Source organism: Streptomyces lacaronensis (genome assembly GCF_047337785.1).
Lineage (GTDB): Bacteria > Actinomycetota > Actinomycetes > Streptomycetales > Streptomycetaceae > Streptomyces > Streptomyces lycopersici.
Map to the genome: position 1 here is coordinate 10,875,213 of NZ_JBLHDK010000003.1, position 112,896 is coordinate 10,988,108.

Annotated in this window: 100 protein-coding genes and 1 pseudogene (2 of these 101 running past the window's edge); 43 read left to right on the forward strand and 58 right to left on the reverse strand. The window is 71.6% G+C overall.

Annotated elements, in window-relative coordinates; all coding sequences use genetic code 11:
* On the forward strand, positions 1-298 hold the 3' end of the coding sequence (locus ACMTAK_RS46970) for an LLM class flavin-dependent oxidoreductase (RefSeq protein ID WP_413811821.1). It extends 929 nt beyond the left edge of the window; only the last 298 of its 1,227 coding nucleotides appear in the window; the start codon falls outside the window, past its left edge; the stop codon is at positions 296-298.
* 76 nt (positions 299-374) lie between these two features.
* On the forward strand, positions 375-1,577 hold the full coding sequence (locus ACMTAK_RS46975; protein WP_413811822.1) for a cytochrome P450: 1,203 nt from the start codon (positions 375-377) through the stop codon (positions 1,575-1,577).
* Here the strand turns inward: ACMTAK_RS46975 and ACMTAK_RS46980 are convergent.
* The 4 genes from ACMTAK_RS46980 to ACMTAK_RS46995 form a co-directional block, all read right to left on the reverse strand.
* Positions 1,553-2,251 carry an alpha-ketoglutarate-dependent dioxygenase AlkB family protein gene (locus tag ACMTAK_RS46980; RefSeq protein ID WP_413811823.1) on the reverse strand — a complete coding sequence of 233 codons (699 nt, stop codon included), beginning with the start codon at positions 2,249-2,251 and terminating at the stop codon, positions 1,553-1,555. The two genes, ACMTAK_RS46975 and ACMTAK_RS46980, sit on opposite strands and share 25 nt — an antisense overlap.
* A gap of 37 nt (positions 2,252-2,288) precedes the next feature.
* The gene (locus tag ACMTAK_RS46985; RefSeq protein WP_413811824.1) at positions 2,289-3,017 is read right to left on the reverse strand and encodes a 2OG-Fe(II) oxygenase; all 729 of its coding nucleotides are present in this window, start codon (positions 3,015-3,017) and stop codon (positions 2,289-2,291) included.
* 71 nt (positions 3,018-3,088) lie between these two features.
* The gene (locus ACMTAK_RS46990) at positions 3,089-3,595 is read right to left on the reverse strand and encodes a methylated-DNA--[protein]-cysteine S-methyltransferase (protein WP_413811825.1); all 507 of its coding nucleotides are present in this window, start codon (positions 3,593-3,595) and stop codon (positions 3,089-3,091) included.
* A 124-nt stretch (positions 3,596-3,719) separates the two neighbouring features.
* Complete coding sequence (locus ACMTAK_RS46995) at positions 3,720-6,395, reverse strand: SpoIIE family protein phosphatase (RefSeq protein WP_413811826.1); 2,676 nt, start codon at positions 6,393-6,395, stop codon at positions 3,720-3,722.
* A gap of 191 nt (positions 6,396-6,586) precedes the next feature.
* On the opposite strand from ACMTAK_RS46995, the gene ACMTAK_RS47000 reads away from it, so the two are divergent.
* Entirely contained in the window at positions 6,587-7,507 is a 921-nt protein-coding gene (locus ACMTAK_RS47000; protein ID WP_413811827.1) for a S1 family peptidase, read from the forward strand.
* 48 nt (positions 7,508-7,555) lie between these two features.
* Here the strand turns inward: ACMTAK_RS47000 and ACMTAK_RS47005 are convergent, their stop codons facing one another.
* The gene (locus tag ACMTAK_RS47005) at positions 7,556-8,554 is read right to left on the reverse strand and encodes an NAD(P)/FAD-dependent oxidoreductase (RefSeq protein ID WP_413813210.1); all 999 of its coding nucleotides are present in this window, start codon (positions 8,552-8,554) and stop codon (positions 7,556-7,558) included.
* A gap of 464 nt (positions 8,555-9,018) precedes the next feature.
* Between ACMTAK_RS47005 and ACMTAK_RS47010 the strand changes: the two genes are divergently transcribed.
* Both ACMTAK_RS47010 and ACMTAK_RS47015 read left to right on the forward strand, forming a co-directional pair.
* Positions 9,019-9,714 carry a hypothetical protein gene (locus ACMTAK_RS47010; RefSeq protein ID WP_413811828.1) on the forward strand — a complete coding sequence of 232 codons (696 nt, stop codon included), beginning with the start codon at positions 9,019-9,021 and terminating at the stop codon, positions 9,712-9,714.
* A gap of 242 nt (positions 9,715-9,956) precedes the next feature.
* Complete coding sequence (locus tag ACMTAK_RS47015; protein WP_413811829.1) at positions 9,957-10,610, forward strand: sigma-70 family RNA polymerase sigma factor; 654 nt, start codon at positions 9,957-9,959, stop codon at positions 10,608-10,610.
* Between the two features lie 513 nt (positions 10,611-11,123).
* Here the strand turns inward: ACMTAK_RS47015 and ACMTAK_RS47020 are convergent.
* The 3 genes from ACMTAK_RS47020 to ACMTAK_RS47030 form a co-directional block, all read right to left on the reverse strand.
* Entirely contained in the window at positions 11,124-11,807 is a 684-nt protein-coding gene (locus tag ACMTAK_RS47020) for an HAD-IA family hydrolase (protein WP_413811830.1), read from the reverse strand.
* A gap of 211 nt (positions 11,808-12,018) precedes the next feature.
* On the reverse strand, positions 12,019-13,155 hold the full coding sequence (locus tag ACMTAK_RS47025) for a Gfo/Idh/MocA family protein (protein ID WP_413811831.1): 1,137 nt from the start codon (positions 13,153-13,155) through the stop codon (positions 12,019-12,021).
* On the reverse strand, positions 13,152-14,318 hold the full coding sequence (locus tag ACMTAK_RS47030) for a DegT/DnrJ/EryC1/StrS family aminotransferase (protein WP_413811832.1): 1,167 nt from the start codon (positions 14,316-14,318) through the stop codon (positions 13,152-13,154). Before ACMTAK_RS47030 ends, ACMTAK_RS47025 begins: the two co-directional genes overlap by 4 nt.
* A 227-nt stretch (positions 14,319-14,545) precedes the next feature.
* On the opposite strand from ACMTAK_RS47030, the gene ACMTAK_RS47035 reads away from it, so the two are divergent.
* From ACMTAK_RS47035 to ACMTAK_RS47045, 3 genes are all read left to right on the forward strand, one after another.
* Entirely contained in the window at positions 14,546-14,980 is a 435-nt protein-coding gene (locus ACMTAK_RS47035; protein ID WP_413811833.1) for a type II 3-dehydroquinate dehydratase, read from the forward strand.
* A 76-nt stretch (positions 14,981-15,056) separates the two neighbouring features.
* Positions 15,057-15,950 (forward strand): ROK family protein, encoded by an 894-nt coding sequence (locus tag ACMTAK_RS47040; RefSeq protein ID WP_413811834.1) that lies wholly within the window; start codon positions 15,057-15,059, stop codon positions 15,948-15,950.
* 53 nt (positions 15,951-16,003) lie between these two features.
* Positions 16,004-16,828, forward strand: a complete 825-nt coding sequence (locus ACMTAK_RS47045; RefSeq protein ID WP_413811835.1) for a MerR family transcriptional regulator — start codon at positions 16,004-16,006, stop codon at positions 16,826-16,828.
* 82 nt (positions 16,829-16,910) lie between these two features.
* On the opposite strand, the gene ACMTAK_RS47050 is transcribed toward ACMTAK_RS47045, so the two are convergent.
* From ACMTAK_RS47050 to ACMTAK_RS47065, 4 genes are read right to left on the reverse strand one after another with little or no spacing between them, the layout of a single operon-like run.
* Positions 16,911-18,317: a hypothetical protein gene (locus ACMTAK_RS47050; RefSeq protein WP_413811836.1), complete on the reverse strand. Its 1,407-nt coding sequence runs from the start codon at positions 18,315-18,317 to the stop codon at positions 16,911-16,913.
* Between the two features lie 49 nt (positions 18,318-18,366).
* Positions 18,367-19,893, reverse strand: coding sequence for a hypothetical protein (locus ACMTAK_RS47055; RefSeq protein WP_413811837.1), 1,527 nt, complete (start codon positions 19,891-19,893; stop codon positions 18,367-18,369).
* Positions 19,868-20,659, reverse strand: coding sequence for a hypothetical protein (locus tag ACMTAK_RS47060; protein WP_413811838.1), 792 nt, complete (start codon positions 20,657-20,659; stop codon positions 19,868-19,870). Before ACMTAK_RS47060 ends, ACMTAK_RS47055 begins: the two co-directional genes overlap by 26 nt.
* Entirely contained in the window at positions 20,656-21,342 is a 687-nt protein-coding gene (locus tag ACMTAK_RS47065; RefSeq protein WP_413811839.1) for a hypothetical protein, read from the reverse strand. The genes ACMTAK_RS47060 and ACMTAK_RS47065 overlap by 4 nt, the downstream gene beginning before the upstream one ends.
* Positions 21,343-21,676: 334 nt before the next feature.
* Here ACMTAK_RS47065 and ACMTAK_RS47070 point away from each other — a divergent pair, with 334 nt between their 5' ends.
* Positions 21,677-22,384, forward strand: coding sequence for a 4Fe-4S cluster-binding domain-containing protein (locus tag ACMTAK_RS47070; protein WP_413811840.1), 708 nt, complete (start codon positions 21,677-21,679; stop codon positions 22,382-22,384).
* Between the two features lie 313 nt (positions 22,385-22,697).
* Here the strand turns inward: ACMTAK_RS47070 and ACMTAK_RS47075 are convergent, their stop codons facing one another.
* On the reverse strand, positions 22,698-23,855 hold the full coding sequence (locus tag ACMTAK_RS47075; protein ID WP_413811841.1) for a macro domain-containing protein: 1,158 nt from the start codon (positions 23,853-23,855) through the stop codon (positions 22,698-22,700).
* 229 nt (positions 23,856-24,084) lie between these two features.
* On the opposite strand from ACMTAK_RS47075, the gene ACMTAK_RS47080 reads away from it, so the two are divergent.
* Genes ACMTAK_RS47080 through ACMTAK_RS47095 form a run of 4 tightly spaced genes read left to right on the forward strand, consistent with a single transcriptional unit; the run spans position 24,085 to position 30,921 of the window.
* Positions 24,085-26,571, forward strand: coding sequence for a protein kinase domain-containing protein (locus ACMTAK_RS47080; RefSeq protein ID WP_413811842.1), 2,487 nt, complete (start codon positions 24,085-24,087; stop codon positions 26,569-26,571).
* Positions 26,568-28,214: a hypothetical protein gene (locus ACMTAK_RS47085; protein ID WP_413811843.1), complete on the forward strand. Its 1,647-nt coding sequence runs from the start codon at positions 26,568-26,570 to the stop codon at positions 28,212-28,214. Before ACMTAK_RS47080 ends, ACMTAK_RS47085 begins: the two co-directional genes overlap by 4 nt.
* Complete coding sequence (locus ACMTAK_RS47090) at positions 28,211-30,283, forward strand: AAA family ATPase (protein WP_413811844.1); 2,073 nt, start codon at positions 28,211-28,213, stop codon at positions 30,281-30,283. The genes ACMTAK_RS47085 and ACMTAK_RS47090 overlap by 4 nt, the downstream gene beginning before the upstream one ends.
* Positions 30,280-30,921: an FHA domain-containing protein gene (locus ACMTAK_RS47095; RefSeq protein WP_413811845.1), complete on the forward strand. Its 642-nt coding sequence runs from the start codon at positions 30,280-30,282 to the stop codon at positions 30,919-30,921. The genes ACMTAK_RS47090 and ACMTAK_RS47095 overlap by 4 nt, the downstream gene beginning before the upstream one ends.
* Positions 30,922-30,971: 50 nt before the next feature.
* Here the strand turns inward: ACMTAK_RS47095 and ACMTAK_RS47100 are convergent, their stop codons facing one another.
* Genes ACMTAK_RS47100 through ACMTAK_RS47110 form a run of 3 tightly spaced genes read right to left on the reverse strand, consistent with a single transcriptional unit; the run spans position 30,972 to position 34,047 of the window.
* Positions 30,972-31,598 (reverse strand): RES family NAD+ phosphorylase, encoded by a 627-nt coding sequence (locus tag ACMTAK_RS47100; protein ID WP_413811846.1) that lies wholly within the window; start codon positions 31,596-31,598, stop codon positions 30,972-30,974.
* 26 nt (positions 31,599-31,624) lie between these two features.
* The gene (locus ACMTAK_RS47105) at positions 31,625-32,311 is read right to left on the reverse strand and encodes a hypothetical protein (RefSeq protein WP_413811847.1); all 687 of its coding nucleotides are present in this window, start codon (positions 32,309-32,311) and stop codon (positions 31,625-31,627) included.
* Positions 32,308-34,047, reverse strand: coding sequence for a CHAT domain-containing protein (locus ACMTAK_RS47110; RefSeq protein WP_413811848.1), 1,740 nt, complete (start codon positions 34,045-34,047; stop codon positions 32,308-32,310). Before ACMTAK_RS47110 ends, ACMTAK_RS47105 begins: the two co-directional genes overlap by 4 nt.
* Before the next feature lie 647 nt (positions 34,048-34,694).
* On the opposite strand from ACMTAK_RS47110, the gene ACMTAK_RS47115 reads away from it, so the two are divergent.
* Complete coding sequence (locus tag ACMTAK_RS47115) at positions 34,695-34,937, forward strand: hypothetical protein (protein WP_413811849.1); 243 nt, start codon at positions 34,695-34,697, stop codon at positions 34,935-34,937.
* A gap of 267 nt (positions 34,938-35,204) precedes the next feature.
* A complete protein-coding gene (locus ACMTAK_RS47120) occupies positions 35,205-36,173 on the forward strand; it encodes an MHYT domain-containing protein (protein WP_413811850.1) in 969 nt (322 codons plus the stop codon).
* A 109-nt stretch (positions 36,174-36,282) separates the two neighbouring features.
* Here ACMTAK_RS47120 and ACMTAK_RS47125 read toward each other — a convergent pair whose 3' ends face one another.
* Together ACMTAK_RS47125 and ACMTAK_RS47130 are read right to left on the reverse strand one after the other, a co-directional pair.
* The gene (locus ACMTAK_RS47125; protein ID WP_413811851.1) at positions 36,283-37,428 is read right to left on the reverse strand and encodes a carboxylesterase family protein; all 1,146 of its coding nucleotides are present in this window, start codon (positions 37,426-37,428) and stop codon (positions 36,283-36,285) included.
* Positions 37,419-38,315 (reverse strand): MBL fold metallo-hydrolase, encoded by an 897-nt coding sequence (locus ACMTAK_RS47130; RefSeq protein WP_413811852.1) that lies wholly within the window; start codon positions 38,313-38,315, stop codon positions 37,419-37,421. The genes ACMTAK_RS47125 and ACMTAK_RS47130 overlap by 10 nt, the downstream gene beginning before the upstream one ends.
* A 72-nt stretch (positions 38,316-38,387) precedes the next feature.
* Between ACMTAK_RS47130 and ACMTAK_RS47135 the strand changes: the two genes are divergently transcribed.
* Complete coding sequence (locus ACMTAK_RS47135; protein WP_413811853.1) at positions 38,388-41,117, forward strand: helix-turn-helix transcriptional regulator; 2,730 nt, start codon at positions 38,388-38,390, stop codon at positions 41,115-41,117.
* Between the two features lie 31 nt (positions 41,118-41,148).
* Here the strand turns inward: ACMTAK_RS47135 and ACMTAK_RS47140 are convergent.
* Positions 41,149-41,922: pseudogene (locus ACMTAK_RS47140) on the reverse strand (sensor histidine kinase); the annotation flags it as partial.
* Between the two features lie 214 nt (positions 41,923-42,136).
* Between ACMTAK_RS47140 and ACMTAK_RS47145 the strand changes: the two are divergent.
* Positions 42,137-42,574, forward strand: coding sequence for a TIGR03618 family F420-dependent PPOX class oxidoreductase (locus ACMTAK_RS47145; protein ID WP_413811854.1), 438 nt, complete (start codon positions 42,137-42,139; stop codon positions 42,572-42,574).
* A gap of 322 nt (positions 42,575-42,896) precedes the next feature.
* On the opposite strand, the gene ACMTAK_RS47150 is transcribed toward ACMTAK_RS47145, so the two are convergent.
* The 4 genes from ACMTAK_RS47150 to ACMTAK_RS47165 form a co-directional block, all read right to left on the reverse strand.
* Positions 42,897-43,991, reverse strand: coding sequence for a CapA family protein (locus tag ACMTAK_RS47150; RefSeq protein WP_413811855.1), 1,095 nt, complete (start codon positions 43,989-43,991; stop codon positions 42,897-42,899).
* Between the two features lie 89 nt (positions 43,992-44,080).
* A complete protein-coding gene (locus ACMTAK_RS47155; RefSeq protein WP_413811856.1) occupies positions 44,081-44,536 on the reverse strand; it encodes a PaaI family thioesterase in 456 nt (151 codons plus the stop codon).
* A gap of 97 nt (positions 44,537-44,633) precedes the next feature.
* Entirely contained in the window at positions 44,634-45,305 is a 672-nt protein-coding gene (locus ACMTAK_RS47160; protein ID WP_413811857.1) for an enoyl-CoA hydratase-related protein, read from the reverse strand.
* A gap of 117 nt (positions 45,306-45,422) precedes the next feature.
* Positions 45,423-46,052, reverse strand: a complete 630-nt coding sequence (locus ACMTAK_RS47165) for a TetR/AcrR family transcriptional regulator (RefSeq protein ID WP_413811858.1) — start codon at positions 46,050-46,052, stop codon at positions 45,423-45,425.
* A 149-nt stretch (positions 46,053-46,201) separates the two neighbouring features.
* On the opposite strand from ACMTAK_RS47165, the gene ACMTAK_RS47170 reads away from it, so the two are divergent.
* The 3 genes from ACMTAK_RS47170 to ACMTAK_RS47180 all read left to right on the forward strand — a co-directional run bounded on the left by ACMTAK_RS47170 (position 46,202) and on the right by ACMTAK_RS47180 (position 49,113).
* Positions 46,202-46,792: a hypothetical protein gene (locus tag ACMTAK_RS47170; protein ID WP_413811859.1), complete on the forward strand. Its 591-nt coding sequence runs from the start codon at positions 46,202-46,204 to the stop codon at positions 46,790-46,792.
* 390 nt (positions 46,793-47,182) lie between these two features.
* A complete protein-coding gene (locus ACMTAK_RS47175) occupies positions 47,183-48,151 on the forward strand; it encodes an SMP-30/gluconolactonase/LRE family protein (RefSeq protein ID WP_413811860.1) in 969 nt (322 codons plus the stop codon).
* A gap of 95 nt (positions 48,152-48,246) precedes the next feature.
* Positions 48,247-49,113, forward strand: coding sequence for a helix-turn-helix domain-containing protein (locus tag ACMTAK_RS47180; protein ID WP_413811861.1), 867 nt, complete (start codon positions 48,247-48,249; stop codon positions 49,111-49,113).
* A gap of 61 nt (positions 49,114-49,174) precedes the next feature.
* Here the strand turns inward: ACMTAK_RS47180 and ACMTAK_RS47185 are convergent, their stop codons facing one another.
* The 4 genes from ACMTAK_RS47185 to ACMTAK_RS47200 form a co-directional block, all read right to left on the reverse strand.
* On the reverse strand, positions 49,175-50,230 hold the full coding sequence (locus ACMTAK_RS47185) for a lipoate--protein ligase family protein (RefSeq protein WP_413813211.1): 1,056 nt from the start codon (positions 50,228-50,230) through the stop codon (positions 49,175-49,177).
* Positions 50,231-50,343: 113 nt separating this feature from the next.
* Positions 50,344-50,811, reverse strand: a complete 468-nt coding sequence (locus ACMTAK_RS47190) for a DUF2269 family protein (protein ID WP_413099156.1) — start codon at positions 50,809-50,811, stop codon at positions 50,344-50,346.
* 174 nt (positions 50,812-50,985) lie between these two features.
* On the reverse strand, positions 50,986-51,372 hold the full coding sequence (locus tag ACMTAK_RS47195) for a tautomerase family protein (RefSeq protein WP_413811862.1): 387 nt from the start codon (positions 51,370-51,372) through the stop codon (positions 50,986-50,988).
* A gap of 41 nt (positions 51,373-51,413) precedes the next feature.
* Entirely contained in the window at positions 51,414-51,977 is a 564-nt protein-coding gene (locus ACMTAK_RS47200; RefSeq protein WP_413811863.1) for a TetR/AcrR family transcriptional regulator, read from the reverse strand.
* Between the two features lie 109 nt (positions 51,978-52,086).
* On the opposite strand from ACMTAK_RS47200, the gene ACMTAK_RS47205 reads away from it, so the two are divergent.
* Together ACMTAK_RS47205 and ACMTAK_RS47210 are read left to right on the forward strand one after the other, a co-directional pair.
* Positions 52,087-52,647, forward strand: coding sequence for a GNAT family N-acetyltransferase (locus ACMTAK_RS47205; RefSeq protein ID WP_413811864.1), 561 nt, complete (start codon positions 52,087-52,089; stop codon positions 52,645-52,647).
* A 190-nt stretch (positions 52,648-52,837) separates the two neighbouring features.
* Positions 52,838-52,960, forward strand: coding sequence for a hypothetical protein (locus tag ACMTAK_RS47210; RefSeq protein WP_413811865.1), 123 nt, complete (start codon positions 52,838-52,840; stop codon positions 52,958-52,960).
* Positions 52,961-52,978: 18 nt separating this feature from the next.
* Here the strand turns inward: ACMTAK_RS47210 and ACMTAK_RS47215 are convergent, their stop codons facing one another.
* Positions 52,979-53,722, reverse strand: coding sequence for a class I SAM-dependent methyltransferase (locus ACMTAK_RS47215; protein WP_413811866.1), 744 nt, complete (start codon positions 53,720-53,722; stop codon positions 52,979-52,981).
* Between the two features lie 114 nt (positions 53,723-53,836).
* Between ACMTAK_RS47215 and ACMTAK_RS47220 the strand changes: the two genes are divergently transcribed.
* The 12 genes from ACMTAK_RS47220 (at position 53,837) to ACMTAK_RS47275 (ending at position 65,413) form a co-directional block, all read left to right on the forward strand.
* A complete protein-coding gene (locus tag ACMTAK_RS47220; protein WP_413811867.1) occupies positions 53,837-54,313 on the forward strand; it encodes a DUF4186 domain-containing protein in 477 nt (158 codons plus the stop codon).
* Between the two features lie 209 nt (positions 54,314-54,522).
* Positions 54,523-55,569, forward strand: coding sequence for a tetratricopeptide repeat protein (locus ACMTAK_RS47225; protein WP_413811868.1), 1,047 nt, complete (start codon positions 54,523-54,525; stop codon positions 55,567-55,569).
* The gene (locus ACMTAK_RS47230; RefSeq protein WP_413811869.1) at positions 55,566-56,678 is read left to right on the forward strand and encodes a polyprenyl synthetase family protein; all 1,113 of its coding nucleotides are present in this window, start codon (positions 55,566-55,568) and stop codon (positions 56,676-56,678) included. The genes ACMTAK_RS47225 and ACMTAK_RS47230 overlap by 4 nt, the downstream gene beginning before the upstream one ends.
* A gap of 190 nt (positions 56,679-56,868) precedes the next feature.
* Positions 56,869-57,096, forward strand: a complete 228-nt coding sequence (locus ACMTAK_RS47235) for a hypothetical protein (RefSeq protein WP_413811870.1) — start codon at positions 56,869-56,871, stop codon at positions 57,094-57,096.
* A 14-nt stretch (positions 57,097-57,110) separates the two neighbouring features.
* Complete coding sequence (locus ACMTAK_RS47240; protein ID WP_413811871.1) at positions 57,111-58,046, forward strand: fumarylacetoacetate hydrolase family protein; 936 nt, start codon at positions 57,111-57,113, stop codon at positions 58,044-58,046.
* 147 nt (positions 58,047-58,193) lie between these two features.
* On the forward strand, positions 58,194-58,820 hold the full coding sequence (locus tag ACMTAK_RS47245; protein WP_413811872.1) for an alpha-ketoglutarate-dependent dioxygenase AlkB: 627 nt from the start codon (positions 58,194-58,196) through the stop codon (positions 58,818-58,820).
* A gap of 590 nt (positions 58,821-59,410) precedes the next feature.
* Positions 59,411-60,166: a chitinase gene (locus ACMTAK_RS47250; protein ID WP_413811873.1), complete on the forward strand. Its 756-nt coding sequence runs from the start codon at positions 59,411-59,413 to the stop codon at positions 60,164-60,166.
* Positions 60,167-60,188: 22 nt separating this feature from the next.
* Positions 60,189-61,085 (forward strand): thaumatin family protein, encoded by an 897-nt coding sequence (locus tag ACMTAK_RS47255; RefSeq protein ID WP_413811874.1) that lies wholly within the window; start codon positions 60,189-60,191, stop codon positions 61,083-61,085.
* A gap of 11 nt (positions 61,086-61,096) precedes the next feature.
* Positions 61,097-61,909 carry a glycoside hydrolase family protein gene (locus tag ACMTAK_RS47260; RefSeq protein WP_413811875.1) on the forward strand — a complete coding sequence of 271 codons (813 nt, stop codon included), beginning with the start codon at positions 61,097-61,099 and terminating at the stop codon, positions 61,907-61,909.
* 86 nt (positions 61,910-61,995) lie between these two features.
* On the forward strand, positions 61,996-62,430 hold the full coding sequence (locus ACMTAK_RS47265) for a septal ring lytic transglycosylase RlpA family protein (RefSeq protein ID WP_413811876.1): 435 nt from the start codon (positions 61,996-61,998) through the stop codon (positions 62,428-62,430).
* Positions 62,431-62,645: 215 nt separating this feature from the next.
* Complete coding sequence (locus ACMTAK_RS47270; protein WP_413811877.1) at positions 62,646-64,577, forward strand: serine/threonine-protein kinase; 1,932 nt, start codon at positions 62,646-62,648, stop codon at positions 64,575-64,577.
* Entirely contained in the window at positions 64,574-65,413 is an 840-nt protein-coding gene (locus ACMTAK_RS47275; RefSeq protein ID WP_413811878.1) for an FHA domain-containing protein, read from the forward strand. The genes ACMTAK_RS47270 and ACMTAK_RS47275 overlap by 4 nt, the downstream gene beginning before the upstream one ends.
* Before the next feature lie 51 nt (positions 65,414-65,464).
* Here ACMTAK_RS47275 and ACMTAK_RS47280 read toward each other — a convergent pair whose 3' ends face one another.
* The 3 genes from ACMTAK_RS47280 to ACMTAK_RS47290 form a co-directional block, all read right to left on the reverse strand.
* Positions 65,465-66,487 carry a cytochrome d ubiquinol oxidase subunit II gene (locus tag ACMTAK_RS47280; RefSeq protein WP_413811879.1) on the reverse strand — a complete coding sequence of 341 codons (1,023 nt, stop codon included), beginning with the start codon at positions 66,485-66,487 and terminating at the stop codon, positions 65,465-65,467.
* Positions 66,488-66,503: 16 nt separating this feature from the next.
* On the reverse strand, positions 66,504-67,937 hold the full coding sequence (locus ACMTAK_RS47285; protein WP_413811880.1) for a cytochrome ubiquinol oxidase subunit I: 1,434 nt from the start codon (positions 67,935-67,937) through the stop codon (positions 66,504-66,506).
* A gap of 124 nt (positions 67,938-68,061) precedes the next feature.
* A complete protein-coding gene (locus ACMTAK_RS47290; RefSeq protein WP_413811881.1) occupies positions 68,062-70,572 on the reverse strand; it encodes an ABC transporter permease in 2,511 nt (836 codons plus the stop codon).
* A gap of 212 nt (positions 70,573-70,784) precedes the next feature.
* Here ACMTAK_RS47290 and ACMTAK_RS47295 point away from each other — a divergent pair, with 212 nt between their 5' ends.
* Positions 70,785-72,035: a sensor histidine kinase gene (locus ACMTAK_RS47295; RefSeq protein WP_413811882.1), complete on the forward strand. Its 1,251-nt coding sequence runs from the start codon at positions 70,785-70,787 to the stop codon at positions 72,033-72,035.
* Positions 72,028-72,753, forward strand: coding sequence for a response regulator transcription factor (locus ACMTAK_RS47300; RefSeq protein WP_413811883.1), 726 nt, complete (start codon positions 72,028-72,030; stop codon positions 72,751-72,753). Before ACMTAK_RS47295 ends, ACMTAK_RS47300 begins: the two co-directional genes overlap by 8 nt.
* 19 nt (positions 72,754-72,772) lie before the next feature.
* On the opposite strand, the gene ACMTAK_RS47305 is transcribed toward ACMTAK_RS47300, so the two are convergent.
* On the reverse strand, positions 72,773-73,558 hold the full coding sequence (locus ACMTAK_RS47305) for a LysR substrate-binding domain-containing protein (RefSeq protein ID WP_413811884.1): 786 nt from the start codon (positions 73,556-73,558) through the stop codon (positions 72,773-72,775).
* Positions 73,559-73,680: 122 nt separating this feature from the next.
* On the opposite strand from ACMTAK_RS47305, the gene ACMTAK_RS47310 reads away from it, so the two are divergent.
* Positions 73,681-74,376 (forward strand): type 1 glutamine amidotransferase domain-containing protein, encoded by a 696-nt coding sequence (locus ACMTAK_RS47310; protein WP_413811885.1) that lies wholly within the window; start codon positions 73,681-73,683, stop codon positions 74,374-74,376.
* 24 nt (positions 74,377-74,400) lie between these two features.
* Here ACMTAK_RS47310 and ACMTAK_RS47315 read toward each other — a convergent pair whose 3' ends face one another.
* Complete coding sequence (locus ACMTAK_RS47315; RefSeq protein WP_413811886.1) at positions 74,401-75,426, reverse strand: LacI family DNA-binding transcriptional regulator; 1,026 nt, start codon at positions 75,424-75,426, stop codon at positions 74,401-74,403.
* A 243-nt stretch (positions 75,427-75,669) separates the two neighbouring features.
* On the opposite strand from ACMTAK_RS47315, the gene ACMTAK_RS47320 reads away from it, so the two are divergent.
* Entirely contained in the window at positions 75,670-76,452 is a 783-nt protein-coding gene (locus tag ACMTAK_RS47320; RefSeq protein WP_413811887.1) for a TIM barrel protein, read from the forward strand.
* A 65-nt stretch (positions 76,453-76,517) separates the two neighbouring features.
* Positions 76,518-77,540, forward strand: a complete 1,023-nt coding sequence (locus ACMTAK_RS47325; RefSeq protein ID WP_413811888.1) for a Gfo/Idh/MocA family oxidoreductase — start codon at positions 76,518-76,520, stop codon at positions 77,538-77,540.
* A gap of 4 nt (positions 77,541-77,544) precedes the next feature.
* On the opposite strand, the gene ACMTAK_RS47330 is transcribed toward ACMTAK_RS47325, so the two are convergent.
* Genes ACMTAK_RS47330 through ACMTAK_RS47370 form a run of 9 tightly spaced genes read right to left on the reverse strand, consistent with a single transcriptional unit; the run spans position 77,545 to position 87,515 of the window.
* Positions 77,545-78,288 (reverse strand): class I SAM-dependent methyltransferase, encoded by a 744-nt coding sequence (locus ACMTAK_RS47330; protein WP_413811889.1) that lies wholly within the window; start codon positions 78,286-78,288, stop codon positions 77,545-77,547.
* Positions 78,289-78,304: 16 nt separating this feature from the next.
* The gene (locus ACMTAK_RS47335) at positions 78,305-79,558 is read right to left on the reverse strand and encodes an MFS transporter (protein ID WP_413811890.1); all 1,254 of its coding nucleotides are present in this window, start codon (positions 79,556-79,558) and stop codon (positions 78,305-78,307) included.
* A complete protein-coding gene (locus ACMTAK_RS47340) occupies positions 79,555-80,046 on the reverse strand; it encodes a pyridoxamine 5'-phosphate oxidase family protein (RefSeq protein WP_413811891.1) in 492 nt (163 codons plus the stop codon). Before ACMTAK_RS47340 ends, ACMTAK_RS47335 begins: the two co-directional genes overlap by 4 nt.
* On the reverse strand, positions 80,043-81,263 hold the full coding sequence (locus ACMTAK_RS47345) for an aminotransferase-like domain-containing protein (RefSeq protein ID WP_413811892.1): 1,221 nt from the start codon (positions 81,261-81,263) through the stop codon (positions 80,043-80,045). The genes ACMTAK_RS47340 and ACMTAK_RS47345 overlap by 4 nt, the downstream gene beginning before the upstream one ends.
* Complete coding sequence (locus ACMTAK_RS47350) at positions 81,260-83,017, reverse strand: non-ribosomal peptide synthetase (RefSeq protein WP_413811893.1); 1,758 nt, start codon at positions 83,015-83,017, stop codon at positions 81,260-81,262. Before ACMTAK_RS47350 ends, ACMTAK_RS47345 begins: the two co-directional genes overlap by 4 nt.
* Positions 83,001-84,395, reverse strand: coding sequence for a condensation domain-containing protein (locus ACMTAK_RS47355; protein ID WP_413811894.1), 1,395 nt, complete (start codon positions 84,393-84,395; stop codon positions 83,001-83,003). The genes ACMTAK_RS47350 and ACMTAK_RS47355 overlap by 17 nt, the downstream gene beginning before the upstream one ends.
* Complete coding sequence (locus tag ACMTAK_RS47360) at positions 84,392-85,456, reverse strand: LLM class flavin-dependent oxidoreductase (RefSeq protein WP_413811895.1); 1,065 nt, start codon at positions 85,454-85,456, stop codon at positions 84,392-84,394. Before ACMTAK_RS47360 ends, ACMTAK_RS47355 begins: the two co-directional genes overlap by 4 nt.
* A gap of 4 nt (positions 85,457-85,460) precedes the next feature.
* A complete protein-coding gene (locus tag ACMTAK_RS47365; protein WP_413811896.1) occupies positions 85,461-86,174 on the reverse strand; it encodes a class II aldolase/adducin family protein in 714 nt (237 codons plus the stop codon).
* A gap of 9 nt (positions 86,175-86,183) precedes the next feature.
* Complete coding sequence (locus tag ACMTAK_RS47370) at positions 86,184-87,515, reverse strand: SUMF1/EgtB/PvdO family nonheme iron enzyme (RefSeq protein ID WP_413811897.1); 1,332 nt, start codon at positions 87,513-87,515, stop codon at positions 86,184-86,186.
* Positions 87,516-88,339: 824 nt separating this feature from the next.
* On the opposite strand from ACMTAK_RS47370, the gene ACMTAK_RS47375 reads away from it, so the two are divergent.
* Complete coding sequence (locus ACMTAK_RS47375) at positions 88,340-89,437, forward strand: LacI family DNA-binding transcriptional regulator (RefSeq protein ID WP_413811898.1); 1,098 nt, start codon at positions 88,340-88,342, stop codon at positions 89,435-89,437.
* Here the strand turns inward: ACMTAK_RS47375 and ACMTAK_RS47380 are convergent.
* The 11 genes from ACMTAK_RS47380 to ACMTAK_RS47430 all read right to left on the reverse strand — a co-directional run bounded on the left by ACMTAK_RS47380 (position 89,431) and on the right by ACMTAK_RS47430 (position 102,731).
* Positions 89,431-90,318, reverse strand: coding sequence for a carbohydrate ABC transporter permease (locus ACMTAK_RS47380; RefSeq protein WP_247615769.1), 888 nt, complete (start codon positions 90,316-90,318; stop codon positions 89,431-89,433). The genes ACMTAK_RS47375 and ACMTAK_RS47380 overlap by 7 nt on opposite strands.
* Before the next feature lie 58 nt (positions 90,319-90,376).
* Positions 90,377-91,324 (reverse strand): carbohydrate ABC transporter permease, encoded by a 948-nt coding sequence (locus ACMTAK_RS47385; RefSeq protein ID WP_413811899.1) that lies wholly within the window; start codon positions 91,322-91,324, stop codon positions 90,377-90,379.
* A 34-nt stretch (positions 91,325-91,358) separates the two neighbouring features.
* Positions 91,359-92,666: an extracellular solute-binding protein gene (locus tag ACMTAK_RS47390; protein ID WP_413811900.1), complete on the reverse strand. Its 1,308-nt coding sequence runs from the start codon at positions 92,664-92,666 to the stop codon at positions 91,359-91,361.
* Complete coding sequence (locus tag ACMTAK_RS47395) at positions 92,663-94,576, reverse strand: glycoside hydrolase family 2 protein (protein WP_413811901.1); 1,914 nt, start codon at positions 94,574-94,576, stop codon at positions 92,663-92,665. The genes ACMTAK_RS47390 and ACMTAK_RS47395 overlap by 4 nt, the downstream gene beginning before the upstream one ends.
* A 122-nt stretch (positions 94,577-94,698) precedes the next feature.
* Positions 94,699-94,932, reverse strand: a complete 234-nt coding sequence (locus tag ACMTAK_RS47400; protein WP_413811902.1) for a hypothetical protein — start codon at positions 94,930-94,932, stop codon at positions 94,699-94,701.
* Positions 94,933-95,019: 87 nt separating this feature from the next.
* Positions 95,020-97,404 (reverse strand): family 43 glycosylhydrolase, encoded by a 2,385-nt coding sequence (locus tag ACMTAK_RS47405; RefSeq protein ID WP_413811903.1) that lies wholly within the window; start codon positions 97,402-97,404, stop codon positions 95,020-95,022.
* A complete protein-coding gene (locus ACMTAK_RS47410) occupies positions 97,405-98,871 on the reverse strand; it encodes a sulfatase-like hydrolase/transferase (RefSeq protein ID WP_413811904.1) in 1,467 nt (488 codons plus the stop codon). It abuts the gene before it with no gap.
* The gene (locus ACMTAK_RS47415; protein WP_413811905.1) at positions 98,868-99,845 is read right to left on the reverse strand and encodes an aliphatic sulfonate ABC transporter substrate-binding protein; all 978 of its coding nucleotides are present in this window, start codon (positions 99,843-99,845) and stop codon (positions 98,868-98,870) included. Before ACMTAK_RS47415 ends, ACMTAK_RS47410 begins: the two co-directional genes overlap by 4 nt.
* Positions 99,846-99,889: 44 nt before the next feature.
* Entirely contained in the window at positions 99,890-100,669 is a 780-nt protein-coding gene (locus tag ACMTAK_RS47420; protein ID WP_413811906.1) for an ABC transporter ATP-binding protein, read from the reverse strand.
* Positions 100,666-101,475 (reverse strand): ABC transporter permease, encoded by an 810-nt coding sequence (locus tag ACMTAK_RS47425; RefSeq protein ID WP_413811907.1) that lies wholly within the window; start codon positions 101,473-101,475, stop codon positions 100,666-100,668. Before ACMTAK_RS47425 ends, ACMTAK_RS47420 begins: the two co-directional genes overlap by 4 nt.
* 53 nt (positions 101,476-101,528) lie before the next feature.
* Positions 101,529-102,731, reverse strand: coding sequence for an ROK family transcriptional regulator (locus tag ACMTAK_RS47430; protein WP_413811908.1), 1,203 nt, complete (start codon positions 102,729-102,731; stop codon positions 101,529-101,531).
* A 280-nt stretch (positions 102,732-103,011) separates the two neighbouring features.
* Between ACMTAK_RS47430 and ACMTAK_RS47435 the strand changes: the two genes are divergently transcribed.
* The gene (locus ACMTAK_RS47435) at positions 103,012-103,779 is read left to right on the forward strand and encodes an NPP1 family protein (RefSeq protein ID WP_413811909.1); all 768 of its coding nucleotides are present in this window, start codon (positions 103,012-103,014) and stop codon (positions 103,777-103,779) included.
* Positions 103,780-103,863: 84 nt separating this feature from the next.
* Here ACMTAK_RS47435 and ACMTAK_RS47440 read toward each other — a convergent pair whose 3' ends face one another.
* The 4 genes from ACMTAK_RS47440 to ACMTAK_RS47455 form a co-directional block, all read right to left on the reverse strand.
* Positions 103,864-104,343 carry a hypothetical protein gene (locus tag ACMTAK_RS47440; RefSeq protein WP_413811910.1) on the reverse strand — a complete coding sequence of 160 codons (480 nt, stop codon included), beginning with the start codon at positions 104,341-104,343 and terminating at the stop codon, positions 103,864-103,866.
* A gap of 74 nt (positions 104,344-104,417) precedes the next feature.
* The gene (locus ACMTAK_RS47445; protein WP_413811911.1) at positions 104,418-105,479 is read right to left on the reverse strand and encodes an alpha/beta fold hydrolase; all 1,062 of its coding nucleotides are present in this window, start codon (positions 105,477-105,479) and stop codon (positions 104,418-104,420) included.
* 227 nt (positions 105,480-105,706) lie between these two features.
* Positions 105,707-106,240, reverse strand: a complete 534-nt coding sequence (locus ACMTAK_RS47450; RefSeq protein ID WP_413811912.1) for a DoxX family protein — start codon at positions 106,238-106,240, stop codon at positions 105,707-105,709.
* Positions 106,241-106,314: 74 nt separating this feature from the next.
* The gene (locus tag ACMTAK_RS47455) at positions 106,315-107,178 is read right to left on the reverse strand and encodes a polysaccharide deacetylase family protein (RefSeq protein ID WP_413811913.1); all 864 of its coding nucleotides are present in this window, start codon (positions 107,176-107,178) and stop codon (positions 106,315-106,317) included.
* 182 nt (positions 107,179-107,360) lie between these two features.
* Here ACMTAK_RS47455 and ACMTAK_RS47460 point away from each other — a divergent pair, with 182 nt between their 5' ends.
* Positions 107,361-108,989 carry an APC family permease gene (locus ACMTAK_RS47460; RefSeq protein WP_413811914.1) on the forward strand — a complete coding sequence of 543 codons (1,629 nt, stop codon included), beginning with the start codon at positions 107,361-107,363 and terminating at the stop codon, positions 108,987-108,989.
* Here the strand turns inward: ACMTAK_RS47460 and ACMTAK_RS47465 are convergent.
* Entirely contained in the window at positions 108,970-111,531 is a 2,562-nt protein-coding gene (locus ACMTAK_RS47465; protein WP_413813212.1) for a polysaccharide lyase family 8 super-sandwich domain-containing protein, read from the reverse strand. The two genes, ACMTAK_RS47460 and ACMTAK_RS47465, sit on opposite strands and share 20 nt — an antisense overlap.
* A 754-nt stretch (positions 111,532-112,285) precedes the next feature.
* Here ACMTAK_RS47465 and ACMTAK_RS47470 point away from each other — a divergent pair.
* On the forward strand, positions 112,286-112,896 hold the 5' portion of the coding sequence (locus tag ACMTAK_RS47470) for a triphosphoribosyl-dephospho-CoA synthase (RefSeq protein ID WP_413813213.1). It continues 262 nt past the right edge of the window; 611 of the gene's 873 nt are visible here — the first part of the coding sequence; its start codon is at positions 112,286-112,288; its stop codon lies beyond the right edge, outside the window.

The window sequence follows — 112,896 nt, forward strand, 5'->3', positions numbered from 1 at the left end:
CCGGGGCGCGGTGGGCACTCCGCGCCAGATACGCGACTTCCTGCGGCTGCACGAGGAGGCCGGGCTGGACCAGGCGATCTTCCTCGTCCAGGGCGGCGGTACCCGGCACGAGCACATCTGCGCATCGCTGGAGCTCTTCGCCAACGAGGTGATGCCCGAGTTCAAGGAGCGCGACGAGACCGCCGAACGGCTGAAGGCGGCCCGGCTCCGGCCCGCGATCGACGCCGCCATGGCCCGGCGCGAGCCGCCACGGACGGCCGACCCCGACTACATCATCCCCGCCCGGAGCCAGAGCTGACACCGGAGCCGGAGCTGACACCACAGCTGACACCGGCATCGGCATCACCCAAGCAGAAGGAGAACGTGGTACCGCCATGGCTGACACCCCCGAAGAAGAACTTCGCATCCTCGACCCACAGACCGTCGCCGAGGAGCTGCGCAAACACGGCCCGCCCCGGCAGATCACGATGAACGGCACCACGGCGTGGCTCGTCTCCCGCTACGAAGACGTCCGGGACTGTCTCGGACACCCCGGCATGAGCCCGGCCGCCGCCTACGCCGCCTCCCAGGGCCAGACCACTCCGGTCAGCGGGCTGTTCGAGGACACGCTGCCCGGCACCAATCCGCCCCAGCACACCCGGCTGCGCAGGCTGCTCGCCAAGGCGTTCACGACCCGCAGGGTGGAGAGCCTGCGGCCGCGGGTGCAGGAGATCACCGACACACTGCTGGACCGGATCGCCGTCGACGGCCGGGCCGATCTCGTCACCGCGCTGGCCATCCCGCTGCCCATGCAGGTGATCTGTGAACTCCTCGGCGTGCCCATCGCCGACCGCACCGAATTCCACCAGTGGGCCGATCTGATGCTCATGCCCCCGCTGGACCCGGACACCGCCGCGCGTTCCCAGGACGCCTCCGCCAAGCTGTGGGCGTACATGGAGGATCTCGCCGAGGCCCGGCGAAAGGCCCCCGAGGACGACCTGATCAGCGATCTGATGTCCGCACACGAGGACGACCGGCTCAGCCACCGCGAGGTGGTCGCCACCGCACGGATGATGCTGATCGCCGGGTACGAGCTGACCGGCAGCTTCATCAGCAACGCGGTGTTCTCGCTGCTGTCCCAGCCGGACCAGATGGAGCTGCTGCGCAAGGACCCCGAGCTGGCCGGGCGCGGCCTGGAGGAGCTGCTCCGGCACGCCGGGCCGGGCATCCTCGTCGTGCGTTTCGCCAACGAGGACGTGGAGGTCGGCTCCGTACCCATCCGCGCCGGCGACCAGGTGCTCCTGGACATGGACGCCGCACACTCCGACCCGGCACACTTCACCGGCGGCGAGCGGCTGGACCTGACGAGGGACTCCGCCGTGCATCTCCAGTTCGGCCACGGCATCCACTACTGCATCGGTGCGCCACTGGCCAGGGTGGAGGGGCAGATCGCCCTGGAGAGCCTGGTCCGGCGGTTCCCCGGCCTTCGGCTGGGCGTTCCCGCCTCCGAGATCGGCCACAGCAAGAACCCGTTCATCCGCTCGCTGACCACGCTCCCCGTCGAATTCGAGGCTCAGCGGCCCGCGGGCGCTGGGTGATCGCGGGACGGCGTCGGATCGGCCAGGCCGGTGACCCGCATGGTGATGTTCAGCCGTCCGGACTTCAGTCCGGTGGCCGGGTCGCCGGTTCCCGGAAGGATCTTGGGGACGGCGTGGTACGCGTAGCGGGAGGGGCCGCCGAAGACGAACAGATCGCCGGAGGCGAGTTCGAGGTCGGTGTACGGCTTGGTACGGGTCTCGGTGTTGCCGAAGCGGAAAACGCAGCTGTCGCCGATGGTGAGCGAGACCACCGGGGCGGATGACCGCTCGTCCTTGTCCTGGTGCATGCCGAGTCTGGCCTGGGCGTCGTAGAAGTTGATGAGTGCGGTGTCGGGGGTGTAATCCTCACCGGCCGTCTCGTCGTCGTACGCGTCGGCCAGGGCACGACGGCCCAACTCGACCAGCCAGTCCGGGAATTCGGCGACCCGCGCGCCGTTCACATCGTCCGCGGTGCGGGTGTACGCATAGGGTTGCCAGTGCCAGCCGATGCACACCGTCCGCACCGACATGACGCCCCCGCGCGGCAGCTTGGTGTGCCGGATCGGGACCGGGCCGGTGGCCCAGCCCCGGCAGGCGATGACCAGCTCCCGCTGCTGCTCGAGGCTGAGCCAGCCCGGCACATGGACGGCGCCGGGGGCCACTTCGAGACGTGGGCGGGGGATCAGGGCGTTCATACGGGGATTCTCCGCGGACGAGGACTGGCAGGAGACATCAGGCGGCGTCGTGGAAGACCAGCCCCAGCGCGTGGCGCCGCCCGGACCGCACCGTGCTGACCCCGTGCCGCATGACCCCGGCCGACCAGCCGCGCTTGGTGGCCACAGGACGGTCCCGGGTGGTGAAGATCAGACCGTGGCCCTGTTGGAGGACGGTCGTGGTGCCCCGGGACTGGGCCCGGGGCCGCTGCTCGACCAGCAGGAACTCCCCGCCCGTGTAGTCCGTGCCGTACGCGTCCAGCCCGATCACCACCTGGAGCGGGAAGAGCATGTCGCCGAACACATCCCGGTGCAGGGCGTTCCAGTCGCCGGGTCCGTAGCGCAGCAGGATCTGCGCCGAGCGGCCCTGTCCGGCCTCATGGCACATCGCCAGCCACTTCTCGAGGCTGTCCGGCCAGGGCGCCGGGCGGCCGAGCCGCTCCGCCCAGTCACGGGCGATGGTCAGCAGCCGCGGATAGAGCGCCGCGCGCAGCTCGGCGACCGGTTCGGGCAGGTCATGGGTGAAGTAGCGGTACTGGCCGGAGCCGAAGCGGTGCCGGGCCATGTCGATCGTGCTCCGGAACTGCTCGTCCCGCTCATAGAGCCCGGCGACGCGGGCGCACTGCGCGGGGGTCAGCAGCCGTGGTGTGAGCGCGCACCCGTAGGTGTCCAGCTCCTCTGCCAGCTGTGTCCAGTCGGCCGCGGCCACGCGCTGGTGGAGGCGTGCGGTGTCGGTCGTGGTGCTCATCGGTGTGCTCCGGGTTCTCCGGGATCCGGGAAGCGCGGTACGAGCCCCGGTGGTGGGTGCGAGGCCCGCGCTCAGGTCGTCTGCAGGGCGCCTTCGTGGACGAGGAGCCGCTCCTTGCGCTCCAGCCCGCCCGCATAGCCGGTCAGCGCGCCAGTGGCGCCGATGACGCGGTGGCAGGGCCGGACGACCAGCAGCGGATTGCGGCCGATCGCGGTGCCCACGGAGCGGACCGCGGTGCGCGGGGCGCCGATCTGCCGGGCGATGTCGCCGTAGCTGACCGTGGTGCCGTACGGAATGGACTCCAGCGCCTCCCAGACCCTGCGCTGGAACTCCGTACCGCCCTCGACGCACTCGATGTCGAAACGGGTGAGCTTGCCGTCGAAGTAGGAGCGCAGCTGGGCGGCGATCTCGGTGAACGCGTCGGCGTCCTCGCTCCAGCCGTCCTGGACGACGGCCCCGCCCTTCTGCCCGGGCACGGACAGGGAAACGAGCGCGGTACCCCCCGTCGCGGTGGCGGACCTCTCGCCCACCAGCAGCAGCTCGCCGAGCGGGCTGTCGATCGTCGTGTGGACCGTCATGGCTGTGGTCCCTCTCTTCTTCTCGCCGTTCTGTCTTGCGCTGCTCCCAGCATGGGTCCTTCGGACACGGAAAGCTGGCGGGATTCGGACATGGCGTTTCGGGAGCCTCTTCCCGTCGCCGCGCTCAGTGGCCGTCCAGGGGTGTCTCGGCCCAGATGACCTTGCCGTGTGGGGTGTAGCGGGTGCCCCAGCGCCGGGCGAACTGGACGACGAGGAACAGCCCGCGCCCGCCCTCGTCGGTCGTCGCGGCGCGGCGCATATGGGGCGCGGTGCTGCTGCCGTCGGAGACCTCGCAGATCAGACCGCGGTCGCGCAGCAGTCGTAGGTGTACGGGAGGGGCGCCGTACCGCAGGGCGTTGGTGATCAGTTCGCTGATGATCAGCTCGGCGGTGCACACGGCGTCCTCCAGGCCCCACGCCCGTAGCCGGTGGGCACAGGCGGCGCGCAGCGGGGCGAGCGCCGCCGGGTCGGGCGGCATATCCCACTCGGCCACGTTCTCCGGGTCGAGCAGACGGGTGCGGGCCACCAGGAGGGCGACATCGTCGCTCGGGCGGGGCGGAAGGACGGTCTGGAACAGGCTCCGGCAGGTCTCGTCCGGGTCGAGGTGCGGCTCGGCCGCGAGGGCGCGGCCCAGCAGGTCCAGGCCGGTGCCGGTGGTTCGGTCGTGGCCTTCGAGGAGACCATTGGTGTAGAGCACCAGACGGCTTGCGGCGGGCAGTGAGAGGTCGACCGCCTCGAAGGGCTCCCCGCCCAGGCCCAGGGGCGGGGAGACCGGCACCGCGGGGATGTCCACGGTGCCGTCGGGACGGGCCAGGACGAGGCCCGGATCGCCGGCCCGGGCCACGGTGCAATGGCCCGACACCGAGTCGTGGATCGCGTACAGACAGCCGGCGCCCGCGATGCGGGTGCCGTGCGCGTCGGCGTCATGCTCCAGGTCGAGACGGGTGACCAGCTCGTCCATATGGGAGAGGAGCTCATCCGGGGGCACGTCCCGGGCCGAGAAGTTCTGCACCGCCGTGCGCAACCGGCCCATCGTGGCCGCGGCGTGCAGGCCCTGCCCGGTCACCTTCCCGACGACCAGTGCGACCCGGGCGCCGGGGAGAGGGATCACATCGAACCAGCTTCCGCCCGTCCCGCCCGGCGCGGGCAGATAGCGGGCCGCCACCTGCGCGGCGTCCTGGTCGGGCAGACCGCCGGGGAGGAGGGTGCGCTGGAGTGCGGTGACCATGGCGTGTTCGCGGGCGTAGCGGCGGGCGTTGTCGACACATACGGCGGTGCGCACGGCGAGCTCCCCGGCGATCGCCAGATCCGTTTCGTCGAACGGCGCACGGTGCCGGGCCCGCCAGAAGGTGGCCAGCCCCAGGGTGACACCGCGAAACCGCAGCGGGACGGTGATCAATGAGTGGATCCCGTGGTCGAGGAGGCGCCGGGCCTCCCCGGCCGGCCACTTGCCGGTACTGGTCGGATCGGCCTGGAGGAGGACGGCGGCTCCGGTCCGCACGGCCCGGCTCTGCGGGGTGGAGGGGGCGTGGACGACCCGTTCGCCCACGCGGAAGAGGGGGGCTTCGGCGGGTGCCCCGCCGACGGCGGTCCGGTGTGGTGCCAGGGGCTCGTGCGGCGGCTCGGGCTCCTCGCCGCGCAGTACGGGGTCCAGCAGCTCGACGGCGACGATATCGGCGAACCGGGGGACGGCCACGTCCACCAGCTTCTCGGCGATACCCGTCAGCTCCAGGGTGGAACTGATCCGCACACCGGCGTCGGACAGCAGCTTCAGCCGCTCGCCCGTCTCCACCGCCCGGTCGGAGAGCACCCGCAGCGCGGTGGTGTCCCGCAGTGTCACCACGCTTCCGGCGGGGGCGTCCGCACGGCTCGTGGACCGCAGGCTGACCGAAAGTAGCCGCTCCCCGCAGGGGTGCACCTCGTCCGTGACGCGCCGTCCCGACATCAGTAGCTCTGTCAGATGGGGTTCGAGGCCGAGCGCGCCGACGTGGCACCCCTCAGCGTCCGGAGCCAGCCGGAGCAGCTCCCGGGCCTCGTCGTTGAGGAGCAGCAGCCGCTTGTCCGCCGTCAGGACCAGCACCCCTTCGCGGACCGAGTGCAACACCGCGTCATGGTGTTCGTACATCCGCGTCATCTGCGCGGCGCCCAGGCCGTGGGTCTGCCGCCGCACCCGCCTGTTCAGCAGCGCCGCCCCGCCCGTGGCCAGGGCCAGCGCCCCGGCGCCGCTGCCGAGCAGCATCGGCAGCCGGCGGTCCATCGTGCTGTGCACGTTCTGGATCTTGACCCCGACCGACACTCCGCCGAGGAAGGTGCCATCGGCCCCGGTGACGGGGACCGCCGAGACGACGGACGGGCCCTGGCTGGCCCGGAAGGTCTGCGAGATCGTCTTTCCGCGCAGCTCGTCCCGCACCAGCCCGGCGGGGCCGACGATCCGTTTGCCGATCAAGAGCCTCTCGGGATGGGTGAGGCGGATGCCACGAGGGTCGAACACGACGACGCTGTCGACGCCGGAGCGCTTCCGTGCCGCCTCCGCATGCGACTCCAGCGCCGATGTCGGTTTGTCGCCGCTCATGGCCCGGGCCGTGCCGGGAGCGTGAGCGAAGGTCTCGGCGACCGCGAGCGATCGCCGACGGGCGTCGACCGTGCCGTGAGCCCGGGCGTCCGCGGCGACGGCCACCACCGCGGCGGCCACCAGAACCAGGATCAGCAGAAGCTGCAGGATGAACGCCTGCCCGGCGACGCTGCGCAGATGCGGCAGGGGCCCCAGCCGCCTCCGGGCCGGACGAGCATGTCTGCTCATATCGGCATTTATAACATCCTCGTCGTCGTAGTCGGCGGGGAGTCCGACGGCACGTACGCGGCATCGCTTGATCGATCAATGTGCTGATCAAGGGTGGTCCGTGATGGCGCGGGGAGGTGGGTTACGCGTCCGCCCGGCCACGGGCACAATGAGGCGCTGGACCAACTACCGCCCCTTTCAAGGAGGTTCGGGTGAGAACAGCACGCCGTACCAGAAGACGTGGTCGGTTCCGGCTGATCGCCGCGGTGTCCGGTCTGTTCGTCACGGCCACCCTCGCGACAGTCGGCACGAGTGCGGCCGCTTCCTCCGGGCCCACGGCCGCGTCCACCGCCGCGTCCCCGTCCGCGTCAACGTCCGTGTCCGGTGCCGCCTCGGCCGTGGCGTCCCTGGATGTCCCGGGCACCGCCTGGACCGTGGACGAGCGCACCGGAACGCTGCGTGTCCTCGTCGGCTCCACGGTCCGGGGCGCGGACCTGGCCAGGGTCGACCGCGCCGCTGAGCGCTTCGGCGGTGCCGTCACCGTCGAGCGGGTCGACGGCCCGCTGCGGACCCTCCTCTCCGGTGGCGACGGGATCTACTCCTCCACGGGGGTGCGCTGCTCCGCGGGGGTCAATGTGCAGAGCGGCGCCACGTACTACTTCGTCACCGCCGGCCACTGCGCCGATGGCAACGCCACCTGGTACACCGGCTCCGGTACGACCACGGTCGGCCCGACGACCGGGACCAGCTTCCCGGGCAACGACTACGGCGTCGTCCGGTACACCAACACGGCCGTTCCGCACCCCGGGACCGTGGGGACCGTCGACATCACCGGGACCGCCACCGCCCACGTCGGCCAGCAGGTCTGCCGCCGAGGCGCCACGACCGGTGTCCGGTGCGGTGTGGTCACCGCGCTCAACGCGACCGTCAACTACGGCGGCGGTGACATCGTCTACGGCCTGATCCAGACCAATATCTGCGCCGAGCCGGGCGACAGTGGTGGCCCGCTCTACGCGGGCGACAAGATCATCGGCATTCTCTCGGGCGGCTCCGGGGACTGCACCTCCGGAGGCACCACCTACTACCAGCCGATCCAGGAGGTGCTGAGCGCCTACGGCCTCACCGTCTACTGAGCGTGAGCCGTCGCGGGCCGACGAAGGACTCCACATGTGCACCGCACGTCACAGGCCGTGGCGGTGGTCGCCCAACACCGCTTCGCAGACCCGCGATTCCACCTCCCCGGAGAACGCCACCTCGCCGTGGGCCCGGGCCGCGGCGACCGCCTCTCGGGTCTCCTCGGCGATCAGATCCGCGTTGATATGGGCCGCCGCGGTCGCGCCCGCCGCCGCGGCGGCACCCACCTGGGCGGACAGATCGGTGACATTGCCCGCGACCCATACCCCGGGCACATCGGTACGGCCGGTCGCGTCGGACGGGATGTGCTCACCGGCGCCACTCGGATGTTCCACCGGCCGCAGCCCGAGCGCCGCCAGGAAGCCGGTGTGCGCCACCATCCGGGGCGCGACGGCCAGTGCCTCGCGCTTGACCACGTTGCCATCGCGCAGACGCACGCCGACGAGGCGGTCCTCGACGATCTCCACGGACGCCACCTCGCCGTTCACCACGCGGATGCCACGGGCGGCCAGCTGCTCCGCCTCCTCGCCGGTCGGTATCGGCAAGGTATGGGCGAAGAAGGTGACATCCTCGCTCCACTGCCGGAAGAGCATCGCCTGGTGCACCGACAGCGGCCCGCTCCCCAGTACGCCGATGGCCTGGTCGCGGACCTCCCAGCCGTGGCAGTACGGACAGTGCACCACATCCCGGCCCCACCGGGACCGCAGCCCGGGGACGTCCGGCAACTCGTCGACCAGCCCGGTGGCCAGCAGCAGCCGGAGTGCGCGGACGCTCCGGCCGTCGGCCAGGGTCACCCGGAACCCGGTCTCCTCCCGGGCCACGGCGCTCACCTCGCCGGACACCACCTGACCGCCGTAGCCGCGGACCTCGGCCCGGCCCCGCTCCACCAGCTCGGCCGGGGGGATCCCGTCCCGGGCCAGCAGCCCGTGCACCCCCGAGGCCGGGGCGTTGCGCGGGGAGCCCGCGTCGATCACCACCACCGAGCGCCGCGCCCGAGCCAGCATCAGCGCCCCGCTCAGCCCCGCGGCGCCACCGCCGATCACCATCACCTCGTAGGCGTTCCTCAGCTCATCGGTCACCTTGACCACCTCCACGGCCCACCATGCGAGCCTGCCTGGCGGCTTGGCAAATCACCTTGCCGAGATGGCAAACAGCTCCGTGACTCGGGGCAGTTCGCGGTCGCCGCCGCGGGGCGGCCCAGACGGACCCGCCCGGCCCGGTGCCGCCGGGCCCGGTGCGGGAGTGTTGCTCCTTGCCGGTGGCATCGTCCGGGGAGTCGCCCGTGGCCGGGGCGAGGGGTTCAGCGGTTCGGGGGCAACGGCGGTACGCGGACGCATTGCCGGCCGCGCCGGTTGAGTCGTCGGATGAGTACGTGGATGAGTTCCGGGTTCTTCTGCGAGCTGACTCACGGGTGTCGGGCGCGGGCGATTCACGGGCCACGCTTGTCACCCGCGTGATGAAGATTGAGCCACCGTCACGCTCACCGGCGACGGCTGGCACCATGGCTGCCATGTCCGCCGGGCCACCCTTCCGCCTCGCACGAGCCGCCGTGTTCGCGGCGGTGTGCGTCGTGGTGACGGCGCTCGGACACACGCTGATGTCCGGTGACACCCTGCCGGTGTGGGCCGTGGCCGCCGCGTTCGCCGGGACGGCGGCCGCCGCGTGGTGGGTCACCGGGCGCGAGCGCGGAGCGCTGGTCGTGACCGGTGCGACGGTGGTCGCGCAACTCGGCCTGCACATGGCGTTCCGGTTGGCGGAGGCGACAGCCGCTCCCGTGGCGGGAAGCGCCACGGGCGACGGGGCGCCGGGGATGCGGGACATGGGTGGCACCCCGATGAGCGGCGCCGCCATGGGCCATATGCACCACGGCGCGGACGCGATGTCCACCACCACGCCATCCATGGGCCATCTGCCGTGGCCCTGGGCGGGTCCGGGCGGTCCGGGCATGGCCACGGCCCACCTTCTCGCCGCGCTGATCTGCGGATTGTGGCTGTGGCGCGGTGAGCGGGCCGTCTTCCGGCTCGGCCGCGCGCTCGCGGCCCTGCTGTTCGTCCCGCTCGTTCTCGCCCTGCGCCTCCTGGGCGCGGGCGCCACTCCGCTGCCCACGTGGCCGTCCGCACCGGCCATCGCCCGCCGGTTGCGCGGAGTCCTGCTACGGCACGTCATTTTCCGCAGAGGGCCACCGGCGCGGTTCGCCGTCTGCTGAACCGCCCGTCCTTCCCCTGCTCCGATCGGGGGCCCGCCCCGATGTGGGGCTGGGGCCCTGACCCGATCTGGGGCACCGCCCCCGATCTGGGGTGAGCGCCGGTGACGGGCGGAGTACCGGCGCCTGTCCGGCGTCGGCCCCATCCCTCGGCACCACCGGCTTCTCGCCGCCGCGCCGCGCCCTCGCGTAGCCGGTGGCGCATGCCGGTGTGCCGTTCACCGCCTTCCGAAGGACGTTTGACGATGCCTTCCCCCATGCTGTCCGCCGCACCGAGAAGGGCCGTGCCGCCCGTTGCCGTACACGGGCACGGCTTCGCCACCGCGGCGAACGACCGGCAGGTCACCGAATGGGCCCTGGCTGCCCGCGACGGCGACCGCGACGCGGTCGACCACTTCATCCGCGCCACCTACCGCGATGTGCGCCGCTTCGTACTCCATCTCAGCGCCGACCCCCACGGCTGTGAGGACCTCGCCCAGGAAACGTATCTACGGGCGCTGACCGGACTGTCGCGCTTCGCGGGCCGCTCGTCGGCCCGGACGTGGCTGCTGTCGATCGCCCGCCGCGTGGTCGTCGACCGCTACCGCATGGCCGCCGCCCGACCCCGCACACTGGACGCGGACGACTGGCAGGAGGCGGCCGAACGGGCGCAGCCCATCGGCCTCCCCGGGTTCGACGAGGGGGTGGCGCTGATGGACCTGCTGGCGGCGCTCGCCCCGGCGCGCCGTGAGATGTTCCTCCTCACCAAGGTGCTCGGCCTGCCATACGCGGACGCCGCCACCGCCACCGGCTGCCCCATCGGCACGGTACGTTCCCGTGTGGCCCGCGCCCGCGAGGACATCAGCGCACTGCTGGCCGCGGCGGAAAAGGCAGCGGAACCGGTGCGGTTGGCGCGCTGAGCCGTCCGACCACCGGGGCGTGATGTCGGTCCTCACCGGACGCCACGCCCCGGATGGCCGGTCGGCTGGCGCACGGCGTCCTCGATACCGGCGGACACCCCGGCCCCGGTGAGGATCTTCCGGCTTCGACGAACCGCCCCGGCGTGTAAATGGCACCGACGTCCGCCAGATACGGACGCGAAGCCCAGTAGGTGGTGGCGGGCACACCGCGCAGCAGCCCGGCGGCGCCCAGGACCAGCGATCCCGTGCGCGGGGAGCGCTCGGCCACCATGGTCGCCGTCACGCCCGGCACCCGGCACGGCACCTCGTACGGCCCGATGGCGTCCAGCGCGGTGAACCCGTCGTACAGCAGCACCGCCACCCGCACCGTGCCCTCGGATGCCTCGGCTCCCTCCCTTGCCTGGCTCCCCTCCGGAGGACGGCCGAGTTCCCGGAAGGTACGAGCCGGGGCCCGGGTCCTGTGCGGGGACCCGCACCCCGGGCCGAGGCATCGGTCGGATTGGAGGGACGGACCTACGGAACCGTCAGCGACAGCAGTTCGGACGGCTTGTGCAGGATCACATCGGGCTCCGCCGCGAGCAGGGTCTTCTCATCGGTCTCACCCCACATCGCGGCCACCGCGGTGATTCCGGCCCCCCGCGCGCTGGCCAGGTCGGTCACCGCGTCCCCGACCATCACGGTCCGGTCGGGGTCCGCGCCCATGATGTCCATCGCCTTCAGCACGATGTCCGGCGCGGGCTTGGGCCGGGCCACCTCGTCGGAGCCGAAGATCACATCGAACTGCCCATGGATACCCAGGGTGTCGAGCAGCGAGCGCGCCCGCGGGCCGCTCTTCCCGGTGGCCACGGCGAGCCGCAGGCCGCGGTGGCGCAGCTCCGACAGCAGCTCGGGCACACCGTCGAACATCTCCACCAGGTGGGCGAGTCGGTAGCTCTCGCGGACGAACGGGCCCTCCATCTCCAGTGGGAGACCCATGATCCGCATGATGTCGGGGAAGTAGCGGCCCAGATGGCGGTTGTACTCCTCGAAGGGCGGCTCACCGTCGCCGACGACCTCGGCGTAGGCGAGGGTGAATGCCTCGCGCATCACCGTGAAGCTGTTGACGAGGACACCGTCGAGGTCGAAGACCACCGAGGTGACCGGGGCGATACCCGCGCCGGGGGGCGGGCCGCCGTGACTGATCGGGTGGCTGGTCATTGAGCACTCCCGTAGTGCGGGCACGGCCGGTACGGCGGACCGCCGGTCCGGGTCTCGGAGGCGGTCCGGGGAACGTGGACCGGAATGCGGTCCGGGGAAACGTGGACCGCTCCGCGGTCCGGAGAACGTGGACCGCGGACGCGGTCCGTGGAGCGAAATGACGAGGGCGGAGCCGAGGAGGCGGTGAGGGGACAACCGGTGCCGGCGCGGTTCACACCGGTGCCGACTCCCGGACCTCCCGGGGCATCCGGGCGCAGGTGTAGACCCGTTCGATGGCGCCGATGGTCCGGCGGACCTCCTCGATCACCCGCCCCCGCCCCGCCGGATCGCGCAGCTGCGCGGGCAGCATGTCCAGCTGCCGGTCGTACTCGGTGCCGACCGGTTCGGTGGGTACGGCCACCGGGCGGGTCGTACCGTCGATGGTGCGGGTCAGGGTGGACCTCTCGAGGCGGTTCGGGCTGAACCCGAAGGTGCAGCGCAGGGTCGCGCTGCCGCCGCTGCCGTCGATCGTGACCCGGGTGGTGTCCAGCGCCTCGTGCGAGGCCCAGCTCGCGTGCAGCACGACCGAACGGCCGTCCTCGGTGATGAGGAACCCGCGCGCGGTGTCCTCGACATCGGTGGCGCCATTGGTGGCGCCCGGGAGCGCCGAGTCGCCGGAATCGCCGCGCCACGCGGCCCGGGAGGACCGCTGGGTGATGAAGTCGGAGGACACGGTGCCGATGGCGTGCCGGAACGCGGCGGTGCCCAGCAGCGGAACGGCGATGTCGAACAGATGCCAGCCCAGGTCGACCAGCGCCCCGCCGCCCGCGAGCGACCGCTGGGTGAACCAGCCGCCCCGGTCGGGTACGCCACGCGCCCGCACCCAGGCGAGTTCGACATGGCGGATATGGCCCAGCCGGGCGGCGATCCGGTACAGCCCGCGCACATCGGCGCGGTAGCGCGCCGCGCTTCCGGCCAGCAGCACCGCACCGCCGGAGCGCTCCGCGGCGGCCAGCCGCTCGGCCTCCTCCGAGGTCAGGCACACCGGCTTCTCCAGGAACACCGGAATTCCCTTGGCCAGCAGCTCGCCGGCGACCGCGCAGTGCAGATGGTTGGGCACCGCGACCACCGCCAGATCCACCTCGGCGGGATCGAGGTCATGGACCGCCGCCAGCAGCGGTAACCGGTCCGCGCCCTCCGCCTCGGCCTCCGCCAGGGCCGCGCGACCGCGCTCGTCGGGGTCCACCGCGGCGGTCACGGTGAAGGCGGGGTTCCGGCGCAGCCGGGGCAGCCAGATCGAGCGGGCCGCCCATCCCAGACCCACCACGGCGGTCCGGATCGGCCTCTCGCCGATGTGCGGGCCGCTCATGCGCCCGCGAGCACATCGGCGACGACGGCGGCCACTTCGTGCATCTGTGCCTCGCTGCCCAGCAGCACCCGGTGGTGCAGCCATATGCAGTCGCGGGTGAGCGCCTCGGAGTGCGGGCAGCGCCGGGCGAGTTCGTCCACCGTCAGATCCGGCGCCGCGACCTCCCAGAAGGCGTCCGTACGGTAGACCGCGCGGAAGGCGACGAACGCGGGCACCCCGCGCTCGATGAGCACGTCGACGACCTTGGCGCGGCGCTCCTCGGTGATGCCCGGCACCCGGAACATCGCCATGTAGTGCGGGTTGCGGTCGCCGCGGTCGTCGCGCGACTGCGGTACGACACCGGGGATCTCGGCGAGCAGCCGGCCCAGCACCGGCCAGCGCTGCTCACGCGTGGTGATCTGGTCTTCCAGACGGGCGAGTTGGGCGCGCAGCACCGAGGCGGAGAACTCGTTCAGCCGGAAGTTGGAGCCCGAGGTGCGGTGGAAGTAGCCGCGGTCGGTGCGCGGACGTCCACAGCTGTGCCGGACGAAGCCCTTCTCGTACATCTCGGCGTCGGGGAAGAGCACGGCGCCACCCTCACCGGCGGTCATCAGCTTGCCGTTCTGGAAGCTGAACGCCGCGACCGAGCCCAGCTCGCCGACCCTCTTGCCGCGCCATCGCGCACCGTGGGCGTGGGCCGCGTCCTGGATCAGCGGCACCCCCGAGTCGGCGGACAGCTTGTCCAGCGCGTCCATGTCGCACATCTGACCCGCCATGTGCACCGGCATGATCGCGCGGGTCCTCGGGCCGATGGCCGCCTCGACCGCCGACGGATCGATGCAGTACGTGTCCGGGTCCACGTCCACCGGAACGGCCACCGCGCCGAGCCGCTGCGCCGCCTGCGAGGAGGAGATGAAGGTGAACGCGGGAACGATCACCTCGGAGCCGGCGCCGACGCCGAGCACTTCGAGGGCGAGCTCCAGCGCGTGGGTCCCGTTGGTGACCGCCAGGGCGTGCTCGCTGCCATGGGCCGCGGCGAACTCCGCCTCGAAGGCATCGACCTCACCGCCCCCGATGCGCCACCATTGCCCCTGCTCCAGGGCCCGGATCAGGGCCTCGCGCTCCTCGTCGCCGTAACTCGGCCATGCGGGCAGCTCGGATCCCAGTCGCACATCACTGCTCATGATTTCCCTACTCCCTTAATGCGTTATGGAGGCAGGTCCGCGGCGGACGCATTAGCACGCTAACCGGACGAAGGGCGAAACGTCATTCCCCCTCAGGGCCCCCCTACAGCCCCCTTAAAAACGCGGTTGTTCAAACTCCCACGTCGAGGCCAAGGGGGCCGTGCTATAAATGGCACTTCCGTGATGAGCCGCTGTAATTCAGCCGATCCCACATGGTGAGGTGCGCAGTGAGCAGGCTGTTGTTGGTGAACGGACCGAATCTCGGCATCCTCGGGAAGCGCCAGCCCGAGATCTATGGCACGGATACGTTGCAGGACGTCGAGCGCTGGGTCGAAGAAGAGGTCGCGGAGCGCGGCTGGAAAGTGGATTCCTACCAGTTCGACGGCGAAGCGGAGATCATCCAAACCATTCAGGGGAACTACGACACGGTCGGCGCCATCATCAATCCGGCCGCCCTCATGATGGCCGGATGGGGACTCAGGGACGCGCTGGCCAACTATCCGCGGCCCTGGATAGAAGTGCATCTGTCGAATGTCTGGGCGCGTGAGCAGTTCCGCCATGAGTCGGTGACCGGACCGCTGGCCGCGGGCGTCATCTTCGGGCTCGGCGCCGTGGGCTATCGGCTCGCCGCACGCGCCCTGCTGGAAAAGGTGCCGGACTGAGCGCCCGCCGCGCCGTCACCCCGCACCGCGAAGACTGACGAGCCGGGAGAGGACCATCAGTCATCTGGGAATCGACGTGGGCGGCACCAAAGTGGCGCTGCGTCTCGAACACGACGACCTGAGCATCCGCGAATCCGCCTTCCGGTGGGCGGAGCCGGACGGTACGGACGCCATGACGTCCGGCGGCGCCACCCGCGACCTGGAGCTGCTGGCGCGGCACATCGGGGAGCTGTGCGCGGGCCACCCCGAGCGGCTCACCGGCGTCGGGGTCGCGCTGCCCGCCACCCTCGACGCCACCGGCGCGGTCGCCGCCTGGCCCGGCCGCCCCGGCTGGGCCGGAGTGGATCTGCGGGGCGCGCTGTCCGCGCTCTTCGGCGAGGCCGAGGTGCGCTGCGCCGACGACGGCGATCTGGCCGCCCTCGCCGAAGCACACGAGGCGGGCTGTCCCGATCTGCTCTACCTCGGCGTCGGCACCGGGATCGGCGGTGGCATCGTGCTGAACGGAAAGCCCGTCCCCGGCGTGGGCCGCGGCTCCTGCGAGGTCGGCCACCTGATCGTGGACCGCGACGGCCCGCTGTGCGACTGCGGCCGGCGCGGCTGCGTCCAGGCTGCGGCCTCGGGCCCGGCGACCCTGCGCCGGGCGGCGCGGCGGCGGGGCGAGGAGGTGGCCTTCACCGCGCTGCGCGAGGCCGTGCGGGCCGGCAAGCAGTGGGCCGTGGCGGTGCTGCGGGAGAGTGGCCGGGCCCTGGCCACGGCCGTGACCGGTGTGTGCGAGCTGGTCCATCCCTCGCTCGTGCTGATCGGCGGAGGGTTCGCCGCGGCGATGCCGGAGCTCGTGGCGATGGTGGCCGAGCGGACGACGGCGCTGGAGCGGCCGGGGCATCCGCTGCCACCGGTCCGGCCTGCGACACTGGGTGGGCTGTCGTCACTGCACGGCGCCGTTCTGCTGGCCAGGGGAATGCCGGACTGATCCGGCCGCCCCTTGACCCTCACACCGTGTCAGGCGCTGAACTCGGAGCCATCATGTTCACCATCGGAGACTTCGCCCGGCACGGCCGCGTCTCGGTCCGGATGCTGCGCCACTACGACGCCACCGGACTGCTGCGCCCGGCCCATGTCGACCCCGCCACCGGATACCGCTCCTACTCGGCCGCCCAGCTCAGCCGGCTGAACCGGATCATCGCGCTGAAGGAGCTCGGCTTCACCCTCCAGCAGGTGCGGGACATCGTGGACGACAAGGTCGGCACCGAGGAGCTGCGCGGCATGCTGCGGTTGCGGCGGGCCGAGCTGGAGGCCACGGTGGCCGCCACGGCGGCCCGGCTGACGCAGGTCGAGGCGAGGCTCCGGTCGATCGAGAGCGAGGGGCACATGCCCACGAACGACGTCGTCATCAAGACCCTCCCCGCGGTGCGGGTGGCGGAGCTCACCGCGACCGCTGCCGGTTTCGACCCCCAGGACATCGGCCCGGTCATCACACCCCTCTACAACGAGCTGTTCCGGCGCCTCGACACGGCGGGCATCGCACCGACGGGCCCCGGTGTCGCGTACTACGAGGACGCCCCGGAAGGCGGTGGGGCCGTGACCGTCCACGCCGCCGTCCAGGTCGCCGCCCCGCTCCGGGACGGTGCGGACCTGAGGATCCTCGATCTGCCGCCCGTCGACCGGGCCGCGACCATCGTGCACCGCGGCCCGATGGACGCCGTGGTGCCCACGGCCCAGGCCCTGGCCCATTGGATCGACGGCAACGGCTACCGGTCGGCCGGCTACCCCCGGGAGATCAACCTGGAGTGCCCGGAGAACCGCGACGAGTGGGTCACGGAACTCCAGGCACCGGTGGTCCAGGTCTGACGGCCGGGCCGTAGCGGGACGACGGGCCCGGCCACGCGAAAGGCGGCCACCGGCCAGGTGGCCGCTCAGCCGGACGAGGTGGTCAGGAGGCCTGCGAGCGGCTCCTTCCGCGGGGGCGGCCCGCCCCGGGCGGTTCGGTGCGCGGGTCCACCCCGAGCTGCTTCAACTGTTCGAAATCGGCCGTGTCCATCCTCTCCAGGATCTCCAACTGCCTGGCCAGGGCGTCGGTTTGGCCCTCGGCATCGTCATGGCGTCTGAGCGCGGCCGCCGTGGTGATGTGGAAGCGGGCCAGCGCCACCTTCAGACTGCGGCTCTCCAGGATCATCCGGTAGCGGGTCTCCTCGGCCAGCGCGTCCTGCACCGATCGGACCGGCCGGGCGAAGAACAACGTGACGATCTGCCCCACCCCGAGCACGCCGAGCACGGCGGGGCTCTGCCACCCGATACGGTCCGGGAGGAAGACCCCGACGAGCGACAGCAGAAGCGCGCCGACCAGCAGACAAGTGCCCAGCCCCAGCAGGAACTTGCTGGCGAAGCCCACCGTGTGCTGCGCTCGTCGGAGGCGTTCGGCGGTCTGGATGCGATAGTCCCGCATCCTGGCGTCCTCGTAGGACAGGATGCCCTGCTTGTCCTGGATGTACGAGGAGTAGCCCACGAACTCCGCGTCCCCGCCACGGGACAGCCGCCGGTCGTCGTCCGGCCGCGAGCCCAGGAAACGGGCCAGCTCCGCCAGACCGGTCATCACCTCGGTGTGCAGCACACGCTGGCAGAAGTCCAGGGCCGTCAGATGGCGCTCCAGGGTCCTGCTGGCGGTGAGCGCGTCGGAGACGACGAGCTGCCGCACGTCGTAACGGGAGCGGATACCGGTCAGCAGCAGCTGGACCTTGATGTCGGTGAGGACACCGATCACCACGACATGCGTGGTCTCCTGCCGCCCGTCGCCCAGCAGACCGTCCAGCAGCGCCGTCAGCGGCGCCGGTTCGCCGAGGTCGGGGCGTCCACCGGAGCTGTGCTGGAAGTCGAAGAGGGTGTTGGACCGCACATGGTGGACACGGAGTTGTCCGCCCCAGCCGTCCGCGGGCGCGCGCAGATCCGGGGCCAGCACGTCCGTCAGCCCGTCGACGTACGCCGCTCCCCAGGTGCCGGCCTCGCAATGCGCCCCGTACTGCCTGCGCTCCAGGTCGTACGCCTCTCCCGGGACATGCCAGTCACGGATGTTGATCAGATGCAGGACCCCGTCGCCGTGTCCGCGCATCCGGGAGCCGACGGTGGCGTCGAGGAAGCGGGCCAGTGGCGAACGGCCCAGCTCCGCCTCGGACAGAACCCGGCGGTGGCCCTCCGTGCGGAGGGACGCACCGCTCTCGCTGTCCAGCAGCAGCTTGGAGACCGCGCTGTCCGGCAGGGACAACTGGCAGTCCAGGTTGAGGAAGAAGTCGTTCTGCAGACACTGTGTGATGAGTATGTACTGCGACGGTGCCGTCGGCTCCATCGCCACCCCCCGTGGATCTGAGTGTGTCGTGTCGGTGTGCCACGGGCCCTCAGCGCGGCAGCAGCGGCCACTGGCTGGACAGCCGCATCGCGGCCTCCGTGACCGCCGGATCGCCGGACTCCATGGCCACGCCGTCCAGGTAGGCGTGGGCCGCCGCTTCGTACAGCTCGTCGACCGCGTAGAGCCGCTCCTCATGGGCCGCGCGGCGGGCGCCCGCGCGGGCGCCCACGGTGGCCTCGGCCTCCCTGGCGCGCTCGGAGCCGGCGAGATCCGTCTCGATGTCCTGCTCCAGCTCCCGCAGCCGCTCGGCCGTGTTCCGGTATGCCGCCAGATACGGGTGCTCCTCGCCCAGCCCGATCAGGAAGGCGATGCCACCGGAGAGCAGCAGTAGCGCGACGAACATCCAGGACACGCTGTGCGGGTCCAGGTGCAGGGACTCGATGAGGCTCGGTGGGTTGCTCACGCTGTCCCCGACGTCCGCGGCCACGTCGGGCGGCAGATCCAGCGGAGGCTCCTCCCGGAACGCCACCTTGGCCCGCAGATCCCCCAGCGCCCAGGCGCCGTACGCCCATATGCCCAGCAGGGCGAGGGCGGGTACGGACGACAGCCGGACCCCACCGGTGACCGAGCGGCGCCGCAGGATCCAGCCCGCGATATGCGGGGCGAGGATCATGGCCACCGCCACGGCCACCATGAGGCTGTAGGAGAGCAGATCGGCGAACCGCCCGACACCGTGCAGATTTTCGAACACCGAGTAGTAGACGGGCAGTTCGACCACGATCAGCGCGGCCAGCACCCCGAACTTCATCCAGCGCGGCAGACCGGGCCGCGCCGCCGCGCCCTCCCATGCCGCCCTGGTGGACAGGGCCCGCTGGGCCGCGTCCGCCTCCGCCACCGGATCGACGTCGGACACCGCCTGCCAGCGGGCGTGGCCGCCGGTGGTCTCCGGCTCGTCCTCGAGCCGCGTGGCGCCCGGCCGCTCGGGACCGGTGGCCCCGTTGCCTTCGGCGGGCATACGGGCGCGCAGCCACCGGCGCTCGAAACCGCCCCGTACGGTGTCGCGGAAGGTCTGCCACCGGTCGGCCCGCCGCGCCAGCCGGTCCAGCTGGTCGGTGGTCACCGATTGCTGCTGCTCCAGGGCGGCCCGCCGCCGGCCCGCCCGCTCCAGCCGCACTCCGGCGGCGGTGGCGGCCGCCCGGACCCGGCTCGCCTCCAGCGCGCCGTCCTCCTCCGCGCGGGCCTGCTCCTCGGCGAGCCGGTGTCTGACCTTGTTGCGCAGACTGGCCAGTTCGGCGAAGTAGGGCACCCGGTCGGGGCTGGCCAGCACCCAGGGGTCGAAGACCTTGCGCGTGGCCGCCGAGGCGCCGTGCTTGCGCGCCCGGTCCAGCAGCCAGGCGCTGTCACCGGCCCGGATGACATCCGAGGCGACGGGCTCGGGCTGCGGCAGCGCCCCGTCGGGGAAACGCCGCGCGGCAGCCCGCCCGCCGCGGCGCCCGCGGTCGGCGTCGGCCCTGCGGCGGCGCAGCCTCAGCCGCCGCGGTGTCTCGTCGTCACCGGCGGTAGGTGGTGTGGACATGTGCCTTCACCCTCCCCTCCAGAAGCTCCGTCCAGAAGGAGTTGAACTGCTCGTACCGGGAGGTGTCGGTGCCGTACTTCATTCCGTAGCCCACCGGGTAGATGTCGGCGCCGGACAGCTCCGGCCTGCCGTGCGACTTCAGGAATCCGTCGATGACGGTCCGGCGGCTCGCGGCGGTGGACAGGTCCTGCCGCCCCAGCCGGAAGTCGGTGTCGCCCTGGTCGAAATCGCTCACCACCAGGACGTCGAACGACGCGTCGGCGCCGGACGGCTTGGACAGTGCGATGCGCGACAGGCCCCCGAGCACATCGGAACCGGGCTCCTCCTCCCGGGCGCAGCGCAGCAGCTTCAGGGCGTTGGAGAGGGCCACCGCGCGCATGGTGGTGCGGGTCCGCTCGCGGTCGGCGGTCTTCGAGGTGTCCGGATCCAGGTCCAACGGGCTGACCTGGCACTTGGACGCCTTGGACACCTTGGTGATGGGGGCGAAGGACGTCTTGCGGCACTTCTTGTCCGCCAGGAACGTCTGCAGCGTGGCCTTGAGCTTGGCCTCCGAGTCGAAGCCGGTCCGGGTGGCGGCCGCCGAGCCGGAGCCGTCGACCACGACACCGCACGTCTGGGAGTAGCGTGACGGCCCGTCGGAGCCACAGGCGGTGCCGCCCGCCGCCAGGGCGAGCGCTAGCGCGGCGGTGAGCGCGCGCCGCCGGTTCCGGCGCCGTCGGGCGCCCGGACGCTCCGGAGCTTGGGTGTGGACGGTCTGGACGGTCATCGCGCGGTCCTCCCGTCGACGCGGTCGGTGTTCTGCCGTTCGAGTATGTGCAGCGCCCGTGAGGTGGCCGTCCGGGCGCTGTCGTCGTCGTCCAGCAGCCAGACGTCGGGCTGGTACCAGGACCCGTCCAACTCCACCCGGCCGGGCAGCCAGTCCCCGGGCGGGCGCCGGGGCAGCCGGGAGAGCTGGGGATGGGTCTCGCGCACCGCGTCCCAGTAGCAGGCCAGTCGCTGATTGGCCTGGTCGACGACGGCCTGGGCGTGCGACCGGCACCGGTCCACGCTGGTGCGCCACTGGCCCATCCAGTGGCCGTACCGCGCGAGCGCCGCGGGCCGGGGGTCCTCCCGGACGTCGTACTGGGTGACCACGCGCACCGATTCCGCGCGCAACCTGCTGAGCAGGGCGTGTTCCCGCCCGATGAGGGCGGCGCGCATCTGCTCGGTGGAGCGGCGGACGCCGGTGCGCACCTCCATCACATACGGGGTGATGAGCAGCTCGGGAGCCGGTGGCTCGATGGGCGGCGGTGGCGTCTTGCCCCGCTCCTCCTCGGACGGCGCCGGGAGCGGGACGCGGGGGACGCCGCGGGCGCCGTCGCGCCTGCCCCGCCACCGGGCCGCGAAGCGGGCGGTACGGCCGAGCCTTCCCCGGCGCACCACCCCGTTGACACTGTCGGTTGTGATCATGGAAATGGATCCCCCGATTTCCCCGGTGCGGGAATTCCCGCACCGGTCAGCCGCATTGCGGACAGTGGAATTCCGCTTTCTCCCGCAAAGGGCTCGCAGTCGATGTGGATGACGATGGCGATGTCGTTGTCGATTCGATTCCCTGTCAGACCGTATCGATGAGGTCGTACCCGGGAATGCTCCCCCTAGGACACGATCCTGAAAACGCCCGGAAGTCGACCGGAGAACGCCCTCGTCGATGCCTGACGCCGGGTCATACTGGAACGGTTCCGGGGCCACGCCTCTTTGATCATGAATCTCGGAACACGACCTCGGGGGAATGGGAGATGGGTCGGTGGAGAACGTTCCAGGGTGCGCGGAGCCCACGCTCCGGATCAGTCAGACGCACTTTCCGGTGGAGACCCTGGGCCCGGGGCGGCGCCTGGGCATCTGGTCCCAGGGGTGCGGGCTGGCCTGCGCCGGCTGTATGTCCCGGCACACCTGGGATTCGTCGGACGGCGCCTCCCGTACGGTGTCGTCCCTGCTCGGGCTGTGGCGCGAGGCGTTGGCCCGGGGCGCCGACGGGCTGACGGTCAGCGGCGGCGAGCCGCTCGACCAGCCCACCGCCCTGGAGGCCCTGTTGGCCGGAGTGGTGCGGGCCCGTGCGGAGGCGATGGCACCGGGCGGCCCGGCGGCGGGCCGCGAGATCGACATCCTCCTGTACACGGGATACGAGGAGGAAGAAGTGGAAGCCGACGCGGCGCGCTCCGCCGCCGTCCGCCACGCCGATGTGCTGGTGACCGGACGCTTCCGGGCGGCGGAGCCCACCGCCCTGGTGTGGCGCGGCTCGGCGAACCAGCACATGCGGCCGCGTACGGCGCGGGGGCGGGCGCGTTACCAGGAGCATATGGCCCGGACGGAGAGCGGGCCGCGTCTGCAGATGGTCGAGGGGGACGGCGATGTGCGGCTCTACGGAGTGCCGCGGCGCGGCGAACTGGCGGCGCTGGAGCGTCGGTTGCGGCGGGCGGGGGTCGCCCTCACCGGTGCGAGCTGGCGCCCCTGAGCGGGGGCGCCGGCCCGGCTGGTACGGCGCGTGGTGGGCCGGTCGGTACGGCGTGCGGTCGCCCGGTCGGCGCGGTGGACGGCCGCCCGGTCGGTACGGTGTGCCGTCGCCCGGTCGGCAGAGTGTGCGGCGAGTCCGGCGGCTGTGGTCAGGGACGCGGCGGGCCGGGCGGCTGTGGCCGGGGCGGTTCCGGGCCCCGTGGCTGTGGCACCGGCCGCCGTGGTCCGGGTGGTCGTGGTCCGGGTGGCCGTGGCCGGGGCGGCCGTGCCCTCGGACGCTGTGGCACCGGCCGCCGTGGCACCCGCCGCCGTGCTCACAGCGCGCCCACGGCCTCGGCGATCTCCCGGCTGCGCACCACCAGATGCACCCGCCAGCGGGCGTCCCGGGCGAGTTCATCGCGGATCGCCCAGCGCAGCCAGGTCGCGCTGACCGCCGGGGCCAGTCCGCCCCGGCCCGCGCCGAGCAGCGGAAAGCAGATGGAGGACAGGGCGGGCTCGTACCGGTCGCGCTCGGCACGGGCGAGCGTGAAGCACGCGCTGACCGCGCGGGCGATGCTCTCCGGACGGACCTCGTACGTATCGTCCAGCGGAGTGGCCACCGCGGCGTGGTAGATCCGCCGGACGCCGCGCGCGGCGAGTGCTCCCGGCGGGGTGGGCACCACCGTGCCCGGCCGGATCGGCAGCCCCGGGCGGCCGTGGGCGCGCAGCCACGCGGCCAGTTCGCGGGCGAGCACATCGTCGACTATCTCCCCGGCGGGGTCGCGTACGGCGGCGGCCAGGCGCAGCGCGCCCGAGACGGTGGGGCGGAAGGTCTTGGACATCTCCAGGTACACGTTCTCCGAGGAGACCAGCACCTCGATGTCCCGCAGCAGTTCGATGGGGGAGACATGGAGGGTGAACGTGCTCTGCGCGTCCACCGGCACACTGTCGACCCGCAGTGGAGGCTCCTGGCCGATGCGGCTGGTCCGGCCTGTCCGGCCGCCGTGCGCGAGCGTGCTCTGCCCGGCCGCGCTCGGCTCGGCGGCAGTGCGGGCCCCGGCGCCGGGTCCGGGGTTCCGCCCCGTCGAGCCCTGCCCCCCGGAGAGGGCCGGCGGCTCGCGCAGGATGGTCAGCACGGCCTCGGCGAGCTGCTGGACGACCTGCGGTTCCTGGTGCTTGCGGAATCGCTCGGAGGTGACTCCGTACACGGCGGCGGCCGTCTTACGGCGGTCATGGGCGGGCGCGCCCCGGCGGTCGGGGAGCAGGCCGAAGGTGTGGGCCGCGGCCCGGCCCAGCAGATCCCGCTCGCCGAGGCGCCGTACCGCCTCCTTGAGCAGCGCCTCGATACCGGCCGGGGCGTCGTCGGAGCCATCGCAGAAGCCGCCCGCCACGGCCGCGGCGCGCAGCGCCGGCCGATCGATGCTGCGCAGATCTGGCAGTCCGGGTCTGCGTATACCTTTGAGTTCTTCCAGGAGTTGATCGTATGTGGGCAAATTTGACTCAAATGGCTCCTGACTCATGGTCACCAGGCTAGCGACCGGCCGAGAAAGAGGAAATCGGTCTCCCGGCGGCCGTTCCCTGCCGGGCTTTGTACCGCCGGTAATTCCCTCCGTGCTGGAACAGATTTCCGAATTCCGTGGTTCCGCTTTCTTGATCCACGACCGGGTGGCCCCCGGCCGCCGTCGTCGCCATGAATCCGACAACGCCCGCCACGTTCACGAGGTGACCTTTGTGACCCATCCGCACCAGCAACCGCCCCCCACGGAATACGAGGACGACGAGGAGTACGGGCTCTCCGGGGAGCCCGAGGAGCGGCGGCGCCCCCACGACGCCGGGCCGCCGCCGACCGAACACGAGGAGCCGCCCCCGCCGGCGGCCGCCGCATCGGCCGGACCCACCGAGGACGAGATCCCCTCGGCGGCCTCGGCGCAGGCCGCGGACGGGGGTCGCGACCTGCGCGGGGACACCGGAGCGCTGCCCGTCTCGCTGCGCGGCCGGTTCCGGCTGAGGGCCGTGCTGCGCCGCCCCGACCATCCGCACCAGGCGGCCGTCTACCGTGTCGAGGACGACCGTGGCAGCCACATCCTGAAGTGGTACCACCGCGGCCACGCCCCGGACCGCCGGGTGTGGGAGCTGCTGCGGGACCGACCGCGTCGCCACCTCACCCACTTCACCGAGACCAGCGACACCGGGGCCGACGGTCATCCGTACGACCTGGCGCCCTCCTACGGCGAGACCGACCTGGCCGGACACCTGAGGGACGATCCCGGCCCGGCCGACCCCGCGCTCATCCACAGCGTCGTACGGCAGTTGCACGAGGCCCTCACCACCCTGCACGAACTGAACATCGTGCACCGGGACCTCAGCCCCGCCAACATCGTGCTCGGCAGCCTCGACCCGGCCGCCCCGGACCTCGTCCTCGTGGACTTCGCCGTCTCCGCCCATGAACCCGCCGAGCGCTACACCCGGGACGAGCGCTGGGTCGGCACCGCCCTCTACATGTCCCCGCAGGCGTCGCTGCGCCACCAGCTGATCCATCCCCCCGCCGACTGGTGGTCACTCGGCATGATCGTGGCCGAGATGGCCGGGGGACGCCACCCCATCCGGTTCACCGACAACGACTTCGTCCGGGAGGAGATCAGCTCCCGAGCCCCGGATCTGTCCCTGGTCACCGACCACCGGCTGCGGCTGCTGTGCCGGGGGCTGCTCACCCGCGACCCCGACCACCGCTGGGGCACCGACGAGGTGGCGCAGTGGCTGGTGGGCGGCTCGCCGCCGGTCGCCCCCTGGGAGACGGGCGCGGCCCCCGGCGCCTCGGACCCCGCGGACGACCCGGACATCGAGCCGTTCGCCTTCCTCGACGAGCGCTACACCCGGCCGAAGCAGCTGGCCAGGGCGTTCAGCGAGAACTGGCGGCCCGCCCGGCAGCTGCTGTCCCGGCGGCGCGGCCGCGGTGAATTCACCCGCTGGCTACGGCAGTTCGAGGGCGCTCCGGGCCGCGACGCCGGGGAACTGACCGCGCTGCTCGGCCTCCTGGAGCCGCACCACCCCGCCACGCCGCCGCGTGAGCCCAAGCCGGTCACGATGGTGCGGCTGATCTCCTGGCTCGGCCCCACCCTCGACGCCTCCTACCGCGGGGTGCCGCTGGACCACGCGGGGCTGGGCGATCTGCTGCGGGAGGCCGGGCGCGGCGATGAGTTCGCCCTCTCCGTCGTGGCGGACCTGCGGGACCACACCATCCTGCCGCTGCTGGACTCACGGCCCGGCGGCGAAGGGCTCGCCGAGGTGCAGCAGCGCTGGCTGACGGCCCGCTCCCGCTGGCAGCACACCGTGGACGAGGCGCTGCACGCGTCGCCCTGGCTGCGCGACCGCCGCGCCGAGGTGCGCGCCGCCACCCGCCTCGACCGCTCCCGGCTGGCCGCCCTCCTCTCGCTCGCCGCCGCCCCGACCGCGCACCGGCGCAGGCTCCAGGAGCGGACCGCCCGGATCCAGGCGGCGTTCCCGCAGCCGGTGGCCTGGTACGGCCGGTTGCTGCGCGACCCCGACGACCTGGTGCGGATGCAACTGGCCGAGTGGCTGGCCGGATTCGCCGAGCAGGAGTCCACGGAGGCGCAGGGCCGGGTGAACGACGAGCGCGCCCTTCTCCGCCAGGAGCGCGACATGGACGTGGCCACGCTGTGGGTGCGCAGACAGGACATGCTGCCCACGCTCGGCTGGGCCCTCGGCGGAGCCGTCGGCCTCGTCTTCCCGTGGATCTTCGCGATCGGCCTCGGCGATCTGGTGGGATGGCCCGCCCAGCGCGCGGTGCTGACGGCGTGGATGCTGGCCGTCCCGGCGGCCGCCGCCGTGCTGGCGCTGGAGCTGTGGACGGCGTATCGCATCGGCAGCCCCGGCTACCACCCGGACCGTTCCCTGGCCGGGCTGCTGATCGACCGCGCGCTGCCCGTGGCCCGGTTCATCCGCCGCCCCGGCTCGCGCTTCCCCGTCCAGGGCCTGCTGATCCTCCCGGCCGTCGCCCTGTTGTGGGCCACCGTGGCCTACGCCCCCTGGGTGTGGCCGACCGCCACGGTGGCCGTTCTTCTCTGGTGGACCTGGCACCGGACGCGGTGCTGGCGCCGCTATATGGCGGAGCTGCGCGGCCGGGACGGCCGGGTCCGCCCCGGCCGGCCGAGGGCGGCCGCCCCGCCGACGTCAGGGAGTGTCACATGAGTTCGGGCCAGGCGATCCCCAGCATCGGCGATGTGATGCCGGATGTGTACTTTCCCCAGCCTCCGGCCGCCGAGACCTTCCAGCACACGTTTCAGAACACGGTCCAGGACACCGTCCAGAACACCGGAGTGCCGCACCGGACGGTCCAGGGCACCGGACTGTCGGACCACATCGGCACCGGCGTCGGCCAGCACCTCGGCGACGCCGTGCAGAACGCCGGGGGCCACGCGCTGCACGCGGCCATGGACCAGCTGCACGACCTGATGGTGCCCGCCCTGATCGGCCTCGGCTCGCTCAGCGGGGCGCTGCTCGTCGGCCGCGCCACCATGGCCGGGGCGCAGGTGCTCGCGGCCGCCGCCATCCGCGCCGCCGAGCACCAGGCCGAGCTGCGGCAGCGGCAGTTGGACGCCCGGCAGGCCGCCGAGTGCTGGCGGGACGCCGCCTTCGCCGCCGTCCGGGCCAACGCCCGCCTCGACACGCTCCGCGCGCGCGTCCGGCGGGCCGCCACGGCCGCCGGACCCGACGGGCCGCCGGAGCCGCCCGACCTGCCGCCGCCGCTGGCCCTGACCGGCATGAGCCTGGACGAGGTGTGGCGACGGCTGGCCGACACCGACCGCCGGCTGCGCCACGCGGAGGCCGCGTACGCACGCGCCACCATGGAGGCCGCCGCCCGCCCGGTGGCCGGGGCGCACCCCGTGGACTCCGGCTGGCACGCCACCCTGCGCGCCCGCCGCGTCAAGGCCCTGGAGGCGTACGAGGAGGCCGCCACCGAAACCGGGGCCCGCGATGCGCTGCCGCAGCAGCCGCCCGCCGCCACCGCGGCCCCGAGCGAGGAGGAGGTGCTGCGGCTGGGCGCTGACCTGCTGGCCATGCTGCCCCGGAATGTGGCGGTGGCCGACTACCGGCTGGTGGAGGAGAAGGTCACCGTCGCCGCGGAGGTGGCCGCCCAGCGGCCCGCCGCGGCCAAGCGCCATCTGCGGGAGGCCGCCCGATTCGCCGAGCGGGTCTCGCGTGACGCCGAGCGACGGCAGGAGACCGAGGAGTGGGCCGCCCAGCAGCTCGCCTTCCTCCGCGCCGACCACCCCGGCACCCCCGTTCCACTGCCCGACGCCGGAGCGGAGATCGCCGTCCTGGAGCGCCTTCTGCACCAGGGCGGGACGCTGGGGGAGGCCGAGCGCGCCCGTGTCGCGGCCCGCGTGGGAGAGCGGGTCGACGCGTATCAGCGGATGTACGCCGCGGAGGTGATCCGCGCGGCGGTCCAGCGGTCGGAGCCCGAGACGGCCGGATACGCCACCTCCGGAGCGGTGCAGTACATCGACTGGACCCCGCCGGGCTGGGGGGACGACCACTGGCTGCGCATCAGCGTGGACGCCGAGGGCACCGCCCGGGTCTCCACCATGCACCGCGAGCGCGACCCCGCCGAGGAGACCGACGACGACCTGGACCTCGACTGGCAGCGGTGCGTCGAGGCCCCCGACCATCTGCGCGAGCTGCGGAAGCTGGCCGAACGGGCCGGGCTCAGCGTGCCGTTCGAGTTCGACGAGCCACCGGCGCGGCCGGTCCCGCGCACGGCGGCCCGCCCCGCCCATGACCATCGCACCGGACCCAAGGTCCGCCACCGTGACCAGGAGAAGCAGTCATGACCGAGGCAGCCACCTCCCCGGACCGCGGAGACCGCAGCCTCCCGGCCTTCGCCGAGGAGCTGGTCGGCACGCTCAGCGTCCACTCCCAGTACGTCCTGCACGGCAGCATCCGGGACATCCACCTCGTCCGCCACGAGAAGGACCCCGACGAGGGCGGCCCCGAGCGGACGTACGACGCCCACCACACCCTCACCGAGGTGCTGTGGAACGCCCTGTGGCAGGAGGGGTACGAGGCGCTGATCCGCTTCGACATCGCCGACGGCTTCACCGTCGTCGCGGGCCCCGCCGCCAAGGAGGTCCGCGAGCTGCTGCACGGGCGGGACGCCACCGGACGCGGGCGCGCGCGCCGTGCCGACACCTCCGTCCATCTGGCCGACGCGGAGCGGATCCTGGGTGACATCGTCAACGGCTGGAAGCAGCAGGGGCGGCAGCAGAAGACACCGGACGGACGCCCCCGCCCGGACACCGCACAGCGCCAACGGCCCTACCGGGTGGTGCTGTTGATCGACTATGCCGCCCGGATCCCCACCGATGTCACCCGGCTCAGCGATGCGGAGCGGGACTTCTTCCTCAACTGCCTGAAGCTGGCCGAGGACGCGCGGCCGATCTCTTCCCCGGACAGCGGACGGCGGCTGTTCAACCCCGTGATCTGGCTCGCCGACGGGGAGCGCGACCTGCCCACCTGGCTGGTGGCGGGCAGCGAACGGGTCCGTACCATCGGCATTCCGCTGCCCGACCTGGGCAGCAGACGGCGCATGGCGGAGCTGCTGGCCGAGGAGCACACCGCCGCGTCCGCACCCGGGGACAACGGGGACGACGGGGACAACGGGCCGGTGCGGCTCGACAAGCAACGGCCGCCGGACGAGCACGACCTCGACACCTTCGCCCGCGCCACCGCCGGGCTGACCCTGCGCGCGATGCGGGAGAGCGCCCGGATGGCGCTCGACCGCGGGCTGTCGTTCGCCGAGATGCGGGACGCGGTCCGGGTCTACCAGCTCGGCGTCAAGGACAACCCGTGGCAGGCGGATTACATCCGCGCGCAGATCAAGAAGGGCGAGGCGGATCTGCGGGCGCGCGTGAAGGGTCAGGAGAAGGCGGTCGGCAAGACTCTCGACATCCTCAAGCGCGCCGCGCTCGGCCTCTCCGGCGCCCAGGCGTCCCACCCCGGCAGCCGGCCGCGCGGCGTGCTGTTCTTCGCCGGGCCGACCGGCACCGGCAAGACCGAGCTGGCCAAGTCGGTGGCCAAGCTGCTGTTCGGCACCGAGGACGCCTGTCTGCGCTTCGACATGAGCGAGTTCTCCGCACCGCATTCGGTGGACCGGCTGCTCGGCGCACCGCCGGGATACGTGGGCTACGAGGCGGGCGGCGAGCTGACCACGGCGGTGCGCAACGACCCCTTCCGGGTGGTGCTGTTCGACGAGATCGACAAGGCCGACAAGGGGGTGCTGGACAAGTTCCTCCAGGTGCTCGAGGACGGCCGGCTCACCGATGGGCAGGGGGTCACCACGTACTTCAGCGAATGCGTGCTGATCTTCACCTCCAACCTCGGGGTCAGGAAACGGACCGGAGAGGGCGGCCACGAAGGGCGGGTGGCCGAGCCCGGTATGCCGTACCAGCAGCTGGAGGAGATCATCCTGGCCAATGTGAAGGAACACTTCGTGGAGGGGATCGGCCGCCCGGAGCTGATGAACCGGTTCGGCGGCAATGTGGTGGTCTTCGACTACATCGACACCAAGGTAGCCGCCGAGATCTTCGACTCCCAGGTGGGCAACATCCAACGGGTGCTCCGCGAGGACCAAGGGGTGCATCTGCGCCTCTCCGACGAGGCGCATCAGGCGCTGTCCACCTACTGCACGGCGGATGTCGACAATGGCGGCCGGGGCATCGGCATGCTGCTGGAGACGCATCTGATCAACCCGCTGGCACGGGCGCTGTTCGACCAGGAGCGGCTGGCCGGCACGGCGGTCACCGTCACCGGTGTGCGGCCCGCCGCGGACGGGACGGTGGCGCTGGATCTGCGGGTGGTACGCACCGGGGCCGCGGGTCCCGCCCCCGGCGGCGGCCGATGAGCGGTGGGGCCGCTCCGGCGGGGTGGTGGCGCGAGCCGGACGACGAGGAGGCGGAAGCACCGGCGGGCCCGGCGGAAGCGGCCGAACCGGCGGAACCGGCGGGACCGGACGCGGCAGGGAAGGCGGACGCGGAGGCCCCGGAGGCGCGGCCCCGGCCCGAATCCCTCCCCGAATCCCGGCCCGAACCCCGGCCCGCGCCGTCCCCGGCCGGGGTCGAGGTGTCCGCGCCCTGCTGGAACTGCCGTGCGCCGGTGGCCCCCCGGGACACCCGCTGCGCGTCCTGCGGCCGTGCGCGCACCCATGCGCTGCTGGTCTGCGCCGAGCCCTGTCTGGAGCTCCGCCACGGACCGGGCCCACCGCTGCGCCTCGGCCGCCACCCGGACTGGGCGCCGCGGACCGCCGCCGCGTTCGCGGGCTGGAACAAGGTCTCCCGGCATCACGCCTCGATCACCGTTGAGCCGGATGGCACCGCCTGGGTCGAGGAGCCCGAGGCGGGCAGCCGCAACGGTACGTATCTGAACGGCGCCCGGATCGCGGCGGGTGTGCGCACCCCCGTCCGCGACGGCGACCAGCTGCGGCTCGGACTGCGGGTCAGCTTCGCCGTACGGCTGTACGGGCCGGAGCCCGGCACCGGCTGAGCCGGTGCCGGGCGGGGTCGCGGGGCGGACCCCCGTGCCGCCCCGCGCGCTCATGCCCGCATACCGGGCGGAACGATGACCGCCCGCAGCGGTGCAAGCAGCTGGTTGGCCTCGCCCGCGCCCTCGAACGTGCCCAGGTTGTGGGCCTGGCCGGGCACCGCCTTCAGCGGCTCCTCCCCGCAGCGGTCGCCGAACAGCACCAGGGCGGGGTGCGGGCGGTGCCGCCGCGACTGCCACATCAGCCCCTGCGCGTCCGGCACCTGGCGCCGGATCTCCCGCGCCCAGGCGCGGGTCTGCGCGTACTCGTCGGTCTCCAGCAGCCAGGAGGTCTGGAACACCGCGGCCAGGTCCTCCTCCTCGACCAGCCGTATCAGGAGCAGGTCCTCGGTCACCCGCACCTTGGACAGTGAGCGGGGGGCCGCCAGCGCCCACGGCACCTGACGCCGCCCCTCCGGCCCGGTGAACTCCATGTCCCGCAGCATCACCTCGGCGAGGGGGGTGGTCGGTGCCACGGCCGCGTAGAGATACGGGTACCGGTCCTCGGCGGTGGCGTCGAAGCGGTTGCCGCCGAAGAAGGAGTGCGCGGGCTTCGGGTTGAACTCGGTGCAGGCGTAGGCGGTTTCATGGCACCTCCACAGCTCGGTGCCCGCGCTCAGGACGAACAGGTTCGGGCTCATGCGCGCGCCCTCGGGGGGCGCCTGCCTCACCATCCGCCGTCTCCGATCAGCGCGGCGGCGGCCTCGGTCAGCCGTGCGTCCGGCACCCGCCCCACCAGGGCGGCGGGCGCGTCGCGCAGCCAGGTGTTGCCGCCGAGCCACCAGTCGGCGGCGCCCCATGGATCCTGGTCCGACAGCAGCATTCTGTTGATCCGCTGCACCACCGGCCGTGGCTCACCGGTGTCCGGGTCGAACTGGAACTCCGGGTAGCGGTCGCCGCGTTCGGGATCGGACAGCCGGATCAGCCCGGCCCCGGTGGGATCCTCGGCGGTCGTGCCGGTGAGCTGCTCCGGGCCCCGCGCGGGCGCGGTGAGCAGCCGCCGCCGTACGGCCCGGGCGATCTCGGCGCTCTCGGGGTCCAGCGTCGGCCAGTCCACGGAGTCCAGCAGCCGGATCAGCTCGGCCAGCCGGTCGGTGTCCGGCAGGACCGCGGAGGGAGCCGCGCCCCCGGACCTGAACTGGTCCAGCCTTCTGCGCAGTTCCATCTCGCGGGGGAGGGGCAGCAGCGCCAGCCTCACCTGCCGCACCGCACCGCGCACGGCCCTGGCATCGTCTCCGGCGGCCCGCAGCCGCAGCACACTGTCCTGGAAACCGCTGAACTGCGCGGCGGTGAGCGAGGCGCGGATCTCCGGCAGATGCCGGCGCAGCAGCTCCAGGAGATCGTCGGTGGTCATGGCTGTCGTCCTTCCACGGGTGCGTGGGGAGCGGGGTTGCCCTGGTGGATGAATCCGGCCCAGGAGACGGCCCGGGCCAGGCCGCCCGCGTCGCTCTGCGTCTCGGCCAGCAGGAGCCCGGTCAGCCCGGGGACGGGGTGGCGGTCGTGGTCGAGCATCCACAGCTGGGCGGCGCGCAGGGCGTCCGGCGGGGCCAGCCCGGCGGTGGTCAGATGGTGATGGAAGACCACCATCAGCGCGGCCGAGGCGCTGTCCGAGACCTTCCACCGCGAGCCGACCACATCGGTGGCGCCGCGCGCCAGCAGTGCGGTGGTCGGGGTCAGAGCCTCGTCGTGGTCACGGCTGCTGAGGTCCGTCTCGCAGGCGCTGAGCACGATCAGCGGTCCGGTGGCGGCCCGTTCCCCGGCGGGTACGTCCAGAATGCGCGTCACCGTCAGCCTGCCCGGGGCCGGGGTGTCCGCGGTTTCGGGGGCGTCCGAGGTGTCCGGGCCGGCCAGGTGGAGGGCCGAGTCGGTGGGCCGCACCCCGGCCAGGCCGTGCACCACCAGATGCAGCAGCGAGGCGGCGGGCGCGGCCGGGCCTCCGGGGAGGTGGAAGAGCACGTCATCGGGCGTGCCCAGCGCGTTCCCGGGCGCGTCCTCGTGCCAGCCGTAGAGCAGGGCCTCGGTGTAGTACGCGGTGCGAAGGGCCGTCACCTCGTCCTGCGCCCAGGTCAGATCCCCGCTGGGGTCGGCCACCAGCACCGCGCGCTCGCCCGCGGGCACCCGGCCGCGCCGGGCGGCCCGCAGGAACTCACCGCCGGACGCGGCGTACGAGATGACGGCGTCCTCACAGGCGTACGCGTACGGGCGCCGCGCGTTGGCCCGTGGCCCGGGGAGGCGGGCGGCGTGCCACGGCACGGCACCGAGATTGCCGCACGGCACGAGGACCAGCCGAACCGGCGCGTCACGCTCCCCGCGCCCGCCCTCCGTTTTCCCGCGCGCGTCCCGCGCCCGGGCGTCCAGCGCGTCCAGGACGGGAGCGAGGACGGCCGGGCCCGCCCAGTCGCACAGCCCCTCCAGCGCCGCCTCCCAGCCGCGATGCGCCTCGGCTCGGGCGTCCATGCCCTGCTCGGACACGGCCGACCGCCGGGCACCCGCGTCCAGATAGCGCTCCAGCGGCTCGCGGCCGAGCGTGCCCAGCCCCGGCAGCGGCAGCGCCGTCGGCTCGCCGCTGCTCCGCACCAGGACGGCCACGCCGTCGGCGGTGCCCTGCCCGGGCACCAGATACACCAGGGCATCGGCGCCGGTGGCGCGCAACCCGTCCCGCAGCTCCCCGATGCCGGGCGCGCCGAGCAGTCCGCGCAGCGGCGCCTCGCCGCTGTCCCGCCGCAGCACGTCCAGCGCGCGGCGGCGCAGCGTGCTGGGGATCGCGACGCCGGGGGCGGCCTCGGAGGGCATGACCCGCGCGAGCGCGTTCCGGACCTCCTCCGAGGTGCCGCCGCCGATGCCGGGCGCGAGTCCGCCGCCGGTCGGCGCCGTCTGGGTCGGGAGGTCCCGTACGGCGGTCCGCCACTGCTCGGCCAGCTCCGCCTCGCCCCGGTCGGCCAGCTGCTCCGGGACCCCGGCGGCCGCGGCCGCGGCGCGCAGCACCAGGCCCCGCCCGTTCTCCAGCGATGTCACGGCGTCCTCGATCCGGCCGTCCACGGCGGCCCAGTGGGCGGCGAGCAGCCCACGGCTGGCCCCCGCCCTGGCCACCTCGAGTCCCGTCCCGTGGGCCGAGCGCCTCAGGGGCGCGGGCGGCCCGCAGCACCCGCAGGCCCCTGCTCCGGTCGTCGTCCGTGGGATCGCGCCCATAGCGCTCGGCGTACAGACCGCCGAGCCGGGCGCGTACGGTGCACAGCAGCGCGTCCCCGTCCGGTACGGCCGCCGCCAACTCGGCTTCCAGGCGGTCGAGTTCGGTGATGCGTCGGTCGAGCAGGGCGGGATCGGCGGTGGCGGGCGGCCGAGTGTCGTCGGACGCCCGAGTGTCGTCTTCGTCGGATGCCCGCGTGGCCGCGGGGCCGTCGGACGAGCCCTCCGAACCGGACCCCTTCGAACCGGCGCCGGTCGCCGGGCTCTCGGGTGGGGGCGGGACGATCCACGCCAGCGCGTCGGACGCGGCCCGTTCGGCGCGGTCACGTAATGCCGCGAGATCCCTGCCGTGCATGAAACGTCCCCCTTCGTCATGCCGCTCTCATCATCCGCCCGTCCGCGCGAGCACAGGAGCCCTTTGATCGCTCTTTCCGGAAACCGACCAGAAGACGTCCGCGAATCGCCCGGTCGGATGCGCGGTGCGGAGCCGCGGGAAAACTCCCGCGGCGCCTTCGCGCTCTTCCTCGTACGGCTTCCTTAGAATCGCTCGCATGTCTGATCTGGTGACTGATGAGCTGATTGACCTGCAAAAATCCGCTGATGCAGAGCATCACCGGGTGTCCGGGCTGGACGGCGGGGAGCGCCGGGACCAGTGGGAGCGGTGGCGCGCGGCGGCGGAGCGGGTGCAGGCGGCGATCACGGAGCACGCCACATCGGCCGGGTTGAGCAGATTCGAGGTGGAGCGGGCGGTGAAGAGAGCCGTAAGGCATCCGGAGGACCCGTCCGCGGCGTAGACGCTCCGGGGAGGGCGGCGCGGATGGCTCCCGGGCCGCCCCGGGCGACCCTGGTGCCGGGCACGTGCCCCCGGCACAACCCCGCCCATCTGCGGCAAAGGGGAAAACGGACATGAGGTGAATCGCGTGACATCCCGTCACGCCCGGTGAAACACCTTTATCGATGCGTGACCAAATGTGTGGGTGGAGTGCGCGACCGAGCCCTACTCTCGCCGGTGAACCAACGTTTCTGCACAGGATTCCCGCGGCGAAAAGGGTGGAACGTACATGTACGGCACGATCGACGGGTTCAGCTACGGGGCCGCCACCCCGCTGGTGGCCTATCTCATGGCCTGTCTGGGAGGAGCCCTCGGCTTACGCTGCACCGCCCGGTCGGTTCGCACCCAGCGCTCCTGGAAGGCGGGCTGGCTCGCGCTCGGGTCCGCGTCGATCGGCTCGGGCATCTGGACGATGCACTTCATCGCGATGATGGGGTTCCATGTGAAGGAGACCCCGATCGGCTTCGACATACCGATCACCCTTCTCAGTCTCGTCGTGGCGATCGTCGTCGTGGGCATCGGCGTCTTCATGGTCGGCTACCGGGGCACCTCCCCGGGGGTGTTGCTCTCGGCCGGTGTGTTCACCGGACTCGGCGTCGCGGGCATGCACTACATCGGGATGTCCGCGATGCGCGTGCAGGGGCATCTGGAGTACTCCGTGCCGACCGTCCTGCTCTCCGTCCTGATCGCGGTCGTGGCCGCGACCGCCGCCCTCTGGGCCGCCGTGACCATCCACGGCTTCCGCGCCAGCCTGGCGTCGAGCATGGTGATGGGGGTCGCCGTGACCGGGATGCACTACACGGGCATGGCCGCGGTCAGCGTGCGGCTGGACGATGTGCTCAGCGCCTCCGTGGGCGGTGAGGCGCCCGCTTCGCTCATCCTCCCCATGCTGATCGGCCCGGTGATCTTCCTGGTGATCGCGGGGACCATCATCATGTTCGATCCGCTGCTCGTCCTGGGCGAGGGGGAGTGGAACGCGAAGAAGGCGGACAGTGCGCACAGGACCCCGCCGCCACCACCGCCCCGGCCGGTCTGGCCGGTTTGGCCACCGGAGGAGGAGCCCGCTCGGGCCCGGACCTGGCCACCGGAGGAGGAGCCCGCTCGGGCCCGGACCTGGCCACCGGAGGAGGAGCCCGCTCGGGCCCGGACGAGCCGCCCGGCCCCGCGCCACGGCCGCCGGGAGTACCGCGAGTGGTGAACCCACGACCGTTCCGGGGCACGACGAGGCGGCCGTGATCCGCGCGCGGAGCGGACACCGATCCGCCGCCACGGCCACCCCGCCGCACCCCGTGTGCCCCAGACAGGCCCTAATGAAACCGGTGCGTTCCCGACCAGCCGGGATCCCCGCTCATGGCGAAGCGCACCCACGCGCCGTGCATCTCCGCGGCCAGCGACGGCGGGATGTCCGGTCCGAGCAGTCCGTTCGCCGTACGGAGCGCGGGCAGATCGGTGGTGTCGAAGACGAACGGAAGCTCCACGGCGTGGCAGGCGCCGAATGGCCCGTCCCGCCAGTCGAAGTCGTAGGTGAACGCCTTGTCGGAGCGGGACACCAGCCGCTCACGGGCGTCGCGGAAGATCGCGTCGATGGCCGCGCTCCGTTCCGGCCGCTGGTAGAGCAGCGACTCCTGGGTGTTCGTGCCCACCAGCAGATCCACCGGATGCGGCGGTGGCGTGTCGTCGAGCCCGTCGAGCACCACACCCAGCGGCGACAGCCTCGGCCCCACCCCGGGCACCTCGGCGAGCGCGGACACCAGACGCTCGTCGGGGATGTCGGCGAACGCCTCGGCCGTCGCCGGAACGCCCAGCCGGTCCGCCAGGGCCCGGGTCGTCTCCGCCGCCTCGGCGCCGGTCAGGGCGTGGAGCCCACCGCTCTGGCTGATCGCGCCCCGGAACAGTCCGGCCGCCTCGGGCATCACCAGCAACGCACTGATGATCATCCCTCCGGCCGACTGTCCGAAGGCCGTGACCCGGTCCGGGTCCCCGCCGTAGTCCGCGATGTGCTCACGCACCCATCGCAGCGCGGCGAGCACGTCCAGCAGGCCCCGGTTGCGTGGGGCGTCCGGCAGATCGAGCCAACCCAGCGCGCCGAGGCGGTAGTTGAGGGTGACCAGGACCACGCCGTCGCGGGCGAAGGACGTCCCGTCGTACACCGGTGCCTGGCCGGTGCCGGAGAGGAACGCGCCGCCGTGCACGAAGACCATCACCGGGGCGTTTCCGTCGGTCCCCGGCGTCCAGACGTTGAGCGTCAGATAGTCCTCGCCACGCACCCAGCCCGGGCCCATCAGCGGGCTCAGATCCGCCGGGAACCGCCGCTCGGGTGCCGGAGCCGTCGGCCCGGACCCGTCGGCGCCGGGTGCGGCGGGTACGCCGGGCACGGGGGCCGGTGCGGCGAATCGCGCGGCGCCGGTCGGCCCGGCCGCGTACGGGATGTTCCGGAACACACTCAGCGCCATGCCGCCCACTCCTTCACCGCGAACCGCTCACCGTCACGCCGCACTTCGGCCGCGCTCGCGCCGGGGAAGTGCGCGGGGAACAACAACGCGCCCTCGTCCGCGGCCTCGCCCAGCACCCGGCGCCGGGAGACCCGCGCCCGGGGCTCGTCCTCGTCGAAACAGGGACAGGCGTCCGGCTCCACGATCTGCAGCGGGCTGTGCATCAGATCGCCCACGAAGACCGCCCGATCCGTACCCGACCGCAGCCGCACCACCGAGGAGCCGGGGGTGTGGCCGGCGGCGGGCTCGATGCGCAGCCGGGCGTCGACGTCGTAGTGGTCGCCCTCCCACAGCACGGTCTGCCCGGCCCGGTGGACGGGGGCGACGCTGTCCTCGAACACATTCGCCATCCGGGGGCCGGAGCGGGTCCGGTGCCCGTTCTCCGGGTTCCAGTAGTCGAAGTCGGCGCGGGGGAGCACATACCGCGCGTTGGGGAAGGTCGGCCGCCACTCACCGTCCGCCCACGAGGTGTTCCAGCCGACGTGGTCCCCGTGCAGATGAGTACAGATCACCAGGTCCACGTCCGCCGGGCGGACCCCGGCCGCGGCCAGCTCCCCGAGGTAGTTCGTGTGCAGATGGTGGAAGGGCGGCATGCCCGGCCGCTCCCGGTCGTTGCCGACGCCCGTGTCGATCAGGATCGTCCGGCCCTCGCTGCGGAGCAGCCAGGTCTGGATCATCGTGATGATCTCATCGGCGGCCGGATCCAGGAATTCGGGGGCCAGCCAGCTCTCGTGCGCGCGCCAGTGCTCCGGGGCCACGTCGGGAAAGACGAAGCTGCGTGGCAGACCCCTCGGGGCCACCTCTACCACGCGGGTGATCTCGACGTTTCCAAGCGTGATGGTGTCCATGTCTCCAGCCTGCGCGTCGGCGGGCGCCGGCGGTATCGGTCAGATGACTGCACCACGGGCTAGAGTCAAAGGATGACCATGGTCGGGCGGGAGAGTGAGAGTGCCGCCGTACTCGGTCTGACCAGCGGTGTACTGATCCTTACGGGTGAGCCGGGCGCGGGCAAGAGCACCCTGCTCGGCCTCGCGGCGGATCGTCACCGGGGCCGGGTGCTGCGGATGACGGGCAGCGAGAGCGAGGCGAACCTGACGTTCGCGGGGCTGCATCAGCTGCTGCGTCCGGTGCTGGCGGAGGCCGCGCGGCTGCCGGGGCGGCAGCGGTCGGCGCTGCTGGGGGCCATGGGCCTGGGGGACGACTTCGGGGGTGATGGTTCCGGGCCGGCCGAGCCCGGCGACGCCCACCTCGGGGAGGCCGAACCCGACGGCGTGGACACCGGGCGCGGCGGCCCGCCCGATCGGCTGTTGCTCGGGGTCGCGCTGCTCACGTTGCTGTCGGACCTCGCCCGGCAGTCGCCCGTCCTCGTGGTCGCCGACGACCTCCAGTGGATCGACGCGGGCTCGCTGGAGCTGATCGCCTTCGCCGCCCGGCGCATCGGCGACGAACCCCTTGCCGTGCTGGCCGCGGCCAGGGACCGGGCGGGCGAGGGCACCGGGAGCGGGGCCACGGCGCCGTTCTCCGGCTTCCCCCTGCTCACGCTCGACCCGCTGGACGCGACCGCCGCGGGCCTCCTGCTGGACCGGCAGCCGTATCCGCCGACCGGCAGCCGCCGGTTGCGCATCCTCGACCAGGCCGCCGGGAATCCGCTGGCGCTGATCGAACTGGCCCGGGCGAACGGCGTCTGCGGCGCGGACTCGGCCGAATCCGCCGACGGGGAACTCCTGCCGCCCACCGATCGCCTGATGCGGGTCTTCGCCGCCGACCTCGAGGCCCTGCCCGAGGCCACCCGGCAGGCACTGCTCCTGGTCGCGGCGGACGACCGGGCGGTGCCGGGCCGGGTCGAGGCGCTGGCCCCGGCCGAGGCCGCCGGACTGCTGCGGATCACCGGCGGTGGCCGCGACGGCTGGCGGGCCCGCTTCCGGCATCCGCTGATCAGGTCCGCCATCTACCACTCCGTACCGCTGGCCGCCCGCCGTCAGGCCCACCGCGACCTCGCCACGCTGCTCGGCGCCGAGCCCGATCGCCGGGCCTGGCACCTGGCCGCCGCCGCGGAGGGGCCCGACGAGGAGATCGCCGCCGCGCTGGAGGAGTCGGCGGCCAGGGCCCGGGAGCGTGGCGGATACACCGCCACCACCACCGCGCTGGAGCGGGCCGCCGAACTGAGCCCCGGGCGGCGCGACCGCGCCCGCCGCCTGGTGGCCGCGGCGGGCGCCGCGGTGTCCACCGGACAGCCGCACTGGGTGCGGAGGCTCGCCGCGCAGGCCGCCGCGCTCACCGACGACCCGGAGTTGTCGGCCGAGGCATCCCTGCGCGTGGGCCAGGTGCTCACGCTGAGCACCGAGCACGACACCGCGATGTCCTTGCTGCTGCGGGCGGCGGAGGACCCCAAGCTGCGCCGGGTCGCGCTCTCCTCGGCGTCGGTGGCGGGCTTCTACTCGGGCGACGAGGAATACCGCCGCACCGTACGGGCCCGGGCACACGACGACCCGTGGACGCTCGCGGTGACCGACCCCACCGCGCACCGGTCCGAGCGGGTGGCGGCGATCCCGGCGCTGGTCGAGCGGGCGGACGGCGACCCCGCCCGGCTCATCTCGCTCGGCGCCATGGCCTGGCTGCTCGACGAGACCGCACTCGCGGTACGGATCTTCGACGACGCACTCCACCGCTGGCGGCTGGGCGGCTCCGTGCCCATCGGCCTCGGCTGCTCGGCGGGGTGGTCGTACCTGGACCACGGGCGGTGGGCGCAGGCCCGTACCGCCGCCGTGAACACCAACTCCGCGGGCGCCGGGCTGCCGCATCTCGACGCCGCCGCACGGTCGCTCGAGGCCGCCGCGCTCGCGCTGACCGGACGGACCGATGAGGCCCGTACCGCGGGCTCGGTGGCGCTGTCCCTCGTCGACCCGCACCGCAGCCGCGCCATCGCCGTCCGGGCCCGGTGGGCGCTGGGCATGGCCGCGGTGGCCGACGGCGACCACGTCGGCGCGTACGAGCAGTTCCGCCTGCTGTTCACCGCCGATGGCGACCCCGTCCACTACGCGTGCTCCTACCCGGGGGTCGCCGAACTGGCCGCTGCGGCCGTCCGCACCGGCCACGGCGCCGAGGCCGCCGCCATCGTGGAGCGCACCGCCTACCGGCTCGCCGATGACCCCTCGCCCCGGATGCGCATCCTGATCCACCGCGCCCGCGCACTGCTCGAACCGTCCCGGGCCGAGCCGCACTTCACTGCGGCCCTCGCCGAACCGGCGGGCGGCCAATGGCCGTTCGAACGCGCGCAGATCCTGCTGGACCACGCCGAATGGCTGCGCCGCCGCCACCGCATCACCGAGGCCCGCCACCAGCTGAACACCGCGCTGGAAACCTTCCGCCGCCTCGGCGCCCCCTCCTGGATCGACCGCACCCAGGCCGAACTGCGCGCCGCCGGTGTCGAATCCGCCCCCGCCGGCCCCGACGCCCTCACCTCGCTCTCCCCGCAGCAGCAGCACATCATCCGCCTGGCCGCGCAGGGACTGAGCAACCGCGAGATCGGCGAACGGCTCTTCCTCTCTCCCCGCACCGTCGGCTCGCACCTCTACCGCAGCTTCCCCAAGCTCGGCGTCACCGCCCGCTCCCAGCTGCGCGACCTGATCGAGGCGTCCGGCCAGTCGTAGGGGCGGTGGCCATGTGTGCTCCCGGCGATCGCCACCGGCAGGGCAGCTCCACCGCGATGACCGTCGGCCCGCCGCGCGGGCTGGTGACCGTCACCGTTCCATCGAGGGCGGCGACACGGCGGCGTATCCCGAGCAGCCCGAGGCCATGTTCGGCGCCATGTCCGGGACCATGTCCCGGGCCACCCGCCTCCCCGGCGCCGGACCCGTCCGCGCCGGACCCGTCCGCGCCGGACCCGTCCGCGCCGGACCCGTCCGCGCCGGACCCGCCGTCGGCGGCCTCGGCGCCGCCTCGTCCCTCGTCCCGAACCGAGACACACAACCCGCTCGGGGTACGGGCCAGCCGGACCTCGGCCCGGTCGGAGCCGCTGTGCTCGGCCACGTTCGCCAGCGCCTCCGCCACCACGAAGTACGCGGCCGCCTCGACCGCGGCCGGTGCCCGCGCCCCGTCCTCCAGACCGTCCACCCGCACGGTGACATCGAGCCCGCTGCTCGCCGCGAGCGCCCGTACCGCCCCGGCCGGCCCACGGTCGGTGAGCACCGGCGGATGCATGCCACGCACCACATGGCGCAGCGCCGCCAGCGCCTCGTCGGCCAGGTCCTGCGCGTCGTCCAGCATCCTGCGCGCCGCCGTCGGATCCCGGTCGTACGCCCGCTTGGCCAGCCCGATCCGCAGGGAGAGGGAGACCAGCCGCGCCTGCGCGCCGTCGTGCAACTCCCATTCGATGCGCCGTAGTTCGGCGCCGTGTGCGGCGATGACACCCGCCCGGGTCTCCACCAGCTCCTCCACCCGCCGGGCCAGCCGGGCGGTGGCCCGCGCCGCGTGCCGCATTCGCCTACCCATACCGACGAGGCTAGAAGACCGGGCGGACTCACGCGGGAGAGCGAGCCGCCCCTTCGACGGTGGAGCCCGCTACACCCCCGTGCCCCCGCCCGGGACTCACCGGCATGGACGCATCAGAGTGCGGGTACGGGCCGGGGGAGTCATGGTGGAGGAACCCGTCCGCCCAGAAAGGCACCCGATGACGGATCTTCAGGAAGTGGACCGTATCGCCGCGGCCGATCACCACTTGGCGGTCGTGTCGACGACGCGCGCCGACGGCTCGGTCCAGGCATCCGTGGTCAACGCCGGGATCTTCGGCCATCCGGCGTCCGGTGACCAGGTGGTCGCCTTCGTCACCTACGGCCCCGCCAAACTCGCCCATCTGCGGGCGCGTCCGCGGGCCACCGTGGTCTTCCGCGCCGGATGGAACTGGGCCGCGGTCGAGGGCCGCACCGAGATCGCGGGGCCCGACGACCCGTTCCCCGGGATCGACCCGGAGCGTCTGCGACTGCTGTTGCGCGAGATCTTCACCGCCGCGGGCGGCAGCCACGACGACTGGGCGGCCTACGACCGTGTGATGGCCGAGCAGCGCCGTGCCGCGGTCTTCGTCCACCCCGAGCGCGTCTACAGCAACTGACCCCGTGGCGGCGCCGGGGCCACGGGATGGCCCCGGCGCCGCCACGCGGTGGCTGGTCAGATCGGGTCGAGGAACGAGCCCCACGTGAAGATGGCGGACTGCGACAGTCGTTCGCTGTCCTCGAGCCTGATCGTCTCCCAGTCGGAGTTGTCGGGGTTCAGCGATGTCTCCTGACGATAGAAGCCATCATCCGGAATGAGGCAGTCCTCCCACGGGTACCAGCCCGCGCGTCGGCATCCAGGCTCAGTCACCCCGGTGGGGACCCGTCCCGTGGCCACCGTCGCCCGGTGTGACACCGTCGCCGGGTGTGACACCGGCGTTGTCAGAAACGGACGCGGCCGTCCCCGTCCACCCTGGTCGCGGGGGCCAGCTCCTGGGATTCCTCTTCGACCTGCCGCAGGATCCGCCGCGCCGTCGAGGCCGAGGGAATCACCGGCTCGCCGTCCGCGGTGAGCTCGACCGGATGGAGACGCAGCCGGGGCGGGCCGTCCCCCAGGGCCACCTCGAACACCGCGCTCTCGAACCACGGCCGGTCGGACATCCGCTCCTTGTAGCGGGTAGGCGGGCGCCGGTCGGCGGGAGCCACCTCCTCGCAGGGATGGAACAGGAAGTTTCCGGTCGAGTAGAGGATGAGCCCGTCCCCGTACCGCTCGACCGGGTGGAGGCAGTGCGGATGGTGTCCGATCACCAGATCCGCCCCGGCGTCGACAAGCCGCCGCCCCAGCGGCTGCTGGTACTCCGCCAACGGCCCCTGGTTGCTGGGCAGATAGCACCAGGGAACGCCCCAGTGCACCGCCACCACCACCGTGGCGGCCAGCTCCTTGGCCCGCCGGACCGCCTCCTCGGCACGCGCCACATCGGCCTCGCGCGCCCTGGTGCGGACATACGGCACGGTCCCGGGCTGCTCCTCGATCAGTACGCCGTCGAATTCATAGGCCTGCTCGACCCGCACCGGCGCGATCCCGGGCCGGTGCGAGGTGGCGTTGAAGCCCGGCGGCAGGGCACAGCACAGGCTCAGAAAGGCCACCTCGCCGCGGCCCCGGCCGGAGAGCCGGACGGCGCGCAACGCCTCGTCGAGGTTCTCCCCGGCCCCGGCGTGGGCGACACCGACCTCGTCCAGAGCCGCCCTGGTGCTGCGCAGACCGTCGATGCCGTAGTCGAGCGCGTGGTTGGTGGCCAGCGAACAGGCGTCGAAGCCGAGCCGGGCCAGCTCGGGTGCCATGTCGCTGCCCACCCGGAAGGCGACCGGCTTCTCGGCCGGGTACCCGGTGTCGGTCAGCGGGACCTCGAGGTTGCCGATCGTCAGATCGGCGTCCCGCAGCAGCGGCAGCGCCGAGGTGCCGGCGGAGAGGTCGCCGTCGAGAGCCACGGCCGGTCTCCGGGCGACCACCACGTCGCCCACGGCGATCAGCTTCATGTGCCACTCCTCCCACTCGGGCCGGTCCGCGACGGGATCAGGCTACGCGGGAGGCCGGGAGCCGTCGGCCGCGGTGTCGGCCGGGCCGGTCAGCCGTCCGCGCGGAGGATCATGCAGGTGGTGGTCGCGTGGGCGATCAACTTTCCTTGTTCGTCGAGCACCTTGCCCTCGGCGGTGGCGGTGCGGCGACCGGCGTGGAGGACGGTGCCTTCGGCGCTGAGGGTCTGCCCGTCGGTGCGGGCGGCGCGGATGTAGTTCACCTTGAGCTCCAGGGTGGTGTAGCCCACCCCGGCCGGGAGAGTGGTGTGGACGGCGCAGCCCATGGCCGAGTCGAGCAGGGTGGCGGCGATGCCGCCGTGGACGGTGCCGAGGGGGTTGGCGAAGTCGGGGCGGGTGTCGAGGGAGACGACGACGCGTCCGGGGTCGACCTCGTCGAAGCGCATACCGAGGAGCCGACCGATGGTGGGAACGTCGGTGGGACGCTCGGACTGCACCCATCGGATGAGGTCGAGGCCGGAGAGGGCGGTGAGGTCGGTGGTGGTCACAGGCGTTCCTTGCGGTCGTGGTGACCCGTGCCGTTCGGGATGGGTACGGCGCGGGAGCCGGTTGGGGCTGTCGGCCAGGGGACGGCCAAGGGGTTGGTCAGCCGAGGGGGTTGTCCTGCGCACGCAGGGCGGCCAGTACGGGGGCGTACATCCGGGCCTTGATGGTGCCGAGGGTGTCACCCGCCTTGCCCGCCTGCGCCGCCGCGAGCTCGACGGCGGTCGACCGGACGGAGTCCTCCGCCGCCGCGTGGTCGACGATCCCGGCGGCGAGCGCGTCATGGCCGCCGTAACGACGAGCGGTGACCATGGCCTCGTGGGCGGTGCGCGGGTTCAGCCGGCCCTGGATGAGCGCGGACATGCCCGGGGTGAAGGGGATGTTGATGTCCGCCTCGGGCAGACACCAGAAGCCACGGTCGGCGCGCATCACCCGGACGTCATGGGCCAGGGAGAGCATCGCGCCCGCCGCGAAGGTGTGCCCCTGCAACGCGGCCACGGTCACGAGCGGCAGCGACAGCATCCGGGCCAGGAGTCCGTGGACGGAGGTGACATAGTCCTGGTGCTGGTCGGCGTGTGCCAACAGCCAGTCCAGGTCCAGGCCGTTGGAGTAGAACTTGCCGGTGGCGGCCGTCACCAGGGCGCGCGCTCCCTCGGCCTTCTCCACCTCGTCCAGGGCGCCGTCGACTGCCGCGAGCCAGTCGGGGTGGAAACGGTTCTCGCCGTCCCCGAGATCGAGCACGAAGACGTTGTCCTGGCGGTCCAGCGTGGGCATGGCTGCTCCTTCACACAGGGCTGAGTCGGCCGACGGGTCCGCGCGCCGCTCATCCGGTGGCCCGCGGAACACGGCGGTGGTGCACCGTGGCTTCACGGCGGTGGGTTCACCGCGGCTTCACGGTGGTGGCGCGTCGCGGTCGCGGGCGGGATCCGCCAACGAACCGGGGGTACGCAGAGCGTGGGCCAGTAGGTCGTGGATCTCGGCGGCGGCCGCCTCCAGCGGGGCGGTGCTCCGCTCGGCCCGGCACATGATGACGGCGCCCTCCACCGCGGCGATGATGAACGCGGCCAGCCGCCTTCCCCGCTCCTCCGACAGACCGTGCCGGACGAGCAGGGCGGCCAGCGCCTCCTGCCAGCGGGTGAACGCGGCGGCCGCCGAGCGGGCGAGTTGCGGGGCGTCGTCGTTGGTCTCGACGGCCACCGCCACGACGGGGCAGCCGGTCCGGAAGTCGCTTTCGACGAGCCGTGCGCGCCACAGTGTGAAGAACGCGTCGACCGCCTCCACCGGGTCATCGGCCCGTACACCGGTCTCGATCAGCCCGGCGATGAAGTCACCGGCGAGCGCCACCGCCTCATCGATCAACTGCGCCCGCCCGCCCGGGAAGTGGTGGTAGACCGAGCCACGCGGGGCCCCGCTGTGCGCGAGCACCCGGTCGATGCTCGTGGCGCTCGCGCCGTACTCACGCAGCAGTGCCGCCGCGCTCAGCACCATCCGCTCACGGCTGTCGCTCTTGCGCCGGACCATGCCACCCACCTCCCTTACGTGTGGGTAACTTATGCTCTATGACATAGAACATGCAAGAGCCATCGGCGAATACGCCCGGCCACCGGCCGTTGTCGGAGGGCGTGGCTAGGGTCGCCCCCACACCCTGCGCCGATCACTGGAGAAGGATCATGTTCGAAGAGCGGCTCGCGCAGTTCTCCCGGGACCGTCTGGATGGCCGGCCCGTTCCCGATGACGTGCGCATCATGCTGGTCGCACAGTGGGAGGCCCGCACCGACTTCAGTGCCCTTCTCGGCATGACGTTCCTGGAACCCGGGCAGCCCGGCCCACTGCTGGACGTCAGCTATCTCAGCGAAGCCGAACTCGCCGACCCCGAGATGCAGGCCATCAACGCCGGAGCCGCCGAGATGGCCACGTACGTCAAGATCGTGGCGGAGGCCGGTAAGGGCTGGATCGGCTACTGGGTGCACCCCGACGAGCCCGCGGACCGCCCCTGGCCCCTCGTCGAGCTGGACACCGAGTTCTCGTACTGGAGCATGATGGGCAGCACCCTGGCCGAGGCGTGCGCCGCCGACCAGGTCCGCCATGACCCCGACCGGCGGATCGCGTTCTCGCGTCTCGCCGACCGGCTCGCCGAGCTGGGCCTGCCGCTCGGCGTACGGGACTACGACGCTCTCCGGGATGCCGAGTTCACGGTGGATCCGGACGTACTCACCGAGGAACTCATCGACGCCGAGCGTGTGAAACGGGGTCTCGCCTGAGTCCCGGGTCCCCGGAGCGGATCGCCCAGGGCGCGTCCTCACACCGCGTCGACCAGATCCTGGGTGAGCTGGTGCAGGCGCAGTGCCGTTTCTCGGTCGAATGTACGGCCGCTGAGCGGCACTCGGCGTGTGGTGCGGTGAGCGCTGACGGGAGCCTCCGGTGGTTCACACCGCTGCCCGCCCCTGGCGACGCCGTCTGACCTCATCCTGGTCCTGCGGTTCCAGAGATAAGCCGGGTACTGGTTGGGCTGCGCGGATGCGCTGATGCTTCTTCCCACAGGCCAGTCTGTGGTTGGCCGGGAGATCTGGGGGAGCATTCGTTGTTCCCTCTTCATCCCGCTTGTCGCGGCGGCCTGGTTGTCATGAAACGCATCACTCTCGGAGACGATCATGCCGAAACACCTTGTCCTCCGCCTGGCGGCGACCACTGCCGGCGCGGTGATCGGACTTACCGCGGTCTCGTCAACAGCCGGAGCGGCCGCACCGCCCCTCTCGCACCCGCGGATCGTTGCCCACTTCGACCGTCCGGCCGGGCAGGTGGCGGAGAGCGTCATCGTGCAGCCGGACGGGTCAGCGGATGTCGGCCTCATCCTGTCGAGGCAGGTGGCTCACGTCACGCTTGGCGGACGTGTTGAGGTATTGGCAACCATGCCACTCCCCGCGGACGGGGGCGTGAACACCCCCGCCACCGGGTTCGCTGCGGTGACGGGGGTCGAACGAACTGGAGATGGAACGGTCTACTTCCTCTACTCGGCGGGAGACGAACACCTCACCGGTCTATGGAAACTGCGCCCGGGAAGCAGGCCGGAACGCGTCGCCGCTCTTCCGGCCGCGAGCTTCCTCAACGGACTCGCCAGGGACGGCCGTACGGGGAACTTCTACATCACCGACTCCACACAGGGCAGAATATGGCAGGTCGGATCGCACGGCGGAACCGCCAAGCTCTGGGCCGCGGGAGAGGACCTTGCCCCGGTTCACTTCTTCGGCGCCAACGGTGTGAAGGTGCACAACGGAGCCGTATGGGTCTCCAATATCGATCGGGGAACGATCCTTCGTATACCGCTGACTGGCAAGGGAACGGCTGGTCCACATCAGGTCAGGGCATCCGGACTCGACAGCGTCGACGATTTCGCCTTTACCGGTCGCGGCGATCAACTGCTGGCCGCGCTCAATGTCCCGAGTAAGGTGGTCCTCATTACTCCGGGCAAGGCTGACCGTATCGTCCTCGATGAGAGTGATGGGCTGCAGAACACCACATCAGTGGCGGTCGACGGCGATACGGTCTACGTCGCCAGCGGTGCCCTCACCACGGGTGGGGACGCGAATCTCCTGACGGCCCGTCTCGATCACCTCGGCTGAGGCGGCAGCAGGTTCGCCCAGCAGGTCAGTCGTCCGATTTATCCCAGGAATGGCAGTCCCATGCTATCGCCCGCCGAGTCGGCGACAATGGGCACATGAGTCGTCCAGAGAACTCGCTGGGCAACACGCTGCGTGCATGGCGTGCCCGGATCACGACTGAAGACGTTGGACTGCCGGCCACCCGACGGCGGCGCACCGCCGGATTGCGCCGCGAAGAACTCGCTCTTCTGGCCGGCATATCCACGGACTACCTGCTGCGTCTTGAACAGGGCCGGGCCCTGCGCCCATCTCGGGACGTCGTGGCCTCACTCGCCCGCGCGCTGCGACTGAGTACGAATGAGACCTGCCACTTGCACCTGGTGGCCGGGCTTCTTCCGCCGACGCCCCAAAACGTCCCGCATCAGATGCCGCCCGGTGTTCAGCGGCTCGTCAGCCGCTGGGGGAACATTCCGGTGGGAGTGTTCTCCGCCTCATGGACCTTGCTGACCTGGACATCCATGTGGGCGGCCTTGCTGGGTGACCCGTCCCTTCGACCACCGGAAGAACGAAACCTGGTACGCACGGTATTCAAGGAGCCGCCGGGCACGGGCCATCCGCTCTTTCCCATGGAGCAGAACGTCATCGAATTCAAAGCCGCTCTCGTCGCGGACCTTCGGATCACGCACGGAGCGTATCCTCATGATGAGGAATTGAGAGTTCTGATCGGTGAGGTCATGAGCAACAGCGAGGAGTTCCGGGGCATGTGGACCACTCCGGCGCTCGGCTCACGCCTGGGTGGCCACAAACGCCTGCGGCATCCTCTGGTAGGGGAGATCGGCCTCGACAACGATGTACTGAAGGTGCCTGACCACGATGTGAGGATTGTGACCTACACGGCAGAGCCGGGCACTTCGGATGAGGAAAAACTGGAGTACTTGCGCGTCGCCGCCACCCAGACCGCGCTGCCGCTGTCATCCGGCTGAGCCGGGCGGGTCATCAACGGGGGATGGGCGGAGGCGTCGCGCACCGCGCCGGGCGTGGTCGTTATGGCACCCGCGCCGTCCACTCTTCGTTGCTGTATTTCACGAGAGCGAGTTCTTCTGCGCGTGCCATCTCCTCGTCGGTGACATGCCCCTGAGTGAGGCCGTAGCGGGCGCGGAAGGAGCCGAGCATGCGGTCGATGATGTCGGCTCTGGGCAGACCGGTCTGGCGGCGTAGCGGGTCGACGCGTTTCTTGGCGCTCGCGGTGCCCTTGTCGGACAGCTTCTCCTTGCCGATGCGCAGCACATCGAGCATCTTGTCGGCGTCGATGTCGTACGCCATCGTCACGTGGTGCAGTACCGCGCCGTGACCACTGGCAAGACGCTTCTGCGCGGCACCGGCGATCTTGCCCTCAGCGGAGGCGATGTCATTGAGGGGCTGGTACCAGGCCTTGATGCCCATGTCGCCGAGCGCGGTCAGAACCCAGTCGTCGAGGTAGGCGTAGGAATCGGCGAACGACAGGCCGGAGACGAGGGATGCCGGTACCGAAAGGGAGTAGGTGATGGTGTTCTCGGCCTCCACGAACATGGCCCCGCCACCGGAGACGCGCCGCACCACCGTGACTCCGTGGCGAGCCGCGCCTTCGGGGTCCACTTCGTTGCGGAGGGACTGGAAGCTGCCGATGATGACGGCCGGGCGGCCCCACTCCCACACCCGAAGCGTGGGCGGCCGCCGTCCGGCGGCGACCTCGTCGGTCAGCACCTCGTCCAGGGCCATGTGCAGCGCCGGGTCCTGCGGCCCCTCGTGGATCAGCTGCCAGTCGTAGTCCGTCCAGTCGGTGGCACGGGCCAGCGCCCGCCGCACCGCGATGCCCACGGCCTCGGGGGAGAAGCCGAACATCATGGTGTCGGCCGGCAGCCCCGCCCTGACCCGGGCGGCGAGCGCCTGTGCGTCCGCGTCTGCGGGCGCTCCCTCCAGGGCCCGGTCGATGGCGTGCAGCGCCTCGTCCGGTTCCAGGAAGAAGTCGCCCGCCACTCGCACTCCGCGCAGTGCGCCGTCGTGGACCTCCAGATCCACGACGACCAGCTTGCCGCCCGGCACCTTGTACTCACCGTGCATATCCCGCACCGCCTCCTGTTTCCGCCCTGGCGCTCCCGATCATTATCCCGCGCCAGTGGCCGGATCCCGCGCGGTGACCGGCTCAAGGCCACGGCGCGGGATATGGGGAGGGGTCAGGCTCCGGTGGTCGAACCCGGGCGGACGATCATGAGGATGGTCACCGTCGCCCACAGCAGGTTGAACACGCCCGTGAACATGGCCAGTTGGGCGGTGTCGGACCGTTCCAGGGCCTTGCTCGCCCCGAGGCCGTCGATGAGTTCGCCCTGGCGGGGCAGGACGAAGGCGACCAGGACTCCGGCGGCGGCGGCCGTCAGGGCGATGGAGGCGGTGAGCCAGCCGCTGTCGAGGACGCCCATCACGGCGGCCGTGGCGAAGCCGAAGACGGGCACGGCCAGGCCCATCGTGGCGTAGACACGGCAGATGCGGTGCAGCAGCCGGACCGTGCCCAGGTCCGCCTCGCCCTCGGCGGCGGCCGCGTGGGCGTTGCGGGCCGCGGGTGGGAACATGCTGGCGGCGACGGTGACGGGGCCGATCGCGACAATGGCGGCGAGGACGTGCAGGGAGAGCAGGATCTTGGTCATCGGGTGGCGTCCGGCTCCCTTTCGAACGTGGCAGGCACCAGCGTCTCCTTCCGAGTGTGGGGCGGGTGGTGCCCGCCCCACGCTAGGGAGCCGGGAGAAGATCACCCAGGGGCTTGAATGACAGAAGCCAACGGATTCTCGCCATGCCGGGCCCGACGGCGACGTCTCGACGTCTCATCCCTCGACGTACTGCGCCGCCCCGTGTCCGAACGACCAGTCGGCCGACTCGTTCTCGGTCAGGGTGATGAACACGTTCCGCGGCTCGGTCCCCGCGTACTCCTCGGCGAGTTCGGCGATCCGCCGGTACAGCGCCTGCTTCTGTGCCGGTGTGCGCCCCGAGCGCATCGTGAGGGCGACGTAGACGATGCCGTCGTCGCGCGGCACACCGAGGTAGTCGTCGTAGCGCAGCATGCCGCTGGTGCCATCATGGCTGGTCAGGACCTGGAACCGGTCGTTGGGCGGAAATCCGATGGCTTCCACCAGCGCGTCGTGCACGGCGCGGCCGAGCGCGTCGAGCCGGTCGGCGTCGGCCCGCAGCGCGTCAATGCGAACGAAGGGCATGTCGGGGGCTCTCTTTCGGGCAAGGGGGGAAGATCACGGGCTCAGCGGACCTGGGCGGTGAGCAGGCCGAGCGCCCCGTCCATCGCCCGGGCGTACACCTCGGCCGAGTCGGCGGCGCGGGCCAGCACATAGCCGCCCTGCAACACCGCGACCAGCGCGGTGGCCGTGGCCACCGGGTCGAGCCCGGTGTCGAGCTCGCCGTTCGTCCGGCCCTCCACCAGCAGCCCGGCCAGCCGGTCGGTGAGCCAGCCGAAGGTCTCCTCGACCGGTCGGCGCAGCTCCGGATCCGCCATCACGTCGGGGTCCTGGGTGAGACGGCCGATCGGACACCCCTTCAGCGCGTCCCGCTCCCGCCGCAGATAGGCGGTGATCCGCTCGACCACGGTGCCGGGCCCGCCGAATTCGGCCTCCGCCCTGCCCCTCAGCTCCTCGGCGCTGCGGTTGATCGCGGCGAGCGCCAGGTCGGGCTTGCCGCTGAAGTGGTGGTACATGCTGCCCTGGCCCGCTCCGGAGCGCTCCTGGATCGCCTTCGGGCTCGTGCCCACGTAGCCGCGCTCCCACAGCAGTTCACGGGTGCTTGCGATGAGTCGTTCCCGGGTGTCCATGGACACGACCATACATACTAGTAGGTACAAAAGGAAACGCGCGGACGGCCCCTCGGTGAGAGGATCCCCCCCGTACTGCGCGCGCTGGTTCGGACGGTGGAAGGTGACGATGTACGCGATACCCCTGGGCGAGGACGGCGCGGAGCTGCGCCCGCTGGAGCCGTGGCAGGCCGAGGAGTTCCTCGCCCATATGGACCGGGGACGGGAGTTTATCGGGCGGCACATCGCGCTGGCGGACGCCGTGGCCGACCTGGAGTCGGCCCGGGCGTTCCTCCAGGGGTACGCGGACAAGGCGGCGGCCGACACCGGGAGGATCCACGGCATCTGGACGGACGGCAAGCTGGTCGGCGGGGTCCTCTTCCGCACGATGGACGTCGAACAGCGCACCGCGGAGGCCGGTTGCTGGCTGGAGCCGTCGGCGGTGGGCAAAGGGCTGGTGACCCGCGCCACGCGCGTGATCATCGACTGGGCCGTCGAGGAGCGGGGCATCCACCGAGTGGAGTGGTGGGCGGCGGCCGCGAACGAGGCCAGCATCGCCGTGGCCCGGCGGCTGGGGATGACCAGGGACGGTGTGCTGCGGGAGGGCCGTCTGCACCGGGGCAAGCGGCATGACATGGAGATCTGGTCGGTGCTCGCACCGGAGTGGCGGGCGGTCCGGCGGCCCGCCTGATGGCAGCCTGGGCCGACGCCTTCGTCGCGTCCGCCGGGCCGGGCCTGCTTCCGCCGGAGTCCTTCGGCCGCCTCGTGGTGGACCTGGTCCGGGAGCGCGTGGTCCGTACGCCGTGCTTCGCCCTCGCCTGTCCGCAGATCCGCCCGCTCGCCACGGATGACACGGCGGAGGTCGGCGGGGAGTGCACCCGGTGCGGACCTGTGTGCTCCACACCTACCAACTCGCCCGCCGGATCGGCCCGGACTCGGCCATCGCCGCCGTCGCCGCCCGCCACTTCGGCCCCGGCCCGGTCACTGGCAGAACCTGGGGCTGACGGCCGTGCACGGCATGGTCAGTGGCGGCGGGCCACGGTGATGATCTCCGGGCTGGTGTCCGTCAGCGGCCCGCGGTCCCAGTCCCCGTACTGCTCCGCCACGGCCAGCCCCGCCCCGTCCAGGAACCCCGCCAGCGCGTCCTGGCCGAGGAACCGCAGGGTGCTGCGGCTCAGCAGGGGCCGTTCCCAGCTCGGTCCGCTGTAGGTGTGCGTGGCCGCCACGAGATCGCCCCGCACCGGCGTCTCCACCTTGCACACACAGCGCACCACGGCCCCGGTGGCGTCCACCACCTCGCCCGAGTACCGCACGTCCCAGTCCTCCCACTCCCGCACCAGCGGATTGCGGGTCTCGAACACGAAGCGGCCATCGTCGGTCAGCGCCGTGGCGATCGCGGCCAGCGCACCGCGCAACTCCTCGTCTCCGAGCAGCGTCTGGAAGGCGTGGCCGGTCATCACGACCAGCTCGAACTCACGGTGCCACCCCGGCGCGGAGGCCAGGTCCCCGAGCACCCACTCCACATCCGGGCACTCCCGCGCCACCTCCAGCATCCCCACGGCGGGATCCAGCCCGCACAGCCGCCCCTCGTGCCCGTCCTCCCGCGCCCCGCGCAACAGCGCGCCCGTGCCGCACCCCACGTCCAGGACGGAGCGGGCGGACATCACCAGGGGCAGATAGAACCTGAAGTCCCCGCGCTCGTCCCAGGGGCAGAACAGGTCGTACAGCGCGGCCAGTCGGCGATCGGAGAACTGCGTGTCCACCATGGCCGTCACAGTGCCCCCGGACCGGCGGGTGCACAAGACATGGCCCGGCCGATGGCGCCGTGGACCAGCCGTCATAGGATCGAAAGGGGCCATTGTCGTCTCCGGGAGCCTTCGATGTCCGCCCCGACGCCTGACGCGTCCGACCCGACGCCTGGCGCGTCCGGCCCGATGCCTGACGCGTCCGATCCGGCGCCCAACCCGTCCGGTCCGAGCCCCGAATCGCTCGACCAGCGGCTGGTCGCCATCGCGCGCCATCCGTTCCGCGCGAAGTTCCATCTGCGCGGTCGCGATCGGGCCACGGCCGAGCTGAGCGGACCGTCGACGTTGCGCTGGCACGCCTACGACTTGATCGCCAAGCGGCTGGCCCCCGCCGAGCCGTACAAGGACGGCAAGCAGACGCCGTATCGCGGCCACCCCGTGTTCGTCGCCCAGCACGCGACCGCCACTTGCTGCCGTACCTGTCTCGAGCGCTGGCACGAGATCCCCAAGGGGCGGGAGCTGAGTCGGGCGGAGCGGGCCTTTGTGGTCGATGTGATCTGCCGTTGGATCGAGCGCGAGGTGGCGGGGGCGCAGACCAGGCCAGGTCCATAAGGTTTTTTGCCATGGACCGAGCCGGACGGTAAACCTCTCCGGGTCCGATCGCGTCTAGATCGGCAACGGACCCACAACACCGGTGACCCTGACGGGGCCGGTTTCCCGGCTCCTATACACGCCGTGTATACATACGGTGCATACGCCCCATGTATGCACTTGGTGTATAGGGACGTGCGCTCCTGGGAACAACAGACGGAAAGGCATCCATGTACGGCAAGGCATTCGCCCCTGAGTACCAGGGCTCCCTCACCACCCTGTCCGTGAACTCGTCCCTGGTCGAGGTGCTGGCGGCGGGCACCGAGCAGTTGCGGGCGGCCGAGCGGGGCGGCTCCCCGGGCGAGGCGGCCCGCGCGGGCCTCGCGGTCGCCGAGGCGCACCGGAGGCTGGGGCAGGTGGGCGAGGCCGGCCGCGAGTGGAAGGCCAGCTACCGCGCGGCCCGTGCGGCGGGGGACCTCGGCGCGATGGCATGGGCGCTGTGGAGCGGAGGCACTCTCGCCCGGCAGCGGGGCGCGCTGGCGCTGGCGTGGCGGCTGCTCGGCCTCGCGGCCGACCTCGGCGAGCGCGGCGGGGACATCGTCGTCCGTGGCTACTCACTGGCCGGGATGGCGGAGACGGGCCGCATCCAGGGCGACTACGACGCCGTGGGCGTGCTGCACGAGCGGCTCCTCGCCGAGGCACGGAAACGCGGCGAGGCACGCCACACCGTCTGGGCGCTCGAGGGCATCGCCCAGATGCACCGCAACACCGGGTCGTACGACTCGGCCTACGCGATGTTCGAGGAGGCCGCGGAGATAGCCGCGAAGGCCGAGGACCGGCGCGGACACGCATGGGCGCTGCGGGGCATGGCCGACATCGTCTCCGTACGCGACGGGGACGTGGAACGCGCGCTGGAACTGCTCTCCGAGGCCGAGCTGACCTGCCGCGAGATGAACCTGGTGAGCGCGCTGGCGTACAACCACAAGATGCGCGGCAATGTGCTTTACCGCGCGGGCCGTTACGAGGCGGCCCGCGCGATGTACCAGCGGGCCCTGGACGAGTTCCGCGACATGAGCGAGCCGCGCGGCGAGGGTCTCGCCCGGCTCGGCCTCATCAAGTCCCTGGCCCGGCTGGGCCGCGACCGTGCCGAAACCGCCGATGACCTGTCCGAACTGGCCGGTGTGCTGGAGCGGATCGGGCTGCGGCACGCCCGCCGGATGGTGGACCGGGCCCGCGAGGAGTTCGGCCTCACGGAGGCCCTGGAGGTGGCGCTGTGACGACGACGTTCCCCGAGCTCCTCGCAACGGACGGGACCACCGCCACCGCGGGCGAGATCCTCGGCCGTTGCCGGGAGTTGGTGCGCCCCGCGCTGGCCGACACGGTCGGGCGGCTGCACCCATGGGTGGCCGAGATGGCCGCGTACTCCTTCGGCTGGTGCGATGTCGGTGGTACGCCCGCCGAGGGATCGGGCGGCAAGGGGGTGCGGCAGGCCCTGGCCGTGCTGTGCGCGGAGGCGGCCGGGGCATCCGGTGAGGCGGCGGTCGCCGGGGCGGTGGCGGTGGAGCTGGTACACACCTTCTCGCTGCTGCACGACGACATCATGGACGGCGACCAGACCCGCCGCACCCGCCCCACCGTGTGGAAGGCGTACGGGACCGGCCCGGCCGTGCTCGCCGGTGACGCCCTGTTCGCGCTGGCCGTGGAGGCGCTGGCGGGCGTGGACGGCGCCGGAGCCGCGGCCGCGGTGCGGCAGCTGAGCGCGGCGCTGGGCGACCTCGTCCGTGGCCAGGCGGACGACCTGCTCTTCGAGTCGCGCCCCTGGACGGGACCCGAGGCGGTGGGGCCCGAGGAGTACCGCACGATGGCCGAGCACAAGACGGGTGCGCTGCTCGGCTGCGCCGCCGCCCTGGGCGCCGCGCTCGCCGGGGCGCCGGAGCCCACCGTGGCCGCCCTGGACCGGGCCGGACGGCACATGGGCGTGGCGTTCCAGGTGGTGGACGACCTGCTGGGCATCTGGGGCGACCCCGCGGTCACCGGAAAACCCGTCCACCGCGATCTGCGGCAGCGCAAGAAGACCTTCCCCGTGCTCGCCGCGCTGAGCGCCCGCGGCCCCGGCGCCCCGGCCGCCGAGCGGCTGGCCACGCTGCTGGAGGAATCCCTGGAGCCGGAGTCCCCGGAGCCGGAGTCCCCGGAGACCCTGGACGACGCCACCACGCGCCGGGCGGCCGCCCTGATCGAGCAGGCCGGTGGCCGCTCCGCGGCCCTGGCTGAGGCCGATCGCCACATCGCGGCCGTGGAGACATGCCTGGAGAGCCTGCCGCTCGCACCCCGCGCGAGCGCGGAACTGCGCACCCTGCTGGGCTTCCTCGTACGGCGTGACATCTGATCCAGGTGTGCGCGCTGTTGGGTGCCGTGGATGTCGGACCGCAGCGGCGATCGGCCCGGGCGGCTGCTGCTCGCCCTGGTGCTGACCGTCGTCGGTCTGCCCGGTGGGGTGCTGTTGCCCCGGTCCCCGCCATCGCCGCCCTGTGCGTGGCCGCCTTCGGTTTCCTGGGCGCGCAGCCGGCGTTCTGGACGTGCCGCCGACCATCCTGTCCGGCGTCCATATGGCCGGGACCATCGCGCTGATCTCCGGTTTCGGCAACCTGGGCGGCTTCCTGGGCCCGTATCCGATGGGCGTCGCGGAGGCGGCGACCGGCCCGGGCCGCCACGGGCCTCTACGCCATCGCCGCCGTCGTGGCGGCCGGTGTGTGCACGGCCACCACCCTCCGCTGGGTAGGAACACCGACCACACCGTCAGATGAGGAGAGGACGAAAAATGACACGCATCGTACGCTTCGCCGATGAGGCCGGGACGGTCCGGACCGGAGTGGCCGACGACGCCGGCGGGATCCGGGCCTTCCCTGGTGCGCCGCTCATCGGCGAGCTGCTGCGGCTGCCCACGGTGGAGCTGCGGGCCCTGGTGGAGAACACCTCCTCCGGCCCGGCGGCCGCCCATGAGCGGGACGTCCTGCCGCTGCCGCCGCTGGACGGGCTGATGGAGCTGTGGGCGGCGGGGGTGACGTATGAACGTTCGCGCGAGGCCCGGGTGGAGGAGAGCACCGAGCAGTCGGTGTACGAGCGGATCTACGACGCCGAGCGCCCGGAGCTGTTCTTCAAATCCCCGCCGTGGCGAGTGGTGACCGACGGCGAGCCGATCGCCGTACGGGACGACTCCGAGCTGAACGTCCCCGAGCCCGAACTGGCGCTGGTACTCAACCGGCACGCCGAGACCGTCGGCTATCTGGTCGCCGACGACGTGAGTTCACGGTCCATCGAGGGCGAGAACCCGCTCTACCTTCCGCAGGCCAAGATCTACGCCGGAAGCGCAGCCGTGTCCTCGGCCATCGTGCCCGCCTGGGAGATCGACGCGCCCGACGCGCTGGACATCACCATGGCGGTGTGGCGCGACGGCGAGGCGGCGTACCAGGCGACCACCTCCACCGCGGCGTTCCACCGCACCCCGCAGGGGCTGGTGGACCATCTGTGGCGCTCCCAGCCGTTCCCCGACGGCGCCGTGCTGTCCACCGGCACCGGCATCGTGCCCGCGCTCGATTTCACCCTGCGAGCCGGGGACGTGGTGGAGATCTCCATCGAGGGGGTCGGCGTCCTGCGCAACCCGGTACGGGCCCACCAGTCCGAACTGGACTGGCTGGTGGAGGCCATCGCCGAGCCGCTGGCCCGCCGTGCCCACCGCAGCCGCTTCCCGGAGTGACCCGGGAAGCGGCCCCGGTGGCCGGGAGGGCGCCGGACACGGTGTCGTGCCCGCTGACCTGCGGTGTTGTCGCCGAAGCGGACCTGGGTGCATCCGCGCAGGTCCGCCAGTAGAACGCTTGCTCGATTACGCGGGTACGCTGCACACATGGGTGCGTATCTCCAGGGCTCGCTCTTCGATCAGACCGGTGACATCGGTCTCGGATCGCTGCGCGGGACGCACCGGACCGAGCTCGGGTCCGGGGCCTGGATCGATCTGCTGCCCGGGTGGCTGCGGGGAGCGGACGACCTGTTCGCCCAGCTCGTCGCCGAGGTTCCCTGGAAGGCCGAGCGGCGGCACATGTACGAGCAGGTGGTGGACGTGCCCCGGCTGCTCGCCTACTACGGCGCCGAGGATCCGCTGCCGCACCCCGTCCTGGCCGAGGCCCGGGAGGCGCTCTCCGCGTACTACGCCACCGAGCTGGGGGAGCCCTTCACCACGGCCGGGCTGTGCTACTACCGCGACGGCCGGGACAGCGTGGCCTGGCACGGCGACCGCATTGGACGCGGCGGGACCGAGGACACCATGGTGGCCATCCTGTCCGTGGGCACGCCCCGGGACCTGCTGCTGCGCCCGCGTGGCGGCGGCAAGGCCATGCGGCGGCCACTCGGCCACGGCGATCTGCTGGTGATGGGCGGCTCCTGCCAGCGGACGTGGGAACACGCCATCCCCAAATCCTCCCGCGCCACCGGCGCACGCGTCAGCGTCCAGTTCCGCCCCAGCGGCGTGGGGTGACACCCGCCGATCACCCGGTGCGATCTGGGGGTCTCACGGCACTCTGTTGATGCGGCTGGATTTTGGTACAGACCATTGACATATATGTTCGGGGGCGGTGTTATGGGGCCCGTCAGCTCTTGAGAGCGCTTCGGGTGGATGTCGTCATCCGGGGCCGGACCTCGGAGAGTTCCCCGTGAATGGACGTCCCGCCTCAGGGGTGTCGGCCGCTGCCGTGGCCACGCCGTCGTTGGGTCGATTATGGACGGACCGGGCCGCGGAGCCCGTGTCCGGTGTGCGAGGTTGTCATGATCGTGACAAACTCTGCTCCCGTGTACCCCTTCAGACCTCGGCAGCGAAGGGCCTGAGCGGACCGAGCCCCGGTCCGCCGTGGCAGGGCCACGGCACATGACCTCTAGTGGATTCACCAGTTTTCCGTAGCACCTTTCCCGCCGCGCCATCACGCGGCACCTTCCCACGGGCCTCCCGCCCCAAGGGCGGCGATGCGTCGCCCGTGTGTCGCCACGCCCGATGACTGCCCGAAGCGTGCGTCCCCGTGCGTCCTCGGCGCGGTGGCATCCGAATGTTCCGCCACGAAAGAGAGATGAGACATGCCCATAAGACGTGCCCTCGTGGCCACGGCCGCGACGGCGGCAGCCGGTATATCGGCGCTCGCGCTTCCCCCTTCGGCCGCCGACGCGGCCTCCGGCACGGCACAGGACTCGTCGTCGGTCCAGGCGCAGGCCGCCGGTTTCGTGGTGAGCCGGGCCCAGTACCAGCGGATGTTCCCGAACAAGAACGCATTTTACACGTATGACGCGCTGGTCGGCGCGATGAACCGATTCCCCGGCTTCGCCAGGACCGGTACCGAGACGGTCAAGAAGCAGGAGGCGGCGGCCTTTCTGGCCAACGTCGGCCATGAGACCGGTGGCCTCCGCCACATCGTGGAGCAGGACACCTCCAACTACCCGAAGTACTGCGACACGACGCGCCCCTACGGATGTCCGGCGGGGAAGGCCGCGTACTTCGGACGTGGGCCGATCCAGCTCAGCTGGAACTTCAACTACAAGGCGGCGGGTGACGCGCTGGGCGTCAATCTGCTGAACAAGCCGGGCCTGGTGCGGACGGACGCCGCCATCTCCTGGAAGACCGCGCTCTGGTACTGGAGCACCCAGTCCGGGCCCGGCTCCATGCCCGCACACAAGGCCATGACCACCGGCGCCGGATTCGGCCAGACCATACGCGCCATCAACGGCGCGCGGGAGTGCAACGGCGCCAACCCCGCGCAGATGCAGGACCGGGTCAACCTCTACAAGAAGTTCACCGGCCTCCTCGGCGTCGCCCCGGGCGCCAATCTGACCTGCTGAGCGCCCTTCCCACGGAGGAGTCATGCGCAGAATTCTGATCGGCCTGGCCACCGCGGCACTGGTGGTGCTGGCGGCCCTGCTGCCGACCGCGGGGACGAGCGCGGCCACGAGCGTGGCGATGCCGACCCGCAACGCACCCGTCGCGGCCATGAAGGCCGATACGGCCACCCCCGCCAAGGCGGACAAGGCGGACAAGGCGGACAAGGCGAACAAGGCGAGCGAGACGAACGAGACGGCGAGCGCGACCAAGGCGGCCCGCGCGGCCAACCACACGGTCACCTTCGTCAATCACACCGGACGGAAGGTGTGGATCGGCAGCGCCGTCAACGCCGATGGCTCGAAGCAATTCGCCAAACTGCCCATCCTGGACCCCGGACAGTCGGCGTCGGTGACGATCCCAGAGAACGCCGACCCCGGCCACTGGCGTGGAAAGTTCTTCGCCCGTCTGGGATGCACCGGCACCTCGGGCAGCACCTTCCACTGCAAGGTGGGGGACTGCGGCAAGTTCGCCGACCACTGTGAGCTGGGCGAGCAGCCCGTCAGCCTCGCCGAGTTCAATTTCGACACCAAGGACACGCTCGCTCCCTGGTACAACGTGAGCTACGTCAACGCGTTCTCCAACCCCATCACGATCGCCCCCAACGACCCCGCAGGCGGCGGAGGTTGCGGCGCCCAGGGCTGCACACAGAACCTGCTGCCGTTCTGTCCGGCCGCCAACCTCACCCGCTGGCCGGACGGCACACCGATGCTGTGCACCAACCCCAACCGGGACGTCAGGACGCCGTACAGCAACGCGATCGCCTCCCGGTGCCCCAAGGCGTACGCCTACTCCAAGCAGGACCAGGAGCCCGGCAACCAGGTGATGCAGAACTGCGGCAAGTGCAGTGGTTTCACCGTGACCTTCAACGCGGGGTCGTGACCATGCGGAGGATGCGACGTCTCGCCGTACTGCTGGCGGTGGTGACCCTGCTGACCGCGGGAAGCCAGACGGGCGCCGGCGCGTCCACCGCCGCGGTGAAGAAGAAGGGCGTCAGCGCCTGGAAGTTCAACGGGGTCACGGCGGCCATGTCCGATGCCGAGGTCGGCTGGTTCTACACCTGGGCCTCGGGCAAGCAGCAGATCCAGCCTCCGGCCGGGGTCGAATTCGTGCCCATGATCTGGGGCCCCGGCTCGGTGACCGACGCCGAACTCAACCAGGCCAAGAGCCAGGGCACGACCCTGCTCGGCTTCAATGAGCCGGACATGGCGGGCCAGGCCAATATGACCGTCGCCAAGGCGCTCGAGCTGTGGCCCCGGCTCCAGTCGACCGGAATGCGGCTCGGCGCGCCCGCGGTGGCCTACGGCGGCGATGTCGCCGGTGGCTGGCTCGACCGCTTCATGAAGGGCGCCGCCGACCGTGACTACAAGGTCGACTTCATCCCCCTGCACTGGTACGGCGCCGACTTCGACGCCACCCGCGCGACCGAACAGTTGCGCGGCTATCTCCAGGCCACCCACAACCGCTACAACAAGCCGATCTGGCTCACCGAATACGCGCTGATCGACTTCTCGACCGGTACCCCGAGGTATCCGACCCCGGCCCAGCAGGCCGCGTTCGTGAAGAAGTCCACCGCCATGCTGCAGGGCCTGTCCTTCGTCCAGCGGTACGCGTGGTTCACGCTCTCCGCGGACCGCGGCGGCACCGGTCTCTACAACGGCGCGACGCCCAACCAGATCGGCACCGCCTATCGCGCGGCCGGCTGAGACAGGGCCACTCACGCTCACACCACACCACTCACACCACACACCACTCACACCACGCCACGACAATCGAAACGAGGTCCTCCGCCATGCGCAAGGCAACGCTGATCGGCCGACTGGCGGTCGGAGCCGCCGCACTGACCGCCGTAGTGACCGTCGCCCCGACGAGCACCGCGGCCACCAGCGACACCCCGCCGCCCGGGCAGAACTGCTGGGCCACGCACTACGGCTACATACCGCCCGGTGCCTACACCGCCAGCGGCGAGCTCTTCGACAACAACGCGGACACCGCCGCCACCTCCCTCAGCCGTAGCCCGCAGCTGCCGTTCGGCACCAAGGTGAAGGTCACCAACGTGGCCAACGGCAAGTCACTGGTCGTGCGCGTCAACGACCGCGGCACCTTCGGCTGGACGCCGTCCGTGCCCAAGTGTCTGGACCTGACCGACGGCGCGTACTCCCGGCTCGGCGGAGTCCTCAATCCCGACTCGGGCCACATCGTCGTCAAAGAAGAAATCGTGAGGTGAAAGAGCATTTGGTGAAGGATGTGGAGCGCCGGAACCGGCGTTCCACATCCGCCCCCTGATGTCCCGCTCGCAAAGCGACCGTCGTGCGCCGGAGGCTTCCCTCTTTCCGGGGGCTATCCGCCGGAAGCGCTACCCACTGACCTCGCGGGCAAGTACTCTCCGTGGCGACACTGGAACGTGACGTGTGATGAAGCGGGGTAGCGGGGGTGCGGGTGATGGCGGAGGCCGGTGACAAGGTCGCCGACCGATATCTCCTCCAGGAGCCCATCGGGAGAGGTGGGATGGGCGTCGTCTGGCTGGCCCACGATGAACTGCTGGACCGCCAGGTCGCGGTGAAGTGTGCCCGTCCGGACGACGACCGCGCGGTGGCGCGCCTGACCAATGAGGCGCGCAACGCCGCACGGCTGCATCATCCGCACATCGTCTCGGTGTTCGACTTCGTGGACGAGGGCGAGATCTGCTGGATCGTCATGGAGTATGTGTCCGGGGGCAGCCTCGCGGACCTGGTGCGCGGCCGTGTCGTGCTCCCTCCGGAGGAGGCCGCCTCCATCGGCTGCCAGATCGCCGCCGCGCTGGCGAAGTCGCACGCCGAGGGCGTGGTGCACGGCGATGTCACCCCGGAGAACGTCCTGATCACCGAGGACGGGGTCGCCAAGCTGACCGACTTCGGCATCTCCCGGGCGCTGTGGAGCGAGGCCACCATGACCCAGACCGGCGGGGTGCGCGGCAAACCGCCGTATCTGCCGCCCGAGGTGGCCAGGGGAGAGGCGGCCGACCGGAAGTCCGATGTCTTCTCACTGGGCGCGACCCTCTACGCGGCGATCGAGGGGCGGTCCCCGTACGGCGAGGCAGCGCATCCCATGGCCTATGTGGCGCGGGCCATCGAGGGCTATATCGAGACCCCGCACCGGGCCGGTCCGCTGGTGGACGCGCTCACCAAGCTGCTGGATCTGGAGCCGAGGCGGCGCCCCGCCGCCGACCAGGCCGTACGGCTGCTGCGGCGGGTCGCGCCGTCGTCCCCGCGGATCGAGGACCTCGAGGACCCGCACGACGGCGACACACTGGACCGCACGCCCTTCACGATGCGCCTGGTGCCGCCGTCCGTCCGGGGGACGTGGCGCCGCCCGAGCCGCCGGGTGGTCATCACCGCGGTCGCCCTGGCCACCGCCGCGGTCATGGTGGCCTGGGCCACCCTCTTCGGCCCCTGGGGCGGCGGGCGCTCCGACGAGAGCGGCGGGTCCGGGAAGGACGGCGGGCGTGGCGCGTCCGGTACGGCCGACTCGCCGGCCAGGACGGGCCCGGCCGGCACCATAGGCGACGCGCGGACCGCCGATCCCTGCAAGTTGCTCAACCCCGCCTCGCTCAGCCGCTTCGGCGAGACCGTGCTCGACCCGGACTACGGTGAGATCGATCGATGCGATGTCCTGTTGCAGGGCAAAAGCGGCGATGACATCGCCGACGTCCAGCTCAACTTCAGCGCCGATCCGCCGGAGCCGGGTGGCGATGTGCCCACCAGAAGGGTCGGCAATGTCACCGTCGGTGCCTATCAGCGCGACGGCGACGAGTGTCTGCGGAACATCGCGTCCGCCGACCGCAAGCAGATCTGGATCATCACCGAGCGGCTCGACACCCCGGCGCCCGACCCCTGCCAACTGGGCGACGCCGCCACCGACTACGTGGTCAGTGTGCTGGACCGCGGCCAGGTCCCCCGGCGCTCCGGGCAGCCGGTGGCGAGCTCCCTGCTCCGGGGGCACGCATGCCGGGTGCTGAACAGCGATGAGCTCGAGCGGGTCGCCGGCGTCCGGGTGGCGGACCGCGACCCGGGCTTCGGGGACTGGCAGTGCGAGTGGACGGACGGCTCGGGCGACGCGGGGGTGAAGGTGGTGTTCAACCGGGACAACCAGTTCGCCACGGACGACGGACAGCGGGCGGTCATCGCCGGCAAGCGGAGCTCGGTGTCGCCGAATGAGTGGGACGACGACTCATGCCTGGTCCGGGTGTTGCACCGGTCGTACCGCAACTCCCTCGGCGACGACACCGTCGAGCTCATGTCGTTGAACGTCTACGGACCGGAGTCCACCGAAAGGCTCTGCGAGACCGCCAAGACGCTTGCCGCCACGGCCGCGAAGAAACTCCCGGCAGCATGACCACAACACCTCCCGGCAGCGGCCGCCCTGCCACCGGGCGGCCACCCGCTGCCCGTCGCCCCGCCGCAGGCGGCCTCCCGCTGCCCGCCGCGCACGGCAGTCTGGCCCGCGGGGTGACCGCTCCGGTGCCGGGCACCGCCTTCGCCCTCGCGCTGACCGGCGGCATGACCCTCGGCCCCGGCGACGGCCGTGAGCTGCTCTTCGGGCGGAACCGCCCCGAGGTGCACATCTGTGTGGGTGAGGACGACCCCCAGGTCAGCCGCTGTCAGGGCAGACTGATCCACCGCCACGGCCGGTGGTGGGTCGCCAACAACGGCCGGTTGCCGCTCCGATTCCCGTCCCGGCTGCTCTTCACGGGCGAGGAGCCACTGCCCCTCGAGACCGGCTACACCCCGCTGTTCGTCCGGGGTTCGCGCGACCGTGAGCATCTGCTGGAGGTGTTCGTCAGTGGCCCCGAGGCCGAGCGGCCGGTGGCCCTGCCCGGGGATGTCACCCGCCCGCCCCGCGTATGGGTGCTCACCGACGAGGAGAAGCTCGCGCTCGTCGTCCTCGGCCAGCGGTATCTGCTCCACGAGCCCCGGCCGCAGCCCCTCACCTGGAGGCAGACCGCCTCCCAGCTGGCGGAGTTGCGCCCGGCCGAGGGCTGGAGCGAGAAGCGCGTCGAGCACCTGGTCAACCGGGTCCGCACGATGCTGTCCCGGGACGGGGTGCCCTGGCTGACCCGCGAGGAGGTCGGCGAACCGGTCGGCAACGCGCTCAACGACCATCTGATCCGCGCCCTGATGATGTCGACCACGCTCGTCCCCCCGGACCTGGCCCTGATCGACGCCGCCTGACCGCTCAGCGAGTTCCCATCGCTCAGCGCGCCCTGACCGTACGGTGACCGTTCAGCGCGTGTCCTCGGCGCTCGCCGCCGTGCCGGTTTCCGGGCGCTGGAAGAGCGCGTAGAGCCAGCCCAGGGACGGGATCAGCAGCAGCGCCCCGACCGCGAACACGATCAGCACGGCGGCCAGCACCGACGGCGGTGCGGCCGCCCGTGCCACGGTGAGGTCCGGGACCAGCATCAGCGGGTACTGCGCCACGCCCCAGGCCCAGACGATGAGCGCCACGGCGAGGGCGGCGGCGGCCCGGGCCCAGCCCCAATGCGACCGCATGAGCAGGACCAGCCCGGCCACCCCGGTGACGGCCGACAGCACCACCAGGGGCAGGGCGCGATGGGTGAGCCCGTGGAACAGCCGTGGCGCGTCGGCGTGCAGCACGGCGATGCCCACGAGCGCCACGGTACCCGCGGCCAACCCGCTGACCAGGGCGCGCCGCTGAAACGCCCGCACCAGGTCGGGCCCGCCGCCGCGCGCCGCGTCCGCGCACAGATAGACGGCGGCCAGATGGGCGCAGGTCACCACGGCCAGCACACCGCCGAGGAAGGACGCAGGATTGAGCCAGCTGGTGACCGTACTGCCCGCGGCGAGGCCCGGGGGTACGCGCCCGGAGGCCACACCACCGGCGACCGTGCCCAGGAAGAAGGGGGTGACGACCGAGGACGTGGCGAAGCAGGCACCGAACAGCCGTTGCTGCCACAGCTGGGTGCTGGCCTTGCGGAACGCGAACGCGGCACCGCGCGCGATGATGCCGAGCGCCGCCAGGGTCAGCGGCAGATAGAGGGTCGACATCACGGCGGCGAACACCTCGGGGAAGCCGCTCCACAACATCACCACCACGAAGATCAGCCATACGTGGTTGGCCTCCCAGACCGGTCCGATGGCGTGCTCGATCAGCACGCGCTGCGGCCGTCCACGACGGCTGCCACCGGCCACCAGATCCCACAGCCCCGCCCCGAAGTCGGCGCCGGCGAAGAGGGCGTAGCACATCAGACCCAGCCACATCACCGCCAGGACGGTGTCCGCGAGCATCAGGACCTCCAGCGGTTCACACGACCGGATAGCCGGTCACATCGGCTTCCTGCGGGGCCAGCGGGACCGGGCGCTCGCCCGCGAGCCGGCGCAGGACATAGACGGTGGCCACCGTCATCGCGGCGTACACCACGAGCACAAGCCACAGCCCGGTCATGAGGCCGGGGGCGGGATTCACCGCGTCTCGGACGCTGAGGACCCCCTGCACCACCCACGGCTGACGGCCCTCCTCGGTGACGACCCAGCCGCACTCCAGGGAGACGACCGCCGCCAGACCGCTGAAGGAGGCCAGCCACAGGAAGAGGCGTGTGCCCCGGCGGGCCAGCGGGTCGCTCCCGCCCCGGCGCCGGGTACGCCACCAGGCCAGCAGCAGCCAGACCCCGAGCCCGATCAGGAACAGCCCGCCGAGCACCATCAGGTCGAACGCCAGATGGGTGCCGGTAATCGGGGGCCGCTGAGCGGGGGGCACCTGGTTCAGCCCCTCGACGACCGTGCTGGGGCTGAAGCCGACCAGCAGCGAAAGACCGCTCGGGATCTCCAGACCGCCCTTGATGCCGTGGTCGCCCGCGATACCGCCCACGGTGAGCGGCACATGGCTGGAGGTGGTGAAGACACCCTCCATGGCGGCGAGCTTGACCGGCTGGTAGTCGGCCACGAAGCGGGCGATCCAGTCGCCCACCACGAGTTGGACGGGTGAGACGACGGCGCCGAGGACGAACGGGATGAAGAACCCCGCGCGGTGGTAGCGGTCGGTGCGGCCGCGCAGCAGGGAGACCGCGTACACACTCGCGGTCAGGAAGGACGCCACCATCAGCGCGGCCAGGATCATATGGACGGTCTGCGGCGGGCTGGCCGGATTGAACATCGCGGCCAGCGGGTCGACGTCCACGACCCTGCCGTGGCGGACGGTGAAGCCACGCGGCTGGTTCATCCACGCGTTGGCGCACACCACGAAGAACGCCGAGGCCACACCGGCGATGATGATGGGGACCGCGGTGAGCATATGGACGCGCGGCGGCAGCCGGTCCCATGCGTAGAGGTAGATGCCGAGGAAGATGGCCTCGATGAAGAAGGCGATGCCCTCGATGGCGAACGGCAGCCCGATGACCTGGCCGTAACGGCCCATCAGCCCCGGCCACAGCAATCCCATCTCGAAGCTGAGGATCGTGCCGGAGACCGCGCCCACGGCGAACAGCACCCCCATGGCCCGCGCCCAGCGCCGGGCGAGCAGCCGGTACGAGGGGTCGCCGGTGCGTACGCCCCACCATTCGGCGATCAGGGTGAGCAGCGGAAGCCCCACGCCCAGACAGGCCACCACGATGTGCCAGGCGAGCGAGAAGCCCATCTGGGCACGGGCCGCGGCCAGATCGCCGGACGTGGCCGGGCCCGCCAGCCAGTCCCTCACCGCCGCCGCGGCCTGCGGCCACGGGTGCTGGTCGACAGCGGGCACGGCCGCTCCTCACTGGTCGCTGAGCCCCTCCCGGGAAAACACCTTTACCCGCCTCTGTCGTGTTGCGGTGGTTTCCCGGCCGCGACACGCCGGGGTGGGGCAACGGGCGGCCGCCCCACGACCGTCACTCGGTGTCCGCGCCGATGGCCTCCAGCATCGGGATGCGCGCGGCCTGCCGCCCCGGCCAGAGCGAGGCCAGCACACCGATCGCCGCGCTCGCGAGGAAGAAGAGGGCCGTCCTGTCCCACGGGATGACGAGCGGAACGACCTCCTGCCCGAGGACCGCCGCCGCGCCGATGGCCGTACCGGCGACGACACCGAGCGCGGAGCCGAAGAGGGAGATGGTCACCGACTCCAGGCGCAGCACGGATCCGATGCCACCGCGGTCCAGGCCGATGGCCCGCAGGAGCCCGATCTCCCGCACCCGCTCGAATACGGCCATGCCCATGGTGTTGACCACCCCGAGGGCGCCGATCAGCACGGTGACGCTGAGCATGGCGTACATGATGTTGAGGAACGGCGCGGTCCGCGCGGTGGCGGCGGCCCTCGCGGCGGCGCGGTCCTGGACCAGCAGCGCCGGGTTGTCCAGGGTGCGCCGGATCTCCTCCCGGAGCGCGGCGGTGCGGCCGGGGGCGGCCTTGACCAGGACCGAGTCGACGCTCGGCCGGTCCTCGGCGCCGGCCGGACGTGGCAGGGCGCGCTCGGAGACGAGGGCGGGGACCAGATCCTCGGGGCCGTCGTAGATGGCGACGACGGGCAGACTGGTCCTGGTGTCCGGCGTACGCCCGCTCGCGCTGGTGAAACTTCCGGTGACACGGGAGCCGAGCCGCCAGCCGTGGGCGGCGGCCAGCTCCTCGGTGACGGCTATGCCCCGGCCGAGGCGGTCCAGCGACCCCTCGCGGACGGTGAGCGACGCGGCGCGTTCCACCGCGGCGGGGTCGACCGCGGTGACCGAGAGGGGGGTCTTGTCGGCGAGGTCGAAGTAGGCGGGGATGACGGAGGTGACGGCCTCGGCGTCGGCGAGCCGCGCCACCCGGGCCGCCGTGCCCTCGCCGACCTCCCCGAAGTCGACGGCCGTGATGCGCAGGTCCGAGGCCATGGAACGGTCGGCCTCCCGCTCGTCGAAGCGGTTCACCGAGGTGACGGCCACGGTGACGGCGGTGACCATCGCCAGACCGACCATCAGGGTGGTCGCGGTGGCCGCCGTACGCCGTGGATTGCGGCGGGCGTTCTCCACCGCCAGCTTGCCCCGGATGCCCGCCAGCCGGGTCAGCGGGGAGCGCAGCAACCCGGTGACGCCGAGCGCGAGCAGCGGGGTGAGGACGATCAGGCCCACCAGCAGCAGGGGCGCGGCGCCGAAGAGGAGGTTCGGCTCGCCGACGGCGGCGGCGATCAGCAGCGCGCCGCACGCGGTGGTGATCAGCCCGATGGCGTTGCGGCGGCGCAGTGAGGCGGCGGTGGACGGCTGGACGGTCCGCAGCGCCGCCACGGGCGGTACGGCCGCCGCCCGCCGGGCCGGGACGTAGGCCGCGAGGACCGTGACACCGATGCCCACGGCGAAGGCAGCGAGCAGCGGTTTGGCGGACAGTGCCGGCACGGTGGCGTTCCCCGCTCCGGAGGCGTCGAACAGGCTGCCCAGCAGATGCGCGGCGCCGACGCCGAGACCGTAGCCGATGGCCGAGGCCGCCGTACCGACCACGGCGGCCTCGGCCAGGACCATGCGCAGCACGTAGTTGGTGGTGGCGCCGATGGCCCGCAGCAGTGCGTGTTCCCGGGCGCGGGCCGCGCTGAGCATGGTGAAGGTGTTGGCCACCAGGAAGGTGGAGACGAACAGGGCGACCCCGGCGAAGCTGAGCAGCAGTGTGGTCAGCTTGTCCGCGTCCCCCGCGGAGGCGGCACCGGACTCCGGATCGGCGCGGGTGACCGCCCGCAGTCCGGACGGCAGCGACTTCTGTGCCCACTGGGCGAGTTGGGCGTCCGATGTGCCCTCGGCGGCGGTCAGCGTGATGGCCGAGTAGCCCTTCGGCGCGGGGGCGAAGTGCCGTTGCGCGGTGGCGGTGTCGAAGGCGGTGAGCGTGCCACCGGAGTCCACCCGGCTGTCATGGGCGGTGAAGACGCCGACCAGCCGTGCGTCGAGTGCCGTGCCGGCCACGACGATGCGTACCCGGGCGCCCACCCGGTACCCGGCCCGCTCCGCGGTCCGCCGGTCGACGGCGATCTCGGCGGGGCCACGGGGGCCACGGCCCTCGGTGAGTGGATAGCGGACGTCCTTGCCGCTGTCGTCGGGCACGTAATTGACGCCCGCGGCCTGGTTCAGATCGCCGACCAGAGTGCCGTCGGAGCCGACGAAGAAGCAGCGGCCCTCCACCACACCGCGCGCCGCGGCCGCCGACGGCAGTGCCCGCAGCCGCCGCAGCAGCGTGTCATCGAGCCGGTGTGGCGCGGCGGGGTCCGCGGTGATGGAGACGGACGCATCGGGCTGGGAGTTGTACCGGGCGCGGTTCACGGCCGCTCTGACGGAGTCGCCGTAGAGCAGCGAACCGGTCACGAAGGCCACGCCGAGCACGACGGCGAGGGCGGGCATCGCGAAACGGAGCCGATGAGATCGGAGGGTGCGCAGGGCGGTGCGGAACATCGACGGCCTTCGGGAGGATCGAGGGGGGCAACGGTCGGAAGGGGCGTGGCGCACCAGGCTCGAGCGCACTCCGGTCGCCCCGGATGCCATCCTTCGCGGGGACGTGGCGTGGCGGATCCACCGGAATGCCGAAGCGGACCGTGCCACTTCCCCGGTTTCCTCGGCCGAAAGTCTGATGTGGCGACGGCGGCCGGACCGTAGCGTGACCTGCCATGATCTCCGAGTTCCGGTCCCGTTTCCGCTTTCGGCACCTCCGACAGGGCCTGGTCGGCGTCGCTCTGGTCGTCCTCGTGGTCCTGGAGGGGCTGAACGCGCCGCATCCGCCGATGGCCGCGGCGACGATGGTGTCCGGGGTGCTGTGCCTGGCCGCGCTCGCCGTGCCGGAACGCCTCTTCGCGCGCTACGCCATCGGCGCGGCGGCCCTCTCGTGCGTGCTGACCGTGACGGAAGCGCGGCTGTCCGAGCGTCCCCCGAACACCCCGGGCATGGTGGAACTGGGTGCCCTGCTGCTGCTCAGCACGCGCGCCGTGCGGCGCTGCCCGCCACTGCGAGCGGCCGGGCTGGTCGCGACCCCCTCCCTCGCCGCCGTGGTCCTTCCGCTGCGGATCGAGCAGTGGGACGACCACCTCAAGGAACTGATCACCGTCATCGCGGTCTGCGCCGTGCCGTTCATGGTGGTGGTGGGGCTGTGTCTGCGTCTGTACGACACGCTGCGGGAGCGGGAGCGCGAGACCATCCGGCAGGCTCAACGCCTGGAGCACGCACGGGAGTTGCACGACTTCGTGGCCCACCACGTGACGGCGATCGTCGCCCAGGCCAAAGCCGCGCGCTTCACCGCCGCGGCCGGACACACCCAGTCCCCGGAGGATCTGGACCGGATGCTCGCTCAGATCGAGCGGGCCGGATCCCAGGCGCTCGGCTCGATGCGCGCCATGGTCACCAGCCTGCGGGACCACGCCACCGCCTCCGCCACCACCCGGCCCACGGGCGGTCCGGCGGGCCCGCGCGGACTGGGCGGGCTGCGTGATCTGCGTGCCCTCACCGAGGAGTTCTCCGAGGTGGGGCCGGCCGCCGAGGTGATCCTCGCCCCGGAGCTCGCCGATCGGCCGCTGCCGCCCGGCATCGCCACCACGGTCCACCGCGTGGTGCAGGAGTCGCTGACCAACGTCCGCAAACACGCCACCGGGGTCGGCCGGGTGGAGGTACGGATCGGGGTGCGGCCCGGCGATCCGGAGCGGCTGGAGGTGTCGGTCGTCGACGACGGGCAGGGTGGCGCCTCGCCCGCCGCCGGGAGGCCGGTCGAGGAGAGCGGCTACGGTCTGGTGGGGCTCGCCGAACGAGTCGAGGAGGTCAACGGGCACATCACATCAGGACCACGGGACGGCGGCGGCTGGCACGTCCGGGCGGTCCTGCCGCTGGACAAGACGGCCACTGAGGAGACGATCGCCTGCGATCATGCGTGACATGACGATCCAGGTACTCATCGCCGACGACCAGGAGATGGTCCGTGCCGCCTTCCACATGATTCTCGACTCCCAGCCGGACATGCGGGTCGTCGCCCAGGCGGCGAACGGCGTCGAGGCGGTCGAGCGGGCCCGCCGCCTGCGGCCCGACGTCTGCCTCCTGGACATCCGCATGCCCGAACTGGACGGTCTGGAGGCCACCCGGCTGCTCGCCGGGCCCGATGTGCCGGATCCCCTCAACGTCCTCATCGCCACCACTTTCGACCTCGACGAATACGTCTATCGAGCGCTGCGCAACGGCGCGTGCGGCTTTCTGCTCAAGGACGGCGCACCCGGGCTGCTCACCGAGGCGGTACGGGCCGCGGCGTCGGGCAACTCGCTGATCTCCCCGTCGGTGACCGTGCGCCTGCTCGCGCACATGGCACCCGGCCGTGACCGGCCGGCCCCCGCCGAGGCCCGTCCGGCCCGCCGGGGGAGGGACGGGCCCAAGGCTCTGCTCGAGCCGCTGACCCAGCGTGAGGTCGAGGTGGTCCGTCGGGTCGCCCGTGGCCGTACCAATGAGGAGGTGGCCGCGGATCTCCATGTCACCCTGTCCACCGTCAAGACCCACCTCGGCAACGTCCAGCGCAAGCTGGCCGCCCGCAACCGCGTCGAGATCGCGGCCTGGGCCTGGGAGCACGGCATGGTGGACGAGCCCTCGCCGAACGGCGGAGGCTGACCCGCCCGGCGTGTGCGTGTCACCAGGTGCGTGCGGTGCGCTGAAGCCGCTCCCGGACCCGGGCGACGTCCGGGTTGGCGTCGGCACCCGGACGCTGTACCAGGAAGAGCGTGTTGAGCGGCGGCTCTTCGGGCTCATGGAGCAGGACGAGTCCACCGGCGGTGAGTTCGTCCTGGCACAGATAACGGGGGAGCACGCTGTAACCGGCGCCCGCGGCGACGGCCGACACGGCCCCGCGCAGATCCGGCACGGTCACCGCGGCCTGGGCGGTGAGCCGCTTGCCGAAGACATTGCGCCAGTACCGGCGGGCGATGGGGAGATCCTCCGCGTAGGTGATCAGCGGTACGTCACGGACGGCCGCACACGGTCCGTCGGCCGCCAGGCGCTCCCCGACGCGCCGGGCCCAGCCGGGCGAGGCGACCAGCACATAGTCCTCGTCCGCCAGCGGGAGCGAGGTCAGCGTGCGGCCACCGGGGCGTCTGGTGGCGATCACGAGGTCGTGGTGTCCCGCGCGCAGCGGCTCCAGCAGCGGATCCGTCAGCCCCATCGTGATCCGCAGCCGCACCCCCTCGGCGACCAGCGGGGCGAGTGCGGGCAGGGCGCGGGCGCACAGCAACTCCGCGGGCCCGGCCAGGTGGACGGGGGTGGTGCGGCCGGTGAGTACGGTGTTCCGGCCGCCGAGGGAGGCGAGGGCGTCGAGTGGCCCGGCGATGTGTCCGGCCAGGTCATGGGCGAGGTGGGTGGGCTCCACACCGCGCGGGAGCCGGGTGAACAACGCGCGTCCGGTCGACTGGTCTATTGGCATTCCGATGCCCAGTGGATCTACCTTCGAGCACGCCGCCAGGACGGCGGCGCAACGTCGGGGCGGCGACGTCCCAGGAGAACCCAGCGATCACACTCACCGCGTGATCGCATCGAGGAGTGAGCATGGCGAAGATCCTGTTCGTGATGACCGGTGCCGACCAGTGGACACTGGCCGACGGTACGAAGCACCCCACCGGCTACTGGGCCGACGAGGCCGTTGTCCCCTATGAGGCGCTGAAGGCCGCGGGCCACGAGATCACCGTGGCCACCCCCGGCGGCGTCGTCCCGCCCGTGGACTCCGCCAGCCTCAGCCCCGAGGCCAACGGCGGCCCGGAGAACGCCGCCAGGGTCAGGAGCGTCACCGAGACCGCGGCGGAGTTCCGCGCCCCCATCGCGCTGAGCGACGTAACGCTGGACGACTACGACGCCGTCCATGTGCCCGGTGGCCACGGCCCCATGGAGGATCTCGCGGTCGACGCCGCCTCGGGCAGGATCCTCACCCTCGCGGTGCGCAGCGGCATGCCGGTGAGCGTGGTCTGCCACGGCCCGGCGGCGCTGTTGGCGGCGGTCACGGAGGACGGCACCCACGCGTACGCGGGCTACCGGATCACCGCCTTCACCAATGAGGAGGAGAAGATGGCCGGCAACGCCGACAAGGCCAAGTGGCTCTTGCAGGACCGGCTGACCGAGGCGGGCCTGACGGTGCGGGTCGGCGACCCCTTCGCACCGCATGTGGAAGTCGACCGCAACGTCATCACCGGCCAGAACCCGGCCTCCTCCGGCCCGCTCGCCGAAGAACTGCTCAAGAAGCTCGGCTGACCGCCTCGACCCTCCCCGCGCCCCTCAGGCGGGCTCGGCCGTGGTGCCCCGGACGACGAGCTGGGGGGCGACCACGGCCTCCCCGTCGGGGATCCGCTCTCCCTCCAGGCGGGCGATGGCCCGGCCGACGGCGAGTTCGGCGAGGCGGGGGATGTCCTGGCCGACGGTGGTGAGGTCGATATGGGCCAGGCGCGCCAAGTGGCTGTCGTCGAAGCCGATGACGGAGATCTCGCCGGGGACCGGAACCCGGGCGCGGAGGAGGGTGTCAAGAACCCCGGTGGCGGAGCGGTCGTTGAAGGCGAGGACGGCCGTGGGCCGGGGAGTGGCGTCGAGGAGGGCGCGGGCGCCCGCGGCGCCGTCCTCCTCGGTGAGACCGCCGGGCAGGACACGGACGCGGTCGGCCAGGCCGTGGCGGCTCATGGCGGTGCGATAGCCACGGCGCCGGTCGGCGGCGCCGGGTGCCCTGCCGCCGTCGATATGGGCGATGTCGCGGTGGCCGAGGGCCACGAGGTGGTCCACGGCCTGTCGGGCACCCTCGTCATCGGCGGTCCGCACCACCTCCACCCCCGGGGCGGACCCGCGCAGCCGCCGGGCCACGGAGACCACCGGGAGCTGTGCGGCGAGTTCCGCCAGCCGCGCGGCCGGGGCCTGCGGGCCGAGCAGGATCAGGGCCTCGCAGCGGTCGGCGAGCAGGGTGTCGGTGGCCCGCTGCTCACCGCGCCCGGCGGCCACGGCGCTCAGTGCGATCTGGTATCCGGCGGGCTCGGCCACCGCGTAGATGCCCTCCAGCAGATCGGAGTGGAAGGGGTGCTGAAGGCCGAACTGCACTCCGAGGAGATGGGACCGGTGGCTGCGCAGCAGCCGGGCCCGGGCGTCCGGCCGGTAGCCGATCTCCTGTGCCGCCTGGAGGACCCGCTCACGGGTGGCGGCACCGGCGCCCTTGGCGTCCCGCATCACGATGGAGACCAGGGCCGTGGACACGCCTGCCCGCGCCGCCACGTCCGCGAGGGTCGGGCGCTTCCCATGGGGGACGGACGGCGTCGGTGGCACCACTGGTCTCCCTGGTCGAGGTGTCGTCTTCGGTCGGGGTTTCGCTTCCGGGCGCGACGATCGTAGCCCAGGGTCCGGCCGACATGCTCTCCGCTTCTATAACGTTCTAGTGATTCCGCCGTCCGCCCTTGACAGGGGCGGTCGGCGGCTGGCGTACTGCTGCTCATTCCGCTAGAACGTTCTAGTGGCTGCGACGTTCTAGTCGCTTTGTTGCCGGGACCGGAGAGAGGGCGAGCAGTAGCGATGTACACATTGGCGGTCTGCGCCGAGATGGTCTTCCGGGATCTGCCGGTCCAGGAACGGGCGCGGCGCATCCACGACGCCGGTTTCCAGGTCGAGATCTGGGACTGGAGCCGACACGATCCGACCGCCCTCGAGCGGACCGGTGCGGTGTTCTCCTCCATGACCGGCTACCTCCGCGGCAGCCTGACGGACGAGGACGGGGCGGCCGAACTCCTGCGCACCGCGGAGGAGTCGGTCAAGGTGGCCCATCAGCTCGGCTGCCCCCGGCTGAATCTGCACGGCACCGGGCTGGACGGCGACGGCCTGCCGGTGGCGCCGGTGGCGGGCGAGGCCACCGGCCCGATGTGGATCGCCGCCCTCCGCACCCTCACCCGCCTCGCCGAGCTGGGTGAGCGCACCGGGGTCACCTTCACGCTGGAGAACCTCAACACCGCCGTCGACCACCCCGGTGTGCCGTTCGCCAAGGCCGCCGACACCCTGGCGCTGGTCCAGGCCGTGGACCGGCCGGGTCTGCGGATGAACCTGGACCTGTATCACGCGCAGATCGGCGAGGGGAACCTGACCGAGCTCGTTCGCCGGGCCCACGGCCGGGGCCTGATCGGCGAGATCCAGGTGGCCGACGTACCCGGCCGCCGTGAGCCCGGAACGGGAGAGATCAACTACCCGGCCCTCGCCCGAACCCTCGCCGACCTCGGCTACGAGGGCACCGTCGCCATGGAGGCATGGGCCTCCGGCGACAGCGACCTCGCCCTGGAGCGCTTCCGCTCCGCCTTCACCGGCTGAAGCGCGCGCCCGCGAGTCCAGTTCTCATCGCACGCCGCCACTCACCGACCCCACGGAGCATCCGCATGACCACACCACACCCCCTCCCCGTAGGCCTCATCGGGGCCGGACGCATGGGCTCCTTCCACGCCGAGACCCTCGCCCGGCGCCTCCCCGGTGTCCGTCTCGCCGCCATCGCCGACCCGGCACCCGGCGCCGCGCAGGGGCTCGGCGACCGGCTGGGCGGCCCCACGGCGTACACCGAGATAGCCGAGCTGCTCGCCGACCCCGGGGTCGAGGCGGTGGTCATCGCCACCCCGGCCCGCACCCACGCCGGGCTGGTCGAGGCCGCGGCCCGCGCGGGCAAGGCCGTCTACTGCGAGAAGCCCATGGCCGTCACCCTCGAGGAGGCGGACCGCGCCATCGCGGCCGCGGCCGACGCCGGCGTCCCCCTCCAGGTGGGCTTCAACCGCCGCTATGACACCGGCTTCCACGCCGCCCACGAGAAGGTCCGCGCGGGCGCCATCGGCACCCCGCAGCTGCTGCGTTCGCTCACCCGCGACCCCAAGCTGGCCGACCCGGGCCGTATCCCGCCGTGGACGATCTTCCTGGAGACCCTCATCCACGACTTCGACACCCTGCGCTACCTCAACCCCGGCGCCACGCCGGTCGAGGTCTTCGCGTTCGCCGACGCCCTGGTCCGCCCCGACTTCAAGGATCGCGGACTGCTCGACACCGCCGTGGTCACCATCCGCTTCGACAACGGCGCCCTCGCCACCGCCGAGGCGAACTTCCAGGCGGTGTACGGGTACGACGTGCGCGGCGAGGTCTTCGGGTCGGCGGGGATGCTCACCATGGGCGACATCCGCCGCAGCCATCTGACCGCCTACGGCCCGGACGGCAGCGCCGCCGAATGCGTCACCTACGACCAGGATCTCTTCCACGACGCCTATGTGGCCGAACTCGCCGACTTCGCCGAGTGTGTGCGCACCGGCCGCGCCCCCTCCGCCACCGGACAGGACGCCCGCGCCGCCCTGTCCGTCGCGCTCGCGGCCATACAGTCGGTCACCACCAACCGACCCGTCCGGGTCGGCGACACCGTGGCGTAGGCCCTCACACCGCCTCGGCGGGCTTCCGGTAGACCACGACATACCCGCCCTCCGCGGTGAAGGGCGCCCGCGACCAGCCGTCCCAGCGCCCTTCCAGCCGGAGGCCCGCCAGCCGCGCCATCAGGTCCACCTCGGTGGGCCATGCGTAGCGGAACACCATGGGGTACAGCTTCGTCCCGCCCTCGGTGATGGCGACGTACTGCCGGTTGACCGTCTGCGTCACCCGGTCGAACTTCGAGACCCGCAGGACCACCTGGTCCAGAGCCACATGAAGGGCGTCGCTGGTCTGCGGCTGGATCAGCCGGTGCGGATCGGGGACGAACAGCTGGAGGACGAAGGCGCCGCCGGGGGCCAGCCGCGCGGCCACGTTCTGGAAGCAGCGGATCTGGGTCTCCTGATCGCGCAGCAGGAAGAAGGTGTGCTGGACGGCGTAGACGAGGTCGAAGGTCCCGTCGACGGCGGCCTCCGCGAAGTCGCCCTGGACGGCCCGCACCTGTGCGCTGCCCGGCTTGTCGGCCATCTGCTGGAGCATGACGGGAGAGGCGTCGATGCCGGTGACCCGCACGCCGCGCTCCGCCAGCGGCAGGGCGACCCGCCCGGTGCCCACCCCGAGCTCCAGCGCATGGCCGGGCTTGGCCACGTCCACGAGGAACCCCACCGCAGCGTCCTCGTCCTTCGCGGCCGGCCAGCCGATGGCGTCGTGGTCGGTCATGTGGTCGCCGTAGGTCGACGATTCGTATCCCTGCACGTGCGCACTCCTCTGGCTATGCGACTCGGCGCGGGCCCAGCAGGCCCTTGGCGGCGAACGGGACGAGAACGAGGGTGAATGCCGCGGACAGCAGCAGTCCGCCGCGCGCACCGAGCGCGCTCACCAGCGGGCCGCTGAGCGGCAGGCCGATCGGGGCCGCCAGCGTCGAGCCGGTGGTCCAGAGCGTGATCACCGGCTGCTGCTCATGGGGCGGGAGCTCCGACTGCACAAAGGTGTAGGCGATTGGTGTGAACGGAGCGTAGATGAATCCGCCCAGGGCGAAGGCGCACATCGCTACCGGCCCGGAGGGGGCCAGGGCGAGAAGCACCACCGAACCGCCCCACAGCGCGATGACCGCCACCAGGACGGCCTGCTGGTCCAGTTTCCGCAGGAAACCGGTGAGCGCCCCGCCGAGCAGCGCCCCGGCGCCGAAGGCGGTCCAGATGATGCCCAGTGTGTTTCCGTCCCCGTGGAGATCTCCGTTGACCAGCACGGGAAGCGCCACTTCCACCGGCATATAGGACAGATTGAAGAAGAAGACCACGAAGAACAGACGGGCGGCCACGGGACGCAGCCGCAGGATCCGCCACCCGGACTCCGTCGACCGCTCCGCCCGGGGCGTTCTCGGCTGTGGCGGCACGACGAGCGCGACGGCCCCGAACAGCAAGAGGAAGCTGAGTGCTTCGAGGAGGACGGCCACGTCCGCTCCCAGCGCGACCGTGACCACGCCACCGACCGCCGGCCCCACGACGTAGAGCGCCAGGCTGCCCGCGAAGCCCAGCAGTCCGTTGACGGTGAAGAGCTCGCCCTTCCCGGCCATACCGGTGGCGACGAGGCGCCGGCTGCTGGACGCCGTCTGATGCAGGACGGACCCGAGGAGCAGCGCCACCACCAGGAACCGGATGTCGATCCGGTCGGCCATGGCGGCGAGGCCCACCACCGTGAAGAGGACGGTGCGCAGCGCGCTGTCGGTGATGACCACGGCCCGGGTGGGCAGTCGCAGCCGTCCCAGACCGATGCTGAGGGCGAGAACGGTCGACAGCACATACGGTGCGGTCATCACCAGGCCGACCGCCACGGGGGCGGAGAGCTGCCCGTGGTGGCGTATGGCCAGCAGCGGCAGGGCGATCAGCAGGATGCCATCGCCCACGCTGGAGATCACATAACCGGCGAGCAGTACGGCCAGGCGCGGGTTCCCCGTCAGCACCCGGCGGTAGGAGCGGTGCCCGGCGGCCCCGTCCGCCGTCTCGTCCGTGGTGTCCGTGCTCATGGGCGGTCCATTCGCGCTTCGCGGGGCGGGCGGAAGGACATGTCCGCGATCCACAGGGTGTCGGGCACCAGCAGGGCCCAGCGGGTGCCCCGGGCGGACGGGTCGCCGTGCAGGCTGAACCGGGCGTCCCACAGCTCCTCCCGCTCGCCCAGGTACCGGGTGAGCTTGCGGCGGCCCCGGTCCGTGTCGAAGTTCACCACCCGGCCGTGGCCACGGGCGATGACCTGGTGAACGGTGCCGGTCGCGAGATCGCACGAGTCCACCACGAGTTCGAAGACCGGGGCGCGGTCCAGTCGCTCCTCCAGCCGGGCCCAGGGGCCCGTGAGCACCCAGAAGGCGTGGTCCTCCCACAGGAACCACACGGGCCGCACCCGTGGGCCCTCGGTGGCCAGCCGGGCCACCAGGGGCCGGGCCAGGAACGCGTCCACGTCGAACGGGGCCTTGTCGAGGCCCGGGAAGGTTCCGTCGTCGTCCCTGGTGAGCTTCATGAGCGGGGTCCCTTGTGCAGGGTCCGCCACGCCCGTTCCAGCCGGGCGACGCCTTCGACGATGTCCTCGGCACGGGTGCAGGAGAAGGACAGCCGGAGGGTGGACGGGTCAGGCCCGGTCGCGTAGAAATCGGTCCCCGGTACGAAGGAGACACCTTCCTCGACCGCGGCGGCCAGCAGTTCGGTGGCGTCGGCGCCCCCGGGAAGCCTCGCCCAGACGAAGAAGCCACCGTGGGGCACCTTGAACTCCAAAGCCCCCTCGAAGGAGCCGGCCAAGGCACTCACCAGTGCGTCGCGGCGCTTGCGATAGAGATGACGGGCGCGCTCCAGCCGGGTGGCGAGAAAGCCGGGCCGCTGGACGAGCTCATGCACCACCTGCTGCATCAGAAGTGAATTCCCCAGGTCGGCCGCCTGTTTGAACTTCATCAGCACATCGGTGAGAAACGGTGGGACGACCAGATGGCCCAGGCGCGCCGCGGGGAAAAGCACCTTGGAGAAGGTACCCATCCGTACGGCGCCGGCCACGGCGGAGGCCGTGGCGGCCGGCCGGGGCGCGACGGCGTCGTAGACGAGGTCCCGGTATGGGTCGTCCTCGACGAGGACGCAGCCGTACCGCTGGGCCAGGGCCGCCAGACGGCGCCGGTGCGCGGTGTTCAGGGTGGCGCCGGTCGGATTGGCGAAGGTGGGTACCACATAGATGATTTTGGCCCGTTCCTCCACCGACAGCGCCGCTTCGAGTCGGCCGAGACCCTCGTCCGACCCCAGGGGAACGTCCACCACCCGGGCCTGGAAGAGTCGGAAGACCTGCAGCGCCCCCACATAGCTGGGCCGGTCCACGAAGACCACGTCCCCGGGATCGAGCAGCGCCTTGCACAGCAGGTCGAGGCCCTGTTGTGAGCCATGGGTGAGAAGCACCTGCCCCGCGTCGACCGGACGGCCGAGCTCGGCGGACTCCCGGGCCGCGATCCACGACCGGAGCTCGGGCAGCCCGCTCGCGTCGCCGTACCGCAGCGGCAGGCCGCCCTGGCTCAGCAGGCGGGTGGTGGCGTCGGTGAACTCCTGGTGGCAGTAGGTCTCCGGCGCCGGGCTGCCGGCCGCCAGAGCGATCACATCGTGGCCGTCGGTCAGCCGGAGCACGGCGCCGACGGCGGAGTCCGCGAGCTGGTTCGTGCGGTTCGCCAGAGCCGGAAGCCTGCTGGGCGCGTCCGTGAAGGTCACCTGGGCTCCTCCCCGCTGTCGCGCGCGGCCGTACAGATCCGGCGCGGGGTCCGCTGACGGAAGATGAGGGTGTAGGGGACATCGATGCCGTGCCGTTCCAGGAGGGACTGCCGCACCCGGGCGACGCCCATGGAGTCCCCGCCCAAGCCGAAGAAGTCGTCGTGGGCGCCGATGTCCGCGCGGCCGAGAACTTCCCGGAAGACGTCGATGACCTGCTGCTCGGTCTCGTCCCGCGCCGTGGCCCGACGAGCGCGGAACACGATGTCCGCCGTGGGTTCCGGGAGTCGGCCGCGGTCCACCTTCCCGCTGGACAGCAGCGGCAGGGAGGTGAGGCGCACCAGGACGCCGGGCACCATCTGAGGGGGTAACCGCCGGGCGACCGCGTCGATCACCTCGTCGGGGGCCGGCCGGTCGTCGTCCGCGACCAGATACCCCACCAGCCGTGGCCGCTCCCCGTCCTGGACCCGGATCGCGGCCGCGGCCCCGGTGACCCCGGGCGAGGCGAGCAGCGCGGCCTCGACGGCCGCGAGGTCGACGCGGACACCGCCGACCTTCGGGTCGTCGTTCAGTCGGCGGACGAATTCCACCCGCCCCTTCTCATCGACGCGCACCAGATCACCGGTGCGGTACAGGCGCCGCCCGCCGCCGTGGAACGGATCGGGTACGAAGCGCCGCGCGGTCTGTTCCGGGTCGCCGAGATAGCCGCGGGCCAGTCCGACACCGCCGATGAACAGCTCCCCGACCTCCCCGTCGGGCGCCGGGGCCAGTGCGTCGTCGAGCACATGGACCCGGGTGCCGCGGATCGGACGGCCCACGGAGGGGAGACGTCCGGTGGCACCCTCGGAGGGGTCGAGCCGGGCCGCGAGGCGGACGCTGGACGCCTCGGTGACACCGTAGGAGTTGACGACCTCGAAGGGCAGGCCGCGGGGCCAGACCCGCAGCTGCTCACCGCCCGTCACCAGCAGGCGCAGCGGGCAGTCCGCAGGCCAGGGGACGCCGAAGAGCCGTTCCGCGAGCCCGGTCACCACGATGCTCCAGGTCACCCCCTGGTCCAGCAGCCAGTCACGGAGCGCCCCCGGCTCGCGGACGGCGCCTTCCTCGGAGACGGCGATGGCGGCGCCCGCGGTCAGCGGAGTCCACAACTCCCATCGTGAGATGGCGAATCCGGGGGAGGCCAGCCAACCGCTGCGGTCCTCGGGGCGGATCGAGAAGGCGTCATGGGACCACAGCGCCTCGTTCACGATGCCCGCGTGCGTGAGGGCCACCGCCTTGGGACTGCCGGTCGAGCCCGAGGTGAAGTAGACGCAGGCGACGGAGCCGTCCTCGCCCTCCGGAGCCGGGGGCAGACCGGCGAGTGGCTGGTCCACGGGGGGATCCTCGACCTCGCTGATGGTCAGTCCCGGACCCACTGTCCATCGCACCCCGGCGATCCGCAGCATGTCCGTGATCCGGGCCGGGGGCAGATCCGTCGCCAGTGGCACACAGACGCCACCGGCCTTCCACACGGCGAGCGCGGCGATCACGTGCTCGGCGGAGCGTGGCGCGCTGACCGCGATGGTCATGTCGCGGGCCGCGCCCCGTGCCACCAGGGCCTGGGTCAAGTCCTCGGCGCGCCGGTCGAGTTGGCGGTAGCTGAGGACGGTGTCGCCCTCGATCAGCGCCGGCCGGTCCGGCCACCGTAGTGCGGCGTCGCGCACCAGGTCGTGGGTGCGGGCCGGACGGCCGTGTCCGGGCGGGTCAGCGGCCGCTGTCATGCCACACCTCCCCGATCCGCGTCTGAGGGTCCTTGAGCATGTGTTCCAGGTTCTGGCAGTGGCGGTCGACGTAGCGCTGTGCGGTGCTCGGGGTGAAGGCCGCGCGGTTGTACGTCATCTCGCCCTCCAGCCCGGTGGGGCCGACGTAGAGGGTGGGCACCACGTTCTGGCCGTAGACATGCGCGTACCGATCGCCGTCCAGCTCGATGGGATAGCAGGTCTCCCTCGTGAACTCGAAGGGACGGACCTCGGCGTCGCCGATGCGCTCCGGCGGGCCCAGGTCGGCGTTGAGGACGCTGCCGCGCACCCACACGTGGTACAGCGCCCTCGCCGGCCAGGGCCGTCTGGCCGTGAAGTCCGGGTCGATCGCGTCGGCGATGCGCAGATACGGCATCTGGTTGTCGTAGGCGTCGAGGGTGGTGTCCCTGACGTGTTCCAGAAGCTCGCCGAAGGTGTGCTCGGGGCGCACCTCGATCGGCAGCAGCACCAGATCGGCGAAGTGCCCGACCGTATGCGGATCCGGTTTGAGCTCCAGACGGGTCAGCGTGGATCCGACCACGACACGCCGCGCCCCGCAGAGGTCCGCGAGGGCGGCCACATAGGCCGCGACATGGATCAGATAGGGGGTGACGCCCGCCCGGCCGCGGAGCCCGGCGAGGGCCTCCGCATCGGCCTCGGCCCGGAACGGCGTCGTCTCCCGCAGGAAGACTGGCGGTGGGGCCGCGGGGTAGTCGGTGCGGACGTCGAGCGGGGCGGGCAGGGGGCTGAGCACCCGGCGCCAGTGCTCCAGACGCCGGTCGGCGTCCGCGGGCGGCCGGGCGGCCCGCCGCACGAAGTCGCGGTACTGCTCCTGCCGTGCCGGAGGGGTGATCCCCTCGTACGCCTCGGCCAGGTGGCGGACGACCAGCTGCACCGAGGGGGCGTCCAGCACCAGATGGGCGGCGGACAGGACCAGCACATGCTCCGTCGGGGAGCGGCGCACCAGCGTCGCCCGCCACAGCGGGCCCCGGACATAGTCGAAGACGCGGTGCTCCTCGGCGCCGGCCACCAGCTCGCAGTAGGTGTCCTGATCCTCCGGTGGCACGCCGGAGAGATCCACCAGGGCGAGGAGGGGCGGGGGCGAATCCTCCGCCTCCTGGACGTGGGTGCGGGGCGCGGTGCCCAGGTCGCTCAGGCTGGTGCGCAGCGCCTCGTGCCGTCGGAGGACATCGGCCAGCGCCCGTTCGAGCCGCCCGGTGTCCAGGGGGCCGCGGATCGTGTACGCCAGAGCGACGTTGGTCCTGGTCATCGCCGCGTCGTCCGGGTTCATGAAGCGCATGCTCTCCCAGATCCACTCCTGTTGCGGACTGAGCGGAACCGGATCGCCGGACGGGGTCATACGCCCTCCATGAGCTCGGGCAGCACTCGCTCCCCGAGCAGCCGCACCGCCCGCACGGCCTCGGTGTGCGAGACGGACCCGAACCGCAGCTGGAGGCTCAGTTCGGCACCGGGGTAGAGCTTGCCGATGCGGCGGATGGTGGCGGCGGTATCGGCCACCCCGCCCACGATGATGTTGTCGGCAGCCATCAGACCGGCCACCGTGGTGGTGCGAGCCGCCTGTTCCATGCGCTCATAGCCCTGGTACTGGTCCGACGTGATGCCGCGCCAACTCCCGTACGCCTCAAGCTGTTTGGCCCGATACGCGGCGTAGTGCTCCTCGGCTCGCGCCACCGCCTCGTCCTGGCTCTCCGCCACATAGCAGTGGTAGCTGACGTGCAGTCGGAAGTCGGGGGAGTGGCCGTGCTCCATCCGGGTGGCGCGGTACAGATCGAGAAGCCCGGTGAGCTTCGCATGACTGGCCACCACCGGGATGATCATGAGGTGGTACCCCTTGGACGCGGCCCAGGTGAAGGTCTCCGGAGAGGTGGTGGCGGCGATGAACACCGGTGGCCGGGGCCGCTGCGCGGGGCGGGGCAGCATCGCGGGCAACGGGCCGAAGCGGTGGAAGCGGCCCTCCCAGCGGAAGCCCTCGTCCGTCCACAGCCGCTCGACGGCCTCGACGTTCTCCTCCATCAGAGCCCGGCTGTCGGCCATGTCCACCCCGAACGCCTCGAACTCCGAGGGCAGGAACGCCCGGCCGAACCCGGCGTCGAGGCGACCGTGGGAGAGGTTGTCGAGGACCGACAGTGCGGCGGCCAGCTTGATGGGGTGGGTGAACGCGGGGGTGACCGCCCCGGTCACCAGCCGTACGCGGGTGGTCCGCCGGGCGATGGCCGACAGCAGCGCCACCGGGTCCGGGCTGTATCCGCCCCACTCGTGGAAGTGGTGCTCGACCAGCTTCACATGGCTGAAGGAGAGCCGGTCGGCCAGCTCGCTGAGCTCGATGATCTCGTCGTAGAACCGCTCGGCCGGCATCTCGCCGGGGCCCACGGTGGGCAGGAAGTTGAGCCCGACCTTCATGGTGTCACTTCCCGCGCCGGCAGGTCGTCTCGTACAGGTTCCGGTACTGCCGGTCGGCGAATTCGAGCCTGGCCAGCGCGCGTCCGGTCTCCAGGGCCGTCTCGTGCGGGATCAGCCGCGGCGTGCCGACGGCCTCGGCCATCAGCTGGGACGCGGCGGCCCGCTCCATCACGATGAACAGCCAGATCGCCTCGCCCAGGGAGCGGCCCCCGGTCAGGAAGCCATGATTCTGCATGATCACGGCAGTGCCGTCGCCCATGGCCTCGATGACCTCCTTGCCCTCCTGGCGCGCGTTGACCAGACCGGTGAACCGGTCGTACAGGCCGTGCCGCCGGTAGAGGACGCAGGCGTCCTGAGTGATCGGATCGAGCAGTCGGCCCAGGGACGACCAGGTCTTGCCGTACATCGAGTGGGTATGGGCGAAGGCCACCAGGTCCGGCCGGTTGCGGTGCAGTTCACCATGGAGCGGGTCCACCGAGGGATTGAGCTCGCCCGAGCCCTCCAGGACGGCGCCCTGCGCGCCGACGAGGAGCAGATCGTCGACCCTCACATGGTGGAAGTCCAGACCGAAGGGATTGACCCAGTAGGCATCCGGGTCCTCCGGGTCGCGCACGCTCACATGGCCCGCGATGCCCTCGCTGTAGCCCAGCTCCGCGAGCAGATGGATCCCCTCCACCAGAGACTGCCGCAGCACATCGCGCTCGCCTCGGTCCGGCATGGTGCATCCTCACTTTCCAGAAGCGTCGTATACGCAGCGAAAGCCGACTTCGTTGTGCCGGTCGGTGAGCAGATCCTTACCTCGGTAGAAGGTCGACAGGCAGACCGGAGGCGAGGTCCACGTCCCACCGCGCAGCACATGGAAAGCCTCGGGACGGTTCATGAATTCCTGTCCCGAACGCCCCTTGAAGAAGGGGGCCATATCGGCCCGGGTGAAGAAGTTGGTGCGGGTGAGCTCCCAGACGTTCCCCGCCATGTTGAGGACGCCGTAGGGGCTCGCGCCGGCCGGATGGGAGTCGGCCGCGGCCACCGGGCGCTCGGGCCAGGAGACGGTGGTGGTGACGAGCAGTTCCTCCAGTTCCGCGAGATTCCGGATGTCATCGCGGCCGTATGCCGTGAAGACGCTTTGTGCCTTGTCATTGCTCCATTCGTCGCCCCATGGATAGATCCGGCCGTCGGTTCCGCGGGCGGCCTTCTCCCATTCGTTCTCCGAGGGCAGCCTGCCCCCGGCCCAGCGGGCGAACGCGTAGGCGTCGTACCAGTCGACCCCGACCACCGGGGAGTCCGGCCCGTTGAACCGGGGATCGTGCCAGTGCGCGGGGGTGTAGTCCTTGCCGTCGGGCTCATCGGGGTGGGCGAACTCCCTGGAGCCACCCACCGCGTCGAGGAATTCCGCGTACCGGGCGTTGGTCACCGTGGTCCGGTCGATGTAATAGGCGGGAAGTTCCTCGACGCGCAGCGGATTGTCGGTGTTGTCCATCTGGAAGGGGCCGATGTCGTTCACCCGGGCCCCGGCGATGAAGGGTCCGGCCGGAATCAGCACGGCATCGCGCAGGTCCGGTTCGCGTCTGGCGGAGTCCACCGTGGCCCGCAGCCGGGCGAAGTGGCGGTCCTCCAGCTCGCGGAGCTCGTCCGGATCGGTGGAGCCGAAGAAGTCGAGCAGGGCGCGCTTGGTGAAGGCGGCACCGCAGCCCACGGGTTTGCGGGCGTAGGCGGGCTTGGTGAAGTTGCTGGGCCAGCCGGAGATGCGGATCATGTGGGCCACCGCCTCCGGGACCCGGTGCTCTCCGGCGACCTTGATGGCGGTGAAGGCCACCCAGTCGACGTCGTCGTGGATCGCCTCGGTGATTGCCGTCCGTGCCTCGGGCGTGTCGACGAACCGGGCGGCGAGGGTCTCCACGGCGAGGCGCCTGACGTTCCAGTCCCGGTGCCCGACCGCCCACTCGGCCAGTTCCTTCAGCGAGAGGTCGCCGTCGGCGGCATCGGTCAGCGCCTTTTCTATCCGCTGGATCCGATCGCGATACTCCTGGCCCTGAAGGGAGTTTATCGATTCCTCGTTCAAGAGTCCGTGCAGCATTGTCCCACCCACCCTCGTACACACTGACCTGACGGGGTGCCGGGCGAATACGGAGATCCGCCCGGCACCCCTTACCTATCGGTCGCGACAATTACCACTTCGTCGCGGCCTCGCCCGCCTCGCGGGAAGCCAGGAAGTCCTCGGCTGTCATCCTCAGTCACCTCCATTCGCTCGCCGGTCGGAGTTTTCCAAGCCACGCGCACAGCGTGGCCACTCATGGGCGCCCGAGGGCGCGGTGACGAGAAGGTCTCCCGTTTCAAGGATTCCTGAGAGAGATGCGTACCGGCCGCGACAGCACCGGGCCGGGATCTTGTCACTGACAGGCGCCGTGGGTCAGCGGCGCACCAGGCTCATCTGCATCTTCGAAAGGGTCCGAGGGGATCGGACACCCAGGAAATCAGCGGCACTACACTTCCTCCGTTGCGTGACGTCCAGCATCCGCTCGGGGAGTTGCATGTACACCTCACGGCACTATAGGCATCCGGCACCTCTGTCACAACGGATGCGAGCCAAAAAGACTTTCGGCTTTATGTAATCTTGGTGTTCAAGCTGAATTGAGTATTCCATTCCGGTTGTGTTCCGATCTTCGCGTCGGCCCGCGGTCGCCGAGGTAAGAGGTCTGGATGACCTGGCCCTCGAGGCAGGGCGCCTTCGAGAGGATCGCCATATTCTGGCTATATGGGACGACGTCGGCGGGCCGTGGTCCGTGCGGCACCCGTCTCCCGAGGGGGCGGCAGCCGCCTGAGGGGGCGGGGCCCGCGGTGTGCCCGGCGGTGCGGCCCGCCACCGGCACGCTCTAGGATCGGTCGGTGACCGCCGTGAAACAGCAGACCACCAGGGACCAAGCGACACCGGGGCGGAAGCGCTCGGACGGTGCCGGCCGGAGCGCCACCGTCAAGGACGTGGCGACGCTCGCCGGGGTCTCCCCGAAGACCGTGTCGAATGTGATCAACGGCTTTGTGCATGTGTCCCCGGCGACCCGGGAGCGGGTCCAGCGGGCCGTCCGGGAGCTCGGCTACCGGCCCAACCGGGTGGCGCGCAACCTCCGCCGCGGCAGCACCGGCATGATCGGGCTGGTCCTGCCCGAGCTGGACGTCCCGTACTTCGCCGAGCTGGGACGCCACTTCCTCACCACGGCCGAGGAACACGGCCGCACCCTGCTGATCGAGCAGACCCTCGGCGACCGCGAGCGGGAGGCGGCGGTGATCCACGGCCTCGGCGACCAGATCGTGGACGGCATGGTGGTGAGCCCGCTCGCCCTGCACGGCAGCGCCCTGGCGAACCACCTCGGCACCGTGCCGCTCGTGCTCATCGGCGAACGCCCCAGCGGCGGCCTCGCCGACCATGTGGTGATCGACAACGTGACCGCCGCCAAGGAGGCCGTGGCCCATCTGGCGGCCGGCGGGCGCCGCCGGATCGCCGCCATCGGCATCCAGCCCGAGCCGTACATCGGCACGCCGCTGCTGCGCAGGACCGGCTACCGCGAGGCCCTGGAGGAGGCCGGGCTGCCGCTGGACCCCCTCCTGGAGCGGGAGACGCCCCGCTACCACCTGGCCGAGGGCGCCCGGGCCATGGCGGCGCTGCTGGACCGGCCCGAACCGCCGGACGCCGTGTTCTGCTTCAACGACGCGCTCGCCCTCGGCGCGCTACGAACCCTGTACGAGCGCGGACTGCGGGTGCCGGACGACATGGCCGTGATGGGCTTCGACGACATCGAGGCCGCGCGCTACAGCACACCGAGCCTGAGCAGCGTGGCGCCGGACAAGGGCGCCATCGCCCGGCACGCCGTCGATCTGCTGCTGGAGCGGATCGAGACACCGGACCGTCCGGCCCAGGAGGTCGTCGTCGGCCACACCCTCCACACCCGCGAGTCCACCGAGGGCGGTATCGCCACTACCGCTCACTGACCTCCCAGACCCGTGGTGGCCACCGACTTCACGATCTGACGCTGGAACAGCATGAAGACGATGAGCAGTGGGATGGAGCCGAGGATCGAGGCGGCCGACTCCTGGGCGTTGCGGAGCCCGGTGGAGTCCTTCACGGTCGACAGCCCCACCGGCAGGGTCATCAGCTGGGGATCGCTCGTGCTGATGAACGGCCAGAGGAAGTTGTTCCAGGTGTTGATGAAGACGAAGATGGCCACGGCCGCCAGGATCGGCCGGGACAGCGGCAGCACCACACTCCAGAACACCCGGAAGCTGCCCGCCCCGTCGATCCGGGCCGCCTCCTCCAGCTCCCGCGGAATGCCGTCGAAGAACTTCTTCAGGATGAACACCATCGCGGGCGCCACCACCTGCGGCAGGATCACCGCCGCATAGGTGTCGACGAGGTTCATCGCGAGCATCTGCCGGAACAGCGGCACGATCAGGATCTGCGGCGGCACCATGATCGAGGCGACGGTGACGGCGAAGAGCACCCGGCGGCCGCGGAAGAGCGTCCGTGAGAAGGCGTACGCCGCCATCGCCGAGATGGCCACGGTGATGGCCGTGACGCACACCGCGATCACCACGCTGTTCACCGCCCACACCGGCAGATTGCCCTGGCCGAAGATGGTCCGGTAGGCGTCGAGGGTGAAGCCCGCCTTGGGAATCCAGTCGGCGCCCGACGCGCTCGCGTCGACCTCCGTCTTGAACGAGGTGTCCACCCCCCAGCCGAACGGCACCAGCCAGACCACCGTCATCAGCGCCAGCGCCAGCAGCGTCAGCACACGGGGGAGGGGGCCCGTTCCGAGCGAGGGGTGCCAGACGTGGCCGCCGTAGCGGCGCCGCCGGACCACCTCCCGCGGCATGGTCGACCGGGGCTTTCCGGGGGTACGGGGGGAGAGTGTGTCGGTGGTCATGGCGCGATCAGTCCTCCCTGCGCGAGAAGATCTTCAGCTGGGCGATCGAGAGGATGATGATGAGCCCGAAGAACACATACGACACCGCCGAGGCGTAGCCGAGCCGGTAGTTGGTGAAGCCGGTGTCGTAGATGTACTCCAGGATCGGCCGGGTGGCCCCGTTCGGGCCGCCCTTGGTCAGCAGATAGATCTGGTCGAACACCTTCAGCGACGCCATCACCTGCAACACCGCGATCAGCCCGGTGGTCCGGCGCAGTTGCGGCAGGGTGACCGACCACAGCCTGCGCCACGCCCCGGCGCCGTCCAGCGCGGCCGCCTCGTAGAGGTGGTCGGGGATCGCCTGGAGCGCGGCCAGGTAGAGCAGGAAGTTGAACCCCACGGTCCACCACAGGGTCACCAGCGCGATGGACCACATCGCGTACTTCTCGTCCGTCAGCCAGCCGATGCCGTCGATCCCGAAGATCTTCAACAGGCCGTTGAGCATCCCCCGGTCCGGCTGGAACAGCATGCTCCAGATCTGGTAGACCACCGCGACCGGCAGCAGATGCGAGGCGAAGAAGGCCAGCCGCCACAGCCACTGCCCCGGCATCCCCGTGTACACCAGCAGGGCCATCGCCAGGGCGACGAGCACCAGGGGGACCGTGGTCAGAACGGTGAACCAGACCGTGTTGCCGAGGGTCTGCCACACCTGGCTGTCGCCGAACGCCTCGGTGTAGTTGTCCAGGCCGACGAGGGTGCTGTCACCGTGCCCGGTCAGGCTGGCGTTGGTGAAGCTCATCCATAGCCCGATGCCGATCGGCACGATGAGGAAGAGCGTGAAGAACACCAGGAAGGGGGTGGCGAAGAGCCACCCGGCGCCGCCCGACCGAAGCCGGTCCGTGGCGGCGGCCCGCCGGGATCCGGCGCGCCGGGATCCGGCCGCGGCCCGCCGCGCGGGCGTGGAGACGGAAGCCATGACATCGCTCCTTTCCATTGCGACTCCGTCGCGATCAGGCCGGATTCGGCTGGGCCAGCAGGGTGTTGATCTGGGAGACCATCGTGCGCACCGCGCTCTGCGCGGACGACGAGCCGCCGAGCGCGGGATCGAGCGCCTGGCACATCCGGGTCTGGAAGTCGGAGCCGGAGCCCGCGAACCACACCGGCGGATCGAGCACGAGCTGCTTCGCGGCGCCCGCGTACTCCGACTGCGGGCGCAGCTTCGCGTACCGCGCGGACGAGACGGCCGGTGTGTACGCGGGGATGTGGCCCGCCGTCGCCCAAGTCAGCCCGGACCGGACCAGCTCGGCCACGAACCGGTGGGCGCGCCGCCTGCGCTCCGGATCCGGGTTGTCCTGGTGCGGCAGCACCAGGGCGTGGCTGTCCGAGGCCCCGGCCGGACGGTCGTAGAAGGTGGGGATGGGGGAGCCGCCCAGCTTGTCCTTCAGGGTCGACTTGTAGGTGGCCATGTCCCACTCGCCCGAGAAGATCATCGGGGAGCGGCCGCCCGCGAAGGCGGCGATGGCCGTCTGGACGTCCATGGTGCGGCTGTCGCGCGTCAGGTCGGCCATGAAGCGCACCACCTCGACGGCGGTGTCCTCGTCGATCTCGGCCCGCTTCCCCGTGAGGTCGAAGGTGGCGCCGGTCTGGCTGAACAGCGTCCAGAACATCCGCCAGCCCATCGCCGCGTCGTTGGCGTGGCCGAAGACGGGCCCCAGCTTGCCGCCGGACCGGCGGAGCTTGTCCATCAGCTCCAGGGCGTGTTTCGGCGATTCGAAGGGCACCAGCTGCCCGTCACCGGTGAGCAGCCCCGCCTTGTCCAGGACGTCCCGGTCGAAGAAGACGACGAACGGGTGGGTGTCCAGCGGAACGGCGTACGGCTCGCCCTGGTACAGACTCCGCTTGACGAGCGTCTTGTTGAGGTCCTCCTGTTTCAGGCCGAACTCGGCCAGCAGATCCATGTCCCACGGGTCGAGCAGACCGCCGGGGGCATAGCCCGCCAGCCGGGTCAGGTGCATGATCGCCACATCCGGCGAACGGCCACCGGCCGAGGCCATCGCCAGCTTGGTGTAGTACGGCGGGCCCCAGTCCAGCACCGTCGTCCTGACCTTGAGACCCGGGACGCGCTTCTCCACGTTCCGCGTCATGGTCTTCATCAGTTCGCCGTCGGGGCCGGTGAACAGGGTCCAGTACTCGATCTCGTCGGCGCTCCGCACGCTCCCGGTGATCGAACCGCAGCCGCTGAGCGCGGACGCCGATACGGCGGCCCCCGCCCCGTACACCGCGCCTCTCAGCAGACCACGCCGTGACAGGCCGCTCATCGCCCCTCCTCAGCGGCAGGGCGCTCGAAGGCGGCCGGGCGCTCGAAGGCGGCGGGGCGCTGCTGGGCCGCGCGCAGCCGTTCCACGTCCAGCTTGTGGCTCCGGTCGAAGCGGTAGACGCCGTTCTGCTCCTGGAACACATCGGTGAGCTGGGTGTAGCAGTAGCCGAACATCAGGGGGTCGTCGAGCAGCGCCCCGGTCAGCCCCGCGAAGCGGGCTTGGAACTCCTCCTCGGTCCGCGGCCGCTGCCCGTACCCCCAGGACACCTCGCGGTCGTCACCGGCCGCTCCATCCGCCTCCTCCGGATTCCACCAGATGCCGCCGAACTCGCTGCAGAAGTAGGGCTGGCCGCGGTACGGCAGCGACCACACCGCGTCGGTGTCCTTCCTTCCGGGGTTCCCCCGGCTGTCGGGGTTGAGATACGGGTCGTCCTTGTCCAGCCCCGCCATCTGGCGGCGGAACGCCTCGGGGTCCTGCTCATAGCTGTGCGAGTCGTACACATCGGTCTCGGCCACGCGGTGGGAGTAGCCGGAGGCGTCCAGGACCGGACGGGAGGTGTCGGCGGCCTTCGTGGCCAGGAACATCCCCCGGGTGACATCGTCCAGGACGGTCTGCCGGTCGTGGAGTTCCTGGTGCGTCTCGTTGAGCGGGCACCAGCCCACGATCGACGGATGGGAGTAGTCCCGCTCCACGGCCTCCAGCCACTGGGCGATGAATCCGGCGGTGGGCTGCTGGTTGTCCCCCGTGGTGCGCCCGGTGCTGGCTCCCCAGTCGCCGAACTCGCCCCAGACGAGATAGCCGAGCCGGTCCGCGTGGTGCAGGAATCGCTCCTCGAACACCTTCTGGTGCAGCCGCGCCCCGTTGAACCCCGCGGCCAGCGACAGCTCGATGTCCCGGACGAGGGCGTCGTCGTCGGGCGCGGTCATCAGCCCGTCCGGGTACCAGCCCTGGTCCAGGACGAGCCGCTGGAAGACCGGGCGGCCGTTGAGCAGCAGCCGCTTGCCGTCGATGGCCACCGACCGCAGCCCGGCGGTGCACTCGGCGCGGTCCACGGTCTCGCCGCCGCCGTCCAGCAGCTCGATCCGCACCCGGTACAGATGGGGGTCCTCCGGAGACCACGGGCGGCGCCGGTCCTCGGGCAGCGCGAGCACCATACGGGGCGCCAGATCCAGGTCGGCCCGTACGCTCGCCTCGGCCACCGTCCGGCCGTCCGCGTCGCTCACCCGGGCCGTGATCCGGTGGCCCGGGCGGTTGGCGCTGAGCGGCAGTTCGAGGTGGAAGGCGCCGGACGCGAGATCGGGGGTGATCCGCGGCCTGCGCAGATGGACCTCGCGTACCGGCTCCGCCCACACCGTCTGCCAGATGCCGGTGGTGCGGGTGTAGTGGCAGTCGCTGTTGGCGTAGTCGGTGGCCTGCTTGCCGCGCGCCTGAGTGCCGTGGCGGGCGTCCCGGGCCCGTACGACGATCACCACTTCCGCGTCGCCGCCGGCCGCGCCCGCCACCACGCCGAGGTCGGCGGTGAAGGAGGTGAAGCCGCCGCTGTGCCGGGCCACTTCGCGGCCGTCGGCCCAGACGGTGGCGTCGTGGTCGACGGCCCCGAAGTGCAGCAGCACCCGCCGGCCGGCCCAGTCCGCCGGTATCCGGACCGTGCGCCGGTACCAGACCGCGGGGTGGAAGTCGGTGTCCCCGATCCCCGACAGCTCGGACTCGGGGCAGAACGGGACCAGGATCCGCCCGTCCAGCTCCCGGTGCACCAGGCCGCGTTCGAGTCCGCTGTCGCCGGGGTCGAAGGCGAACTGCCAGGTGCCGTTGAGATTGAGCCAGTCCTCACGGACGAAACTGGGCCGGGGATATTCGGGTCGTGGAACGTCGTTCGACACTTCGGGCGAGGTGATGTCCGGGTGAGCCATGGGATCTCCGGGAGGGCGGGGGATTTGACCGGGCAGGGGTATGCCATCACCCGTTTACATCGATGTAAAGATCCCGCGCAGCAACTTTTGCCACGACCTCGGACGGCCGCCGGTGGGCCTGGCTAGATCTCGCCCTTCCTCACCTTGTACAGCTCGACGTCCTTGTTGGCGAAAAGGTGCACATAGCCGCAGTTCCAGCAGATCAATCCGGTGGCCGATTCGTTGGCCCAGCCGAACTTGAACAGCTCCATGCCGGTGCTGTTGAGCTTCACCTCGCGATCCCGGAAGAGATCGCCCTTGCAGAACACACATGTGATCCACACGTCCCCGATAGCCGCACGTACAGGCTTGGCCACGCTCTCTCACCTTTTCCGGCCACCGAAGTGGCCCCCGTCTCGCGTCAACAACGGTGATCAGCATAGGACGGGGGCCCACTCGGCAGGTCAGCCGCGATAGGTGTGCAGATAGTCGAACCGCGCGACCGCGCCCGTGGTGTTCTGCGCGACCAGGCCGATCCTGAGCTTGCTTGACGTCGGCAGGGTCCAGACGCCGGTGTGCACCCAAGTCACACCGTCCGTGCTGGTGGCGGCGCGCACCTCGGTCTCGTCCCGTGCGGTGTCGGCGTGGTACGACAGCCGCATCCACAGCGTGTCCGCGGGCGGGCCGCCGAACATCGGCCCGTAGGCCACCGGGGTCGGCGGTGTGGTGGTGGGACGCTCGCCCTCCTTCGCGAACTCGGTGACATGTGTGGTCTTCCCGTCCGCGTGGCTCACCGGCAGCACCGCGTGCACCAGCTTGTAGTAGCGGTCGTCGTTCCCGTACAGCACCAGCCCGGCCTGCTGATCGGTCCGCCCCGGGGCGAAGCGCAGCCTGGTCTCCACGGTGTAGTCGCCCGGTGGAGCGTCCCGGGTCAGCACCGACGCCGTATTGGTGCCGAGATAGAGCTCGGCACCCTGAGTGGGCCAGGACAGGGCGCCACCGGACATCGTGACCCCGGACGCCGGTCCGCGCACCCAGGACCACGGAGAATCCGCGGTGGTGCCGGGGACGGTGGCGGTGTCGAAGTCATCGCTGTAGGCGGGCAGCGGCGGACCCGGCACATGCTCGGGGACGCGGCTGGTGACCGGTGTGTGGAGCGCCGCGGCCCCCACGTTGTCGGCCGCCGCACCGGCGCCCCGGGCGGCCACGCCGACCTTGCCGGAGCGGACCGCCGCCGCGGGCAGCGACCGTTCCTGGGTGGCCACCGCGTCCCGCAGCCGGTCCGCGCTCACCTCCACGGTCAACCGGGTGCCACGGATCTCCGCCGCCACGTTGTGCCAGGTGTCCCAGGCGAAGTCGGGCGGCAGCGGGGTCGTACGGGTGCCCTGGCTGCGGCCGTCGACCCGTACGTCCGTCACCAGTGCGTCGCGCTGCCGGTCCAGCCACGCCACCACGAAGTCGTCAGGGCCGGTGTAGCCGGCCAGCAGCCCGGCCGCGCCGGTGGCCGAGGTGACCCGCAGGTCGGCCTCGGCGCGCCGGGCCGCCGGGGCGGACCGGTCCGAGACCAGGTGGGCGGGGCCGGTGGGATTCCCGCGCGGTGTGACGAAACCTCGCGCGTCCTGCTCATGGCCGACGCTCCAGCCGTCCGTACCGGAGCCGCCACCGCCGTGCCACCCCTTCAGCGAACCGTCGTTGAACGTGCCGCCCGCGGCCCAGGAGGCCACCGGGGCCCGCTGTGCGCCCTGGGAAGTGCCGGCCCCCGCCCGCACCACCGGCCAGCCGTCGATCCAGTCCAGCCGGTCCATCAGCATCGGCCGCTTGGACAGCTTCAGCGTGCCGCCCGCGGCCGGTTTCAGATCCGGGTCGTCGGAGGAGATGGCGTGGTAGACGAGCCAGTCCTGGCCGGACAGATCGGTCTGGAGGGCGTTGTGCCCGGGGCCGATCCAGCCGTTGCCGTTGGCGGTCAGCACCACACCGCCCTTGCTGGTGGCGGCCGTCAGCGGAACGCCCTGGTCGTCCACGAAGGGCCCGGTCGGGCTGGTCGCCCGGCCGACCTTGACCTGGTAGCCGCTGTAGGCGCCGTCACAGCACCCCGCGTCGGAGTAGAACAGGTAGTAGTGGTCTCCGCGCCGGACGACGAACCCGCCCTCCATCCGGCGGCCCTGCGCCACTTCGGTCACCGCGCCCTCGATACGGGTCCGGGCGGCGTTCATCCTCGCCACGCAGATCGTGTCGTAGCTGCCCCAGTACAGATACGGCTGACCGCCCTCGTCCGTGAACTGGGCCTGGTCGATGTTGCCGGTGGCGCAGCCGCTCGGCGAGGGCAGTACGGCTCCCCGGTCGGTCCAGGGGCCGGTGGGGGTGGGCGCGGTCGCCACTCCGACGGTGTTCTCGGAGGACACCGAGTAGTAGAGGTTGTAGTGGCCGTTCACATAGCGGATGTCGGGGGCCCACAGCCGGGCGCCCTTGTGCCAGGCGGGTTTGGTCTCCGGGGTGAAGACCTCCCCCGCGTACTCCCAGTGCGCCAGGTCGGCCGAGCGGAGGATGGGCAGCATCCGCTCACCGTCCTCGCCCTTGCTCTGGAACACCGGGTTCTGGGTGCCGTACGCGTACCACAGGCCGTCCTTGCCCCGGACCATCACCGGGTCGGGGAAGGTGTCGACCACTCCGGCCGTGAGGGGGTTGTGGTAGGTGGTCGCCTGGCGGGCCGTCGTGGTGTGCTCCGTCGCCGGGCGCTGGGCGGCCGTCGCCCGGACCGCGGGCAACAGCCCGGCCAGCAGCGCGCACAGCAGTGCGGCGACGAGAGTGCCAGGGCTGTGTCGGGGGCTCCGTCTGCGGCTTCGTCTCATCTACGCGGTCCCTTCCGGCTCGAAGGAGCTCAGACTCGGGTCGTAGTCCAGGTCGCCGATGTCGAACATCGGGGTCATCCAGTGGTAGAAGTTGTCGCCGCGCTCTCGCAGCAGGTCGTACAGGCGGCGCATCAGACGGCGGCGCACGGGCAGCAGCTCGGGGTGCTCATAGCGGTTGGTCAGCTCATGGGGATCGGTGTCCAGGTCGTACAGCTCGTTGACCGACTCGGGGTTGACGATGAGCTTGTGGCGCTCGTCGCGGATCATCCGCTGCGGATAGGGGAAGTGGTGGCCGTGGAACTCGGCGAGCAGCTCGGCCGGCCACCGTGGATGCTCACCCCTCACCAGCGGCACCAGGCTTCGGCTGTCCACGGCCGGTGAGGTGTCGCAGCCCGCGAGGTCCAGAATGGTGGCGGTGCAGTCGGTGAGGCTGACGAACTCCTGGCGCACCTGCGGGGCTTCCCCGGGGACCCGGAGGATGCCGGGGATGCGGTAGATGTCCTCGTACATCGCCGGGCCCTTGTCGTGCAGCCGGTGGGCGCCGGTGAACTCGCCGTGGTCGGCGGTGAAGAACACGGAGGTGTCATCGGCCAGCCCGAGCTCGTCGAGCCGGGTGAGAATGCGCCCGATCTGCTCGTCGATCAGCGTGACATAGCCCCAGTAGACCGCGATCAGCTTGGCGGAAACCTCGATGGGGATGGTGTCGAAGGTCCAGTGGGCGCTGTAGTTGCGCTGTACCGGTGGCTTTCCCTCGAAGGTCTCGGCGATCGAGACGGGCAGGTCCACCAGGTCGGGGTCGTAAGCGTCGAAGTACGCGTCGGGCAGCAGATACGGCAGATGCGGCCCGAAGAAGTGGGTGGCCAGGAAGAACGGCCGCCCGTCCGCGGCGTAGCGCTCCAGCTGCTCGATGGCGCGGGTGGCCAGATAGTGCTCGAAGGTGGCCTCCACCGGCTGGTGCAGCCGCGCCGCCAGCAGATTGCCCGGATTGCCGTTGGGCGTGGTGCCGCGGATCGGATCGGATATCCGGTACGGGGGCAGGCCCCGCTCCTTCAGGTACGCCGCGTAGTCCGGGTGGTCCACGGGGTTGTGCCAGCCGGGCAGATCGGGCCCGTCGAAGCCGTACGAGGCGGCGTTGCGGTGGGTGCCGACATGCCACTTGCCGACCAGGCCGAGCTGGTAGCCGCGCTCGGCCAGGGCGCCGGGGAAGGTGAACGCGTCCTCGCGCAGATCCTCCAGATAGCCGACGTTGCGCTCGTAGTTGGCCAGCAGCCGGTGGCGGAAGGGCGCCTGCCCGGTGAGCAGACTGGCGCGGGCCGGGGTGCAGATGGCGGTGGGAGTGTAGAAGCGGTCGAACCGGGTGCCGGTCGCCGCCAGCCGGTCGAGGTTCGGCGTGGCCACATGCGGATTGCCGTAACAGCCGAGGGTGTCGACGCGGTGCTGATCGGTCATCAGGAACAGCAGGTTCATCGGGCGGCCGCCTTTGTGTAGAGGTCACCGGCGTAGAACGAGGACGGGGCGGGGGCCTTCGGCAGCTGCCCGGTCCGGACGAAGAATTGGCTCATGCCGTCCAGCCACTTCTCGACGGTGCCGTCCTTGGTTCTGGCCACCAGCTCGGCGGTCGTCATCGTCTTCACATGCTTCGCGTCCGCCGCGACCTTCGCCTCATCGGCCTTGAGCAGCTTCGCGGCCAGCGCGATGGACTCCTTGGGGTGCGCGGCCCGCCAGTCGTTGGCCTCCTGAAGGACCTTCACGACCTTCTGATCGCGCTCCGGCTTCGCCTTGGCGGCGGAGACGAACGCGGTGGGGAAGGAGGAGCCGGGGAGATCCTCGGTGCTCGCCACCTCCTTCATCCCCGGCACCTTCTCCTTGATGGTGTCGATGAGCGGATACCAGATCCCGGCGCCGTCGATCTGCCCGGAGGAGAACGCGGAGACGACGGTGGGCGCGTCCATCACCACCTTTGAGATGTCCTTCATCGTCATCCCGGCCTTCTGGAGCGCCAGATTGAGCGCCATCTCACCGGAAGTGCCCTCGGGGACGCCGACCTTCTTCCCTCTCAGCTCCTGGATCGAGTTGATACCGGGCCTGGCGATGACCCGGTCGGCGTAGGTGAGGGTGTCGATGGCCACGATGGTGGCCTTGCCGGAGGCGGGCAGCCACAGGGCGCCAGGACCGATGTAGCCGTAGTCCAGATTGCCGGTGCGCAGGGCCTGGATCTGGACCGGTCCGTTGACGAACACCTTGGGCTCGGCGGTCAGGCCGTGCTTCTTCCACAGGCCCCGCTCCTCGGCGATGGCCAGCAGGCTCGCGCCGTTGTAGTCGGCGATATAGCCGAACCTGACCGCGGAGCCGCCGCTGCCGGAGGACGAACACGCCGCCACGGAAAGTGCCGCTCCGGTGGCGGAGAGTGAGATCATGAAGTCGCGTCGGCTCATCCTCATCTCGGGTGAGTCCTTTCGGGAAATACGTGCGGTTGGGGAGTGGGTCAGGCGGCGGAGCCGGCCGGTGACTGGTGGTAGACGTGGGTCCAGACGTCGTTGCGGATGCGCGCGAACTCGGCCGAGAGCCGGATCTCCTCGGTCCGCGGATAGGGGAGGTCCACGTCGATGACCCGGTGGATCCGGCCGGGCCTCGCGGCCATCACGACCACCCGACCGGCCAGATACACCGCCTCGTCGACGTCATGCGTGATGAACAGGACGGTGCGCCGCTCCTGAGTCCAGGTGTCCAGCAGCTGGTCCTGCAACTGCACCCGGGTCAGCGCGTCCAGCGCCCCGAACGGCTCGTCCATCAGCAGGACTTCGGGGTCCACGGCGTAGGCGCGGGCGATGGCGCAGCGCTGTTTCATCCCCCCGGAGAGCGTCTTGGGCAGGGCGTCGGCGAAGTCGGCGAGTCCGACCAGCTCGATGGCGTGATCGGCGCGCCGTCGGCGCTCCGCGGCGGGGACGTGTGCCAGCTTCAGCCCGAACTCGACATTGCCGCGCACCGTCAGCCACGGGAACAGCGCGTACTGCTGGAAGATCACCCCACGGTCCGGTCCCGGCCCGGTGACCGGCGCGCCGTCCACCGTGACCGTGCCGGAGGTGGGTTCCACCAGTCCGGCCACCATGGACAGCAGGGTGGACTTGCCACAGCCGGACGGGCCGACGACCGCGACGAACTCCCGGTCCCCGATGTCCAGGGAGACCTGGCCGAGGGCGGTGAAGGTGGTGCTCTTCATCGGGTACGTCTTGACCACGTCCCGGAAAGAGATCTTGGGGCTCATCGACGCTCCTGCCACGCGGTGAGACGGCGTTCGGCCAGGAGCAACAGACGGTCCATGACCAGGCCGATGACACCGATACTGATCAGACCCACGAAAATCGTGGGAACGTCGTAGTAGGTCTGGGCGTGGACCATCTCGAAGCCGAGACCCTTCTGGGCGCCGATCATCTCGGCCGCCACCACGGTCGCCCAGGCCGCGCCGAGCCCGATGCGCATGCCCACCAGAATGAACGGCGTGGACGCCGGGATGACCACCTTGAGGAAGACGGTCCGGTCCGAGGCGCCGAGCACCCGCGCCGCGTCGATCAGCGTCCGGTCCACTCCGGTCACCCCCTGGAAGGCGGCCACCACACAGGACATGAACGCCGCCAGGAAGATGACGAAGATCTTCGGGGCCTCGCCGATGCCCATCAGCACGATCACCAGCGGAATCAGCGCAAGTGGCGGGATCGTACGGAAGAACTGGACGTACGGTTCCAACAGGCCCCGGGCCACCGGATACCAGCCCATCAGGAAGCCCACGGGCACGGCGACCAGAGTGCCGAGCGCGAATCCCAGGAGCACCCGCTGAAGGCTGGCCAGCGCGTCCTCGGTGAGGGTTCCGTCGGAGAGCAGTTCCCGCGCCCGGGAGCTCACGGAGAGCGGTCCGGGGATGTCCGCGAGCCCCGCCGCGGCGGTCAGCGCCCAGAGGGCGATGGCCAGGACGAGGGCGATCAGATTGAACACGAGGGGGTGGACGGTGCGTCGTGCGCCGCGTGGCGCTTGTGGTGTCGTGGGGGTCTTCTCGGGCGCGGTGACCACCGTCATGGACGCCTCGCGGGGTACATGGGTCCTCCTCTTCGGCCCGGGACCGGGCCGGATCAGCCCGGACGGGCCGGGTAATGGCTGAGCAGGGGGGATTCACGCAGGACAAGGGCGATACCGCCCAGGGCGCCGCCGGTCTCGCCGAGCGCCGCCGGCCTCAGGTCCACGCGGTCCCGTGAGATCGGCATGATGTGTGCGCGCAGCGCCCGTTCGACCGGCTCGAAGAGCGGTGGGCCGGCCGCGGCCAGTTCGCCACCGAGCACGATCACCCCGGGGCCGATCGCGTTGCACACCGCCGCCAGCACGGTGCCGATATGGGTGCCGGCCGCCTCCAGGGTGCGCAGCGCCACCGGATCGCCGGCCTCCAGCGCCCCGAGGAGCGCGGCCAGGCCGTCCGCGTGGCCGCCCGCGCGGCGGTAGGCGGCGAGCACGGCGCCCACCGAGGCCACCGTCTCCAGGCAGCCGGTGGCGCCGCACGAACATCGTCCGTCGCCCGACTCGACCGCGATATGCCCGAACTCGCCGGACAGGCCGTACGCCCCGCGGTGCAGGGCGCCGGCCACCACCAGCCCGCCGCCCACACCGTGCGACAGCCGCAGATACAGCACGTCCTGACCGCCCGCCGCGGCGCCCCAGGTGGCCTCGGCGAGCGCGGCGAGCCGGGTGTTGTTGTCCACCAGCACCGGGGCCTCGAAGCGCTTGCGCAGCAGGGCGGGCAGATCGGCGGAGGGGCAGGGTTGCGCGCCCCCCGCGTCGGGCCCCGCGTCGGGGTCCTCGACCGGGCCGACGACACCCACGCCGATGGCGTTCAGCGGGCCCAGCCGCAGGGCGCCTTCGGCGAGTGTGCCGACCAGCCGCTCGGCCAGGGCGATCCGTTCCTCCCAGGGCAGCCCCGGGTCGTGCGGTTCACTGGCCGAACCGATCACCTCGTGGGCGACGTTGATCGCGGAGACATGCACCGCCCGGCGGGCGAAGTCGATACCGATGGCCTGGCCCGCGCTGGGGTTGAGCGTCAGCGCCTCCACCGGCCGCCCCCGCCTGCGCGGGGCCGTTCCGGGCGCCGTGGCGACCACGGCGCCGCTCTCGATCAGCTCGGTGACGATATCGCTGAGGGTGGTCCGGGAGAGCCCGCTGTGCTGCCCCAGTTCGGCCCGGCTGAGCGGGCCGTGTTTGCGCAACAGGTCCAGTACCAAGTCTTCGTGTCCCCGCCGTAGCCGGGCCAGCGGGCCGTCCTGATGGGGGTGCATGCCGACCAGCATGCGTACGCCAATCTATTTCGTCAACATCCCGGAATAAAAGAAGGCCCAGGCGTCGCGGACGCGGCGGAAGCCGAGGTTGCCGGGGAGGCGCTCACCCTCCCCGCCCGGCGCCCCACCCTCTTTCATCCCGTCCCAGCACACCTGCTATAGCTGTTGGCTGACTCTTCATCACGGCGACATCTCCCGCCGCCGCTCAAGGAATGCGATCATGCTGACCTGAGCATGCCAACCCCCCACCTTCCCGGCGTGCGGCCACGCCGCGGTCGTTCAGGAGGACGCAGTGAAGAAGAGTTCGCGGATCGGCAGAGTGTCCGCCATCCTCGGCAGCGCCATCGTGCTGGTCATGGCCTTCCCGGGCAGTGCGCTCGCGGACCCGCCCAAGTCCCTGCCCGCCAACGCGGACGGCACGGAGCAGACGTTCCAGCCGGCGTTCGACTACGACACCGACGGCTGCTACCCCACGCCCGCCATCGGCCCCGACGGGACGATCGCGGGCGGTCTCGACCCGAGCGGCGCCCTCAACGGCCAGTGCCGCGACTCCTGGGACCTGGACAACACCAACGGATACTCCCGCTCCAAGTGCAACAACGGCTGGTGCGCGATCATTTACGGCCTGTACTTCGAGAAGGACCAGGCCGTGGCCGGGAGCGGTCTCGGCGGCCACCGCCACGACTGGGAACACGTCGTGGTGTGGGTGCAGGGCAACGAGGCCAAGTACGTCGCCACCTCGGCCCACGGCAACTTCAACATCTACAACCGGGACCAGATCCGCTGGGACGGCACCCACCCCAAGGTCGTCTACCACAAGGACGGCCTCAGCACCCACTGCTTCCGCCCGGCGAACTCCAACGACGAGCCGCCGGAGAACCACCAGCACACCTGGCAGTACCCCGCGCTGGTCGGCTGGAACGGCTACCCCGCCGGGCTGCGCGACAAGCTGAGCCAGGCAGACTTCGGCAGCGCCACCCTCGGCCTGAAGGACAGCACGCTCAACTCCCACCTGGCGAAGGCCAAACCGTCCGACATCCCCTTCGACCCCAACGCGTGAGCGACACCGCCCCGGGAGGCGGACAGGGCATCAGCCCCCGCCTCCCGGGCCGGGGGTAGCCCACCGTCCCGGTCACCGGCTCGGTCAGCGGCGGGCAGGCCCGGCCGGGGGCGGCTCGACCTCGAGGTAGCGGTGGCGGCGTGGCCCCCGGTACTCCAGCGCCTCCCAGCCCAGCCGCCGCAGTACGGCCGCGCAGTTCCGCAGCGCGCCCTCCGCCGCGTACCCGGCGCCACTTCCCGGCGGCCCCAGCCACTCGACCCGCACCATCCCGGTCCGCTCCGCCGCGCCGAGGCAGTATCCGGTCGCCGTACGGCGGCCCTCCGCGTCGACGGCCGACGGCGGAACACCGGCCGCCTCCAGCGCCAGGGCCACGGCCCGCACCGGTTGACGCCGCTCCCACTCGGCGGGCGCCCCCGCGGTGTCGGGGGAGTCGGCGGTGTCCGCGTTCATCAGCCGGCGGATTTGCAGCAGCCCCTCGAACGCGGTCCGCACCGCGGCCTCGCGGCCCCGGTCGTCGCCGCCGGGGAACTCCGTGGCGCCGGTGGCCACCTCGAACTCCGCCATCCCCTGCCCCCTTCGGACCTGGCCTTCCATGGCCTCCCGTGGCCCGGTCGCGCCGCTCAGCGCGGTCGCGCCGCTCAGCGCCGTCGCAGACGGTCGGCCTCGACCACGGCATCGGCGAAGGCTTCGGGAGCCTCCTGGGGCACATTGTGGCCGATGCCCTTCAGCGTCCGGTGGGCGTACGGGCCGGAGAACTTGTCCCGGTAGGCGGCACCGCCCCCGGCCGGGGTGAACGGATCGCGCCCGCCGTCCAGCGTGACCGTGGGGACGCCGATGACGGGGCCCTTGGCCAGCCGCCGCTCCAGACCGTCGTACCGGGGATCGCCCGCCGCGAGCCCCAGCCGCCAGCGATAGTTGTTTATCACGATGCGCACATAGTCCGGATTCCTGAAGGCGGCGGCGGTGCGCGCGAAGGTGGCGTCGTCGAAATGCCACGTCGGGGAGTTGAACCGCCAGACGAGCCGCGCCAGTTGGCGTCGGTAGTCGGGATTCTCCAGCCCGAGTGCACCCCGCTCGGTGGCGAAGTAGTACTGATACCACCAGGCCCATTCGACCTTCGGTGGCTGCGGCTGCCTGTTCGCCGTCCGGTTGGTGATCAGATAGCCGGTCACCGAGACCAGGGCCTCGCAGCGCTCCGGCCACAGCGCCGCGACGATGTCGGCCGTGCGCGAGCCCCAGTCGAATCCGGCGAGGATCGCCCGCTCGATCCCGAGGGCGTCCATCAACGCGATGAGATCGAGGGCGAACACCGACTGCTGGCCGTCCCGGAGTGTCCGGGGCGACAGGAAGCGCGTCGTCCCGTAGCCGCGCAGATACGGGACGATCACCCGATAGCCCTTGGCGGCCAGCAAGGGCGCCACATCGGCGTAGCTGTGGATGTCATAGGGCCAGCCGTGCAGCAGGACGACCGCGGGGCCATGGGCCGGACCGGCCTCGGAGTAGCCGACGTTCAGTACACCGGCCCTGATCTGCCGCAGGTCGGCGAAGGACGGGTGCGGCCGCGTGGCCGGCATCCCCTGCTCCGGTGAGTCCGAAAGCATCCCCGCGGCCTCCGCAGAGCCGGTGGCGGTCCGGGCGGCGAGCGGTGCCCCGACCGCACCCGCACCCACGATCTTCCAGAAGCTGCGCCTGCTGAACATCCGCACCCACCCTCCACCAGTGCGAACCGTTCCCCGGCTCTGGCATCCACCATGGCGCACGAGGCCGCCTCTCGCACGCGGTGCGTCACCTGCCAGAGAGGTGATACGAGGCGGGGTGGACCGGGCTCTGCCCGGAAGGACGGGGCTCTGCCCGGATGGATGGGGCTCTGCCCGGATGGATGGGGCTCTGCCCGGATGGATGGGGCTCTGCCCGAGTGGATGGGCCTCTACTCGTAGAGCTCCTCCTCGGCGAGCTCACGCTCCGCGGTCACCGCCATCCTGCGCTTGATCACCGCGGCCGCCGCCAGCGCGCTCGTGGTGAACGCCGTCGCGATCAGCCACGGCCGGTCCAGCACATGGCAGGTGAGGTGGTCGAGGGAGTAGCGGCCGGGCCCCGAGATCCCGAGCGCCGCCGCCGAGCAACCCAGCAGGGCCGGGAACTCATACCCTCCGGACTGGGCGAAGAACCCGGCCGGCGCGCTCACCGACACCGCCCCCGCCATCGTCCCCGCGGCCGCCGCCCCGGCCCCGGGAGTGGCGAACCCGAGCGCGAGCAGCAGCCCGCCGCCCGCCTCGCCCAGCCCGGCTACCACGGCGCTGACCCGCCCCGGACGGAAGCCCATCGCCTCCATGGCCTGGGCGGTTCGGTCCAGGCCATCGCCGCCGCACCAGCCGAAGAGCTTCTGCGTGCCATGCGCGACCAGCACCCCGCCCACGCCGAGGCGCAGGGCCAGCAGTCCGAGATCCTTGCGGTGGGTCATGGGGTCTCCTCCGCTCCGGGGCATGGTGTCTCCTCCACTCCCGTACGGGCACACACGGGTGGCTTCCCGGCGTCTCACCCAGTCTCGGTACGCCTTCCGGGCCCCGCCGTCGCTGCTACGCCATCGGAGTGCATCAGCTCCGTCGTGGTGACCGCGCGCAGACCGCGCCGGCGCAGACCGTCGAGGACCGCGGGCAGCGCGGTCAGGGTCCCGGAGTGGCCGAAGTGCAGACTGACCACGGAACCGGCGCGGACCTGGCCGAGGACCGCGTCCCGCACCGCGTCCGGCCCCGGGTCCTGGAAGTCGAGCGAGTCCACGTCGTAGGAGAGGACGTGCGGGTATCCGGCGCGGGCCGCGAGACGGGTCACGAGGTCCGTGGCGGTACGGGCCTGCGACGGCCGGAACCAGCTGCCGATGGTCCCGGTGAGGCGGCGCAGCCGGTCGGCGCACTCGGCGATCTCCGCGTACGCCTCGTCGGCGGGCAGGGCGCATACGGCGCGATGCCGCATGGTGTGGTTGCCCAGCTCATGGCCGCCGTCCAGAACCCGCCGGGCCATCTCCGGATGTTCGTCCAGCCAGGTGCCGACGGCGAGGACGGTGACACGGGCCCCGGCCCGCTCGGCCTCGGACAGCAGTGAGCGGGCGAGCTCCGCGTCGCCCTGGCCGTGGAAGGTGAGGGCCACCGCGCTTCCGCCACGCGGCCCGTGGGCGATCCGCGGTGGCAGCCCGGGGAAGCGCACCGGTCCGCGTGGCGCGTGCCCGGCGGGCGTGGCCCGGTCCGAGGCCGCTCCGGAGGAGGGCGTCCCGCTGGGACCGGCCGGCCGGGACGACGAGGAGTCGGCGTGATGGCCGCAGCCGACGCCGCACGTCGTGGCCGCCACGGCACCGCTCGCGGACCGCAGGACATCACGGCGGGAGGGAGAGGACACCTGAAGCATGAGAGCACGCCCCCGGCCGATATCCGGCGATTCCTCTCCGGTGGGGTGTGTTTTTCCGTCGATCGCCTCGCACGGGCTCGCACCGAGACCCGAGGCCCGAGGCCCGAGGCCCGGAGCCCGGGGCGCGTCGGCGGAGCCCGTCGGCACGCATGGCACGCTGGGCCTTTGCCTGTTCGTGCACCATGAGGAGACGAGCCACCGTGCCGCAGAACCACCCACCGGAGTCCATCGCCGCGCCGGAGGTGCTCGCCGAGGAGCGACGACTCCACAAGGACCTCGGATTCTGGGCCCTGACCGCGATCGGGTTCTCCAACATCCTGGGGTCCGGGTGGCTGTTCGCGGCCCTGTACGCCGCCCAGACCGCCGGCCCCGCCGCCCTGCTGTCCTGGATCGCGGCGGGTGTGCTGTGTGCCCTGATCGCGCTGGTCATGGTGGAACTCGGCGCCACTCGACCGGAGGGCGGCGGCACCGTCCGCTGGCCGCTGTACGCCAGCGGACGGCTGGTCGGCACGATGATCGGCTGGTCGGTGCTGCTCTCGGTGGGCGGTACGGCGGCCGAGATCAGCGCGATCATGCAGTACGCCGCCCACTATCTGCCGGGGCTCTACAACGGCGGCACCCTGAGCGCCTCGGGCCTCGCGGTGGCCGTGGCCCTGAGTGTCGTACTGACGGCGTGCAACTGGTTCGCCGTACGGATATTCGCCCGGCTGAACAACCTGATCTCGGTGTTCAAGGTCGTCGTCCCCATCCTCACCATCGTCGCGCTGTTCCTGTCCGGCACCCACTCCGGGCGCCTCACCGATCACGGTGGTTTCGCCCCGTACGGTTACGCGGCCTGCCTGACGGCGCTCGCCGGCGGCGGCATCGTGTACTCCGTCAACGGCTTCCAGGCCCCGCTCGACTTCTCCGGTGAGGCCCGCAATCCGCGCCGTAACGTACCGGCCGCCGTGCTCACCGGCATCGGCCTCGCCGTGCTGGTCTACCTCGGACTCCAGCTGGCGTTCCTCTACACGGTGCCCGAGTCGCTGCTGGGCCACGGCTGGAAGGGAGTCGACTTCGAGTCGCCCTTCGGACAGCTCGCCCTGGTGCTCAACCTCCACTGGCTGGCCACGCTGCTCTACGCCGACGCGGTGGTCTCACCGGGCGGATCGGCCTATGTGGGCGTGGCCATCGACGCTCGCCATACGTACGCCCTGGCCAAGAACGGTCTGCTGCCCCGCTTCTTCATGCGCATCCACCCCTGGTCCGGGGTGGCGCGGCGGGCGCTGCTGCTCAACCTCGCGGTCATCGTCGTCTTCATGCTGCCGTTCGGCGGCTGGCAGGACATCGTAAGCGTGATGGGGGATATGTATCTGCTGATCTACGCCGCCTCGGCGGTGGCCGTCGCGGCGTTCCGGGCGCACGACCGTGAGCGGGGAGTGGCGCGGGCCGAGGGCCAGGTGCCGGGGGTGCGCTGGATCGCCCCGGTGAGCTTCGTGGTGGCCAGCGAGTTCGTCTACTGGTCCGGCTGGCACGATCTGCGCCTCGCGCTGCCCTTCGTCCTGGTCGGCGCCGTGTTGTTCCTGGTGCAGCGCCGCGAGGACGGAGGCACACCGCTGGGGGAGGAGCTGCGGCGCGGCGCCTGGCTGGTCTTCCACCTCGCCGCGCTGACCGTGCTGTCGTGGCTGGGCACCTTCGGTGGTTCCGGCCGCCTCCCGGCGCCGTACGACACCGTGACGGTGGGTGTCCTCGCGCTCGCCGTGTTCCTGTGGGCGGTCCGCTCGGGCGCCCAGCATCTGCGTACCTCGCAGCTCAGCGCAGCGTCGCCGTGAAGCTCCGGCCGTAGGCGTGGCGGGTGGTGACGACGATCCGGGTGCCGCCGGGGACCCGGCCCACCCGGACACCGTCGTCCACCGCCACGGCCCTCATCCTCCGGCCCCGCACGACGAGCGAGACCGTGTCGCGCTCGGTGGTCGGATCGGACACCGCGACCGCCACGCCGCCGTCCCGCGTCTCCCGCAGGATCACCGAGCCGGGGCCGCGCACCGACAGCCGCCCGGCGTGGTGGCTGCCGGGGGTGAACGCGTTGAGCGCGGTGATCCGCAGGCCCCGGTGGGCCACGGCCTGGAGCCGGGTGGTGTTGGCCAGGACGGTGAGCGGGCGGCGGGCGTAGCCGCCCAGCTGGCGCTCGGTGGTATTCGGGACGAGGGCGTACGCCATCGAGGTGTGCGGCGCGCCCGCCGCCCGCTCCACGGTCACGGCGAAGAGCTGTTTGGTCACCGGAAGGTCGGGGTTGGCGAGACGGACCGCGCGGCGACTGCGGGTGACCGTGTCCAGTGTGACGGTGGGCGGTGGGCCGTCGAGGAAGACATATCCGACCGAGGCGGCCCGGGTGGTATTGGCGAAGCACAGCCATGCGAGCGGGGCGGTGCCGGTGCCGGACCAGGGCGCACCGTCGCTGAGCCGCCCGCTGAGAGTGAGGGTGTCCGAGGGCGCGGCGATCCGGGTGTCGAGGGTGGTCGTCACCGCGCGGCCGGTGGCGTCGCCGACACCCGCGGCCAGCACCACGATCTCGTCGTCGAACAGGAACCACGACTTGGTGGCGTCGGCGTTGCGGTACACCACGAAGTCCTCGGGCAAATCGCCCTCCTGCTTCGCGGCGTACGCCACGTCGTCGGACTGGACGAACCCCGCCACCCCGTACGGGCCCAGGGCGGCGCCACCGGAGAACGGACGGGTGGATCGGGGGAAGTAGACATAGGTGTTCTGCGCCTCCGAGGAGGAGGTGAAGCCACGCTCGGGGTTGTCGTACCAGAGCGTGCCGTACAGCTCGGGGATCGTGCGGCGCGTCTCCACGGGGGCGGTGACACCGGCGAGGCGCTGGGGCGGGACGGTGGTGAGATAGTCGATGCCGAACGCCTGGGTCTGGTCCTGGCCGGACAGATACAGATGGTGGGCGCCGTCCCCCTGGAACCAGGGCATCAGGTTCTCACCGCTCATGTACTCGTATCTGCTGATCCTGGATGAGCTCCGGGCCAGGGCGAACGCGTAGCCGGGGCGCCGGTGGACGGTTCTGTCCATCGCGTTGAACGCCACATGGCGCTCGGCGGGCCCGAGGTCGCTCGCCGGGATCGAGGAGTCGGCGAGGATGTCGGCGTAGGCCGCGATGCTCACCGGGGACACGAACCCCGAAGGGTCGAGCGCGGCCTTCGAGGTCTGCCGCAGATACGCCACATAGCCCTTGAGCGCCGTGGCGTCGGCGCCGGTGGCGTGGGCGGAGAGGCCCACCACGGCCTCCACCACCTCGGCCGCGTCGGCGTACCCCGTGGCCGGCCGGGACACCCCGCGTCCCTTGACGATCTCCATCAGCCAGCCCTCGAAGATCAGCGGCGCGAAGCCGTTCACCACCCATCCCTGGACGACGCGGACCAGCTGGTCGTCGGTCGTGTAGCCGGTGCCGTCGAGCATCTTGACGCTCTGCACGACACGGGTGAGCAGGCCCTTGCCGTAGGAGCCCGTGTAGGCCACGGACGCGTGCTGGATGAAGGAACCGTCGGCGTAGAAGCCGTCGGTGACCCCGTGCCGGAGCTCGTACGGGTCGATGGTGGCCAGGATGGTCAGCTGGTCGGCGATGGCCTTGGTGATCCGGGCCTCGTCGCCGAGGACGGCGCCCTGGAGGACGCGGTTGGTGGTGATGTCGGCGAGGTTGGCGCCGGTGTGGAAGCGTGAGTCGAGGTCGACGTCGCCGTCCTTGCCGTTGCGCAGATACGCGTCCATCGAGGCCACGTAGCCGGCGGCGAGATCGGGCCGGTAGGCGGCGAGTTCGTCAGCGAGCAGCGCCAGCATCTTGCTGACGTGGGTGGAGATGCCGATCTCCCAGGTGAACCAGTTGCCGTAGTAGCCCTTCGACTGGTCGCCGTAGTAGTGCTCGTGGAGCCAGATCAGACCGTCGATGACGCGCCGCTGGACATCGGTGTCGCCGTGGAGTCCGGACGGTGTGCCGCCGTCCGGGGTGCGGGTGGCGAGGGCGATCTCGTAGAGGTACTGGAACGAGGTGACCAGGTTGGGATCGCTGGTGCCCAGGGCGAGGCCCTGGAAGAGCTCGCCCTGCCCGGCGCGGTCCATCGCGGTGAGCCGGGAGCGGGCGGTCGCGGCGATGGAGGCGAGCTTGGCGCGCACCTCGGGGCGGGCGTTGGTCTCCCGCGTCCCGGCGAAGACGGCCACGGTGTTGTCGATCAGCCGGGTGTGAGCGGCACCGGTCGCTTCACCGGCCGTCGCCGGGTGTCCCGCCGCCCGTGCGCGCAGCGGGAGGGCCATGGCCGCCAGTGCGGCCGCCGGGAGCGTGGAGACGAGAGCACGACGCGAGAGAGGCACGGGCACGCTCCAACGGTCTACGGGGTCCGATGGGGAACCGCCGGACCATTGAAGCAACCCCGGCTTTCCCTGTCACGGGGCCGGAGCGAGGCCGGAATCAGCGGTGCGTGGGCCGATTTCCCTGTCGTCAATATTGGCAACGAAATCGTTGACAATTTTGTTGGCCCAGATTTGCCTTCCACAGGCACTCACTCAGGAGGGCACACGATGCCGAAGGACCCCCGTCCAGGCACCGGAGAGCAGGCCAAGCAGCATGCGTTGGAGCAGCTGCGGCAGGCGCGGCGTCGGCGCCGGTGGCGTGGGCGGAGAGGCCCACCACGGCCTCCACCACCTCGGCCGCGTCGGCGTACCCCGTGGCCGGCCGGGTGACGTGCCCGCCGCCGCACGGCCGAGCGTCGCCGCGGCACCACCATGCCCTCTCCCGCCCACTCAACTCAAGGAGTCGCCGATGACCCCGCCGCTGGGGCTTCACCGTGTTCGCCGCCACCGCGCTGTTCGCCACCGTGATGATCGGGCTCACCGGCCTCCGTACCGTGCGGAGCACACCGCGGAGCGGCCCCGCACAGCCCGTGTCCACCCCTGGCTGACGCATCCCACCACCGGCTGACGTCCCCACCACCGGCTGGCGTCCACGTCACCGGCTGACGTCTCCGTCACCGGCCGACGTCCGCCTTGCCCGGCCACGCCGCACAGCGGGGCCACAGAAACGCCTCATGTCCGTCAAAGGTTCGCCGTCTAGCCTCCGGGCATGCCGATGACGCGCTCCACGGACGAGGCACTGGCACGGGCCGCCGTGCTCGCCCTGATCGCCCAGGTGGAGCTGACGCCCAAACCGGGCCTCGCCGACACCCGCGATCTCCAGGCCCGCGCCACGGGTGCGGATCTGCTCGCGCTGCGCTGGTCGGCCAAGGCGCTGACGCCCGGGTTCGCGGCCATGGCCGCCGCGGCCCGCCGTCCCGGGGAGCCGACCCGGGCGCTGCGCGAGGAGTTGGGAGCCATCGGCCGCTGCGCCGAGTGGACGATGGCACGGGCCGGTGGCGACGCGGCCACCGGCCCCCTCCACCATGGCGCGCTGTGGGTGATGGGCCTGCTGGTGGCGGCCGCCGCGCTGTGCCCCGGTGCCGGGCCCGACGAGCTGACCGCCACCGCCAAACGGATCGCGGACCACCCCGACCGTGGCGCACCGCGCCGCCCCTCGCCGGGCTCGCATGTCTCCGCCACCTATGGGGCGCCGGGCGCGCGCGGCGAGGCACGGGCCGCCTTTCCCCATGTGCGCCGCGCCCTGGACGCCCTGTCCCGGGCGCGTGCGGCGGGGGCCACCGAGAGCCAGGCGCGCCTGGACGCGCTGCTCACCGTGATGAGCAC

Bases quoted from the DNA above. Each gene is read 5' to 3' on its own strand.
- ACMTAK_RS47225 (WP_413811868.1), top strand. From the start codon at position 54,523: ATGTACGGCAAGGCATTCGCCCCTGAGTACCAGGGCTCCCTCACCACC.
- ACMTAK_RS47005 (WP_413813210.1), bottom strand. From the start codon at position 8,554: ATGGTGATCGGCGGTGGCGCCGCGGGGCTGAGCGGGGCGCTGATGCTG.
- ACMTAK_RS47095 (WP_413811845.1), top strand. From the start codon at position 30,280: ATGAGCGGTGGGGCCGCTCCGGCGGGGTGGTGGCGCGAGCCGGACGAC.
- ACMTAK_RS46990 (WP_413811825.1), bottom strand. From the start codon at position 3,595: ATGACGGTCCACACGACGATCGACAGCCCGCTCGGCGAGCTGCTGCTG.
- ACMTAK_RS47355 (WP_413811894.1), bottom strand. From the start codon at position 84,395: ATGACCCCGTCCGGCGATCCGGTTCCGCTCAGTCCGCAACAGGAGTGG.
- ACMTAK_RS47360 (WP_413811895.1), bottom strand. From the start codon at position 85,456: ATGAAGGTCGGGCTCAACTTCCTGCCCACCGTGGGCCCCGGCGAGATG.
- ACMTAK_RS47120 (WP_413811850.1), top strand. From the start codon at position 35,205: ATGTACGGCACGATCGACGGGTTCAGCTACGGGGCCGCCACCCCGCTG.
- ACMTAK_RS47135 (WP_413811853.1), top strand. From the start codon at position 38,388: ATGACCATGGTCGGGCGGGAGAGTGAGAGTGCCGCCGTACTCGGTCTG.
- ACMTAK_RS46980 (WP_413811823.1), bottom strand. From the start codon at position 2,251: ATGAACGCCCTGATCCCCCGCCCACGTCTCGAAGTGGCCCCCGGCGCC.
- ACMTAK_RS47310 (WP_413811885.1), top strand. From the start codon at position 73,681: ATGGCGAAGATCCTGTTCGTGATGACCGGTGCCGACCAGTGGACACTG.
- ACMTAK_RS47255 (WP_413811874.1), top strand. From the start codon at position 60,189: ATGCGCAGAATTCTGATCGGCCTGGCCACCGCGGCACTGGTGGTGCTG.
- ACMTAK_RS47220 (WP_413811867.1), top strand. From the start codon at position 53,837: ATGTCCGCCCCGACGCCTGACGCGTCCGACCCGACGCCTGGCGCGTCC.
- ACMTAK_RS47025 (WP_413811831.1), bottom strand. From the start codon at position 13,155: ATGAGCGGCCCGCACATCGGCGAGAGGCCGATCCGGACCGCCGTGGTG.
- ACMTAK_RS47160 (WP_413811857.1), bottom strand. From the start codon at position 45,305: ATGCCCACGCTGGACCGCCAGGACAACGTCTTCGTGCTCGATCTCGGG.
- ACMTAK_RS47340 (WP_413811891.1), bottom strand. From the start codon at position 80,046: ATGAAGCTCACCAGGGACGACGACGGAACCTTCCCGGGCCTCGACAAG.
- ACMTAK_RS47425 (WP_413811907.1), bottom strand. From the start codon at position 101,475: ATGACGGTGGTCACCGCGCCCGAGAAGACCCCCACGACACCACAAGCG.
- ACMTAK_RS47430 (WP_413811908.1), bottom strand. From the start codon at position 102,731: ATGCTGGTCGGCATGCACCCCCATCAGGACGGCCCGCTGGCCCGGCTA.
- ACMTAK_RS47440 (WP_413811910.1), bottom strand. From the start codon at position 104,343: ATGGCGGAGTTCGAGGTGGCCACCGGCGCCACGGAGTTCCCCGGCGGC.
- ACMTAK_RS47130 (WP_413811852.1), bottom strand. From the start codon at position 38,315: ATGGACACCATCACGCTTGGAAACGTCGAGATCACCCGCGTGGTAGAG.
- ACMTAK_RS47205 (WP_413811864.1), top strand. From the start codon at position 52,087: ATGTACGCGATACCCCTGGGCGAGGACGGCGCGGAGCTGCGCCCGCTG.
- ACMTAK_RS47165 (WP_413811858.1), bottom strand. From the start codon at position 46,052: ATGGTCCGGCGCAAGAGCGACAGCCGTGAGCGGATGGTGCTGAGCGCG.
- ACMTAK_RS47045 (WP_413811835.1), top strand. From the start codon at position 16,004: ATGTTCACCATCGGAGACTTCGCCCGGCACGGCCGCGTCTCGGTCCGG.
- ACMTAK_RS47180 (WP_413811861.1), top strand. From the start codon at position 48,247: ATGAGTCGTCCAGAGAACTCGCTGGGCAACACGCTGCGTGCATGGCGT.
- ACMTAK_RS47335 (WP_413811890.1), bottom strand. From the start codon at position 79,558: ATGAGCACGGACACCACGGACGAGACGGCGGACGGGGCCGCCGGGCAC.
- ACMTAK_RS46975 (WP_413811822.1), top strand. From the start codon at position 375: ATGGCTGACACCCCCGAAGAAGAACTTCGCATCCTCGACCCACAGACC.
- ACMTAK_RS47115 (WP_413811849.1), top strand. From the start codon at position 34,695: ATGTCTGATCTGGTGACTGATGAGCTGATTGACCTGCAAAAATCCGCT.
- ACMTAK_RS47365 (WP_413811896.1), bottom strand. From the start codon at position 86,174: ATGCCGGACCGAGGCGAGCGCGATGTGCTGCGGCAGTCTCTGGTGGAG.
- ACMTAK_RS47300 (WP_413811883.1), top strand. From the start codon at position 72,028: ATGCGTGACATGACGATCCAGGTACTCATCGCCGACGACCAGGAGATG.
- ACMTAK_RS47450 (WP_413811912.1), bottom strand. From the start codon at position 106,240: ATGACCCACCGCAAGGATCTCGGACTGCTGGCCCTGCGCCTCGGCGTG.
- ACMTAK_RS47100 (WP_413811846.1), bottom strand. From the start codon at position 31,598: ATGAGCCCGAACCTGTTCGTCCTGAGCGCGGGCACCGAGCTGTGGAGG.
- ACMTAK_RS47105 (WP_413811847.1), bottom strand. From the start codon at position 32,311: ATGACCACCGACGATCTCCTGGAGCTGCTGCGCCGGCATCTGCCGGAG.
- ACMTAK_RS46985 (WP_413811824.1), bottom strand. From the start codon at position 3,017: ATGAGCACCACGACCGACACCGCACGCCTCCACCAGCGCGTGGCCGCG.
- ACMTAK_RS47055 (WP_413811837.1), bottom strand. From the start codon at position 19,893: ATGTCCACACCACCTACCGCCGGTGACGACGAGACACCGCGGCGGCTG.
- ACMTAK_RS47275 (WP_413811878.1), top strand. From the start codon at position 64,574: ATGACCACAACACCTCCCGGCAGCGGCCGCCCTGCCACCGGGCGGCCA.
- ACMTAK_RS47410 (WP_413811904.1), bottom strand. From the start codon at position 98,871: ATGAACCTGCTGTTCCTGATGACCGATCAGCACCGCGTCGACACCCTC.
- ACMTAK_RS47170 (WP_413811859.1), top strand. From the start codon at position 46,202: ATGTTCGAAGAGCGGCTCGCGCAGTTCTCCCGGGACCGTCTGGATGGC.
- ACMTAK_RS47190 (WP_413099156.1), bottom strand. From the start codon at position 50,811: ATGACCAAGATCCTGCTCTCCCTGCACGTCCTCGCCGCCATTGTCGCG.
- ACMTAK_RS47185 (WP_413813211.1), bottom strand. From the start codon at position 50,230: ATGCACGGTGAGTACAAGGTGCCGGGCGGCAAGCTGGTCGTCGTGGAT.
- ACMTAK_RS47050 (WP_413811836.1), bottom strand. From the start codon at position 18,317: ATGGAGCCGACGGCACCGTCGCAGTACATACTCATCACACAGTGTCTG.
- ACMTAK_RS47215 (WP_413811866.1), bottom strand. From the start codon at position 53,722: ATGGTGGACACGCAGTTCTCCGATCGCCGACTGGCCGCGCTGTACGAC.
- ACMTAK_RS47455 (WP_413811913.1), bottom strand. From the start codon at position 107,178: ATGCTTCAGGTGTCCTCTCCCTCCCGCCGTGATGTCCTGCGGTCCGCG.
- ACMTAK_RS47415 (WP_413811905.1), bottom strand. From the start codon at position 99,845: ATGAGGATGAGCCGACGCGACTTCATGATCTCACTCTCCGCCACCGGA.
- ACMTAK_RS47090 (WP_413811844.1), top strand. From the start codon at position 28,211: ATGACCGAGGCAGCCACCTCCCCGGACCGCGGAGACCGCAGCCTCCCG.
- ACMTAK_RS47445 (WP_413811911.1), bottom strand. From the start codon at position 105,479: ATGTTCAGCAGGCGCAGCTTCTGGAAGATCGTGGGTGCGGGTGCGGTC.
- ACMTAK_RS47290 (WP_413811881.1), bottom strand. From the start codon at position 70,572: ATGTTCCGCACCGCCCTGCGCACCCTCCGATCTCATCGGCTCCGTTTC.
- ACMTAK_RS47420 (WP_413811906.1), bottom strand. From the start codon at position 100,669: ATGAGCCCCAAGATCTCTTTCCGGGACGTGGTCAAGACGTACCCGATG.
- ACMTAK_RS47250 (WP_413811873.1), top strand. From the start codon at position 59,411: ATGCCCATAAGACGTGCCCTCGTGGCCACGGCCGCGACGGCGGCAGCC.
- ACMTAK_RS47380 (WP_247615769.1), bottom strand. From the start codon at position 90,318: ATGCCGCGGGAGGTGGTCCGGCGGCGCCGCTACGGCGGCCACGTCTGG.
- ACMTAK_RS47020 (WP_413811830.1), bottom strand. From the start codon at position 11,807: ATGACCAGCCACCCGATCAGTCACGGCGGCCCGCCCCCCGGCGCGGGT.
- ACMTAK_RS47305 (WP_413811884.1), bottom strand. From the start codon at position 73,558: ATGCCAATAGACCAGTCGACCGGACGCGCGTTGTTCACCCGGCTCCCG.
- ACMTAK_RS47195 (WP_413811862.1), bottom strand. From the start codon at position 51,372: ATGCCCTTCGTTCGCATTGACGCGCTGCGGGCCGACGCCGACCGGCTC.
- ACMTAK_RS47145 (WP_413811854.1), top strand. From the start codon at position 42,137: ATGACGGATCTTCAGGAAGTGGACCGTATCGCCGCGGCCGATCACCAC.
- ACMTAK_RS47065 (WP_413811839.1), bottom strand. From the start codon at position 21,342: ATGATCACAACCGACAGTGTCAACGGGGTGGTGCGCCGGGGAAGGCTC.
- ACMTAK_RS47150 (WP_413811855.1), bottom strand. From the start codon at position 43,991: ATGAAGCTGATCGCCGTGGGCGACGTGGTGGTCGCCCGGAGACCGGCC.
- ACMTAK_RS47350 (WP_413811893.1), bottom strand. From the start codon at position 83,017: ATGACAGCGGCCGCTGACCCGCCCGGACACGGCCGTCCGGCCCGCACC.
- ACMTAK_RS47295 (WP_413811882.1), top strand. From the start codon at position 70,785: ATGATCTCCGAGTTCCGGTCCCGTTTCCGCTTTCGGCACCTCCGACAG.
- ACMTAK_RS47060 (WP_413811838.1), bottom strand. From the start codon at position 20,659: ATGACCGTCCAGACCGTCCACACCCAAGCTCCGGAGCGTCCGGGCGCC.
- ACMTAK_RS47085 (WP_413811843.1), top strand. From the start codon at position 26,568: ATGAGTTCGGGCCAGGCGATCCCCAGCATCGGCGATGTGATGCCGGAT.
- ACMTAK_RS46995 (WP_413811826.1), bottom strand. From the start codon at position 6,395: ATGAGCAGACATGCTCGTCCGGCCCGGAGGCGGCTGGGGCCCCTGCCG.
- ACMTAK_RS47390 (WP_413811900.1), bottom strand. From the start codon at position 92,666: ATGAGCGGCCTGTCACGGCGTGGTCTGCTGAGAGGCGCGGTGTACGGG.
- ACMTAK_RS47460 (WP_413811914.1), top strand. From the start codon at position 107,361: ATGAGGAGACGAGCCACCGTGCCGCAGAACCACCCACCGGAGTCCATC.
- ACMTAK_RS47395 (WP_413811901.1), bottom strand. From the start codon at position 94,576: ATGGCTCACCCGGACATCACCTCGCCCGAAGTGTCGAACGACGTTCCA.
- ACMTAK_RS47010 (WP_413811828.1), top strand. From the start codon at position 9,019: ATGTCCGCCGGGCCACCCTTCCGCCTCGCACGAGCCGCCGTGTTCGCG.
- ACMTAK_RS47200 (WP_413811863.1), bottom strand. From the start codon at position 51,977: ATGGACACCCGGGAACGACTCATCGCAAGCACCCGTGAACTGCTGTGG.
- ACMTAK_RS47405 (WP_413811903.1), bottom strand. From the start codon at position 97,404: ATGAGACGAAGCCGCAGACGGAGCCCCCGACACAGCCCTGGCACTCTC.
- ACMTAK_RS47320 (WP_413811887.1), top strand. From the start codon at position 75,670: ATGTACACATTGGCGGTCTGCGCCGAGATGGTCTTCCGGGATCTGCCG.
- ACMTAK_RS47175 (WP_413811860.1), top strand. From the start codon at position 47,183: ATGCCGAAACACCTTGTCCTCCGCCTGGCGGCGACCACTGCCGGCGCG.
- ACMTAK_RS47325 (WP_413811888.1), top strand. From the start codon at position 76,518: ATGACCACACCACACCCCCTCCCCGTAGGCCTCATCGGGGCCGGACGC.
- ACMTAK_RS47260 (WP_413811875.1), top strand. From the start codon at position 61,097: ATGCGACGTCTCGCCGTACTGCTGGCGGTGGTGACCCTGCTGACCGCG.
- ACMTAK_RS47125 (WP_413811851.1), bottom strand. From the start codon at position 37,428: ATGGCGCTGAGTGTGTTCCGGAACATCCCGTACGCGGCCGGGCCGACC.
- ACMTAK_RS47240 (WP_413811871.1), top strand. From the start codon at position 57,111: ATGACACGCATCGTACGCTTCGCCGATGAGGCCGGGACGGTCCGGACC.
- ACMTAK_RS47030 (WP_413811832.1), bottom strand. From the start codon at position 14,318: ATGAGCAGTGATGTGCGACTGGGATCCGAGCTGCCCGCATGGCCGAGT.
- ACMTAK_RS47265 (WP_413811876.1), top strand. From the start codon at position 61,996: ATGCGCAAGGCAACGCTGATCGGCCGACTGGCGGTCGGAGCCGCCGCA.
- ACMTAK_RS47385 (WP_413811899.1), bottom strand. From the start codon at position 91,324: ATGGCTTCCGTCTCCACGCCCGCGCGGCGGGCCGCGGCCGGATCCCGG.
- ACMTAK_RS47245 (WP_413811872.1), top strand. From the start codon at position 58,194: ATGGGTGCGTATCTCCAGGGCTCGCTCTTCGATCAGACCGGTGACATC.
- ACMTAK_RS47015 (WP_413811829.1), top strand. From the start codon at position 9,957: ATGCCTTCCCCCATGCTGTCCGCCGCACCGAGAAGGGCCGTGCCGCCC.
- ACMTAK_RS47270 (WP_413811877.1), top strand. From the start codon at position 62,646: ATGGCGGAGGCCGGTGACAAGGTCGCCGACCGATATCTCCTCCAGGAG.
- ACMTAK_RS47280 (WP_413811879.1), bottom strand. From the start codon at position 66,487: ATGCTCGCGGACACCGTCCTGGCGGTGATGTGGCTGGGTCTGATGTGC.